This is a genomic window from Mesocryomonas lacus (genome assembly GCF_055730135.2).
In genome coordinates, this window is the sequence record NZ_JBUZWE020000011.1 from 1 (window position 1) to 109,173 (window position 109,173).

Annotated in this window: 116 protein-coding genes and 1 tRNA gene (1 of these 117 only partly in view); 70 read left to right on the forward strand and 47 right to left on the reverse strand. The window is 65.7% G+C overall.

Annotation, left to right across the window (positions count from 1 at the left end):
- Nucleotides 1–66: 66 nt before the first annotated feature.
- From ACZLZY_RS16915 to ACZLZY_RS16935, 5 genes are all read right to left on the reverse strand, one after another.
- The gene (locus tag ACZLZY_RS16915; protein ID WP_472935380.1) at nt 67–390 is read right to left on the reverse strand and encodes a hypothetical protein; all 324 of its coding nucleotides are present in this window, start codon (nt 388–390) and stop codon (nt 67–69) included.
- Nucleotides 391–625: 235 nt separating this feature from the next.
- The gene (locus tag ACZLZY_RS16920) at nt 626–811 is read right to left on the reverse strand and encodes a Trm112 family protein (protein WP_472935381.1); all 186 of its coding nucleotides are present in this window, start codon (nt 809–811) and stop codon (nt 626–628) included.
- 188 nt (nt 812–999) lie between these two features.
- Complete coding sequence (locus tag ACZLZY_RS16925; protein ID WP_472935382.1) at nt 1,000–1,677, reverse strand: LON peptidase substrate-binding domain-containing protein; 678 nt, start codon at nt 1,675–1,677, stop codon at nt 1,000–1,002.
- A 167-nt stretch (nt 1,678–1,844) separates the two neighbouring features.
- Entirely contained in the window at nt 1,845–2,837 is a 993-nt protein-coding gene (locus tag ACZLZY_RS16930) for a tetratricopeptide repeat protein (protein ID WP_472935383.1), read from the reverse strand.
- A gap of 1 nt (nt 2,838) precedes the next feature.
- On the reverse strand, nt 2,839–3,375 hold the full coding sequence (locus ACZLZY_RS16935; protein WP_472935384.1) for a prolyl-tRNA synthetase associated domain-containing protein: 537 nt from the start codon (nt 3,373–3,375) through the stop codon (nt 2,839–2,841).
- 226 nt (nt 3,376–3,601) lie between these two features.
- Between ACZLZY_RS16935 and ACZLZY_RS16940 the strand changes: the two genes are divergently transcribed.
- The 3 genes from ACZLZY_RS16940 to ACZLZY_RS16950 all read left to right on the forward strand — a co-directional run bounded on the left by ACZLZY_RS16940 (nt 3,602) and on the right by ACZLZY_RS16950 (nt 4,670).
- Nucleotides 3,602–3,676, forward strand: a tRNA-Gly gene (locus ACZLZY_RS16940).
- A 137-nt stretch (nt 3,677–3,813) separates the two neighbouring features.
- Complete coding sequence (locus tag ACZLZY_RS16945) at nt 3,814–4,530, forward strand: SOS response-associated peptidase (protein WP_472935385.1); 717 nt, start codon at nt 3,814–3,816, stop codon at nt 4,528–4,530.
- Nucleotides 4,527–4,670, forward strand: a complete 144-nt coding sequence (locus ACZLZY_RS16950; protein ID WP_472935386.1) for a hypothetical protein — start codon at nt 4,527–4,529, stop codon at nt 4,668–4,670. Before ACZLZY_RS16945 ends, ACZLZY_RS16950 begins: the two co-directional genes overlap by 4 nt.
- A gap of 55 nt (nt 4,671–4,725) precedes the next feature.
- Here the strand turns inward: ACZLZY_RS16950 and ACZLZY_RS16955 are convergent, their stop codons facing one another.
- The 3 genes from ACZLZY_RS16955 to ACZLZY_RS16965 all read right to left on the reverse strand — a co-directional run bounded on the left by ACZLZY_RS16955 (nt 4,726) and on the right by ACZLZY_RS16965 (nt 7,746).
- Nucleotides 4,726–5,028 (reverse strand): hypothetical protein, encoded by a 303-nt coding sequence (locus ACZLZY_RS16955; RefSeq protein ID WP_472935387.1) that lies wholly within the window; start codon nt 5,026–5,028, stop codon nt 4,726–4,728.
- A gap of 383 nt (nt 5,029–5,411) precedes the next feature.
- A complete protein-coding gene (locus tag ACZLZY_RS16960; protein ID WP_472935388.1) occupies nt 5,412–6,770 on the reverse strand; it encodes a putative bifunctional diguanylate cyclase/phosphodiesterase in 1,359 nt (452 codons plus the stop codon).
- 94 nt (nt 6,771–6,864) lie between these two features.
- Complete coding sequence (locus ACZLZY_RS16965) at nt 6,865–7,746, reverse strand: hypothetical protein (RefSeq protein ID WP_496253590.1); 882 nt, start codon at nt 7,744–7,746, stop codon at nt 6,865–6,867.
- Nucleotides 7,747–8,122: 376 nt separating this feature from the next.
- Between ACZLZY_RS16965 and ACZLZY_RS16970 the strand changes: the two genes are divergently transcribed.
- The 3 genes from ACZLZY_RS16970 (at nt 8,123) to ACZLZY_RS16980 (ending at nt 9,506) form a co-directional block, all read left to right on the forward strand.
- The gene (locus tag ACZLZY_RS16970) at nt 8,123–8,266 is read left to right on the forward strand and encodes a hypothetical protein (RefSeq protein ID WP_472935391.1); all 144 of its coding nucleotides are present in this window, start codon (nt 8,123–8,125) and stop codon (nt 8,264–8,266) included.
- A gap of 321 nt (nt 8,267–8,587) precedes the next feature.
- Complete coding sequence (locus ACZLZY_RS16975; RefSeq protein ID WP_472935392.1) at nt 8,588–9,148, forward strand: hypothetical protein; 561 nt, start codon at nt 8,588–8,590, stop codon at nt 9,146–9,148.
- Between the two features lie 145 nt (nt 9,149–9,293).
- Nucleotides 9,294–9,506 carry a hypothetical protein gene (locus ACZLZY_RS16980; protein ID WP_472935393.1) on the forward strand — a complete coding sequence of 71 codons (213 nt, stop codon included), beginning with the start codon at nt 9,294–9,296 and terminating at the stop codon, nt 9,504–9,506.
- Between the two features lie 175 nt (nt 9,507–9,681).
- Here the strand turns inward: ACZLZY_RS16980 and ACZLZY_RS16985 are convergent, their stop codons facing one another.
- Together ACZLZY_RS16985 and ACZLZY_RS16990 are read right to left on the reverse strand one after the other, a co-directional pair.
- Entirely contained in the window at nt 9,682–10,998 is a 1,317-nt protein-coding gene (locus tag ACZLZY_RS16985) for a dicarboxylate/amino acid:cation symporter (RefSeq protein WP_472935394.1), read from the reverse strand.
- A gap of 157 nt (nt 10,999–11,155) precedes the next feature.
- Nucleotides 11,156–11,941, reverse strand: a complete 786-nt coding sequence (locus ACZLZY_RS16990; protein WP_472935395.1) for a polyphosphate kinase 2 family protein — start codon at nt 11,939–11,941, stop codon at nt 11,156–11,158.
- A 249-nt stretch (nt 11,942–12,190) separates the two neighbouring features.
- Here ACZLZY_RS16990 and ACZLZY_RS16995 point away from each other — a divergent pair, with 249 nt between their 5' ends.
- From ACZLZY_RS16995 to ACZLZY_RS17010, 4 genes are all read left to right on the forward strand, one after another.
- Nucleotides 12,191–12,970, forward strand: a complete 780-nt coding sequence (locus ACZLZY_RS16995; RefSeq protein ID WP_472935396.1) for an SH3 domain-containing protein — start codon at nt 12,191–12,193, stop codon at nt 12,968–12,970.
- A gap of 208 nt (nt 12,971–13,178) precedes the next feature.
- Nucleotides 13,179–14,111, forward strand: coding sequence for a ring-cleaving dioxygenase (locus ACZLZY_RS17000; RefSeq protein ID WP_472935397.1), 933 nt, complete (start codon nt 13,179–13,181; stop codon nt 14,109–14,111).
- 97 nt (nt 14,112–14,208) lie between these two features.
- The gene (locus ACZLZY_RS17005; RefSeq protein ID WP_472935398.1) at nt 14,209–14,847 is read left to right on the forward strand and encodes an alpha/beta hydrolase; all 639 of its coding nucleotides are present in this window, start codon (nt 14,209–14,211) and stop codon (nt 14,845–14,847) included.
- Nucleotides 14,844–15,128: a GNAT family N-acetyltransferase gene (locus tag ACZLZY_RS17010; protein ID WP_472935399.1), complete on the forward strand. Its 285-nt coding sequence runs from the start codon at nt 14,844–14,846 to the stop codon at nt 15,126–15,128. The genes ACZLZY_RS17005 and ACZLZY_RS17010 overlap by 4 nt, the downstream gene beginning before the upstream one ends.
- Before the next feature lie 117 nt (nt 15,129–15,245).
- On the opposite strand, the gene ACZLZY_RS17015 is transcribed toward ACZLZY_RS17010, so the two are convergent.
- From ACZLZY_RS17015 to ACZLZY_RS17025, 3 genes are read right to left on the reverse strand one after another with little or no spacing between them, the layout of a single operon-like run.
- Entirely contained in the window at nt 15,246–18,758 is a 3,513-nt protein-coding gene (locus tag ACZLZY_RS17015; RefSeq protein ID WP_472935400.1) for an error-prone DNA polymerase, read from the reverse strand.
- Complete coding sequence (locus ACZLZY_RS17020) at nt 18,758–20,662, reverse strand: Y-family DNA polymerase (protein WP_472935595.1); 1,905 nt, start codon at nt 20,660–20,662, stop codon at nt 18,758–18,760. Before ACZLZY_RS17020 ends, ACZLZY_RS17015 begins: the two co-directional genes overlap by 1 nt.
- A complete protein-coding gene (locus ACZLZY_RS17025; RefSeq protein ID WP_472935401.1) occupies nt 20,574–21,554 on the reverse strand; it encodes an ImuA family protein in 981 nt (326 codons plus the stop codon). The genes ACZLZY_RS17020 and ACZLZY_RS17025 overlap by 89 nt, the downstream gene beginning before the upstream one ends.
- A 376-nt stretch (nt 21,555–21,930) precedes the next feature.
- On the opposite strand from ACZLZY_RS17025, the gene ACZLZY_RS17030 reads away from it, so the two are divergent.
- Nucleotides 21,931–22,353, forward strand: a complete 423-nt coding sequence (locus ACZLZY_RS17030) for a metallopeptidase family protein (RefSeq protein WP_472935402.1) — start codon at nt 21,931–21,933, stop codon at nt 22,351–22,353.
- Nucleotides 22,354–22,362: 9 nt separating this feature from the next.
- Here the strand turns inward: ACZLZY_RS17030 and ACZLZY_RS17035 are convergent, their stop codons facing one another.
- From ACZLZY_RS17035 to ACZLZY_RS17050, 4 genes are all read right to left on the reverse strand, one after another.
- Nucleotides 22,363–22,662 carry an addiction module antidote protein gene (locus tag ACZLZY_RS17035; protein ID WP_472935403.1) on the reverse strand — a complete coding sequence of 100 codons (300 nt, stop codon included), beginning with the start codon at nt 22,660–22,662 and terminating at the stop codon, nt 22,363–22,365.
- 146 nt (nt 22,663–22,808) lie between these two features.
- Nucleotides 22,809–23,474 (reverse strand): TIGR02117 family protein, encoded by a 666-nt coding sequence (locus ACZLZY_RS17040; protein ID WP_472935404.1) that lies wholly within the window; start codon nt 23,472–23,474, stop codon nt 22,809–22,811.
- Between the two features lie 70 nt (nt 23,475–23,544).
- Entirely contained in the window at nt 23,545–23,751 is a 207-nt protein-coding gene (locus tag ACZLZY_RS17045) for a DUF1737 domain-containing protein (RefSeq protein WP_472935405.1), read from the reverse strand.
- Nucleotides 23,748–24,644 (reverse strand): HpcH/HpaI aldolase/citrate lyase family protein, encoded by an 897-nt coding sequence (locus ACZLZY_RS17050; RefSeq protein WP_472935406.1) that lies wholly within the window; start codon nt 24,642–24,644, stop codon nt 23,748–23,750. Before ACZLZY_RS17050 ends, ACZLZY_RS17045 begins: the two co-directional genes overlap by 4 nt.
- Before the next feature lie 69 nt (nt 24,645–24,713).
- Between ACZLZY_RS17050 and leuD the strand changes: the two genes are divergently transcribed.
- Nucleotides 24,714–25,319, forward strand: a complete 606-nt coding sequence (leuD, locus tag ACZLZY_RS17055; protein WP_472935407.1) for a 3-isopropylmalate dehydratase small subunit — start codon at nt 24,714–24,716, stop codon at nt 25,317–25,319.
- A gap of 82 nt (nt 25,320–25,401) precedes the next feature.
- Here leuD and ACZLZY_RS17060 read toward each other — a convergent pair whose 3' ends face one another.
- On the reverse strand, nt 25,402–25,764 hold the full coding sequence (locus ACZLZY_RS17060; RefSeq protein WP_472935408.1) for a winged helix-turn-helix transcriptional regulator: 363 nt from the start codon (nt 25,762–25,764) through the stop codon (nt 25,402–25,404).
- 97 nt (nt 25,765–25,861) lie between these two features.
- Here ACZLZY_RS17060 and ACZLZY_RS17065 point away from each other — a divergent pair, with 97 nt between their 5' ends.
- The 5 genes from ACZLZY_RS17065 to ACZLZY_RS17085 all read left to right on the forward strand — a co-directional run bounded on the left by ACZLZY_RS17065 (nt 25,862) and on the right by ACZLZY_RS17085 (nt 30,381).
- On the forward strand, nt 25,862–26,887 hold the full coding sequence (locus ACZLZY_RS17065; protein ID WP_472935409.1) for a zinc-binding alcohol dehydrogenase family protein: 1,026 nt from the start codon (nt 25,862–25,864) through the stop codon (nt 26,885–26,887).
- Nucleotides 26,888–27,038: 151 nt separating this feature from the next.
- The gene (locus ACZLZY_RS17070; RefSeq protein ID WP_472935410.1) at nt 27,039–27,359 is read left to right on the forward strand and encodes a ribbon-helix-helix domain-containing protein; all 321 of its coding nucleotides are present in this window, start codon (nt 27,039–27,041) and stop codon (nt 27,357–27,359) included.
- Between the two features lie 303 nt (nt 27,360–27,662).
- Nucleotides 27,663–28,058 carry a VOC family protein gene (locus ACZLZY_RS17075; protein ID WP_472935411.1) on the forward strand — a complete coding sequence of 132 codons (396 nt, stop codon included), beginning with the start codon at nt 27,663–27,665 and terminating at the stop codon, nt 28,056–28,058.
- 83 nt (nt 28,059–28,141) lie between these two features.
- Complete coding sequence (locus tag ACZLZY_RS17080) at nt 28,142–28,669, forward strand: twin-arginine translocation signal domain-containing protein (protein ID WP_472935412.1); 528 nt, start codon at nt 28,142–28,144, stop codon at nt 28,667–28,669.
- A 140-nt stretch (nt 28,670–28,809) separates the two neighbouring features.
- Nucleotides 28,810–30,381, forward strand: coding sequence for a GMC family oxidoreductase (locus ACZLZY_RS17085; RefSeq protein WP_472935413.1), 1,572 nt, complete (start codon nt 28,810–28,812; stop codon nt 30,379–30,381).
- A gap of 52 nt (nt 30,382–30,433) precedes the next feature.
- Here ACZLZY_RS17085 and ACZLZY_RS17090 read toward each other — a convergent pair whose 3' ends face one another.
- From ACZLZY_RS17090 to ACZLZY_RS17100, 3 genes are all read right to left on the reverse strand, one after another.
- The gene (locus ACZLZY_RS17090) at nt 30,434–31,081 is read right to left on the reverse strand and encodes a DsbA family oxidoreductase (RefSeq protein ID WP_472935414.1); all 648 of its coding nucleotides are present in this window, start codon (nt 31,079–31,081) and stop codon (nt 30,434–30,436) included.
- 208 nt (nt 31,082–31,289) lie between these two features.
- Nucleotides 31,290–31,442 carry a hypothetical protein gene (locus tag ACZLZY_RS17095; RefSeq protein WP_472935415.1) on the reverse strand — a complete coding sequence of 51 codons (153 nt, stop codon included), beginning with the start codon at nt 31,440–31,442 and terminating at the stop codon, nt 31,290–31,292.
- A 65-nt stretch (nt 31,443–31,507) separates the two neighbouring features.
- Nucleotides 31,508–32,407, reverse strand: coding sequence for a mechanosensitive ion channel family protein (locus ACZLZY_RS17100; protein WP_472935416.1), 900 nt, complete (start codon nt 32,405–32,407; stop codon nt 31,508–31,510).
- Between the two features lie 291 nt (nt 32,408–32,698).
- Between ACZLZY_RS17100 and leuB the strand changes: the two genes are divergently transcribed.
- Nucleotides 32,699–33,814, forward strand: coding sequence for a 3-isopropylmalate dehydrogenase (gene leuB, locus ACZLZY_RS17105; RefSeq protein WP_472935417.1), 1,116 nt, complete (start codon nt 32,699–32,701; stop codon nt 33,812–33,814).
- 59 nt (nt 33,815–33,873) lie between these two features.
- A complete protein-coding gene (locus ACZLZY_RS17110; protein WP_472935418.1) occupies nt 33,874–34,260 on the forward strand; it encodes a hypothetical protein in 387 nt (128 codons plus the stop codon).
- A 196-nt stretch (nt 34,261–34,456) separates the two neighbouring features.
- Here the strand turns inward: ACZLZY_RS17110 and ACZLZY_RS17115 are convergent, their stop codons facing one another.
- Nucleotides 34,457–36,172 carry an MFS transporter gene (locus ACZLZY_RS17115; RefSeq protein ID WP_472935419.1) on the reverse strand — a complete coding sequence of 572 codons (1,716 nt, stop codon included), beginning with the start codon at nt 36,170–36,172 and terminating at the stop codon, nt 34,457–34,459.
- 725 nt (nt 36,173–36,897) lie between these two features.
- Between ACZLZY_RS17115 and ACZLZY_RS17120 the strand changes: the two genes are divergently transcribed.
- The 4 genes from ACZLZY_RS17120 to ACZLZY_RS17135 all read left to right on the forward strand — a co-directional run bounded on the left by ACZLZY_RS17120 (nt 36,898) and on the right by ACZLZY_RS17135 (nt 39,576).
- Entirely contained in the window at nt 36,898–37,929 is a 1,032-nt protein-coding gene (locus ACZLZY_RS17120) for an aspartate-semialdehyde dehydrogenase (protein ID WP_472935420.1), read from the forward strand.
- A gap of 340 nt (nt 37,930–38,269) precedes the next feature.
- The gene (locus ACZLZY_RS17125; RefSeq protein ID WP_472935421.1) at nt 38,270–38,932 is read left to right on the forward strand and encodes a YiaD family glycine zipper/OmpA-like lipoprotein; all 663 of its coding nucleotides are present in this window, start codon (nt 38,270–38,272) and stop codon (nt 38,930–38,932) included.
- A gap of 75 nt (nt 38,933–39,007) precedes the next feature.
- On the forward strand, nt 39,008–39,262 hold the full coding sequence (locus ACZLZY_RS17130; RefSeq protein ID WP_472935422.1) for an AbrB/MazE/SpoVT family DNA-binding domain-containing protein: 255 nt from the start codon (nt 39,008–39,010) through the stop codon (nt 39,260–39,262).
- Complete coding sequence (locus tag ACZLZY_RS17135; RefSeq protein ID WP_472935423.1) at nt 39,256–39,576, forward strand: type II toxin-antitoxin system PemK/MazF family toxin; 321 nt, start codon at nt 39,256–39,258, stop codon at nt 39,574–39,576. Before ACZLZY_RS17130 ends, ACZLZY_RS17135 begins: the two co-directional genes overlap by 7 nt.
- Before the next feature lie 149 nt (nt 39,577–39,725).
- Here ACZLZY_RS17135 and cysN read toward each other — a convergent pair whose 3' ends face one another.
- The 7 genes from cysN to ACZLZY_RS17170 all read right to left on the reverse strand — a co-directional run bounded on the left by cysN (nt 39,726) and on the right by ACZLZY_RS17170 (nt 47,371).
- Nucleotides 39,726–41,369 carry a sulfate adenylyltransferase subunit CysN gene (gene cysN / locus ACZLZY_RS17140; RefSeq protein ID WP_472935424.1) on the reverse strand — a complete coding sequence of 548 codons (1,644 nt, stop codon included), beginning with the start codon at nt 41,367–41,369 and terminating at the stop codon, nt 39,726–39,728.
- Nucleotides 41,369–42,262, reverse strand: coding sequence for a sulfate adenylyltransferase subunit CysD (cysD, locus tag ACZLZY_RS17145; RefSeq protein ID WP_472935596.1), 894 nt, complete (start codon nt 42,260–42,262; stop codon nt 41,369–41,371). The genes cysN and cysD overlap by 1 nt, the downstream gene beginning before the upstream one ends.
- Before the next feature lie 14 nt (nt 42,263–42,276).
- Nucleotides 42,277–43,104, reverse strand: coding sequence for a phosphoadenylyl-sulfate reductase (locus tag ACZLZY_RS17150; protein WP_472935425.1), 828 nt, complete (start codon nt 43,102–43,104; stop codon nt 42,277–42,279).
- 188 nt (nt 43,105–43,292) lie between these two features.
- Nucleotides 43,293–43,808 (reverse strand): DUF934 domain-containing protein, encoded by a 516-nt coding sequence (locus tag ACZLZY_RS17155; RefSeq protein ID WP_472935426.1) that lies wholly within the window; start codon nt 43,806–43,808, stop codon nt 43,293–43,295.
- Nucleotides 43,805–45,499, reverse strand: a complete 1,695-nt coding sequence (locus ACZLZY_RS17160; RefSeq protein WP_472935427.1) for a nitrite/sulfite reductase — start codon at nt 45,497–45,499, stop codon at nt 43,805–43,807. The genes ACZLZY_RS17155 and ACZLZY_RS17160 overlap by 4 nt, the downstream gene beginning before the upstream one ends.
- 73 nt (nt 45,500–45,572) lie before the next feature.
- Nucleotides 45,573–45,941, reverse strand: coding sequence for a DUF2849 domain-containing protein (locus tag ACZLZY_RS17165; protein WP_472935428.1), 369 nt, complete (start codon nt 45,939–45,941; stop codon nt 45,573–45,575).
- Nucleotides 45,942–46,114: 173 nt separating this feature from the next.
- A complete protein-coding gene (locus tag ACZLZY_RS17170; protein WP_472935429.1) occupies nt 46,115–47,371 on the reverse strand; it encodes a ubiquinone biosynthesis hydroxylase in 1,257 nt (418 codons plus the stop codon).
- Nucleotides 47,372–47,506: 135 nt separating this feature from the next.
- Here ACZLZY_RS17170 and tesB point away from each other — a divergent pair, with 135 nt between their 5' ends.
- The 5 genes from tesB to ACZLZY_RS17195 all read left to right on the forward strand — a co-directional run bounded on the left by tesB (nt 47,507) and on the right by ACZLZY_RS17195 (nt 54,427).
- Complete coding sequence (gene tesB / locus ACZLZY_RS17175) at nt 47,507–48,385, forward strand: acyl-CoA thioesterase II (RefSeq protein ID WP_472935430.1); 879 nt, start codon at nt 47,507–47,509, stop codon at nt 48,383–48,385.
- 243 nt (nt 48,386–48,628) lie between these two features.
- Nucleotides 48,629–48,967: a P-II family nitrogen regulator gene (locus ACZLZY_RS17180; protein WP_472935431.1), complete on the forward strand. Its 339-nt coding sequence runs from the start codon at nt 48,629–48,631 to the stop codon at nt 48,965–48,967.
- A gap of 17 nt (nt 48,968–48,984) precedes the next feature.
- Entirely contained in the window at nt 48,985–50,349 is a 1,365-nt protein-coding gene (locus ACZLZY_RS17185; protein ID WP_472935432.1) for an ammonium transporter, read from the forward strand.
- A gap of 234 nt (nt 50,350–50,583) precedes the next feature.
- Nucleotides 50,584–53,610, forward strand: a complete 3,027-nt coding sequence (locus ACZLZY_RS17190; RefSeq protein ID WP_472935433.1) for a DNA translocase FtsK — start codon at nt 50,584–50,586, stop codon at nt 53,608–53,610.
- A 163-nt stretch (nt 53,611–53,773) separates the two neighbouring features.
- The gene (locus tag ACZLZY_RS17195; protein WP_472935434.1) at nt 53,774–54,427 is read left to right on the forward strand and encodes an outer-membrane lipoprotein carrier protein LolA; all 654 of its coding nucleotides are present in this window, start codon (nt 53,774–53,776) and stop codon (nt 54,425–54,427) included.
- 162 nt (nt 54,428–54,589) lie between these two features.
- Here the strand turns inward: ACZLZY_RS17195 and ACZLZY_RS17200 are convergent, their stop codons facing one another.
- Nucleotides 54,590–55,471, reverse strand: a complete 882-nt coding sequence (locus ACZLZY_RS17200) for an alpha/beta fold hydrolase (RefSeq protein WP_472935435.1) — start codon at nt 55,469–55,471, stop codon at nt 54,590–54,592.
- Nucleotides 55,472–55,646: 175 nt separating this feature from the next.
- Nucleotides 55,647–56,105 (reverse strand): hypothetical protein, encoded by a 459-nt coding sequence (locus ACZLZY_RS17205; protein ID WP_472935436.1) that lies wholly within the window; start codon nt 56,103–56,105, stop codon nt 55,647–55,649.
- Between the two features lie 149 nt (nt 56,106–56,254).
- Here ACZLZY_RS17205 and ACZLZY_RS17210 point away from each other — a divergent pair, with 149 nt between their 5' ends.
- On the forward strand, nt 56,255–57,055 hold the full coding sequence (locus tag ACZLZY_RS17210) for an exodeoxyribonuclease III (protein ID WP_472935437.1): 801 nt from the start codon (nt 56,255–56,257) through the stop codon (nt 57,053–57,055).
- A 103-nt stretch (nt 57,056–57,158) separates the two neighbouring features.
- Here ACZLZY_RS17210 and ACZLZY_RS17215 read toward each other — a convergent pair whose 3' ends face one another.
- Both ACZLZY_RS17215 and ACZLZY_RS17220 read right to left on the reverse strand, forming a co-directional pair.
- Nucleotides 57,159–57,614: a Crp/Fnr family transcriptional regulator gene (locus tag ACZLZY_RS17215; protein ID WP_472935438.1), complete on the reverse strand. Its 456-nt coding sequence runs from the start codon at nt 57,612–57,614 to the stop codon at nt 57,159–57,161.
- A 171-nt stretch (nt 57,615–57,785) separates the two neighbouring features.
- Nucleotides 57,786–58,469, reverse strand: coding sequence for a response regulator transcription factor (locus ACZLZY_RS17220; RefSeq protein WP_472935439.1), 684 nt, complete (start codon nt 58,467–58,469; stop codon nt 57,786–57,788).
- A 100-nt stretch (nt 58,470–58,569) separates the two neighbouring features.
- Here ACZLZY_RS17220 and ACZLZY_RS17225 point away from each other — a divergent pair, with 100 nt between their 5' ends.
- Together ACZLZY_RS17225 and ACZLZY_RS17230 are read left to right on the forward strand one after the other, a co-directional pair.
- Nucleotides 58,570–59,106, forward strand: coding sequence for a L,D-transpeptidase family protein (locus ACZLZY_RS17225; RefSeq protein ID WP_472935440.1), 537 nt, complete (start codon nt 58,570–58,572; stop codon nt 59,104–59,106).
- Nucleotides 59,107–59,185: 79 nt separating this feature from the next.
- A complete protein-coding gene (locus ACZLZY_RS17230; protein ID WP_472935441.1) occupies nt 59,186–61,513 on the forward strand; it encodes an FdhF/YdeP family oxidoreductase in 2,328 nt (775 codons plus the stop codon).
- Nucleotides 61,514–61,568: 55 nt separating this feature from the next.
- Here the strand turns inward: ACZLZY_RS17230 and ACZLZY_RS17235 are convergent, their stop codons facing one another.
- Genes ACZLZY_RS17235 through tsaD form a run of 6 tightly spaced genes read right to left on the reverse strand, consistent with a single transcriptional unit; the run spans nt 61,569 to nt 65,408 of the window.
- Nucleotides 61,569–62,237: a class I SAM-dependent methyltransferase gene (locus tag ACZLZY_RS17235; RefSeq protein ID WP_472935597.1), complete on the reverse strand. Its 669-nt coding sequence runs from the start codon at nt 62,235–62,237 to the stop codon at nt 61,569–61,571.
- A gap of 40 nt (nt 62,238–62,277) precedes the next feature.
- Nucleotides 62,278–62,496, reverse strand: a complete 219-nt coding sequence (locus ACZLZY_RS17240) for a DUF3072 domain-containing protein (RefSeq protein WP_472935442.1) — start codon at nt 62,494–62,496, stop codon at nt 62,278–62,280.
- Nucleotides 62,497–62,556: 60 nt separating this feature from the next.
- A complete protein-coding gene (locus ACZLZY_RS17245) occupies nt 62,557–62,991 on the reverse strand; it encodes an EVE domain-containing protein (protein WP_472935443.1) in 435 nt (144 codons plus the stop codon).
- 3 nt (nt 62,992–62,994) lie between these two features.
- Entirely contained in the window at nt 62,995–63,282 is a 288-nt protein-coding gene (locus ACZLZY_RS17250) for a YciI family protein (RefSeq protein ID WP_472935444.1), read from the reverse strand.
- Between the two features lie 54 nt (nt 63,283–63,336).
- Complete coding sequence (locus tag ACZLZY_RS17255; protein ID WP_472935445.1) at nt 63,337–64,320, reverse strand: NAD(P)H-dependent glycerol-3-phosphate dehydrogenase; 984 nt, start codon at nt 64,318–64,320, stop codon at nt 63,337–63,339.
- Entirely contained in the window at nt 64,317–65,408 is a 1,092-nt protein-coding gene (gene tsaD / locus ACZLZY_RS17260) for a tRNA (adenosine(37)-N6)-threonylcarbamoyltransferase complex transferase subunit TsaD (protein WP_472935598.1), read from the reverse strand. Before tsaD ends, ACZLZY_RS17255 begins: the two co-directional genes overlap by 4 nt.
- A 200-nt stretch (nt 65,409–65,608) precedes the next feature.
- Between tsaD and hemC the strand changes: the two genes are divergently transcribed.
- From hemC to ACZLZY_RS17290, 6 genes are all read left to right on the forward strand, one after another.
- Nucleotides 65,609–66,541: a hydroxymethylbilane synthase gene (gene hemC / locus ACZLZY_RS17265; RefSeq protein ID WP_472935446.1), complete on the forward strand. Its 933-nt coding sequence runs from the start codon at nt 65,609–65,611 to the stop codon at nt 66,539–66,541.
- Nucleotides 66,542–66,544: 3 nt separating this feature from the next.
- A complete protein-coding gene (locus tag ACZLZY_RS17270; RefSeq protein ID WP_472935447.1) occupies nt 66,545–67,243 on the forward strand; it encodes a uroporphyrinogen-III synthase in 699 nt (232 codons plus the stop codon).
- 117 nt (nt 67,244–67,360) lie between these two features.
- Nucleotides 67,361–68,983, forward strand: coding sequence for a COG4223 family protein (locus ACZLZY_RS17275; protein ID WP_472935448.1), 1,623 nt, complete (start codon nt 67,361–67,363; stop codon nt 68,981–68,983).
- Nucleotides 68,984–68,992: 9 nt separating this feature from the next.
- Nucleotides 68,993–70,585, forward strand: coding sequence for a heme biosynthesis protein HemY (locus ACZLZY_RS17280; protein WP_472935449.1), 1,593 nt, complete (start codon nt 68,993–68,995; stop codon nt 70,583–70,585).
- Between the two features lie 100 nt (nt 70,586–70,685).
- Nucleotides 70,686–71,153 carry a tellurite resistance TerB family protein gene (locus ACZLZY_RS17285; RefSeq protein ID WP_472935450.1) on the forward strand — a complete coding sequence of 156 codons (468 nt, stop codon included), beginning with the start codon at nt 70,686–70,688 and terminating at the stop codon, nt 71,151–71,153.
- Nucleotides 71,154–71,157: 4 nt separating this feature from the next.
- On the forward strand, nt 71,158–71,949 hold the full coding sequence (locus ACZLZY_RS17290; protein ID WP_472935451.1) for a glutamine amidotransferase: 792 nt from the start codon (nt 71,158–71,160) through the stop codon (nt 71,947–71,949).
- A gap of 56 nt (nt 71,950–72,005) precedes the next feature.
- Here the strand turns inward: ACZLZY_RS17290 and ACZLZY_RS17295 are convergent, their stop codons facing one another.
- A complete protein-coding gene (locus tag ACZLZY_RS17295; RefSeq protein WP_472935599.1) occupies nt 72,006–73,244 on the reverse strand; it encodes an MFS transporter in 1,239 nt (412 codons plus the stop codon).
- Nucleotides 73,245–73,525: 281 nt separating this feature from the next.
- On the opposite strand from ACZLZY_RS17295, the gene clpS reads away from it, so the two are divergent.
- The 8 genes from clpS to ACZLZY_RS17335 all read left to right on the forward strand — a co-directional run bounded on the left by clpS (nt 73,526) and on the right by ACZLZY_RS17335 (nt 80,158).
- On the forward strand, nt 73,526–73,831 hold the full coding sequence (clpS, locus tag ACZLZY_RS17300) for an ATP-dependent Clp protease adapter ClpS (protein WP_472935452.1): 306 nt from the start codon (nt 73,526–73,528) through the stop codon (nt 73,829–73,831).
- Between the two features lie 235 nt (nt 73,832–74,066).
- Complete coding sequence (locus tag ACZLZY_RS17305; protein ID WP_472935453.1) at nt 74,067–74,507, forward strand: DUF2383 domain-containing protein; 441 nt, start codon at nt 74,067–74,069, stop codon at nt 74,505–74,507.
- A gap of 205 nt (nt 74,508–74,712) precedes the next feature.
- Nucleotides 74,713–74,901, forward strand: a complete 189-nt coding sequence (locus ACZLZY_RS17310) for an Rmf/CrpP family protein (protein WP_472935454.1) — start codon at nt 74,713–74,715, stop codon at nt 74,899–74,901.
- 211 nt (nt 74,902–75,112) lie between these two features.
- On the forward strand, nt 75,113–75,949 hold the full coding sequence (locus ACZLZY_RS17315; RefSeq protein WP_472935455.1) for a metallophosphoesterase family protein: 837 nt from the start codon (nt 75,113–75,115) through the stop codon (nt 75,947–75,949).
- On the forward strand, nt 75,946–77,106 hold the full coding sequence (locus ACZLZY_RS17320) for an ABC transporter ATP-binding protein (RefSeq protein ID WP_472935456.1): 1,161 nt from the start codon (nt 75,946–75,948) through the stop codon (nt 77,104–77,106). Before ACZLZY_RS17315 ends, ACZLZY_RS17320 begins: the two co-directional genes overlap by 4 nt.
- Nucleotides 77,099–78,022 carry a carbohydrate ABC transporter permease gene (locus ACZLZY_RS17325; protein ID WP_472935457.1) on the forward strand — a complete coding sequence of 308 codons (924 nt, stop codon included), beginning with the start codon at nt 77,099–77,101 and terminating at the stop codon, nt 78,020–78,022. The genes ACZLZY_RS17320 and ACZLZY_RS17325 overlap by 8 nt, the downstream gene beginning before the upstream one ends.
- Entirely contained in the window at nt 78,019–78,855 is an 837-nt protein-coding gene (locus tag ACZLZY_RS17330) for a carbohydrate ABC transporter permease (RefSeq protein ID WP_472935458.1), read from the forward strand. Before ACZLZY_RS17325 ends, ACZLZY_RS17330 begins: the two co-directional genes overlap by 4 nt.
- Before the next feature lie 37 nt (nt 78,856–78,892).
- Nucleotides 78,893–80,158: an ABC transporter substrate-binding protein gene (locus ACZLZY_RS17335; protein WP_472935459.1), complete on the forward strand. Its 1,266-nt coding sequence runs from the start codon at nt 78,893–78,895 to the stop codon at nt 80,156–80,158.
- Nucleotides 80,159–80,223: 65 nt separating this feature from the next.
- Here the strand turns inward: ACZLZY_RS17335 and ACZLZY_RS17340 are convergent, their stop codons facing one another.
- Nucleotides 80,224–81,195: a substrate-binding domain-containing protein gene (locus ACZLZY_RS17340; RefSeq protein WP_472935460.1), complete on the reverse strand. Its 972-nt coding sequence runs from the start codon at nt 81,193–81,195 to the stop codon at nt 80,224–80,226.
- Nucleotides 81,196–81,574: 379 nt separating this feature from the next.
- Here ACZLZY_RS17340 and ACZLZY_RS17345 point away from each other — a divergent pair, with 379 nt between their 5' ends.
- Complete coding sequence (locus tag ACZLZY_RS17345; protein WP_472935461.1) at nt 81,575–82,768, forward strand: tyrosine-type recombinase/integrase; 1,194 nt, start codon at nt 81,575–81,577, stop codon at nt 82,766–82,768.
- Between the two features lie 10 nt (nt 82,769–82,778).
- Here ACZLZY_RS17345 and rhuM read toward each other — a convergent pair whose 3' ends face one another.
- Nucleotides 82,779–83,819 (reverse strand): RhuM family protein, encoded by a 1,041-nt coding sequence (gene rhuM / locus ACZLZY_RS17350; protein WP_472935462.1) that lies wholly within the window; start codon nt 83,817–83,819, stop codon nt 82,779–82,781.
- Nucleotides 83,820–84,511: 692 nt separating this feature from the next.
- Here rhuM and ACZLZY_RS17355 point away from each other — a divergent pair.
- The 11 genes from ACZLZY_RS17355 (at nt 84,512) to ACZLZY_RS17405 (ending at nt 91,940) form a co-directional block, all read left to right on the forward strand.
- Nucleotides 84,512–85,126, forward strand: a complete 615-nt coding sequence (locus tag ACZLZY_RS17355) for a hypothetical protein (RefSeq protein WP_472935463.1) — start codon at nt 84,512–84,514, stop codon at nt 85,124–85,126.
- Entirely contained in the window at nt 85,126–85,839 is a 714-nt protein-coding gene (locus ACZLZY_RS17360) for a hypothetical protein (protein WP_472935464.1), read from the forward strand. Before ACZLZY_RS17355 ends, ACZLZY_RS17360 begins: the two co-directional genes overlap by 1 nt.
- A complete protein-coding gene (locus ACZLZY_RS17365) occupies nt 85,836–86,129 on the forward strand; it encodes a hypothetical protein (protein ID WP_472935465.1) in 294 nt (97 codons plus the stop codon). Before ACZLZY_RS17360 ends, ACZLZY_RS17365 begins: the two co-directional genes overlap by 4 nt.
- A 316-nt stretch (nt 86,130–86,445) precedes the next feature.
- Complete coding sequence (locus tag ACZLZY_RS17370; protein ID WP_472935466.1) at nt 86,446–87,195, forward strand: hypothetical protein; 750 nt, start codon at nt 86,446–86,448, stop codon at nt 87,193–87,195.
- A gap of 133 nt (nt 87,196–87,328) precedes the next feature.
- The gene (locus ACZLZY_RS17375) at nt 87,329–87,520 is read left to right on the forward strand and encodes a helix-turn-helix domain-containing protein (protein WP_472935467.1); all 192 of its coding nucleotides are present in this window, start codon (nt 87,329–87,331) and stop codon (nt 87,518–87,520) included.
- Nucleotides 87,521–87,723: 203 nt separating this feature from the next.
- Nucleotides 87,724–88,587 carry a ParB/RepB/Spo0J family partition protein gene (locus ACZLZY_RS17380; RefSeq protein WP_472935468.1) on the forward strand — a complete coding sequence of 288 codons (864 nt, stop codon included), beginning with the start codon at nt 87,724–87,726 and terminating at the stop codon, nt 88,585–88,587.
- Nucleotides 88,580–88,882, forward strand: coding sequence for a hypothetical protein (locus ACZLZY_RS17385; RefSeq protein ID WP_472935469.1), 303 nt, complete (start codon nt 88,580–88,582; stop codon nt 88,880–88,882). Before ACZLZY_RS17380 ends, ACZLZY_RS17385 begins: the two co-directional genes overlap by 8 nt.
- The gene (locus ACZLZY_RS17390; protein WP_472935470.1) at nt 88,875–89,489 is read left to right on the forward strand and encodes a hypothetical protein; all 615 of its coding nucleotides are present in this window, start codon (nt 88,875–88,877) and stop codon (nt 89,487–89,489) included. The genes ACZLZY_RS17385 and ACZLZY_RS17390 overlap by 8 nt, the downstream gene beginning before the upstream one ends.
- Entirely contained in the window at nt 89,486–90,037 is a 552-nt protein-coding gene (locus ACZLZY_RS17395; protein ID WP_472935471.1) for a DEAD/DEAH box helicase, read from the forward strand. The genes ACZLZY_RS17390 and ACZLZY_RS17395 overlap by 4 nt, the downstream gene beginning before the upstream one ends.
- A gap of 18 nt (nt 90,038–90,055) precedes the next feature.
- Complete coding sequence (locus tag ACZLZY_RS17400) at nt 90,056–90,991, forward strand: DEAD/DEAH box helicase (protein WP_472935472.1); 936 nt, start codon at nt 90,056–90,058, stop codon at nt 90,989–90,991.
- Nucleotides 90,981–91,940 (forward strand): DUF7146 domain-containing protein, encoded by a 960-nt coding sequence (locus ACZLZY_RS17405; RefSeq protein WP_472935473.1) that lies wholly within the window; start codon nt 90,981–90,983, stop codon nt 91,938–91,940. The genes ACZLZY_RS17400 and ACZLZY_RS17405 overlap by 11 nt, the downstream gene beginning before the upstream one ends.
- Before the next feature lie 96 nt (nt 91,941–92,036).
- Here ACZLZY_RS17405 and ACZLZY_RS17410 read toward each other — a convergent pair whose 3' ends face one another.
- Nucleotides 92,037–92,237, reverse strand: coding sequence for a hypothetical protein (locus ACZLZY_RS17410; protein ID WP_496253591.1), 201 nt, complete (start codon nt 92,235–92,237; stop codon nt 92,037–92,039).
- Between the two features lie 65 nt (nt 92,238–92,302).
- Between ACZLZY_RS17410 and ACZLZY_RS17415 the strand changes: the two genes are divergently transcribed.
- The 9 genes from ACZLZY_RS17415 (at nt 92,303) to ACZLZY_RS17455 (ending at nt 101,549) form a co-directional block, all read left to right on the forward strand.
- Nucleotides 92,303–94,666, forward strand: a complete 2,364-nt coding sequence (locus ACZLZY_RS17415) for a phage tail tip lysozyme (protein ID WP_496253592.1) — start codon at nt 92,303–92,305, stop codon at nt 94,664–94,666.
- Between the two features lie 5 nt (nt 94,667–94,671).
- Nucleotides 94,672–97,953, forward strand: a complete 3,282-nt coding sequence (locus ACZLZY_RS17420; protein ID WP_472935475.1) for a hypothetical protein — start codon at nt 94,672–94,674, stop codon at nt 97,951–97,953.
- The gene (locus ACZLZY_RS17425) at nt 97,950–98,291 is read left to right on the forward strand and encodes a hypothetical protein (protein WP_496253593.1); all 342 of its coding nucleotides are present in this window, start codon (nt 97,950–97,952) and stop codon (nt 98,289–98,291) included. The genes ACZLZY_RS17420 and ACZLZY_RS17425 overlap by 4 nt, the downstream gene beginning before the upstream one ends.
- 12 nt (nt 98,292–98,303) lie before the next feature.
- Complete coding sequence (locus ACZLZY_RS17430; RefSeq protein ID WP_472935477.1) at nt 98,304–98,939, forward strand: hypothetical protein; 636 nt, start codon at nt 98,304–98,306, stop codon at nt 98,937–98,939.
- Between the two features lie 116 nt (nt 98,940–99,055).
- Complete coding sequence (locus ACZLZY_RS17435; protein ID WP_472935478.1) at nt 99,056–99,187, forward strand: hypothetical protein; 132 nt, start codon at nt 99,056–99,058, stop codon at nt 99,185–99,187.
- A 13-nt stretch (nt 99,188–99,200) separates the two neighbouring features.
- Entirely contained in the window at nt 99,201–99,446 is a 246-nt protein-coding gene (locus ACZLZY_RS17440; RefSeq protein ID WP_472935479.1) for a hypothetical protein, read from the forward strand.
- A gap of 24 nt (nt 99,447–99,470) precedes the next feature.
- Nucleotides 99,471–99,905: a hypothetical protein gene (locus ACZLZY_RS17445; RefSeq protein ID WP_472935480.1), complete on the forward strand. Its 435-nt coding sequence runs from the start codon at nt 99,471–99,473 to the stop codon at nt 99,903–99,905.
- Complete coding sequence (locus ACZLZY_RS17450; protein WP_472935481.1) at nt 99,902–101,221, forward strand: phosphoadenosine phosphosulfate reductase domain-containing protein; 1,320 nt, start codon at nt 99,902–99,904, stop codon at nt 101,219–101,221. Before ACZLZY_RS17445 ends, ACZLZY_RS17450 begins: the two co-directional genes overlap by 4 nt.
- Before the next feature lie 37 nt (nt 101,222–101,258).
- Complete coding sequence (locus ACZLZY_RS17455) at nt 101,259–101,549, forward strand: hypothetical protein (RefSeq protein ID WP_472935482.1); 291 nt, start codon at nt 101,259–101,261, stop codon at nt 101,547–101,549.
- Nucleotides 101,550–101,852: 303 nt separating this feature from the next.
- Here ACZLZY_RS17455 and ACZLZY_RS17460 read toward each other — a convergent pair whose 3' ends face one another.
- Nucleotides 101,853–102,038, reverse strand: coding sequence for a ribosome modulation factor (locus tag ACZLZY_RS17460; RefSeq protein WP_472935483.1), 186 nt, complete (start codon nt 102,036–102,038; stop codon nt 101,853–101,855).
- 579 nt (nt 102,039–102,617) lie between these two features.
- On the opposite strand from ACZLZY_RS17460, the gene ACZLZY_RS17465 reads away from it, so the two are divergent.
- Together ACZLZY_RS17465 and ACZLZY_RS17470 are read left to right on the forward strand one after the other, a co-directional pair.
- The gene (locus ACZLZY_RS17465) at nt 102,618–103,769 is read left to right on the forward strand and encodes a PAS domain-containing protein (RefSeq protein WP_472935484.1); all 1,152 of its coding nucleotides are present in this window, start codon (nt 102,618–102,620) and stop codon (nt 103,767–103,769) included.
- Entirely contained in the window at nt 103,766–104,209 is a 444-nt protein-coding gene (locus tag ACZLZY_RS17470) for a response regulator (protein ID WP_472935485.1), read from the forward strand. The genes ACZLZY_RS17465 and ACZLZY_RS17470 overlap by 4 nt, the downstream gene beginning before the upstream one ends.
- 98 nt (nt 104,210–104,307) lie before the next feature.
- Here ACZLZY_RS17470 and ACZLZY_RS17475 read toward each other — a convergent pair whose 3' ends face one another.
- Nucleotides 104,308–104,499 (reverse strand): DUF4113 domain-containing protein, encoded by a 192-nt coding sequence (locus ACZLZY_RS17475; protein WP_472935486.1) that lies wholly within the window; start codon nt 104,497–104,499, stop codon nt 104,308–104,310.
- Between the two features lie 273 nt (nt 104,500–104,772).
- Complete coding sequence (locus ACZLZY_RS17480) at nt 104,773–105,222, reverse strand: hypothetical protein (RefSeq protein ID WP_472935487.1); 450 nt, start codon at nt 105,220–105,222, stop codon at nt 104,773–104,775.
- 344 nt (nt 105,223–105,566) lie between these two features.
- Here ACZLZY_RS17480 and ACZLZY_RS17485 point away from each other — a divergent pair, with 344 nt between their 5' ends.
- Nucleotides 105,567–107,993 carry a beta strand repeat-containing protein gene (locus ACZLZY_RS17485; protein WP_472935488.1) on the forward strand — a complete coding sequence of 809 codons (2,427 nt, stop codon included), beginning with the start codon at nt 105,567–105,569 and terminating at the stop codon, nt 107,991–107,993.
- Nucleotides 107,994–108,234: 241 nt separating this feature from the next.
- Complete coding sequence (locus tag ACZLZY_RS17490) at nt 108,235–108,630, forward strand: helix-turn-helix domain-containing protein (protein ID WP_472935489.1); 396 nt, start codon at nt 108,235–108,237, stop codon at nt 108,628–108,630.
- Nucleotides 108,631–108,919: 289 nt separating this feature from the next.
- Here the strand turns inward: ACZLZY_RS17490 and ACZLZY_RS17495 are convergent, their stop codons facing one another.
- A protein-coding gene (locus ACZLZY_RS17495) for a helix-turn-helix domain-containing protein (RefSeq protein WP_472935490.1) crosses the window boundary here: on the reverse strand, nt 108,920–109,173 show its 3' portion. Its footprint extends 157 nt past the window's final position; the window shows 254 of its 411 coding nt (coding positions 158–411); its start codon lies off the right edge, out of view — the gene reads right to left on this strand; it ends in the stop codon at nt 108,920–108,922.

Genomic DNA, 109,173 nt, shown 5'->3' on the forward strand with positions numbered 1-109,173 from the left:
GACGCAAGTCCGTCCAAAGGGAATGACGCGGCGGAGTCCCCGGCGGCCAGCGCTCTCAGGCCGAGATCAACGGCCCTTTAACGCGCCCCGTACCAATGCCGCAATCCCTGCATCAATCTCAGCAGACTTCAAGCGACGCTTCGTCTCAGAATCGGGACGGGGAGGGGGGGACTTCGACGCCTTCGGCGTCGCAGGTGCTACGGGACGCGGGATCGCCGGCTGGCCCGCCTCGTGCCAGGCCCGGAACACCGCAACGTCGAAAAGCCACGGCGCCTTGCCGCTCGGACGCGATGCGCCAGGGATCAGGCCGGCTTCGGCCTTCTTCTTCCATTCGCGCGACGTCCCGCCGAAATCGACGGCGATGTTGCGGGCGGTTAGCTGCTTGGCCATGTCACTCTCCGTCTCTCACGCGAACCCGGTTGGAAACCGGTCCGCCGGCTCGTCTCGGTGCGGACGAAAGTCGTTACCGAGGGGGAGGGCCTTCGGCCACCGCCGTCACACCGCCAAGGGCCATGCTGGCATAGCGCAGAGCCTTGCCATTCGCCATGCTCTCCGGCTCTCCGGCTCTTTGTAACTGCGGAGAGCACATGCTTGCTGTGCCCGCAGGAGGGCGGCACGAACAGTCTCAGTCGAGAGCGCGCGCCTCGGAGGCGAGCATGATCGGGATGCCGTCACGAATGGGGTAAGCGAGACGTGCGGCGCGCGAGACCAGCTCATTGCGCGCGGCATCATAGGTCAGCTGCGCCTTCGTCAGCGGGCAGACGAGGAGTTCGAGGAGCTTCGGGTCGGGACGTCGGGCAAGATCACTCATCCCTTCTTCTAACCCACCTCTGTGTTTAGCAAAAGCGGTTCTCAGCACGCATATGAGCGGAGGACGCGGGCGCGTTAAATAGCGCACCAGCGCGGGCTAAGCCCCTGACGGCTTGAACACAACAGCGGTTTTATCCAAGACCAATTGGCAGGCGTGAGCCTCGTGGCGGAGAGGACTGATCCATGCCGCTATTGAAGCGTCTGGCCGCCGTCTTCGGAGTTCTCGCGGGCGATGGCGATCTCGGTCAGCGCGATCAAGGTCTCGGCGCGCGTTTTTAGATCGGGCGCCTCCAGCAGCGCCTGCTTTTCGGCGGCACCGTAAGGCGACATCATGCACAGCGCGTTGACCAAGGTCTCGTTCGACGCCTTGGTGACGCTCTCCCAGTCGGCTTCGAGTTGATTGGCGTCGAGGTAGAGACGGAAGGCTTTCAGCAGCCCGTCGCGGTCCACGTCGCCGGCGCCATGGCCAAGGTCAAGATCGCCGATAAAGGCAGCCAGCCGGCAGACGCGGTAGGGCACGCCTGTCTCCAACTCCTCGAGCACACGGAACCTGGCGATGCCATGCAGATTGATGACGTAGCGTCCGTCGCCGCTCTCGGTGATGGAGGTGATGCGGCCGAGGCAGCCGACCTTGGCGAGCTCCGGCTCGCCATTCTCTCGACGGGCGCCATCGAGGCGCGGCTGGATCATGCCGATGACGCGTTGATCCTTCAGCGCCTCGTCGACCATTGCGAGGTAGCGCGGCTCGAAGATATTGAGGGGCATCTGACCGCCGGGCAGCAGCAGCGACCCGGTCAGCGGGAAGACCGGCACCACCTCGGGCAGGTCGGACTCGCGGGTGTAGTTGGTATTGCCAGCGTGAACCAAAGTGGGCCTCCGTCTCCAACCATCGATGTGGCGCAGGCGGCGGCAAACTCAAGGGACGGGCCGATCACAGATGCCGTAGCGCGGGGACCTTTTCGGCGCCGCCGGAAAGAGTCGGGTTGGGTGTGGGCAGGCGTGCAGGGGCGCGCTGTGGCACGCCCCTCACCATCTCAAGCGAACAGCAGCGTCGACAGGCGCTTGCGCGCGTCGCGGGTGGCGGGATCGGCGCCACCCCAGGCCTCGAAGAATTCAAGCAGCTTTTTGCGCGCGCCGTCGTCGGTCCAGGTCCGGTCGCGGCGGACGATTTCGAGCAGCTGGCGTGCAGCCTCAGCGCGCTCGCCCTTGGCCTGTGCGATCAGCGCGAGGTCGAAGCGGGCCTGATGGTCGTCGGGATCGGCGGTGAGGGCCGCCTCAAGGGCCGCGCTGTCGCCGAGCGCCGAGATTTCCTCCTGCAGCTTCAGCTTGGTCCGCACGGTCGCGAGGATCGGATCGGCGGCCTTGTCGGCCGGGACCTGATCGAGGACCAGCCGAGCGTGGACGGCATCGCCGGCTGAGAGATAACATTCCGCAAGACCTGCGGCCGCCGCGAGATCCCCAGGCGCGTGCTGCAGGATGGCGGCGAAGATCTCAGCGGCATTGCCGGCGTCGCCGGCCGCCAGCAGCGCCTGGGCTTCGACGAGGGCCGCGGCGAGCGGATCCTCGGCCGGTCCCGCGGGGCCCGCCACGCGGTCGATGAAAGCCGTCACCTCGCTTTCCGGCAAGGCGCCCATGAAGCCGTCGACCGGCTGTCCGTCGACGAACGCGAAGACGGCTGGGATCGACTGCACGCCGAGCTGGCCGGCAATCGAGGGATGTTCGTCGATGTTCATCTTCACCAGCTTGACGCGGCCGCCGGCGGCGGTGACCGCCCGCTCGAGGATCGGCGTCAGCTGCTTGCAGGGACCGCACCAGGGCGCCCAGAAATCGACCAGCACCGGCTGCTCGCGGGAAGCGGCGACGACGTCGGCGCCAAAACCGGCCGTCGTCGTGTCCTTGATCAGCGGTCCGCCGGCAGCAGCGCCGGTTGAGCCGGGCGCGGTTGCGGCAGGCGCCTCCCGCGGGGCCGCCCCGCTGAGGCCGGCGGTCTGCGTGCCATAGCTCGAACCGTAGGGATTTTGGCTCATCTCAGTTTCCTTCGCTTGCCGGTTCGGCCGGTCGGATCGGGGTCTCGTCGAGGGAGACGACCAGCGGCGCATGGCCGGTGGCCGCCAGGAAGGCGAGGAGGTCGTCGCGGGCGATCGTCGTCGTCGCGGTGTTGACCAGCGGATGGCAGTTGAGCCTCTCATGCGTGAGGAGGCCGGCATCGAGCACCACCCGCACCTGGTGGCCGGTATCGTTGACGACGCCAAAAGCGGTGACCGAGCCCGGCGATACGCCCAGCAGCGCCTGCATCTGGTCGGCGCCGGCAAAGGACAGCCGCCCTTGCGCGCCGATCGTCTTGTGCAGCGTCTTCAGGTCGACCGTGCGGTTCTCCTCGGCGACGACGAGGAAGATCGTGCCCTTCTTGTCCTTTAGGAAGAGGTTCTTGGTATGGCCGCCGGGGATCGCCCCGCGCAGTGCCTGGCTTTCCTCGACCGTGTGCAAGGCTTCATGGTCCACCGTCGTTGTGGCGATGCCCTGCCGGTCGAGGAAGGCGAAGAGGTTCTCGCGGGAGAGGCTCATGGATACTCGCATTCGGCGCCGCATGGGCAGTGTGACCGAGGTAGCGGCAGAGGCTCGGCGGATCAAGGGCGGGGCGGGGCCTTGGGGCATCCCCAGCAAGGGGCGCCAGAGAAAAGTGCAGGCGCCTTGCGGAAAATCCGCCAGAAAGTCGCTCTCCCCTGTTGCATTCACCCGGTCATTCCGTCATACAGCGCCAGTCCGCGGCAGAGACCGCCGCGGGGAGCGGGCGGGCGTAGCTCAGGGGTAGAGCACAACCTTGCCAAGGTTGGGGTCGAGGGTTCGAATCCCTTCGCCCGCTCCAATTTTCTTCCCAAACATCTTCGTTACATTGCTTCAGGGCTCGCGCAGGCGGGCCTTTTTGCTGTTTGGCTTGATGCTCTTGGAATGCTGATGTCTCCGGAACTGGACGCATGGCCTTTGCCTGGCACATGATGCGGCATGTGCACCCTCTACAGCATTACCAAGGGCCAGGCGGCCATCCTCGAGTTCACCCGGGCGATGCGCGACCGCACCGGCAACCTCCCGCCCATGCCCGGCATCTTCCCTGATCAGCCGGCCCCGATCGTTCGCACGGTCGAGGGCGAGCGCGAGCTGTCGCTGGTGCGGTGGGGCATGCCGACGTCGTCGCAGGAACTGTTCCGGAAGGCGAAGCTGCGGGCCGAGAAGCTCGAGGCGAAGGGCAAGCCCGTCGACTTCCACGCCCTCTTGAGGGCTGAGCCCGATGGCGGCACCACCAATGTCCGCAACACCGCATCGAAGCACTGGCTGCGCTGGCTTGGGCCCCAGAACCGCTGTCTGGTGCCGTTCACCTCTTTTAGCGAATACGACGCCGTCACCAAGGTGCCGATCTGGTTCGCCGGTAACGAAAGTCGCCCCCTGATGGTGTTCGCCGGCATCTGGACGACTTGGACATCGGTCAGGAAGGTGAAGGAGGGCGAGATCACAACCGACCTCTTCGGCTTCCTTACGACTGAACCCAACGAGACCGTCGGCGCCGTTCATCCGAAGGCGATGCCGGTGATCCTGACGACGGCCGAGGAGATGGACGTCTGGATGCGGGCAGAATGGTCGGAGGCGAAGGAATTGCAGAGGCCGCTGCCGGATGGCGTTCTCGAGATCGTCGCGCGCGGCGACAGAAAGGATCCGACCGAATGATCTACCGCATTGCCGAGTACATCGACCGCGTTGAACGGGAGAGGCCCCAGCTCTATCGGTTCATGACGTCCATCTGGCCACTGCTGGGCCTTGCCACCATTGCTGCTCTGGCGGCCTGGACCCTCGGAATGATCGGCTAGGTCTGCGACTTGGGAGCAGGCTGGCGCGGAAGCCTGCCTTCAAGGGTAGTGTCGCTTACTTTTCCGGGAGGAATGGCGCACCGACGATCCTGATACCGCTTTCCGTACGACGGACAGCAGGCTCGGTTTTCGTGTCATCGACGGCTGGCTGACGAGCATCTGGCTGAGGAGTCCCGGCACGCGAGCCTTCGGTCCCTGCCACGAGGATGGCCTGCTCTGGGGCACCAAGCCTGCTGACTTTCGCATGCTCATGCGCCAAGGAAGGCATTGCACTGAGGATCAAGGTAGCAGTGCCCGCCATGGCTACAGCGATGAAATGCATAAGTTTCTTCCGTCCGAACATGACATAGTCAGCCACCAAACACGGTTCGCCAGCGTCGGTTCCGTCCGTTCCAAACTTGCCGAGTTTTTAGGATAACTCCGTTGCCGAGCTGCTCCGGCGCCCGCTCTAGCCCGGCCGAACCGGGCGATTTGGAACAAAATACGATGTCGTCGCCATGGACATCGCCGCATCCCTAAACCCGCCGGGCATCCGGATCGCGCCATCCACTGCTGACGCATCACTCAGCGGCAGGATAGTCGGGGTCGAGGGCAGGCGGCATGTGGCTTGGGCAACCCTTTCCAGGGTTTGTCAGGCCGTTCGGCAAAAGCGGACAGACAGGTGGGTTACCACATGCGACGACCGTGTGATTCCCAGCTGGAAGAAGATACCAACGTCGACGGTGTCCGATACTCGCCTTATCAGCGCTGAGCCCGAGCTGCGAGTATCCTGCTGGTTGAGGCTGCATCCGCGGGACGACCGAACATAAAGCCTTGACCGAGGACGCACCCCATTTCCTGAGAGCGGGTTGCCTGGTTTTTTGTCTCGATGCCTTCTGCAACAACGCGGATATCCAGTCGACGACCGATCCGTATCAGTGCCTCGACGATGACCTCGCTAGGCAGATCGTTATGCAGGCGATCAACAAACGACTTGTCGATCTTGATGATGTCGACGGGGAATGTCCTTAAATGTGTCAGGGACGCAAATCCCGTTCCGAAGTCGTCGAGCGCGACCAGCAGGCCCCGCTGCCGCAACCGTTCGATTGCCTCGATGATACCGCTCGTTAGACCGTCCATGAAGACGGCTTCCGTTATCTCGAGGACGATGTGTTTCAGAGGTACCCGTTTGCTGTCGAAGGCTTCGGAAAACAATTGCTCCAAGTCACCCCGCGCAAAGTCCACGGCCGAAAGATTGATGCCGACATGCTGGAACATAAGGCCGCTGTCGATCCAGCAACGAAGGTCATGGGCTACCTGAGCAAGCATTTGGCGCGTCAGCCGGCTGGCAAGCAAGCGCTCTGAGAAAACCTCCTGAAAGCATCCTGCGGCCAACACCGCGCCGTCGTTTGCGATGACCCTAGAAAGCGCCTCAAGGCCGACAACCTCCTCGGTGTCGAGCCTGACCAGCGGCTGGTAGAAGGTCGCTACGCGGCCTTCATCCAAGGCGCACGCCATCGTTTCGACGACGTTCGCCGTTCGGATCAAGGCGGAACGGAATGCGGAATCAAAGGGCGCGTAGCCGCCACGATGGTTCGCCTTTGCCTGCTGCAGAGCCAGCCCAGCATTCTGACGAAGGGTGCAACCGTCATCCCCGTCGGCACCAAACAGGGCGCCGCCAACGGATACCTGCGGCTTCCCGCCACCAAATCCTGGCATCGTCATGCTCGCCAGAACATCGAAGGCAATCGACTGAAGATCGAAATGGCTCGAGCAGCCAAGGCAGATAATGGCAAACTCGTCGCTGCTCAGCCGAAAGACGCAGTCCCCGGCCGACAGCGCTTGGAGGCGGGCCGCGACCTCGCAGATCACCTGATCGCCGGCTGCGTGGCCTTTTGTGTCGTTCGTTCGCTTGAGGTGATCGATATCGAGCAGGAGGAGCCCAAAGTCCGACCCTTTAGCTTGTGCAAGGCGTTCAAGCACCTGGGTAAAAGACTGCCGGTTTGGAAGCGCCGTCATCTCATCATAGAAGGCGAGACGGTGTGAACGCTGCCGGCTATCCGCAAGCTCCTGGCTGACAAATGATGAAACGTTCGGTTCGAAACTCTCGAGCATGCTCATCTGCAACCTTCTCAAGGACAAGGGCGAATGCGTCGCTGGATCTGTGCGAATTGAGGCCACCAGCGGCGCAAGCCGCCAGTGGCCCCGATGGCCGCTACTGAAGGAGCTTGCAGAGTTGAACCAGACTGAACTCGAAGCCGTTCGGGTCGCCGAGAACACCGCGACACTGACGCTTCATAGCGCGCTGTTCTCTGCTGCTCATCTCACTGTAGCGTTGCAGTCCCCGTGCCACGACCGCGGTGGGCCTGCCGATCCCGCGAATTCCGCGGTTGCCGGTGAGGATGCCAGTGCTTGCCCCCGGCACGGGATTGGCCTTTCCAACGCCCAGGCCGTTTGGCGTGCCGGAGCCATTGGCTGCGCCGCCTGACGCGTTATTAAGAGTGCCAGCGCCACTGCCACCGCCCGAACTCGAATTGGTGGAGGTGCTGCGGGTGCTGTCGCCAAGGGAAGCGCCGACGCCGATACCGGAGTTTCCGCCAACGCTAGCATCAACGCCGGCATTGACGCCTTGCCCGCCACCAACGGAGGCCCCAAGGCCGGCATTGACGCCCTGAGATCCGCCGATGGAGGCGCCGCCGCCGGCATTCACACCGTCGCCACCGCCGATCGAGGCTCCGGCACCGGCGTTGATACCGCTCGAATCGCCGACAGACGCTCCCAAACCGGCGTTCACTCCGTCTGATCCGCCAAGCGAAGCACCAACACCAGCGTTGACACCGCGGCTTCCGCCTGCCGATACGCCGGCGCCGACGCCCAGGCCGCCGGAACCACCGACGGCGTTACCGAGGCCACCGACCGCACCACCGACAGCGTTTCCCACGCCGCCGACGGCTCCGCCGAGTCCACCAAGGCCACCGCCGCCTGCGCCGCCCCGGCTTGAACCACCGCCAGCGAACTCAGCTTGCGAAGGGCTTGAAAGAGTAACAATGCTGCACGCCAGGATAGCTGCAGTCACACGTAACATACGGTTTTGCATCGCTTTATTCTCCCAGTGCGTAAATTGCACTGACAACCCAAGCGATTATTAGCCTGCAACATTCCGGAGAACGAAGGGCTAGGATTAACGGTAAGTTAGTACCAAAAGTTGACGTTTTGGAACCTGGCTTTCCTGCTTGCATACCCCAGAGCCTGCAACCCCTGGGCTGCGGCAAATCTGATGATCAGGTACGGAAAGCGGAGTGCCCGCGGTGCGGCTGGAGCCGGGGCGCCGGATTCGGCGGCGGCGGGCCGGCTTTCTGCGGTTTGGGGCTGCGTAAAGCCTTTGAAGCGGCTATGTCCCGTCATGGAGATGTAATCAACCCGGCCGTGCCGTTCCCCTCACGGAACCTGCGGCCCGCCGAGGAGAGACCGATATGGCGAGAAAACCGAATTTCGACTTCGAGCGCCAGGAGCGCGACAAGGCCAAGGCCGCCAAGAAGGCCGCCAAGCTCGACGCCCGGACGGCGAAGAAGGAAGAGGGCCAGCCCGAAGACGCCCCGGCCGACACCGAAGAGTGACGGCGGCCCCGTCCAACGACGCCTGACGGCGCCCGCCGACGCCTGTTGAACAAGCCGGGCGCCAGCCTGGCGCCTGACGGCGCCGGGTCTCGGGCTTGCGAGGAGCCGCCCAGGCCCTTGTTTCGACCCTGGCCCCAGACCGCGGGCGCTTCCCTCACCCTTGGCTCGGACGGTCCGCCGATCGCCCCAAATTTTCTGGACGTGGACGGCCGGCAAATCCATCCCCACGCAGCCTCGCCATGGCATCTCGGCCGCCAAGCGCAGACCGCGCACCGGCGGGAAAGCATTCCGCGTGGCTGCAGGACGCCGGAGGGATGGACGATGAAGACGACACCAGACGAGTTTCCCGAGGTCATCGCCGATATCGACTACCGCATCGAGCAGACCTGGCTGAAGATCAGGCGCGAGGCGGCCCTCAGGCAGGCCAAGCGCGAGCGTGTGGAAGGCCCGGCCGTGGATTTCCGCGAGATCAGCGGCACGTCCGCGGCGATCGTCGACCACATCTGGTCCTACGTCCTCGACATCTGCCGTTCCCGCCAGATCCGCCCGGCCGTCCTCGTGCCGCAGGCCGCGACGTCGCTGCGCTATCTCTGCCGCGCGCTCGTCGACTACGGCCGCGAGCGGCAGGAGGCAGGTGGCGACGCCCGCCAGATCAAGACCGCAGCCAACCGCGCCGCGCAAACCGTGCAGAAACACATTGAGGTCACCGCGCGCGAGGCCATGCTCGGCTATGCCGGCGGAAAACCGGTGTTTCCGCGTGCGGACTGGCCCGACAGCTGGATCAAGGCCAGCACCCGCAAGGCGCTGGCGGCTGGCCTCTTTCTGCTCGGCATGCTGGCCGGGGGCATTGTGACGAAGGCTTTCGGAAACCTTCTTCCTTGAGCGTTGCCGGCGGCCCGCGGCCTCGCATGGCTGACGGCGCCTTTCGTCGGTTCTGTCGGAAACGGGAATCTTCCGCTCACTTTTAGTTGAAGAAACTTTGCGGCGGTCACGGCGTACTCACCTGAATAGCTCAGTGGAGTGCAGCATGAGTTCCTTCCTCGACGAGGTTGCCGTCATCCTCGGCGCCCAGGCTGCACTGTCCGAAACCGATCGAGAGATCATCGAGGCGATGATCGACATTGGCACGGAAAAGTCCGAGATCGCCGCGACATTCGGCTACGCGCCCGCGCAGGTCGAGGCGGTTGCCGAGGAGCAAGCGAAATCCTCCAGCACCAAAGCCGTTCGCACGGATCGCTAGATCATTGTCTCTGGAGAACGTCGGACGGTCGGATATCCCTTCGACCTTCGCCCTCTTTCGCTCATCGCCATGAACCTTGTTTTCGCCGGGCAAGCGACAAGGTGCATGAACCTGCGGACATGAAAAAGGGCGCAGCCTGCGCCGCGCCCTTCGACCGTCATCCCTTTGATGAATGTTACTCCGCAGCCTTGACGGCGAGCTGGCGTTCGCTGCCGAGCACTGCATGCAGCCGCTCCTCGTCGAGCTCGCCTTCCCAGCGGGCGACGACGAGCGTCGCCACGGCATTGCCGACGAGGTTGGTGAGGGCGCGGCATTCCGACATGAAGCGGTCGACGCCGAGGATCAGCGCCATGCCGGCGACCGGCACCGAGGGCACGACGGAGAGCGTTGCCGCCAGCGTGATGAAGCCGGCGCCGGTGATGCCGGCAGCGCCCTTCGACGACAGCATGGCGACCAGCAGCAGCAGGACCTGATCCCAGAGCGACAGCTCGATGTTCGTCGCCTGGGCGATGAACAGGGCCGCCAGCGTCATATAGATGTTGGTGCCGTCGAGGTTGAAGGAGTAGCCGGTCGGGATGACGAGGCCAACGACCGACTTCTTGGCGCCGGCATTCTCCATCTTCTCCATGAGGGTCGGCAGCGCCGCCTCGGAGGACGAGGTGCCGAGGACGAGCAGCAGCTCTTCCTTAATGTAGCTGAGGAGCTTGAAGATCGAGAAGCCGTTGTAGCGGCAGACGGCGCCGAGGATCAGCACCACGAACAGCAAGGAGGTGAGGTAGAAGGTGCCGACCAGCATCGCCAGGTTGGCAACCGAGCCGATGCCGTATTTGCCGATGGTGAAGGCCATGGCGCCGAAAGCGCCGATCGGGGCGGCCTTCATCAGGATCGCGACCAGGCGGAAGAACGGCGCCGAGAGCGCCTGCAGGAAGGACAGGACCGGCGCACCCTTCTCGCCAACCATGGCAAGCGAGATGCCGAACAGCACGGCGAAGAACAGCACCTGCAGGATGTCGCCGGTGGCGAACGCCCCGACGATGGTGTTCGGGATGATGTTCATCAGGAAGCCGACGATCGACTGGTCGTGCGCCTTCGAGGAGTAGTCGGCGACGGCGCTGGCATCGAGCGAGTTCGGATCGATGTTCAGCCCGGCACCCGGCTGCACAAGGTTCGCGACGATAAGGCCGACGACCAGCGCAAGGGTCGAGAAGGTGAGGAAGTAGGCCATGGCCTTGCCGACGACGCGGCCGACCTTCTTCAGATCGCTCATCGCGGCGATGCCAGTGGTCACCGTCAGGAAGATCACCGGGGCGATGATCATCTTCACCAGTTTGATGAAGGCGTCACCCAGCGGCTTCAGGCTTTCGCCGAGGGAAGGGTAGAAGTGGCCGAGCAGAATGCCGAGGGCGATCGCGGTCAATACCTGGACATAAAGTTGCCGGTACAAGGGCTTGCGGGCCACCGGCTCGCCGGTCTTGCTCAAATCGATTTCCATGAAACGTCTCTCCTCGACAGCGTCGCGGGCAGCCTGACCCCGCAAGGTCTGCCGCCCGGCCTGCAGCGCGCGATACGCCATGCGTGCCGCCCTGTCGACCCTTTGACCGAGATGTGAGGGCCTTCCGGCGGTGCCGGAAGGGGGTGGCGGGGCGGCCCTAACGCTCGCCGCGCAGCTCTGCCGCTTCCTCCGCCACGCCCGGCTCTAGCGGCCGCGGGCTGAGGTCGACGCCATCGGCGAGCCGGTCGACCACCTCCTGCAGGGCGGTGACGCGGGTATACTTCTTGTGGTTGGCGGCGATCAGCTTCCAGGGCGCAACCTCGGTCGAGGTCTTGTCGAGCATGGTCTCGGCCGCCTCGACATAGGCGTCCCACTTCGAGCGGTTGCGAAAATCCTCGACGCTGAGCTTCCAGCGCTTCAACGGATCGTCCATCCGCTTCAGGAAGCGCTGCAGCTGCTCGTCCTTGGTGATGGCGAGGAAGATCTTGACGATGCGGGTGCCGTTGTCGGCGAGCTGCTTCTCGAAGTCGTTGATCTCCGCATAGGCCCGCCGCCATTCCGCTTCCATGGCGAAGCCTTCGACGCGCTCGACCAGCACGCGGCCATACCAGGAGCGATCGAACACCGCGATCTCGCCCTTCCCCGGAAGCCGCTCCCAGAAGCGCTTGAGGTAATGGTGTTTCGCCTCGGACGGGGTCGGGGCGGCGATCGGCCAGACGCGGAAGCCACGGGGATCGAGGACGTTCGACATGCGGCGGATGGCGCCGCCCTTGCCGGCGGCATCCCAGCCCTCGAGCACGATCACCGCGCTGCGGCCGGAATGCAGATAGGCTTGCTGGATCCGCACCAGGGTCAGCTGAAGGTCGCTGAGCCTGGTTTCGTAATGGCCCTTGGCCATGCTGGTGCTCATGTCGAGATCAGCCAGTCGGTGCTTCTTGGCCATGCGCCCTCTCCCTCAGTTGACGCGATCATCGCTGTAGCTGCCCGCAAGCGCAAGCTGTGCGCCTCTAGAGCAGGCCATGTCAAAGCCCGGCGCAGCAGCGATTGTCCGGCGATAGGGTAGCGAAAACCGCCTTGTGTGTTCAGCGCGCATTCAGCCGGCGAGGCCCAGATTTCGACGCAGAAATTCGCCATTCCTTTCGCCGGGAAAGGCATATTCGCCACCCCCGTCTGGTCGCTCAAGGATCACAGCATGCGCACCTCCCTCAAGGCTCTTATCCTCGGCCTCGGGCTCCTTATTCCCGGCGCCGCGATGGCCGCCTCCAGCGCCGTCGTCACCGGCGACCTCAACGTGCGCACCGGGCCGGGGCCCGGCTACCAGCGTTATGGCACCATCCCGGCCGGCGACGAGGTCACCGTCTACGGCTGCCTTGCCGGCTACAACTGGTGCGACATCGACTGGGCGGGCGGCCGCGGCTGGGTCTCCGGAAATTACCTGTTGACGCTCGGGCGGCAGTATTACCGGCGGCCGCTCTCGAGCGTCGGCGTCTATGTCGGCGTGCCCGTCCTCGGCTTCGACCCCTACGACTATCACCGCCGCTATTACACCGGCCGGTCCTGGTACCATGACCGCTATCTCGACGGCCCGCGCCGCGGCCCCGACCGGCGGGACTTCCGCGGCCCGCCGCGCGAGGATCGCTACGAGGGGCGCTATGACGGGCGTTATGATGGACGAGACGGCGGGCGCTTTGATCGGCGCGACGATCGCCGGGATGACCGGTTCGATGAGGGGCGCGACGACCGCCGCGACCGCGGCGACGAGCGTTTCGGGCGGCGCGGCGAAAACTTCGAGCGCGGCGATAACGACCGCTTCGACAATGATCGCTTCGATCCGCGCCGGGGTCCGGAGGGCCGCGACGGTGATCGCTTCGGCTCCCGGTCGGATGACGGCGATTTCCGCGACGGCCGCCGCGGGCCAGATGGCGACGATCGCCGGGGCCGCCGCGTCCCCATCGAGCAGCAGGATTTCTGATCGTTCAGCATTGGCGAACGAATCGTCTTGAGGAAGGCAAGCAGCCGGGTCAGCAGGCCCGGCTGCGACAGAACCGACGAACCTTGGCCCGGCGGCGATGCGTGCCGATTGTCAACGCAGCGTTGACAACTACCCCCTCGCGCCCAGCTTTGTGAGAGCCCGCCGGAGGGCCAGATGGAGGGCACACCAGCCTCGAAGGGATTTCGACATGCTCGACCAGATCAAGGGCCTCCACCACGTCACCTCGATGGCCGCCAATGCCCGCGAGAACAACGCTTTCTTCACCGACACGCTGGGCCTCCGCCGGGTGAAGAAGACGGTGAATTTCGACTCGCCGGACGTCTATCACCTCTACTACGGCGACGAGACCGGCAGCCCCGGCTCGGTGATGACCTATTTCCCGTTCCCGGATGCGGCGCGCGGCACGCCCGGTGCGGGTGAGGTCGCGACCACCGCCTTCGCCGTTCCGAAAGGCGCGCTCGGCCTCTGGGAGACTCGGCTCTCGTCCGCGGGCGTCGCCGGGCTCTCGCGCGACACCGCCTTCGGCGCCGAGCGGATGCATTTTGCAGGTCCCGATGGCGAGGGGTTCTCGCTGATCGAGGGCGACGACGATCGCGCGCCCTTCCTCGGTGGCGGCGTCGATGCCGATGCGGCGGTGCGTGGTTTCCATTCCGTCCAGCTACGGCTGCGCGACGGCGGCGCCACCGAAGAGCTTTTGAAGTTCATGGGCTATGAGGAAGTCGACCGGTCCGGTGCCGTCACCCGGCTGCAGGTGCCCGGCGGGACCGCCGGGATCATCGACATCGAGACGCTGCCGGGTGCGCCGAGGGCGCGGCAAGGGGCAGGCTCCGTCCACCACGTCGCCTTCGCCGTCGAGAACCGGGCCGCGCAGCTCGCGGTGCGCCAGGCGCTGCTGGATACCGGCTACCAGGTCACCCCGGTGATCGACCGCGACTATTTCTGGGCGATCTACTTCCGCACCCCCGGCGGGGTGCTGTTCGAGGTGGCCACCAACGAGCCGGGCTTCGACCGCGACGAGCCGCTCGCCCATCTCGGCGAGAGGCTGATGCTGCCGACCCGCTACGAGCCCTCGCGTGCCGCCATCGAGGCGCACCTGCCGCCGCTCGGCGACGCAACCTGACCAGAACTTCCCGGCGGGCGACCGCCGGGAAGTTCGCATGATGCCGTGCCGAAGCCTGGGCGTTCGCACGCCGGGCGACGGCCAAAGGAGGTTTCCCATGGACTACCGCCATCACCACCAGCCCGCCGCGACGCCGGGCGCGCCAACGTTTTTCCTGTTCCACGGGACCGGGGGCGACGAGACGCAGTTCCTTGACCTTGCCCGGCAGATCCTGCCCGAGGCCGGGCTCGTCTCGCCGCGCGGCGACGTGCTGGAGATGGGGGCGGCGCGCTTCTTCCGCCGCCTCGCCGAGGGCCGCTACGACATGGACGACCTCGCCCGCGCGACGGAGAAGATGCGCCGCTTTGTCGCCAGCAAGCGTCCGGCCCCTTCCGCAACCGCAACGCTGCCGAAGACGCTCGGGCTCGGCTATTCCAACGGCGCCAACATCTTGGCCACCACGCTCTTCGCCGACCCCGCTCTGTTCGATGCCGTGGTGCTGATGCACCCGCTCATTCCCTTCGAGCCGGAGATCGCGCCCGGGATGGCCGGCAGGCGCGTGCTGATCACCGCCGGGCGGCAGGACCCGATCTGTCCGCCGGCGCTGACCGAGCGGCTAGCGGAGAGCCTTTCGGCCGCCGGCGCTTTGGTCGAGACGGTCTGGCACCCCGGCGGCCATGAGATCCGCGATGCCGAGATCCAGGCGGCCGCCGCCTTCCTGCGCGACGCCGGAGAGGCGCAAGGTCAAGCCGCATGAGCGGGATCGAACGGCAGGACTCGGAGGGCAAGGGCAGCTATTCCCTCGGTGGGCCCGGCGGCGCGGTGGCTAGGCTGACCTTCTCCAAGGCCGGCGCGACGATGATCATCATCGACAGCACCGAGGTCCCCGACGCGTTCCGCGGCCAGGGCGCCGGCGTATCGCTCGTCGCCCGTGCGGTCGAGGACGCCCGCGCCGCGGGGCTGAAGATCATCCCGCTCTGCCCGTTTGCCGCGGCGCAGTTTAAGCGCCATCCGGAATGGGCCGACGTCCTGAAATAGCCAGCCCCGGCGCGTAGCGGACTTCTCCAAGGGCCGCTTCCACTTGCCGCCGGAGGAAGACGCCGAGTTCAACCCGCGGCCGGACCCGGTGCGGATCCGGCCGGGGACCTGACGCCCTCACTGGAAGTTCCGGCCTCTCGGCAGCACCGCGCGCGCTTCCCGGTCGGGGGCGACGTGCGCATAGTCCGCCGGCAGGGCCTGCTCGCCCGACTCCCGCCACACCGCCTTGCGGAGTTCGTCGAGACGCCGCCGGTGCAGGCGGCCCTCGTCGATCGGCCGGCGGACCTCGTCGGCGCGCGACAAGAGGCCGCCGAGCGTGTTCTCGGGACTGGGCGGGATGCTGCCGCCATCCCGCCGCTTGACCGGGCCGGGCCGCAGCGGGCTGCGGACATGGTCGGCCGGCGCCATATGGCTGGCGGTGTCGAGCCCGCCGGTCGCGATGTGCATCAGGAGGCCGGTGAGGTCTTCGATCTCGTCGGCGACGACATGGATGACGCCGCGGTCGGACTGCATCCGGCCGGTCACCTTGACGAAGCGGGCGCCGAGCACGATCGGCCGCAGCCGCTCGAACACTTTCGGCCAGACGATGATGTTGGCCACCCCGGTCTCGTCCTCGATGGTCATGAAGATCACGCCCTTCGCCGAGCCCGGCCGCTGCCGCACCAAAACGAGGCCGGAGACGGTGACGCGCCGCCCCGAGGGCAGCGTTTCCAGCGTCTGGTTGGTCAGCACCCTCTGCCGCCGCAAGGTCTCGCGGACAAAGAAGACGGGGTGCGCCTTCAGCGACAGCGAGATGAAGCGGTAGTCGTTGATCACCTCCTCGCCCATCGGCATCGGCGGCAGCGCCGCGTCCGGCTCCTTCTGCAGGTCCTGCGCCGCGGCGCTCTCGAACAGCGGCAGCCGCTCGGCAGCGCCTTTCGGGTCGAGCGCCTGCGCCGCCCAAAGCGCGTCGCGGCGCGACAGGCCGAGCCCGGCAAAGGCGTCGGCATCGGCCAGCCGCTCCATCGCCCCGCGGTCGAGGCCCGAGCGCAGCCAGAGGTCGCGTACGGAATCATAGGCGCCGGTCTCCGCCCGGATCGCCACCAGCCGCGCCATCTCCGCCTCCGACAGCCCCTTCACTTGCCGGAAGCCGAGCCGCACGGCGTGCTTCGAGCGGATTGCGTCCTGCATCTCCCGGTGTCGGCGCTGCAGCTGCGCAGGGTCGAAGGGGGCTTCCTCGAGCGTGCAGTCCCAGTCCGAGCGGTTGACGTCCACGGCGCGCACCGCGATGCCGTGATCGCGGACGTCGCGGACGATCTGCGCGGGGGCGTAGAAGCCCATCGGCTGGGCATTGATCAGCGCGGCGGCGAAGACGTCGGGATAATGGCACTTCATCCAGCAGGAGGCGTAGACCAGGAGCGCGAAGGAGGCGGCGTGGCTCTCGGGAAAGCCGTATTCGCCGAACCCCTCGATCTGCCGGAAGCAGCGCTCGGCGAACTCCCTTGTGTAATCCCGGGCGACCATGCCGTCGATCATCTTCTGGCGGAAGGTCGAGAGCTTGCCGGAGCGCTTGAACGTCGCCATCGCCCGGCGCAGCTGGTCGGCCTCGCCGGGCGTGAAGCCGGCGGCGACGATGGCGATCTGCATCGCCTGTTCCTGGAACAGCGGCACGCCGAGCGTGCGCTTCAGCACCTCGTAGAGCGCCGGGCTCTCGTAGACCGGCTTCTCCAGCCCCATCCGGCGCTTCAGATAGGGGTGCACCATGTCGCCCTGGATCGGCCCCGGCCGCACGATCGCGACCTCGATGACGAGGTCGTAGAAGGCATTGGGCTTCAGCTTCGGCAGCATGGTCATCTGGGCACGGGACTCGATCTGGAACACGCCGAGCGTGTCGGCCCGGTGTGTCATCTTCCAGGTCGGCCCGTCCGGCGGCTCCTTTGGCAAGGTCGCCAGGGTGTAGGCTTCGCCGTAATGCTTCTTGATGAGGTCGAAGCCGCGGCGCAGGCACGACAGCATGCCGAGCGCCAGAATGTCGATCTTGAGGATCTTCAGCTCGTCGAGGTCGTCCTTGTCCCATTCGACGATGGTCCGGCCCTTGGCGCCGGTGTTGAGGATCGGCACCGTCTCGTCGATCCGCCCGCGCGTCAGCACGAAGCCGCCGACATGCTGCGAGAGATGGCGCGGAAACCCCATCAGCTCCGAGGCGAAGGAGAGGACGTTGGCGGTGGTCGCATCGGTGGCAGCAAGGCCGGCGGCCGCGGCCTCCCGCTCGCCGAGATCGCTGGAGGAATAGCCCCAGACCGAGCCGGACAGGGCGGAGACCGCATCGTCCGAAAGGCCAAAGGCCTTGCCGACCTCGCGCGCCGCCGAGCGGGCGCGGTAGGTGATGACGGTCGCGGCGATCGCGGCATTGTCGCGGCCGTACTCCTGGTAGATCCAGTTGATGATCTCGTCGCGCCGCTCGTGCTCGAAGTCGATGTCGATGTCCGGCGGCTCGTCGCGCTCGGGCGAGATGAAGCGCTCGAACAGGAGGCCGGTGATCTCCGGGTCCACCTCGGTGATGCCGAGGCAGTAGCAGACGGTGGAGTTGGCCGCCGAGCCGCGCCCTTGGCAGAGGATCCGCATCTTGCGCGCCGCCAGGACGATGCGGTGGACGGTGAGGAAATAGGGCTCGTATTGCAGCGTCCGGATGATCGCCAGCTCGTGCTCGATCTGGTCGAGGACCTTCTGCGGCACGCCGCGGGGATAGCGCCAGCGCGCGCCGATGGCGGCGAGGTGGCTCAGTTCCTCGGCCGGTGTGCGGGCGAGCTTCAGCGCCTCGTCGGGATATTCGTATTTCAGGCTCTTCAGGTCGAACTGCAGCTCGCCGAAGAAGCGCAGGCTCTCTGTCACAGCGCCAGGGTGGTCGCGGAACAGCGCCGCCATCTCGTCCGCCGACTTGATGTGCCGCTCGGCGTTCCGGGCGAGCTGCAGCCCGGCCTCGGCGAGGGGCACATGCAGGCGGATCGCGGTCAGCACGTCCTGCATCCGCTGCCGCTCCGGCGCGTGGTAGAACACGTCATTGGTGGCGACGAGCGGGGTCTTGCAGGTGCGCGCAAGGCTTGCGGCCCGGGCGAACCGGCGCTGGTCGGTGCCGTCATGGCAAGGCGCGACGGCGAGCCGCACCGCTTTGCCAAAAGCGTTGGCTAGCGGCGAGAGCACGCCGCGCGCCCCTTGCACTGCTGCCTCGGCTGCCATGCTGTCGAGATCGCCGAGGCCCGCGGGCGCGAGCACGGCAAGGTTCAGCCCCTCGCCCCATTCCAAGAGGTCGGCAAGAAAGAGATCGCAGCTGCCCTTGTCGGCCCGCAGGTTGCCGGTGGTCAGCAAGCGGCAGAGCCGGCCCCAGCCGGCGCGGTCGCGGGGATAGGCGAGGATATCGGGCGTGCCGTCGGCAAACACCAGCCTTGCCCCCGGCGCGAAGCGGAACCCCGCCTCGCGCGCCGCCTGGTAGCCGCGCACCACGCCGGCGACCGTGTTGCGGTCGGCAAGGCCCATGCCGGCAAGGCCCCGGCCTTGCGCCGCCAGCACCAGTTCCGGCGGCTGCGAGGCGCCGCGCAGGAAGGAGAAATTGCTGGCGACGCCGATCTCGGCGAAGCCCTGTAGGCCCGACATCACGCAAAGATCCCATGCAGGTACCAGGCCGCGACCGGCGGCACGGGGATCGCGGGATCCACCACCTCGCCGTGAAAACCTTTGCGGAACAGCCAGTAGCGACGGCCGTCGGCATCCTCGATGCGGAAATAGTCGCGCGTCCGCTCGGCCTCGCCGCGCCACCATTCCGGCGCGATCCGCTCCGGCCCCTCGAACTTGCGCACGACATGCAGCGCCCGGCGCCAGCGAAAGTTCAGCGGCACGCCGTCGGGGACGGCGAAGGTTGCCTCCACCGGCTCGGGCACCGGCAACAGCCGCACCGGCCGCAGCCCGTCGAACGGGTGCAGGACGATCGCCGTCTCCGGCCGCGGCGCAGCGCGTCCCTTGCGCACGGGGCTCTGCAAGGCGGCGGACTTTTTGTCATCCGGCAAGGTTTCGGCGCGACTCTCCGCGGCCGCGGATGAAACCGTACCAGAGGCCGTTTCCGGTACCGCGTCCGCCGCATTCGCCGAAGCAGGGGCCAGCGCCGTGGACGCCATGCCAGGCGCGGCTGCGGCAGCGCGCGGCACCGCGGACGCAGCGCCCGCCACAGCTGACCTAGTGCCCGCCACCGCGGACGCAGCGCCGGGCGCTGCTGGCGCAGCGCCGGGGATGACCGGGGCGAGGCGCATGGCGCGCTCCGGCCAATGGCTGTCGACCGGCTCCATGCCGAGCACGGCGCTCTCGCCGAGCCGGGCACCGATGCGGTCGATCAGGCCCTGCAGGTCGCCGGTCGCCGCGCTCGGCGGCGCGAGGTCCGCCTGGCATTCGGCCATCGCCTCCGCCTTCACCACCGAGAGGCGGACGAGGTCGTAGCCGAAGCCGATGTCGCGCTCGTCGCCGAATCCCTTCAACCGCTCGCGGAAGAGAACGCCGATGCGTCCCGACGCGCGGATCGGCGCCGAGGCTGAGACGGCGAGCCGCTCCACCGCGCCGTCGACCCGGAACAACGCCAGTTCCAGCTGGCGGGCGCCTTCGCCGCGCTTCTCCAGAAGGGCCGCCAGCCGGTCGGCGAGGAGCAGGATGATGCGCTGGATGTCCTCGACCTGGCTGATCGGCTCGGCAAAGCGCCGCTCGGCGATGAGGGCGGGGATGGCGAGGCGCGGGCTGATCGGCCGGCGCGCCGTGCCCATGGCGGCATCCAGCCGCTCCAGAAGCTCGGCGCCGAAGCGGCGGGTGAGGCTGGCGCGGGGCAGCGCCGCGATGTCCCCGATGGTCTTCAGGCCGAGCCGCTCCAGCATCGCGGCGAGATCGCCAGCGAGCCGCAGCGTACGGATCGACAGGGGGGCGAGCGCTTCGGCCTCGCCGCCCGGCTCGATCTGGCAGCCAGGCGCGCCGTCGACCAGCGCTAGGGCCGTGCCGGCCTGCTGGGCGATCGCCGTGGCGGCGGCAAATCCCTGGCGCGTCAGGCGGCCGGCGAGGTCGTCGCGCAGCGCCGTCTCGCCGCCGAAGAGATGCGCGCAACCGGAAATGTCGAGCAGCAGGCCGCGCGGCGCATCGAGCGCCACCAGCGGCGTGTAGCGGTCGCACCAGTCGGCGATGGCGGCGAGCAGGCGCCGGTCGGCGGCGGGGTCGGCGGGCTGGATGTCGAGGCCTGGAAACCGGGCGCGCGCTTCGGCAAGGCCAAGCCCGCGCTGCAGGCCGAGTGCCGTCGCCTGTTCGCAGAGCGCCGAGATGCGGTCAGCCTGGGCAAGGCGCTCGTAGAGCACCAGCGGCGCCGGTCCGTCCGCGGTGTCCGCCGGCGTTCCCGCACCCGGCCGCTCGGGGCTGCCCGTCCGCGGGCCGGGACCACCGGCCTCAGGACGCGCGGCGGAGCGCCAGGAGCGTCCCAGCCGGTCGCGCCTGATCCGGTCGGTCGACAGGAAGGGCAGCGCGATCGCGAGAATGCGGCTCGGCGGGTGCTTGAAAACGGCGTTCATGCGGGTTCCATTCCAGGAGCAGGTGGTACGGGCGGCCGTCGCGGGATTTCTCGACGGTGATGGCAAAGACGGGGTGGCCGATGAGTTTGGCGCCGTCGCCGATCCCGGTGACATCGGCGGCGGGCGCGGGCGCGGGCGCGATGCGCAGCCGGAGCGGCGCGGCGGTGGCCTCGGCCCGGCCACTCTGGCGCAGAAGGAGAAGCGGCGTGCCGGCGTCGCGCGCCCGCACGTGCAGCCGGCGCGTTCCCTCAAGCCCAAGCCGGCCGGGATTGCCGCGGACCTCGAGGATGGTCAGCGCGGCGGCGGCCGAGCGGGCGGCCTCCTCACCGGCCCAGATCGCCTCCTCCAGCCGGCGGGTGCGCACCAGCAGCAGAGCGCCGGCCGTGAGCCCATGGCCTGAAAGGCCGGGAAGATACGGCATGCCGCCCTCGGAAAAGCCGAGATTGGCGCCGATCCACAGCGCCGGCCGGCCGGCCCGCGCGCCGAACAGCACGGCCAGCGCCAGCACGAAACCGGCGCCGCTGCCGCTGCCGCGGGTGTCGTCGACATGGATTTCGGTCAGTCCGGGCTGGCGCAGGCTGGCGGCGAGGCCCGCAAAGCCGGGCCCGGCGGCCTCGTCCTGTGCCGCCAGAGGCGCAGCCAATCCGGCCGGCCGCGCCCACGCCGCGGCGTCGCCGCAGGCTGCCGGACTGGCGGCCCTTGCGGGTGGCCCGTCGCGCAGCCCGGCCGGCCGCTCAGGCTCCGTCGCCGGCACCAGCCGGTGCACCGGGCGTCCCTCGATCCGGGCAATGCGCTCCTGCAGGTCAGCCAGCGTCGCAACCGTGGCGGTCCGGCCGGGAAGAAGCGGGGTTTTCGGCATGACAATCTCCCTCGGCCAGACGCAGGTCTGGTCGTTTCCGCCCTCTCCCGGAGAGCATCCGTTCCCTCACAAGGGACGTTGTTCCCTGTATGTTCCTATGGATTCCAGAGGGTCCCTTGAGAGTCAAGCGGAGTCTTTTTGTGGACTATCTTCCTTGATGTGATTCAGTCTGCGCCACAAACCGTTGGATATCCTGAATATTAAGGATATTCGTCCTATAGGCGGTTTGGCCGGTCCAAGGCCCAAGGAGGGTCTCCGGAGCCCGCAAAACCGCCCTTCCGCCTGTCAATCCTGCCGCCGGGCGGCCGCATCTCGAAAACCCTCGCACACCACCGGAACGTGACCTATCTCTGCCGGGACAGACAAAGGAATCGGAATGGCCAAGCTGGATCAGACGGGCGACTGGGGACGGCGGATGGCGCCGAGTCTCGACGAGATCGAAGCCCTGGCGCTGGAGGCCTATGCCAACCTGCCGGCCGAGTTCCGCAAGCTATCGGGCGAGATCCAGTTCTACGTCGCCGATTTTCCCGAGGACGCGGTGGTGGAGGAGATGGGGCTCGAAAGCGCCTTCGACATTCTCGGCCTGTTCGAGGGGCGTCCGGTCGCCGATTTCGACCTCGGCGGCACCGGCATGATGCCGAACCGCATCCTCCTCTACCGCCGGCCGATTCTCGACTACTGGTCCGAGCACGAGGAGAGCCTCGGCACCCTCGTCGCGCACGTGCTGATCCACGAGATCGGCCACCATTTCGGCCTGTCCGACGACGACATGGAGAGCCTCGAGGCGAAGGCGGGGTAGCGACTGTAGCTACTGCGGCTGAACCGTCAGCTTCAGGCCCATGGCGCGGACGAGTTTCGTCACGGTCGAGAAGGCCGGGTTTCCTTGATCGCTGAGGGCGACGTAGAGGCTCTGGTGGTTCATGGCTGTCGCCTCCGCCAAGCCTGTCATGCCGCGGGCGCGCGCGATGGCGCCCAAAGCGCGGCGGATTTCCGCGTCGTCGCCGTCTTCCAAGGCTTGCGACAGATAGTCCGCCTGTCGCTCCGGCGTCGTCAGATAGTCGGCCGCATCGAAGCGTGGCAAGGCGCCGAGGTCGATCTTGTCGGTCATGTCAAAGCCTCTCTGCCAGCGCGAGCGCCTTACGAATGTCCGCGGCTTGGCTCGATTTGTCACCACCACAGAGCAGAACCACCAAGCGGTTGCCCCTTTGAAGCTAATAGACGGGGTAGCCTGCACCGTGGGTCAAGTCATCCAGCTCACCCATGAAGGTCCAGCGACCAGGCCAGCGTCTGCGGCAGCGGGGTCCAGAGGCCGGTGGTGATGCCGGCGGCGCGCAAGGCGCGGGCGGTCCAGGCGTTGCAGCCGGCAAAGGCGGTGAAGCGGCCTTCCGCCTCGAAGAAGCGGTCGAAGGGGCCGTAGGCGGTGCCGGGGAGAGCGATCGGCTGCCCTGCGTCATCGCGGCGAAAGCTCGCCTCGATGTAGTCCAGCATCCGCTCGAAGGCCGCGTCGTCCAGCGTGTAGGCGCGCACGCTTTCCGCCCCGGGATCGATCGTCCCGGCGAGCTCGAGATGCAGCACCGAGGCGTCGCCGGTGAAGGAGCGCAGAACCGGGCCGGGCTTCAGGTCGGCCCAGGTCGGCGTCGCCGTGTAGAAGCTGCGGCCGCCCCAGCCGACGACGATGCTGCCGACATCCGGGCGCTCGAGCGGCAGGCCGGAATCGGCGGGATGGTCGGGGTCGGGCGGCCCCAGCGCCTCGGCGAGGAAGCCGAAGCGGGTCCGCACCGCCGGCTCGGCCGGAAGCGCGATGTCGGTGTGGATCGGGTTCGACAGGACGAGCACGGTGTGCCCACCGCTGGATCTTGCGGCGCCCGTTCCGGGCGTTCCCGAAACGGGCACGAGCACGCCGAGGGCGAGCGCCAGCACGCCGGCGCCCATGAGCGTCAGCAGGCCGCCGGCCCCGAAAGCCGCGGCCCGCCGCAGGAGGTTTGCCGGCTTAGTGATCGCCGAGCTTCATCGCGGGATCATAGCTCTGGCCGTAGAGCTCCTTCACCACCGCCTGGCCGCAGCGCATGCCGTTGGCTGCTTGGTCAAAGGCGTAGCTCGGGCTGCCATGCAGTTCCCAGCCCTTGTCGAGCGCGGCCGAGACCTTGTGGCAGAAGCTGGCATCGTCGGGGCCGGTCAGCAGGCGGTAGAGTTTCATCGAGCTTTCCTTGCGATCGCGTCGCGGTGCGCCAGCAGCCGCTCGGCCGCGTGGAGGTGGAGGCGTTCGACCATCCGCCCGTCGAGGCGGATGACGCCGGCGCCCGCATGGTCAGGTCTGGCGAAGGCGGCGACGATTGCCTCCGCTTCCCGGATATCGTCGGCCGAGGGGCCGAAAGCAAGGTCGGCCGCAGTGATCTGGGCGGGATGGATCAGCGTCTTGCCGTCGAAGCCCATGGCGCGGCCGGCGGCGCATTCGGCGGCAAGGCCCGCAGCGTCGGCGATATCGTTGTAGACGCCGTCGAGGGCGGCGAGGCCATGCGCCCGCGCTGCCAGGAGGATCATGGCGAGATAGGGCAGGAGCTCGGGGCGGCCGGGCGAGAGCCGGATTCCGGTCGCCGCGACGATGTCGTTCGGCCCGGCGACGAGCGCCTGCAGCCGCCCGCCGGCGGAAGCGATCCGCCCGACCTCGAGAAGCCCGCGCGGCGTCTCGATCATCGCCCAGAGCCGCAGGCTTTCCGGGGCGTCGGTGGCGTCGAGGATCTCGGCAACGGTCGCGATCTCGGCGGGATCCTCGACCTTCGGCAGGAGGATCGCATCGACCGCCGGTCGCCCGCCCGCCTGCACCCAGGCGCCGCGCGCCATGAACAGGTCCTCGGCGCCCTCCGGCGTCTCCAGCCGGTTGATCCGCACCACGATCTCGGGCTGGCCGGGTTCGCTGCCGAGCGCCGAAAGATGCGCCCGCAGCCGCTCCCGCGAGGCCGCCCGCTCCGCTGGCGCGACTGAATCCTCGAGGTCGAAGATCAGCGTATCGACGGCAAGTCCGGCGGATTTCGCCAGGGCCCGGGGGTTGGCGGCGGGAACGAAGAGGAGGGAGTGTCGCGGTTGCTGCATGCCCCTTGCATGCCAGTTTGAAAGGCCCGGCGAAAGTGATAACCAAGGCCCATAGCGAAGGAGCCGGCCATGCAGAAATTCGACAAACTGACGGGCGTCGCGGCGCCGATGGCGATCGTCAACATCGACACCGACATGATCATCCCGAAGGATTATCTGAAGACGATCCAGCGCACCGGGCTCGGCAAGGGCCTGTTCGCGGACCTTCGCTATCACCGCGACGGCAGCGAGAACCCCGATTTCGTCCTGAACAAGCCGGCCTACCGGCAGGCGGAGATCCTCGTCGCCGGCGACAATTTCGGCTGCGGCTCGAGCCGCGAGCATGCCCCTTGGGCGCTGCTCGACTTCGGCATTCGCTGCGTGATCTCGACCGCCTTCGGCGACATCTTCTACAACAACTGCTTCAAGAACGGCGTGCTGCCGATCCGCGTCACCCCCGAGCAGCTGGAAATGCTGCTCGACGATGCCGAGCGCGGCGCCAATGCGCGCGTCTCGATTGACCTCGAAGCCCAGGAGATCCGCGGTCCCGACGGCGGTACGATCCATTTCGACATCGACCCGTTCCGCAAGCACTGCCTGATCAATGGTCTCGACGACATCGGCCTGACCATGGAGAAGGAAGCCAGCATCACCGGCTTCGAGGCCCGCAACGCCGAACAGCGGCCCTGGGCCTAAAGCGGCGGGCGGCGGGCGGCAGGCGGACCGGCGCGGCGTGAGCCTCGGCTCAGGCCGCCCCCACAGCCTTTGCGCCTCGGGTTCAGGCCGCCTCGTCGGCCTTCACCGCAAACAGGTCGATGTGCGCGTCGCCCCAGTGTTTGAGCGCAACGAGCACCGGGGACAGGCTGCGGCCGAGCGGCGACAGGCTGTATTCGACCTTCGGCGGCACCTCGGCATAGATCTTCCGGTGGACGAGACCGTCGGCTTCCAGCTCGCGCAGCTGGTTGGTCAGCATGCGCTGGGTGACGCCGGGGATCCGCCGCCGGATCTCGTTGAAGCGCAGCGTTCCCTCCTCGAGATGAAACAGGATCACACATTTCCACTTGCCGTCGATGAGGCTGATGGCGGCCTCGACCGAGCAGCCGGGGTGGCAGTCGAAACGCGAATGCCGTGACTTGGCCATGCGGTATCCTTTTGGGTACTAGGGGCGGTGCTTGTGCGTACTGTCCATCTTATCTAGTGCGACTATCTCCAGGCTTCGATCCACAGGAGCCTTTCCCATGCGTGCCATCGGTTACCAGCAAGCCGGCGCCCTCGACCGCGCCGATTCCCTCGTCGACATCGACCTGCCGGTCCCTGCGGCGACGGGACGGGATATTCTCGTCGAGGTGCGGGCGGTCTCGGTCAACCCGATCGACATCAAGATGCGCAAGTCGAGTCAGCCGGCCGAGGGCGACTGGAAGGTGCTGGGCTGGGATGCGAGCGGCACCGTCACGGCCGTCGGTCCCGACGTGACCGCCTTCAAGCCGGGCGATGCCGTGTACTATGCCGGCGCGCTCGGCCGGTCCGGTACCAACGCCGCGCTGCATCTGGTCGACGAGCGGATCGTCGGCCGCAAGCCCGAGACGCTCGATTGGGCCGAAGCCGCCGCTTTGCCACTGACCGCGATCACCGCCTGGGAGACGCTGTTCGAGCGGTTGGACGTCGGCCGTCCCGTGCCGGGCGCGGCGCCGGCCATCCTCATCAGCGGCGGTGGCGGCGGCGTCGCCTCGATCGCCATCCAGATCGCCCGGGCGCTGACCGGCCTCACCGTCATCGCCACCGCCTCGCGGCCGGAGACCGAGGCATGGGTGCGCGAGATGGGCGCCCACCACGTCGTAAATCACAGCCGGCCGCTGGCCGAGCAGGTTGCAGCGCTCGGCCTCGGCGCGCCCGCTTTCGTCTTCTCCACCAACCATACCGACCAGCATCTCGCCGAGATTGCCGAGCTGATCGCCCCGCAGGGACGCCTCGCTTTGATCGACGATCCGAAGGTGCTTGATATCGGCGTCTTCAAGCGCAAGTCGGTCTCGGTTCACTGGGAGCTGATGTACACCCGCTCGATCTACGAGACCGCCGACATGGCAGAGCAAGGCGTGCTCCTGAACGAGGTCGCGGGGATGGTCGACGCGGGAAAGCTCCGCACCACGATGACGGAGCGGTTCTCGCCCATCGATGCCGCGACCCTTCGACGCGTCCACGCGATGATCGAGGCCGGCAGCGCCCGCGGCAAGCTGGTGCTCGAGGGCTTCCCGCCGGCCGGCTGATCGCCTCGCCGCCTCTAGGACTGGCCCGTCGGCCGGGCCAGTCCGACGGCTACCGCCATCTGCATCACTTCCTTGCGGGCGCCCGCACTTCGCGCTTTATTGGAATGATTCGAAGGTAGCCGTCGTCGGGCTGTCGCGGGAGGGTGCGGGCATGTGCAGGATGTTTGCCGGAATACCGCCGGAAAACTACGAGAGCGAGACCCGCTCGCTGCGGCTGGGCGGACACGCCACGTCGATCCGGCTGGAAATGGCCTTCTGGCACCTTCTGGAGGAACTTGCGAAAGCCGAGAACATGTCGCTCGCGCGCTTCCTCACCAAGCTTTACGGCGAGGTCCTCGACCTGCACGGCGAGGTGCGCAACTTCGCCTCCCTGCTGCGCTGCGCCTGCCTCCTGCACCTCGAGCGGGTGCTCGGCTCGACACCCCACCCGGAACCGCGCCGGGCCGCGCCGCAGCTCAGCCTCGTGCGGTAGGCCATCCCCCAATAGAACCCCATCGAAGATCGAGGCTCGGCTATCACTGAGATAGAGGGCGCTGGCTGCGTTTCCGCGGACGCAGGGCGCTTTCGCCTTTGACCGCCGGAGAGAATCTCACTGTCGTATCAGGATACTACCTCCAGCTTTTAGGCGGCCACTAATCTCCACCCCAGAACGGCGCACCTTCGGGAACAGCGCCGCGGGAGGAGGGGAATGCCGACGCATCAGGGTGCGAACGCCTCTGCATGCCCTTTTTCCCGGGAGTTCGGCCGCCGCGGCGGCCCTGACAGAGGGAAAGACGTGGCCAAAGCCATCCACAGCATGATCCGGGTGCTCGACGAAAAGCGCTCGCTCGATTTCTACCGCCGCGCTTTTGGGCTCGAGATCGCCGATCGGCTGGATTTCGAGACCTTTACCCTCGTCTATCTCAGCAATGCCGAGACCGGTTTTGAACTGGAGCTTACGGTTAACAAGGACCACAGCGCGCCCTACGACCTCGGCGACGGCTACGGCCATCTCGCCTTCTCGGTCGACGATCTCGATGCCGAGCATGCGCGCTTCCAGGCGGAAGGGCTCGCCCCCAAGGACCTCAAGGATTTCGCGCCGGGCGGCACGGTGATCGCCCGCTTCTTCTTCGTCGAGGACCCCGACGGCTACAAGATCGAGGTGCTCCAGCGGCACGGCCGATACCAGTAACAGCGACGCGGCGACGGCACGCGCAGATGCCAGAAGGCCCGCCAGGCGCCAGAGAGCGCCGGCGGGGATCACGGGAGGACAGCATGAACGAGATCTCGATGCCGCAGATGTCGCGGCGCAACTTCCTGAAAGCCGGGGGCGCCGGGCTGCTCGCCTTGCAGATCCTTCCCGGCGGCAGCCTCGTCGGCAAGGCCTGGGCGGCGACGCCGACGGCGCTGAAGCCCGAAAGCTTCGCCACCCTCGTGCAGATGTCGCGCGATACGTATCCCCATGCGGAGATTGCGGACAAGTACTATGCCGCCGCGGTCGAGATCCTCGACAAGGCCGCCGCCGGTGACGCCGACGTGCTGGCGGGCCTCGAGAAGGGCGTCGCCAGTCTCGATACGTCGGCCGGCGCCGGCGGCTACGCCGCAGTGAAGGACGAGGCGGCCCGCACGAAACTTCTCGAGGGTATCGCCACCGACCCGTTCTTCCAGAAGGTGCGCGGCAACCTCGTGGTCGGCCTCTACAACCAGAAGGAGCTCTGGCCGATCTTCGGCTACGAGGGCGAGGTCGCCTCGCGCGGCGGCTATATCGAGCACGGCTTCAACGACATCGACTGGCTCGCCTGAGGCGCAGGCGGACACCGCCAGCGCCGGGGAACCAGCACGGCCGGCGCCGCTCCGCAGCACGGCGAGGCCATCGACCAGGATCAGAACAATGATGCGCGGACCGGCCGGGAACGGCGGGATCCGCCACACGGGAGGACAGCATGGCAGCACCCTACAGCCTCGACGACAGCAGCGTCTTCGTCATCGTCGGCTCCGGCGCCGGCGGGGGCACGCTCGGCACTCAGCTCGCCCTGAAGGGCATCGACACCGTGATCCTCGAGGCCGGCGGACGGCACGAGACCTGGGACTTCATCCAGGACGAATGGGACAGCTTCTCGCAGCTCGCCTGGACCGACAAGCGGATGACCACCGGCGACTGGCGGGTCTCGAAGGACTTTCCGAACCTGCCGGCCTGGATCGTCAAGGCGGTCGGCGGCTCGACCACGCACTGGGCCGGCGCCTCGCTGCGCTTCCAGGACCATGAGTTCCGCACCAAGACCCATTACGGCGAGGTGGCGGGCGCCAACCTCCTGGACTGGCCGGTGACGCTCGCCGAGATGGAGCCCTGGTATGCCATGGCCGAGGACCGGATGGGCGTGACCACGACCAACGGCATTCCCGGCCTTCCCGGCAACAACAACTACAAGGTGATGGAGGCCGGCGCCAAGAAGATCGGCTACAAGGAGGTCTCGACCGGCCGCATGGCCATCAACTCCGAGCCGCGCGACGAGCGGGCCTCCTGCCTGCAGATGGGCTTCTGCTTCCAAGGCTGCAAATCCGGCGCCAAATGGTCGACGCTGGTGGCGGAAATCCCGAAAGGCGAGGCGACCGGCAAGCTCGAGGTGCGGCCGGACTGCCAGGTCCTGCGCATCGAGCACAACGCGTCCGGCAAGGTCACCGGCGTCGTCTACGCCGACAAAGAGGGCAAGGAGCAGCGCCAGAAGGCCCGCGGCGTCGCCGTCGCCGGCAATTCGATCGAGAGCCCGCGCCTGCTGCTCAACTCGCATTCAGCGCAGTTTCCAGATGGTCTCGCCAATTCCTCCGGCCAGGTCGGCAAGAATTACATGCGCCATACCACCGGCTCGGTCTACGCGATCTTCGACAAGCCGGTGCACATGTACCGCGGCACCACCATGGCCGGCATCATCCGGGACGAGGCACGGCACGACACGTCCCGCGGCTTTGTCGGCGGCTACGAGTTCGAGACGCTGTCGCTCGGCATCCCCTTCATGGCCGCCTTCCTCGATCCCGGCGGCTGGGGCAAGCAGTTCGCTGGCGACATGGACGAGTACAAGAACATGGCCGGCCTCTGGATCGTCGGCGAGGACATGCCGCGCGAGGAAAACCGCATCACCCTCGACGGCAAGGAGAAGGACAAGTTCGGCATGCCGGTCGCCAGCGTCCATTTCGACGATCACGAGAACGACACGGCCATGCGCAACCATGCCTACCAGCAAGGTAAGGCGATCTACGACGCGGTCGGCGCCAAGCGCGTGGTGGAGACCCCGCCCTATCCCTCGACCCACAATCTCGGCACCAACCGGATGAGCGAGAAGGCCAAGGACGGCGTCGTCAACCGCTTCGGCCAGACGCACGACATCACCAACCTCTTCGTCTCCGACGGCTCGCAGTTCACCACCGGCGCTGCCGAGAACCCGACGCTGACGATCGTCGCCTTGGCGCTGCGCCAGGCCGACCACATCGCCGGCCGGATGGCGAAGGGCGAACTGTAAACGATCCATCGGAGGGCGCTGAGGCGCCTTCCGATGCTTCGGCTTCGGGGCCTCAGGCCTCCGCGGCGATGGTCCGGATCGCCTGCTCGAAAGCCTCAGGCGGCTGGCCGCCGGAGATGAGGTAGCGGTCGTTGACGATCACCGCCGGCACCGAGGTGATGCCCTTCGCCTGCCAGTCGCGCTCGGCGGCGCGGACCTCGTCGGCATAGGTGCCCGAGGCAAGGATATCGGCCGCCGCCGCCGGATCGAGCCCGGCCTTTTCAGCGGCGTCGACGAGGACGGCGGTGTCGCCGGGATTCTGTCCGTCGGTAAAGTAGGCGGTGAAGAGCTGGTGCTTCAGCTCCTGCTGGCGGCCTTCGAGCCCGGCCCAGTGCAGCAGGCGGTGCGCGTCAAAGGTGTTGTAGATCCGCGACCCCCGCCGCGAAGCCATGGTGAAGCCGACGCCGGCCGCCCGCTCCCTGATCATCTCGCCATTCGCCGCCGACTGCTCGGGCGTCGAGCCGTATTTCTCCTGGAGATGCTCGGCCATGTCCTGGCCGCCTTCCGGCATCGCGGGATTGAGCTCGAACGGCTGGAAGTGGATCTCGGGCGTCACGAGGTCGCCGACCCGCTCCAGCGCCGTCTCCAGCCCTCTGAGGCCGATGATGCACCAGGGACAGGAGACGTCGGAGACGAAATCGATCTTCATCGGCTTGGACATGGCACTTTCCCTTGCGAACGGCGACCGGGCTTTCATCCGGTGCTGGCGCTCCGCTGCGCGCGGGCGCGCTTTGCCACTCCAGCTATGCTGTCGACAAGGCCGCGCAAGGGGGTGTCTTCACGTGTGACGGTCCGGCGGCCCTTGCCGTTGGAGCAAAGCCCCATCATCGAGGCTTGGATCCGTGCCGTTCCTTCAACCTGCGATGACCTCAGAGGCCGGCGCGGCGGGCGGTCTTCGACGGCTGCCGGACATCGGCAATGCGTGTGCCGCCGATCTGGCGCAGGACGGCGGCGGGATCGACGCGGACGGGATCGAAGCGGGCGATGCCGGAAGGGCGGCTGTCGGTGGAACGGGTCGGCATGGTCAAGGTCCTGGGTCGGCTGAACGGGGAGGGAAGGCGCTGGTCGGCGGGTGAGGCGGTGTCGATCAGGCGGCGTTGGTGCGGGGCTCGCGCAGCTTGCGGGCGAGATCGCTCCAGCCGTCCGTGACCTTGGATTTGGCGGGCTGCTGGTCGCCGACGCTGGCGAGATCGGTGAGGAAGCCGATGGTGACGTCCTGCTGCAGGGCGCGCGCATCCTTGGCGAGGCAGTAGAGCATCACGTGAAACTGCAGCTTGCCGATGTCGGAGGTGGCGAGCGTCACCTCGAAGCCGGGGCCGGCGATCTCGACGCCGGTCTTGGCGACGCTGAGGCGGTGGAAGCGGCTGGCGCGCTCCCGGTCCTCGGCAAGCGCCGTCTCGGCGGCCGCCTCCAGCCGCGCCAGGGCGAAGGCGATCGGCGCCGGGTGCTCCAGGGTCACGGTGAAGCGGTGCGGCGCGAACTGGCGCGGCTGCGCCTCGACGCGGACCGGGCAAGCGAGAAACAGGCTGTTCGGCAAGGTCAGGCGGCGGCCGGTGCCAGCATGGCCGAGCCCGTTCGGCGGCGTCTCCATGATCGTCGTCGAGAACAGGCCGTGGTCGATGACCTCGCCGTGGATGCCGTTCATCTCGATGCGGTCGCCGACCTTGAAGAGATGCCCGCCGAAGCGCAGCAGCGCGCCGGCGACGCACATCAAAAGTTCCTTGGTCGCGATGACCAAGGCGACCATGACGGCGGCGAGCGAGAAGACGAGGTTCTGGATCTCCGACAGCCAGACGCCGAGGAGGCAGACGGCGAGCAGCATGTTGGTCACCGCGCGCACCGTGAAGCGGCGCTGGCGGGCGGCGATGCCGTCGGTCGTGCGGGTGATCCAGAACTCGGCCGCCCAGCGGCAAGCGAGGATGGCGAGGAGGATGCAGAGGCTGATCGCGAGGTTGTCCGCGGCCTTCTCACTGATGAAATCGGGCATGTCGTCTCTTCCCCACGGCATAGCCCGGCCACCGCCCGGGAGAGGTCCCCCGCAAGGCGTGCCGTTCGAGCCGCACCGGCTTTCGTTCGTATGGCTTGGTTATCCGCCAGCAGGGTTAAGCGAAGGTTGAGAAATTGCGGTCGATTCAGGGCGATGTCGGGGCGTTTTGCCTTTGAAGTGAATTGGTTAACTCCAGTGACTGGAAGCCTTGCAGGGCCGTGCGAACGCCGATCCCTTGCGGCATCCCGCCCGCGGCGCTAGCAGAGACGGGAACTTGGAGGAGGATTTGACATGACCACCCGCACGCTCCTGTTGCTGCCCGGCGACGGCATCGGCCCCGAGGCCATGGCCGAGGTCGAGAAGCTGATCGCCTTTATGAACGAGGCGACGGGCGCCGGCTTCGTCACCGAGACGGGCCTCGTCGGCGGCATCGCCTATGACGCCTGCGGCGCGGCGGTCAGCGAGGAGACCATGGCCAAGGCGCTGTCCGCCGACGCCGTGCTGTTCGGTGCCGTCGGCGGTCCGAAATGGGATGCCGTGCCCTACGACGTGCGGCCCGAGGCCGGCCTGTTGCGGCTGCGCAAGGACCTGAAACTCTTCGCCAACCTTCGGCCGGCGATCTGCTATCCCGCGCTCGCCGATTCCTCCTCGCTGAAGCCGGAGATCATCGAGGGTCTCGACATCCTGATCCTGCGCGAGCTGACCGGCGGCGTCTATTTCGGCGAGCCGAAGGAGATCATCGACCTCGGCAACGGCCAGAAGCGCGGCATCGACACCCAGGTCTACGATACCTACGAGATCGAGCGCATCGCGCGGGCCGCCTTCGTGCTGGCGCGCACCCGCCGCGGCAAGGTGACGTCGATGGAAAAGCGCAATGTCATGAAGTCGGGCGTCCTGTGGAACGAGGTGGTGACGCGCGTGCACCGCGAGGAATTCGCCGACATGCAGCTCGAGCACATGCTGGCGGACGCCGGCGGCATGCAGCTGGTGCGGGCGCCCAAACAGTTCGACGTGATCGTTACCGACAACCTGTTCGGCGACATGCTGTCGGACATCGCGGCGATGCTGACCGGCTCGCTCGGCATGCTGCCCTCGGCCTCGCTCGGCGCCGAGGACGCCGCCACCGGCAAGCGCAAGGCGCTCTACGAGCCGGTGCACGGCTCGGCGCCAGACATCGCCGGCACCGGCGCTGCCAACCCGATCGCGATGATCGCCTCATTCGCGATGTGCCTGCGCTATTCCTTCCAGATGATCGCGGAGGCCGACGCGCTGGAGGCGGCGATCGCCGACGTCCTCGGCCGCGGCATCCGCACCGCCGACATCATGGCGGCGGGTGCGACGAAGGTCGGGACGGCGGCAATGGGCGACGCGATTCTCGCGGCGTTCCGGGATAAGCTGGCCGCCTGAGGGAGCGGGCCGGCGCATATGCCGGCTCTCTCCGCCCTCGCTGATTTTCGGAGCGTCTCATGGTCGTCATCGGATTCAGCCGCTCGTTCAGCGCGCTGATGCTCAGCGTGCTGGTTCTTGCGTCACCATCGGTCGCAGCCGAGGCCTGTGACGTCACCGTGCACTTTGGAAGCTACTGCTGCGGAACCGACTTTCAGAGCCATGAACGCATCGTCGGGTATCTCCAGCAGAGCCCCGACGTTCGAGAGTTCACCAAGCGTCCATCACCACAGGCGCGCGAGGGCGAATTCGATCTCTGCATCAGGACGAAAGGTCCGGGTGAGGCGCGCAGAATCTTTGATCGGGCTGTGAGCATCATTCCAGTGGAGAGTAAGAGCGCCTGGACGGAGGTCACGCTCTCAGGCGGGGCGCATTTCCGTACGCGATGGTCAGGGACATCCCGCTAGGCTGGAGCGCGTTCTCTGCGGACAGCGTTGGTCTCAATACGGCCGGGAGGCTGATCTTGATCAGCCGCAGCGCTGATGGCGTGCGGCCTTGCCGACCAAGGTCGGCGGTCTCTTCGCCTGCGGATCGCTTCGACAGCACGCCAACAAAAAGGCCCCGGCATCGCTGCCGAGGCCTTCTTCATATGCGCCGACCTTGTCAGTCGTTGAGGTCGATGTTGCGGCGGTCCTTCACGAAGATCACGCCGATGATGATCGTCAGGATCGCGAAGCCGACGGGGTACCAGAGGCCGGCATAGATGTCGCCGGTCGAGGCGACGATGGCGAAGGAGGTCGCCGGCAGGAGGCCGCCGAACCAGCCATTGCCGATGTGGTAGGGCAGCGACATCGCGGTGTAGCGGATGCGGGTGGGGAAGAACTCCACCAGCGCCGCGGCGATCGGGCCGTAGACGATGGTGACGTAGACCACCATCACCCAGAGGATGGCGATCACCTTCAGGGCCTGCGCATTGCCGAACACCGAGAAGAAGCCGTCGACCTTGACCTTGGCGGGATCGGCGGCGGCGGGATAGCCGGCGGCCACGGTGGCGGGGCCGAGGCGCTGGGCAAAGGTCTCGGTCTTGCCGTCGGCAAGCGTCGCCGGGGCGACCGGGACGTCGGTGCCGGCGACGCTGACCGTCGTCGGCGCACCCGTTGCAGCCGGCACCAGCGTGTAGGTGAAGGCCTGCTGCGAGAGCGTGCGGCGTGCGATGTCGCAGGGCTCGGTGAAGGTGCGGATGCCGACCGGATCGAACAGAGATCCGCAGGTTGCCGGGTCCGCCGAGACCTGGATGTCGACGTTCTCGATGGCGGCGGCATAGGTCGGGTTGGCGGTGTTGGTCAGCGCATGGAACAGCGGGAAATAGGTCGCCGCAGCCAGCGCGCAGCCCGCGAGTATCACCCATTTGCGCCCGATCCGGTCCGACAGCGCGCCGAAGACGAGGAAGAAGGGCGTGCCGAGGATCAGCGACCAGGCGATCAGGACGTTCGCCGTGAGGAGGTCGACCTTCAGGATGCTCTGCAGGAAGAACAGTGCGTAGAACTGGCCGGTGTACCAGACCACGGCCTGGCCGACGACGAGGCCGAACAGCGCGATCAGCACGATCTTGCCGTTCTTCCAGGTGCCGAAGGCCTCCGTCAGCGGCGCCTTCGAGCGGGTGCCTTCTTCCTTCATCTTCTGGAAGACCGGCGACTCGTTCATCTGCAGGCGGATGTAGATCGAGACCGCCAGCAGCAGCGCCGAGGCGAGGAACGGAATGCGCCAGCCGCCGGTGAGGCCAAACAGGACGGGGTAATTGGTGGCAAAAGCCTCTTCGCCCATGTTGACGCGCAGCGTCACGATGACGGCGAGCGAGAGCAGGAGGCCGAGCGTCGCCGTGGTCTGGATCCAGGCGGTGTAGAAGCCGCGGCGCCCGCGCGGGGCGTGTTCGGCGACATAGACCGCAGCGCCGCCATATTCGCCGCCGAGCGCCAGGCCCTGCAGCATGCGCAGCGCGATGAGGAGGATCGGCGCGGCCCAGCCGATCTGGTCATAGCTCGGCAGTAGCCCGACGCAGAAGGTCGAGAGGCCCATGATGACGATGGTGACGAGGAAGGTGTATTTGCGCCCGACGAGATCGCCGAGCCGGCCGAAGACCAGCGCGCCGAAAGGGCGGACGAGGAAGCCGGCCGCGAAGGCGAGAAGCGCGAAGATCGCCTGCGTCGCCGGCGGAAAGGCCGAGAAGAACTGCTTGCCGATGATGACGGCGAGCGTTCCGTAGAGATAGAAGTCATACCACTCGAAAATGGTGCCGAGCGAGGAGGCGAGGATCACCTTCCGCTCCTCGCGGTTCATCGGCCGTTTGGCCTCCGCGACATCCGTGCCGATCGTCGTCATGTGTTCCCTCCCCAAGGGCCGTCGTCGGATGCGCCGGCGACAGGTTCCAGATTCGTCTGCGGTATCTTTTGGCGAGACGGTCTGCGTCCTGCCCGTACCGTTGATCCATCGTCGTGCCCGGTCCGGTCACGCGATGTTGAACCTCTTTCGTAGCGCGAAAGCGGAAAGAGTAAAATTGCGTCCTTAGTCGTAATGAAAGAAAAGGCGCGTCTTTGCAGCGGCCTATCCTTCGCCGGCTGCCGGCGGAGCGCTGCGCGCCCGAACGTTTCACGTGAATCGCAGTTTACGAGCAGCGCAACCGTTCCGCCGCCGCTGCATTCCCCTGCTTTGCTCTCATCAAGGACGAACCGATGATCCGTGGTATTCTCAAAGCCGTCATTCTTGCCTGGATTACCAAGCGCATGACGCGCGGCAGCGCCGCCCCGCAGCGCCGGCCCGACTAAGGTCGCCGGTTATTCCAGCAGGACCGCGTCACGGCTCGGTCAGCCAGTTCTTCGGCGGGATCCATGATCCCGCCGTTTCTATTTGCCGATCGAGATGTCTTTCCAGGCCCTGACGCCCGCGAAATTCCCTGCCGATTGACTTTTTGCCCTCTGCCGCGCATATCGCCCGGCATGATCGCGCGCACCACCAAAACCCGGATTATCTGACGCCTGCCTCCCCGCGCTCTCCCCCGGGGGGATCGGGGGCGCGTAAGATTTCACCGGGGAGAGTGGGAGAGACCGATGGGTTTCAAGCTGGCAATCGTGGGCGCCACCGGCAATGTCGGGCGCGAAATCCTCAACATCCTGGACGAGCGCGGCTTTCCCGCCGACGAGGTCGTGGCGCTGGCCTCGCGCCGCAGCCAGGGCACCGAGGTGACCTATGGCGACAAGATCCTCAAGACGCAGTTCCTCGACACCTATGACTTCTCGGACACCGACATCTGCCTGATGTCGGCCGGCGGCGAGGTGTCGAAGCAGTGGTCGCCGAAGATCGGCGCTGCCGGCTGCGTGGTCATCGATAACTCCTCGGCCTTCCGCTACGACCAGGACGTGCCGCTGGTGGTGCCGGAGGTGAACGCCGACGCCGTCGCGATGTTCTCGCGCAAGAACATCATCGCCAATCCCAACTGCTCGACCGCCCAGCTCGTCGTCGCGCTGAAGCCGCTGCACGATTTCGCCAAGATCAAGCGCATCGTCGTCTCGACCTACCAGTCGGTCTCCGGCGCCGGCAAGGCCGGCATGGACGAGCTGTTCAAGCAGAGCCGCGCGGTCTTCGTCGCCGATGGCGTCGAGGTGAACACCTTCACCAAGCGCATCGCCTTCAACGTCATCCCGCACATCGACGTCTTCATGGAGGACGGCTCGACTAAGGAAGAGTGGAAGGTGATGGCCGAGACCAAGAAGATCCTCGACCCGAAGATCAAGGTCACCTGCACCGCCGTGCGTGTGCCGGTGTTCATCGGCCATTCCGAGGCTGTGAACATCGAGTTCGAGAACCCGATCACCGCCGTCGAGGCGCGGGCGATCCTGCGCGAGGCGCCGGGCTGCCTCGTCATCGACAAGCAGGAGAACGGTGGCTACATCACCCCCTACGAGGCGACCGGCGAGGACGCGACCTACATCAGCCGCATCCGCGAGGACCAGACGCTGGAGAACGGCCTGAACATCTGGGTCGTCGCCGACAACCTGCGCAAGGGCGCCGCCCTCAACGCCGTGCAGATCGCCGAGCTCCTGGTGAACCGCGGCCTGATCAAGGCGAAGAAGGCGGCCTAAGCCTCTTCACTGCCGAACTCCGAGAAGCCGCCGGTACGCGTTGCCGGCGGCTTCTTGCTGCCGGGCGCCGGGCTTTCGGGGTCAGCCATCCATTTCTAACGGCACACGACGGACCGATGAGGTTGAGGCGACGGCCCACCGGAGGTATTGCCGGACGCGACCATAAGGCTCCCGGACCAAATGTGACGGCCTTGCCTCACGTGAACGGCATTCAGCCGACCCTTCGGATTTAACTAAAAATCAACCGGATTTCGCCATTTTTCGGCAAGATGTCCGGCGTCGATCCAACACGGACGCGGTGTCCGTTTGCGCGCCTCTGCGCCGTCCGACGAGGTTCCCCATGAAGCCCATCATCGCCTTCGCCTGCGCCACGATCGTGCTGACCGGCTGCACCACCGATCCCTATACCGGCGAGCAGAAGCTCTCCAACACCGTCGGCGGCGCGGGCATCGGCGCCGGCGTCGGCGCGCTCGGCGGCTTCCTCGTCGGCAAGGCGACCGGCACCAATTCCGGCAATGCGGCGCTGATCGGCGCGGGCATCGGCGCCATCGGCGGCGGCGGCATCGGCGCCTACATGGACAACCAGGAGGCGGACCTCCGCCGCCAGCTGCAGGGCACCGGCGTCTCCGTCACCCGCCAGGGCGACCGGATCATCCTCAACATGCCCTCTAACATCACCTTCCCCTCGGACGGCGACTCCATCCGCTCGGAATTCTACCCCGTGCTGAACTCGGTCGCGATCGTCCTCGCCAAGTACGACCGCTCGGACGTCGACGTCGACGGCCACACAGACAGCCAGGGTTCCGACAGCTACAATCTCGACCTGTCGCGCCGCCGCGCGGAAAGCGTCGCCGACTACCTCGCCAGCCAGCGCGTCAGCGCCCGCCGCCTCAACGTCCAGGGTTTTGGCGAGAGCCGCCCGGTCGCCCCGAACGACACCGATTACGGCCGCGCACAGAACCGCCGCGTCGAAGTGTCGATCTCGCCGTATTCGCAGGGGTAAGCAGTACCGCGACGGCTGAGCTGTTTCGGAAGTAGCGCATCTGCTATTCTCTCCTCGACCGCCGAGGAGAGACAGATGCGTGCCGCCGTCAGAAAGTTCGGCAATTCGACCGCCTTGGTTCTGCCTGAGGCATTGCTCGCCGCTTTGGGAGCAACGGCGGGGGACGAGCTGACGGTGTCGGTTGAAACCGGCAGGGTCGTCATCGAACGTGCCGGCTTCGATCCGCGCGCAGGCTGGGCCGAGGACGCGGCGCGTCTCGCTGCGGAAGGCGATGATGGTCTGGTCTGGCCCGAGTTCGCCAATGACGGTGACGCAGATTTGAAATGGTGAGGCGCGGCGAGGTCTGGCTGACCAGCCTTGACCCCACCGTGGGTTCGGAGATCCAAAAGACCCGACCTTGCTTGGTCATTTCGCCGGACACGTTGAACGAGCGGCTGTCCACCGTAACGATCGCGCCTATGACGTCGGGCAGTCGACCAGCACGTTTTCGGGTAGAAACGACGTTCGAAGGCGTAAATGGTTTCGTGCTGCCCGAGCAGAGCAGGGCCGTCGACAAAAGACGGCTGATCCGGCGTCTGGGCGTGCTTGACGATGCTGCCCTACGGCAGGTTCTCGGCATCCTTGTGAAATTCTACACCGAATAGCGCGTCAGCACGTGCCTACCCGACCAACCCCGCCGTCAGCGCGAAGCACGCGCCGACGGAGAGGACCAAGAGCACGGCCTCGACGATCGGGAACTGGCGCCAGAGCTAGCTGCGTGTCGCCGGCCGTTCGTGCTCGCTGGGGATGGCCTTCAAATGCCCGCGCCGTCGACGACCGTCGTCGGATCGATCCGCGCCGGCCTGCGCTCCGTGCGGTCGACGAGGCCGCGCAGGAACGGGCGGACCAGGAAGTCGGCGACGCCGAGCACCACGGCGGCAAGAAGATGCAGACCGAGCAGCAGCGACAGCAGCGCGATGGCGACGGCAGCCAGCGCGCGGAAGCGGATGGCGCCCTTGCGCCGCGACGGGTGCAGAGCGACATCGGCGCCGAGCCAGGCGCGCTGCGCCTTCTCCAGCGGGGTGAGCGCGACGGCCGCCGGCAGCGCGGCGCCTTCGGGGGCGGGGGCATTGGCGCCAACCTCGCGCACCAAGCCGAGCGCCACGGTCTCGTTGGTCAGCTGGTCGATCAGGATGAAGGCGCCGAGGTCGCGGCTCTCGCCATAGGGCACCGTCACCGGCGGCCGGTCGAAGGCGATGGTGACGCGGCCGATCTCGTTCATCAGGAGCGCATTGGCGTCGCGCGGCTGGTAGGTGTGAATGTCGATCGACTTGTCGAGGCTGCGCACGCTGGCCGGCGTCTGGGCCGAGCCGATGCGGGCGATGAAGCGTCCGCCCGAGACCAGCGGCCGCTCGACCATCCAGAGGATTTCCGCCTTCACCGTCTTGTGCGCGGCGATCGTGTCGCCGCGGCGCACCAGCACGTCGCCGCGCGACAGGTCCACCTCGTCGGCGAGCGTCAGCGTGACCGCCTCGCCGGCGCCGGCGCTGGCGACCTCGCCGGAGGGGCCATAGATCGCCTTGATGCGGGTGGTGCCGTTGTTCGGCAGCGCCACGACCTCGTCGCCGCGCGAGACGCGGCCGCCGGCGATGGTGCCGCAATAGCCGCGGAAATCGAGGTTCGGGCGGTTGACCCACTGCACCGGCATGCGGAACGGCGCGCCTTCCTCCTCGAAGGTCTCGGGCGCAGCGGTCTCAAGGCGCTCGAGCAAGGTCTCGCCGGTGTACCAAGGCAGGTTCGGCGAGCGGGCGGTGACGTTGTCGCCGTTCTTGGCCGAGAGCGGGATATAGGCGATGTCGGTGAAGCCGAGGGAGGGGAGGATCTCCTTGTAGCCCGCGACGATGGCATCGAAGACGCCCTGGTCGTAGCCGACGAGGTCCATCTTGTTGACCGCGATGATGACGCTCTTCACGCCGAGCATCGAGGTGATGAAGGAGTGGCGGCGGGTCTGCGGCAGGATGCCCTTGCGCGCGTCGACGAGGATGACCGCAAGCTCCGCCGAGCTCGCGCCGGTCGCCATGTTGCGGGTGTACTGCTCGTGGCCCGGCGTGTCGGCGATGATGAAAGCGCGCTTCGACGTCGAGAAATAGCGGTAGGCGACGTCGATGGTGATGCCTTGCTCGCGCTCGGCCGAGAGGCCGTCGACAAGGAGGGCGAAGTCGAGATCGTCGCCGGTGGTGCCGAACTTCTTCGAGTCGCGCTTCAGTGCTTCCAGCTGGTCGTCGAAGACTGCCTTGGAATCATAGAGCAGGCGGCCGATCAGCGTCGACTTGCCGTCGTCGACCGAGCCGCAGGTGATGAAGCGCAAGAGCGACGGGGCGGGGGAGGGAACCGCCGCGGTGTCGGCGGCAGGGCTGGCGAACTCGGCGTCCGGGATGCGGGCGTTGACGGCGCTCATCAAAAATAGCCTTCCTGCTTCTTCTCTTCCATCGAGGCGCCGCCGTCCTTGTCGATCATCCGGCCTTCGCGCTCGGACGAGCGGCTGCCGCGCATTTCGGCGATGATCTCCGGAAGGGTCGCCGCGGACGATTCCACCGCGCCGGTCAAAGGATAGTCGCCGAGGGTGCGGAAGCGGACCACGCGGTCCTGCACCACTTCGCCCGGCAGCAACTGCATGCGGTCGTCGTCGCGCATGATCAGCATGCCGTCGCGCTCGACCACCGGCCGCGGCTTGGCGAAGTAGAGCGGCACCACCTCGATGTTCTCCAGCGCGATGTAGTCCCAGACGTCGGCCTCGGTCCAATTCGACAGCGGGAACACGCGGAAACTCTCGCCGCTCCGCTTGCGGGTGTTGAACAGGCGCCAGGGCTCGGGCCGCTGGTTCTTGGCGTCCCAGCGGTGTTCGGCCGAGCGCAGCGAGAAGATGCGCTCCTTGGCGCGGCTCTTTTCCTCGTCGCGGCGCGCGCCGCCGAAGGCCGCGTCGAACTTGTGAATGTCGAGCGCCTGCTTCAGCGCCTCGGTCTTCATCACGTCGGTATGGACGCGCGAACCGGAGGCGAAGGGGTTGATGCCGGCCTCGACGCCCGCCTGGTTGGTGTAGACGATGAGGTTCAGCCCCAGCCGCTCGGCGAGACGATCGCGAAACTCGATCATCTCGCGGAACTTCCACTTGGTGTCGACATGCATCAGCGGGAACGGCAGCTTGCCCGGCGCAAAGGCCTTCAGCGCCAGATGCAGCATGACAGCCGAATCCTTGCCGATGGAATAGAGCATCACCGGGTTTTCCGCGGTGGCGGCGACCTCGCGGATGATGAAGATCGACTCGGCTTCGAGCCGCTGGAGGTGGGTCATGCGCGTCGTCTGGGTCAAGCGGCAGGTCCTTTTGCAATCGTGTCGTCGGCGCCGAGCCGCTCGAAGGCGGCGTCGCCATGCTGGTGGCCGGGGACGAGATCCTTGGTCCGTACCACCCGGCCGTCGGCCTCGATGTGCAGCCCGCATTCGCGCATCGTCTCCTCCTCCCACCACCAGCGCCCGGCGCGCTCGGGCTCGCCGGGCTTCAGCGCCCGGGTGCACGGCGCGCAGCCGATGGAAAGGAAGTTCTCGGCGTGCAGCGGGTTGACCGGCACGCCTTGCTCTTCGGTGAAGAGCCGGATGCGCTCGCGCGTCCAGTCGAACAGCGGGTTGGCCTTGATCAGGTCGCGGGCGCCGTCATAGCCGACGAACTCCATGCTCTCGCGGTTGAGCGACTGGTCACGGCGCAGGCCGGTGATCCAGCCGGCAGCCCCTGCCAGCGCCCGGCCGAGCGGCTCGACCTTGCGCACGCCGCAGCAGGCCTTGCGGAACTCCGGGGCGTAGTAGAAGCCGTCGATGCCCTGGTCGTTGACCAGTTCTTCCAGCGGCTCGGCCTGCGGGTACATCGCCTTGATGCGGCGGCCGTACTTCTCCTCGGTCGTGCGCCAGAGCGTGTAGCTCTCCGGGAAGAGCCGGCCGGTATCCAGCGTCTTCACGTCGATCTTCAGCGCGTTCTGGAAGATCAGGTGCGTCAGCATCTGGTCCTCGATCCCGAGGCTGGTGGTGAAGACGGGACGGCCGGGCACCCGCTCGACAAGCAACTGCAGACGCTCCAGCGGGCTCAACGCAGGGAAGGCCGCGTTCAGCTCGGCCGCCAGTGTCTCACGTGAATCATTGCTCATGGATGAGCCTCGAAGGTTGGGGCCGGCATTGGCGCACGGCATCGTCTGCGCCCCGTCTGCCGGCGTCTCCCGGCAAGGAAGACCGGCCCGCGGCTGGCGGTGTGTCTGATCTCCCTCGATGCCGGGGAGACGGCTGGCAGGCTAGGGCGTCGCACACCGTCCTGGCGTGCGTGCCTGCCGTGGTTCGTTCAGTCGGCCGTGCGGCGGGCGGCAAGGCGCTTCTGCAAGATGCTTTCGCCCTCGCCATAGCCGCTCTGATAGTGGTTCACGACGATGCCCTTGGCGTGCATCCACTGCTGCAGCGGCTGGCGGGCGGCCATCGCGTCGGGCAGCTTCACCTCGTCGAAGCCGCAGGCCAGCGCCTCGGCGAACTGGTCGGCGATCAGCGGGCCCGAGGCGCGCAGCGTCCCGGTGAAGCCGGCGCGGCGAAGCTTCTTGGCGAGCGACAGGCCGCGGCCGTCCGAGAAGGACGGGAAGACGACGCTGATGAGATCGAGCGCGCCGAGATAGGGCTCGACCGCCGAGATCTCGGCATCATTGGCGATCACCAGGCCGAGGCGCTGGTTGCGCCGGTCCTCGATCGCGGTGTCGATGACCTCCAGCGGGACCAGGATCGGACCCTGGGCCAGCGACAGCTCGGCGACCTCGTTCACCTCGGTGAACTCTTCGGCGCGCTCGCCCTCATTGCCGACGAGCAAGGTCATGCGAGTTCCTCGACGGTCGCGCCGGTCTTCTCGGCGACATAGGCGGTGAAGCCGGCCTTGAACGGATCGAGACCGGCGCGGCGAACGGTCGCGATGAACTCTTCGCCGGCCGCGCGCTCCTTCAGGTAGACCGCGACGATCGCCTCGATCGCGCCGGGCACATGGTCGCCGTCGATGCCGGGGCCGAGGCGCTCGCCGAGCGCGGCATGCTCCGAGGCGTCGCCGCCGAGGGTGATCTGGTAGTTTTCCTTGCCGGACTTCTCCAGCCCGAGAATGCCGATATGGCCGACATGGTGGTGGCCGCAGGCATTGATGCAGCCGGAGATCTTGATCTGCAGCGGCCCGATGTCTTGGGCGCGGATGTCGTCGCGGAAGACCTCGGCGATGTCCTGTGCGATCGGGATCGACCGGGCGGTGGCGAGCGCGCAGTAGTCGAGGCCGGGGCAGGCGATGATGTCGGTGACGAGGCCCGCATTGGCGGTGGCGAGCCCCGCCGCCTTCAGCGCGGCGTAGACCTCCGGCACGTCGTCCTGGCGCACGCTCGGCAGAACGAGGTTCTGCGAGTGGGTGACGCGCAGCTCGTCGAAGGAATAGCGCTCGGCGATGTCGGCGAAGGCGCGCATCTGCTGGTGCGACATGTCGCCGGGGACCCCGCCGATCGGCTTCAGCGAGACGGTGAGGGCGATGTAGCCCGGCGCGCGGTGCGGAAAGCCGTTCTGGGCGACGAAGCGGTCGAGGCCGGGATCGATCTGTCGCGCGGCGGCGAGCAGCGCCGAGGTCTCGGGCAGCGTCTCGAAGTCGGGATTGGCGAAGTAGGCGGCGATCCGCTCGACCTCCTCGGCCGGGGCATTGATCGTCGGGCCGTTGAGCTGAGCGTATTCGGCCTCGACCTGGCGGATGAATTCCTCCGGGCCGGTCTCGTGCACCAGGATCTTGACCCGCGCCTTGTACTTGTTGTCGCGGCGGCCTTCCGAATTGTAGACGCGCATCACCGCCTCGAGATAGGCGAGGAGCTCGCCCTTCGGCAGGAATTCCCGGATCACCTTGCCGATCATCGGGGTGCGGCCGAGACCGCCGCCGACGATGACCTGGTAGCCGACCTCGTTGGTCTCCGCATGGCGCAGGATGCGCAGGCCGATGTCGTGCACCTTGATCGCCGCGCGGTCGTGCTCGGCGCCGGTGACGGCGATCTTGAACTTGCGCGGCAGCCAGGCGAATTCTGGGTGAAGGCTCGACCATTGCCGGATCAGCTCGCCGGTCGGGCGGGGATCCTCGACCTCGTCCTTGCCGATGCCGGCGAACTGGTCGGCGGTGACGTTGCGGATGCAATTGCCGGAGGTCTGGATGCAGTGCATCTCGACGTCAGCAAGGAGATCCATGATCTCCGGCACGTCCTTCAGCGCCGGCCAGTTGAACTGGATGTTCTGGCGCGTGGTGAAGTGGCCGTAGCCCTTGTCGAATTTTTCGGCGATGTGGGCGAGCTGGCGCAACTGCTTCGAGCTGATCGTGCCGTAGGGCACGGCAACGCGCAGCATGTAGGCGTGCAGCTGGAGATAGAGGCCGTTCTTCAGCCGCAGCGGCTTGAACTCGTCGTCCGACAGCGAGCCGTCGAGACGGCGCGCCACCTGGTCGCGGAACTGGGCGACGCGGTCGCGCACGAAGCGCTCGTCGAATTCGTCATAGCGGTACATCGCGGCTTCCTTTCGGACGGGACGGTGACGGAGCAATCTCTACCGGGAGAAGTTTCCGCGGCGGGGCTGAGCGTCAGCCGGCGTAGGTGTTGCGGAAGGCGGCTTCCTTGCCGAAGTCCGGATGCGTCGAAGGGCCCTTCTGGCGGATCAGCTCACGGAAATGGCGGGCGACCGGCATTCCGCCGGCGTCGATCACCACCGGCACCAGATAGGGATCGACGACGAGGTTGGCCTTCACCGCCGCGGCAGCACGGGCCTGCATGTCGTCGGCAGCAGCCGTGTCGTTGGCCACCTCGGCCTCGGCCGGATTGCGCGTCCAGCCGCCGGGGACGAGGAAGACGACGTCACCTTCCAGGAGATTATTGGCGCTGAGGACGACGGGAAGCTGCGGCCCCTTCGACTTCGGGGAGGCTTTGGGTCCGGCCTTCGCTTCGTTCGCCATCGAGATGCCTTTCGTTCGCCGCCATGCCGTCATCGCCGGCAGGCGGCGCTTGTCATGGTTCTAACTACGCGTTCTCCGCCGAAACTGCGGCGGCGGCAATTCCCTAAACGGTGCAGGAAGGGGAAGAATTTGCTGCCGGGCGCCGAGAATGAGGCGGGATGGTTCAGGCGGGCCTAAATCGCCTCTCCTTGCAGGAGTTTCGGGCTGGCGCGACTGCCGGTGCCCGCCGCCTGGGCGATGAAGGCACGCTTCACGGCCGGCGCGCGATCGACCAGCGACAGGCCGAAACTGCGGGCGGCGCGCAGGAGCGGATTATCGTTCGAGAACAGCCGGTTGAGGACGTCGGTGGTGACGCCCATCTGCACCGTGTCGAAACGGCGCCAGCGCTGATAGGTCTCGAGCACGTCAAGCGCGCCGATGTCGAGGCCGAGACGGCTCGCGTCGACCACGACCTCGGCGAGCGCTGCCGCATCCTTGAAGCCGAGGTTCAGGCCCTGGCCGGCGATGGGGTGGATGCCGTGCGCGGCGTCGCCCGCCAGCGCCACGCGCGGCTTGACGAAGTCGCGGGCGATGGTGAGGCCGAGCGGGAAGGCGCGCTTGCCGCCCTCGACGGTCAATTTTCCGAGCTTGTGGCCGAAACGCTGCTCGAGCTCGAGCTCGAACACCAGATCGTCGCCGGAGACCAGGCGCTCGGCCTCGCGCGTCGGTTCGGTCCAGACGAGCGAGGAGCGGTTGCCCTTCAGCGGCAGGATCGCGAACGGGCCGGACGGCAGGAAGTGCTCTTCGGCGCGGCCGTTGTGCGGGCGCTCGTGCGCCACGGTGCAGACGATGCCGGACTGGCCGTAATCGGTGTGGACGGTGCGGATGCCCGCCATGTCGCGGATCTTCGAGCGCACGCCATCGCAGGCGATGAGGAGGCGGGCCTCGACAGTCTCGCCGCCGGCCAGATGCGTGCCGCCGCTGCCGGCGAGATGAATCTCGATCGAGGCGGGGCCCTCGTCGTAGCCAGTGACGGTCGTGCCGCCGCGGATCGCGACGCCGAGCGCCTCGGCGCGGGCCCGCAAGGCGCCGTTCAGCGCGACGTTCGGCATCATGTGGGCGAAGGGCTCGCCCGGCGTCGCCTCGCCGCCGAAGGTCAGGAACACCGGCCGCACCACGTCCGCGGTCTTGGAGTCGGTGACGATCATCTCGGTGATCGGCTGAGCCTCATGGGCGATGCCGTCCCGGACTCCGAGGCGGTCCAGCATGCGGATCGCGGCGGCCGCGATCGCCGAGGCGCGGCCATCGCGGCGCCAGGCACCGTCGGGCGCCGCGTCCACCACCAGCAGCCGGAGGCCCGGGGCAGCGTCGGCGATGGCGACGGCGGTGGCGAGGCCGACATAGCCGGCACCGGCCACGACGATGTCATAGCGCTCGGGGGTCTCAGACATCACGGCTCCTCGGATAGGCTGTTCTCACTGATCTAGTGGGTTCACCGGGATCGGACAACCGATGCCGTGGTGCCGCAGCCTTTTGTCTCGCCAAGGGTTGCGCCATACCGGGAAGACAAGAGCAGGGGGACCAGGATGGACGAGGGTGTGCGCAAGCTGCTGGAGACGCTGGATCTCGAGCGGATCGAGGAAAATCTCTACCGCGGGGTCTCGCCGGAAGGCGGCTGGCAGCGGGTCTTCGGCGGCCAGGTGATCGCGCAGGCGCTGGTCGCGGCGCAGCGCACCGTCCCCGCCGACCGGCCGGTGCACTCGCTGCACGGCTATTTCATGCGGCCGGGCGATCCGAAGGTGCCGATCGTCTACGACGTCAACCGGATCCGCGACGGCGGCTCGTTCGCCACGCGGCTGGTCTCGGCGATCCAGCACGGCCAGGCGATTTTCACGCTTGCCGCCTCGTTCCAGCGCCACGAGGCGGGGCTGGAACACCAGGCGGCGATGCCGGACGTGCCGGGGCCGGACGAACTGCCGCACGGCGACGAGTTGAAAGCGATGCTCCTGGAGAAAGCGCCCGAGCCGGTGCAGCGCTACTGGCGCCGACCGCGCCCGATCGAGTTCCGGCCGGTCTCCTTCGACCACTACCTGACGACCGAGAAGCTCGAGCCGGTGCAGCAGATCTGGGTCCGGGCGATCTCCGACGTCGGCGACGACCCGGCGCTGAATGCGGCGGTGCTCGCCTATCTCTCCGACATGACCCTCCTCGACACCTCGCTGTTCGCGCATGGCAGCTCGGTGTTCGATCCCGGCATCCAGGCGGCGAGCCTCGACCATTCCATGTGGTTTCATCGCCCCGTCCGGGTGTCCGACTGGATGCTCTACTCGCAGGACAGCCCGAGCTCGTCCGGCGGCCGCGGACTGACGCGGGGCGCGCTGTTTTGCCAGGACGGAACGCTGATCGCCTCGGTAGCGCAAGAGGGGCTCACCCGACCTCGCAGGGGCGCGCCTGTCGCCTCCTAAAGCATCACATGCTTACCATTCAGGCAAATGCGCGAGTTTTGAGCGCATCCAAATGATGCATTGCAGCGTCGGCGTGTGCGGCTGCGGTGGGAAAATGCGGCTAAATCGCGGCATGTCCGGCAATTGGCACGCGGCTTGAATAACGGAGACCAGTCACCCTCGCGGACATGCGGTCCGGAGGGCAGTGGCTCGGCTCTCGCGGACGATTTCCGTTTCGCCGCCGCTCCAGTTTTCGAGGTGCACATGAAGATCGTGATGGCCATCATCAAGCCGTTTAAGCTGGACGAGGTGCGCGAAGCGCTGACAGCTGTCGGTATCCAGGGTCTCACCGTCACGGAAGTGAAGGGCTACGGCCGGCAGAAGGGCCATACGGAAATCTACCGCGGCACCGAATACGCCGTGAGCTTCCTGCCCAAGCTCAAGATCGAGGTCGCCGTGGCGTCCGACATGGTCGAGCGCGCGGTCGAGGCGATCACCACCGCCGCCAAGACCGGCCAGATCGGCGACGGCAAGATTTTCGTCTTCGGCATCGATTCCGCCGTGCGCATCCGCACCGGCGAAGTCGATTCCAACGCGCTCTGAGAAAGGAACTCCTTCATATGCGTTTCGGTAGAACCCTCCTTTCCGCCGCGGTCCTCGCCGGCTTGGCCGCGACCGCGGCCTTCGCCCAGGACGCGGCCGCGCCTGCGGTGGACGCCGCCGCCGCCGTCACCCCTCCCGTCGCCGACGTCATGGACAAGGGCGACACCGCCTGGATGATGACCTCGTCGCTCCTGGTGCTGTTCATGGCCGTTCCGGGCCTTGCGCTGTTCTACGGTGGCCTCGTTCGCGCCAAGAACATGCTCTCGGTCCTCATGCAGTGCACCATGATCGTCGCCGTGGTGATGATCATCTGGGTCGTCTACGGCTACTCCTTCGCCTTCGGCGGCTCGACCAGCCCGTATTGGGGCGGCCTCGCCAAGGTCTTCCTCGCCGGCGTCAGCAAGGAAACCACGGCGACCACCTTCACCAAGGGCGTGGTCCTGCCGGAATACGTGTTCATCTGCTTCCAGATGACCTTCGCCGCCATCACCCCGGCGCTGATCGTCGGCGCCTTCGCCGAGCGCATCAAGTTCTCGGCGGTGATCCTGTTCACCGTGCTCTGGGTCACCTTCATCTACTTCCCCATCGCGCACATGGTGTGGGACGCCAACGGCATGATCTTCGGCTGGGGCGCGATCGATTTTGCCGGCGGCACGGTCGTTCACATCAATGCCGGCATCGCCGCCCTCGTCGGCTGCATCTTCGTCGGCAAGCGGACGGGTCTCGGCCGGGACATGATGGCCCCGCACTCGATGACGCTGACCATGGTCGGCGCCTCGATGCTCTGGGTCGGCTGGTTCGGCTTCAACGCCGGCTCCAACCTCGAGGCCAATGGCGGCGCGGCGCTCGCCATGATGAACACCTTCGTCGCCACCGCCGGCGCCATCGTCGCCTGGTCGCTGGTCGAGACCTTCGCCCGCGGCAAGGCCTCGATGCTGGGTGCGGCGTCCGGCATGGTCGCCGGTCTCGTCGCCATCACCCCGGCCTGCGGCACCGTTGGCCCGGTCGGCGCCATCGCGCTCGGCGCCCTCGCGTCGGTCGTCTGCTACTTCTTCGTCTCGGTGGTGAAGAACAAGTTCGGCTATGACGACAGCCTGGACGTCTTCGGCGTGCACGGCGTCGGCGGCATCATCGGCGCCGTCGGCACCGGCATCTTCACCTCGACCTCGCTCGGCGGCACCGGCTATGTCGAGGGCGTCACCATGGGCGGCCAGACGATGACGCAGATCTACGCGGTCCTCGTCACGCTCGTCTGGTCCGGCATCGGCTCGGCGATCCTCTACAAGATCGTCGACCTGATCGTTGGCCTCCGGCCGACCGTCGAGGCCGAGCGCGAAGGCCTCGACCTCAGCTATCACGGCGAGGCGGCCTACCACTCCTGAGAACGGCGCCGGCGCTCGGCCGGCCCCGTTCGAACACCTGCCAAAACCGAAGGGGCGCGCCGCAAGGCGGGCCCCTTTTTCGTGTCGCCGACCGCTCTAAAACCAGGGCGTCTTGGGAAAATTGCAAACACTCTCTTAGGGTTAAAGAGGCATTAACCAGACCGTCCTACTCTCGCGGCAACGATACCCAGGCTCGATCGCGCCCGGGTACGACCAGACAGACGGGCGGCAGACATGGCATCGACGACAGTGGGAACCCGGCCCGACGCGCGGGCGCGGGCGACAGCAGCGGCACCGGCCGAGCCGGTGAGCTTCTTCAAGCGGCAGGCGGAGATCGCCGGCGGCATCGGCCTGATCGGGCTGGCGGGCTTCCTCAGCCTGGCGCTCGCCAGCTGGACGGTCACCGATCCCTCGTTCAGCCAGTCCAACCACAATGCCGTCGTCAATTATGCCGGCGCGACGGGCGCCGTCGTTTCCGACATCGCCATGCAGATCTTCGGCCTCGGCGCGGTGCTGCTGGCGGTGCTGCCGGCGATCTGGGGCGTCATCCTCGCCGCGGGCAAGCCGGTCGACCGGATCTGGCGCCGCGCCTGGTTTGCGCTCGCCGGCATCGTGCTCGCCTCCGCCGCGCTCGGCTGCCTGTCGGCGCCCGCCGGCTGGCCGCTGCCGATCGGCCTTGGCGGCGTCGCCGGCGACCTCGTTCTCAAGTTCCCGGCGCTCGCCACCGGCGCCTATCCGGAGGGCACGCTCGCCATGGTGCTGGCGGCGATGATCGCGCTGCCAGCCGGCTGGCTGTTCCTCAACGGCGCCGCCGTGATCGACCGCGCGACGCCCGACCCGATGGACACCCGCCGCCCGGTCGCCGCCGCCCTTCGCCAGGATGCGCGCGGCCGCCCGGTCAAGGCCGAGGAGCGCGACGAGGACGAGGAGGAGAGCGAGGGCCGCTTCGCGCTGCTGTTCGGCGCCATCGCCCACACCGCCTATTCCGCCAAGGCAGCCTTCGACCGCCGCCGCAGCGAACGACAGGAGGCCCGCCAGGAGCCCGGCGAGTTCGCCGACCGCTTCGACACCTGGGAGACCGAGGACGGCGATTACGTGGAGCCGGCGCCGCGCGAAGCCGCCCCGCGCGAGGTCGCCCCGCGGCAGATCCGCGTCACCGCGCCCTATGAGAGCGGCGGCTACATCGACCCGATGGACGACGAGGATGCCGGCGTGCCGCGCAAGGACAATCCCGAGCCCTTCCAGTTCGACGTCGACGCCGCCGCCGAGGCACGGCGCCGGAACGCACCGGTGGTCGCCGAGGCCGACGTCGACGAGGACGCGTATGAGGACGAGGCCGGATATGGCGATCACGACGGCCATCACCGCGAGTTCGCGCCGGTCGATCTCGACGAGGAGGGCGGCTGGGAGCCGCCGCTGGACGACGATGTCCGCATCGCCCCGGCCGAGCCGCTGATCGAGCGCCCGGTCGTCGCCGAGGAGCCGAGCGGCTGGCGCGGCATCGCCGCCAACATCGTCGCCTTCCCCGGCAAGCGCCGCAAGCCCGACGCTGCCAATGAGAGCGAGCGCCGCGACCCGCCGGCCGCGCGCCCCGAGCCGCGTGGCATCGCAGCGCCCCGCGCGCCGGAAGCCCCTGCCGCCCGCGTGGTCGCCGCAGCCCCGGCGCCCGTGCCGGCCCGCGGCCGTCCGCAGCGCGGCGGGGCGCTCGCCGCCCAGCGCAATGCGATCGCGCTGCCGTTCGAGCTGCCGCCGATCGAGCTCTTGTCGCCGCCGAAGCCGCGGAGCCGCGACTCCATGCTGTCGCCGGAGATCCTGCAGGAGAACGCCAGGTTGCTCGAAGGCGTGCTCGACGATTTCGGCGTGAAGGGCGAGATCATCGAGGTGCGGCCCGGCCCGGTCGTGACGCTCTACGAGCTGGAGCCGGCGCCCGGCATCAAGTCCTCCCGCGTCATCGGCCTTGCCGACGACATCGCCCGCTCGATGTCGGCGATCGCCGCCCGCGTCGCGGTCATTCCCGGCAAGAACGCCATCGGCATCGAGCTGCCGAACCAGCGCCGCGAGACCGTCTACTTCCGCGAGATGATCGCGTCGGAAACCTTCCTGCAGAGCAAGAGCAAGCTCGCCCTGGCGCTCGGCAAGACCATCGGCGGCGAGCCGGTGATCGCCGATCTCGCCAAGATGCCGCATCTTCTCGTCGCCGGCACCACCGGCTCGGGCAAGTCGGTGTCGATCAACACCATGATCCTGTCGCTCCTGTTTCGGATGACCCCGGCGGAGTGCCGGATGATCATGATCGACCCGAAGATGCTGGAACTGTCGATCTATGACGGCATCCCGCATCTGCTCTCGCCGGTCGTGACCGATCCGAAGAAGGCGGTCGTCGCCTTGAAGTGGACGGTCCGCGAGATGGAGGACCGCTACCGCAAGATGTCGAAGGTCGGCGTGCGCAACATCGACGGCTTCAACGCCCGCGTCGCCTCGGCGATCGAGAAGGGCGAGTCGATCTCGCGCACCGTGCAGACCGGCTTCGACCGCGAGACCGGCGAGCCGATCTTCGAGTCCGAGGAATTCGACCTCCAGCCGCTGCCCTACATCGTCGTCATCATCGACGAGATGGCCGACCTGATGATGGTCGCCGGCAAGGACATCGAAGGCACCGTCCAGCGGCTGGCGCAGATGGCGCGCGCTGCCGGCATCCACGTCATCATGGCGACGCAGCGGCCCTCGGTCGACGTCATCACCGGCACGATCAAGGCGAACTTCCCGACCCGCATCTCCTTCCAGGTGACCTCGAAGATCGACAGCCGCACCATCCTGCAGGAGCAAGGCGCCGAGCAGCTGCTGGGCATGGGTGACATGCTGTTCATGGCTGGCGGCGGCCGCATCCAGCGCGTCCACGGACCGTTCGTCGATGACGCCGAGGTCGAGGACATCGTCAAGCACCTGAAGGCGCAAGGCACCCCGGACTATCTCGATGCCATCCTCGAGGAAGAGGACGATGGCGCCGACGAGCCCGTCAAGGGCGGAAAGGGCGGCGGCGAAGAGGGTAGCACGGACGAGTCCGCCGATCTCTACGACCAGGCGGTGGCCGTGGTGCTGCGCGACGGCAAGGCCTCGACCTCCTACGTCCAGCGGCGGCTGCAGATCGGCTACAACCGCGCGGCGTCGATCATCGAGCGGATGGAGCGCGAGGGCATTGTCGGCCCCGCCAACCATGCCGGCAAGCGCGAGATCCTGGTGCCGACGGACGACGAACGGTAGGGCATCACATTTGCCGGAAGACCGCCGGCGACAACGCCTCCGCCCTATTGAAGCCGCAGCGCCGTGGCATCAGATGCCAACGTGAGACTGCTTCCGCCGGCATGGCGGAAGAGACGGGTGCCGCCCACCGGCGGCGCAGCCAGAAGACACAAAAAGGATGACGATGTTCGATCGAGGCAATACCCGCGGCGCCTTCTCCCGGCTGCTGCGCCGTGCGCTGATGGGCGTGGCGCTGGTCCTGCCGCTCGGTCTGTCGGCGATGCCCGCCAAGGCGCAGGCGAGCGCTGCCGCGCAAGCCGTCGCGGATCACTTCTCCAGCGTCGGCGCGATGACCGGCGACTTCATGCAGTTCGATCCGAACGGCAAGCAGAGCGAGGGCAAGTTCTACATCGAGCGGCCGGGCAAGCTGCGCTTCGACTACAGCGGCACGCCGCTGCGGGTGATCGCCGATGGCGAGCAGGTGGCGATCAACAACCGCAAGCTCAACACCTGGGACCTCTACCCCCTGTCGAAGACGCCGCTGAAGCTCCTGCTCAACCAGCGCATCGACCTGTCGGCGGCCAATATCCAGGCGGTCAAGGAAGAGCCGGACCTCACCACCATCGTGATGGGCGACAAGTCGGTGTTCGGTAGCAGCCGCATCACCATGATGTTCGACCCCGCCAATTTCGACCTTCGCCAATGGACCATCCGCGACAACCAGGGCAAGGACACCACCGTGATGGTCTACAACGTCCGCAGCGGCGTGAAGCTCGACCAGACGATGTTCAAGATTCCCTACACCGCGATCTCGACCGGCCAGACCGGCAACAAGTAGCCATTCCGACCGGCCAGACCGGCAGTAGTTGCTGTCGTCCGACTGTGTGAGCGCCGTGCGTCCAATGGGGCGCGCGGCGTTTCTCGTTTTGATGCCCGGTGGATCGGTCGGTGCCCGGTCAGCTCGTTCCGGCCCGGAAAACCTCGGCGGCTGGCGGCTGCGCTACCGCCTGAAGAAGCCGAGCAGCGCGGCAAGCGTCTCGGCGGGGGCCTCCTCGACGAGGAAATGGCCGCCGTCGATCGGCCGGCCTTCGACACTGGCGCACCAGCGCTTCCAGACGCCGAGCGGCGTCTCGCCGGCGGCGGGAATGCCATGGCTGCCCCAAAGGGCGAGCGTCGGCGCCAGGATCCGCTGCCCCGCGGCGCGGTCCTCGGCGTCGTGCAGCCGGTCGATCGCCCAGCCTGCCCGATAGTCCTCGCAGGCGGCGTGGGTGCGGGCCGGCTGGCGGAACGAGGCGCGGTACAAGTCGAGCGCTGCGGGAGTGAACGCCTCCAGCGTCCCCGAGGCCGTCCAGCTCGCGATGGTGTGGCGGAGATAGGCATCGGGATCTGCGGCGATCAGGGTTTCCGGCATCGGAAAGGGCTGTGCGAGGAAGGGCCAGTGATAGGTCTTCATCGCGGCGCTGGCGTCCATTGCCTCCCAGACCTCGATGGTCGGGACGATGTCGATGACGGCAAGCCGCACCACCCTGTCCGGGTGGTCGAGCGCCAGCCGGTAGGCGACGCGCCCGCCGCGATCGTGCCCGGCGACGTGAAATTGCGGGTGGCCGAGGGCCGTCATCACCGCCGCCATGTCGGCCGCCATTACCCGCTTGGCATAGGCCTTGCCGCCCTGGCTTTCCGGCACCGAGGATTGCCCGTAGCCGCGCAGGTCCGCGGCGACGACCGTGAAGTGCTCCGCGAGTTCCTCCGCGATGCCGGCCCACATCGCCGAGGTCTGCGGGTAGCCGTGCAGCAGCAGCAGCGGCGCGCCGGTCCCCCGGGTATGGACGCAGATGTCGGCGCCGGCACCGGGGACGAGGCGGGTCTCGAAGCGGTCGAACATCGGCTCTCCCTCTGGAACGCCGTCCACCTCGGATGGCGATCCCTGTTGAACGGAATGGGAGCCGAGATTTAGGGCGCCAAGCGGGCCGTTGCAAAGACAGCCGAAGGCCCGGCTTCGCAATCCCGGCGCCGGACTGTCCTTTAGTCGATCCCGATTCCGCGGGCGCCGCTTTGCGTTAGCGGGCGAGGAGGGCCGAAGGCCGCTCGACCGGCGCGCGGCCGAGATGCGGGGCAAAGCCCGAGGCCAAAGCTTCCTTCACCTGCTGAAGCCAGGCCTCCGCCTTGATCGCCCGGTTGGTGGCCAGTACCGCCGCGGCATTGGCGCGATGCGTCTCGTCGCGGGCTTCCTTCAGCTCGGCCTGCAGCCCCTGGCATTCGTCGAGCATCGCCTTCTTCTGGATCTCGATCTGGGTCTTCAGGGATTCGACCTCGGCATCCTTCTGCCAGAGCACGCCGCTCGCATTGCCGATCATCTCCAGCATGCCCGACCATTCCACCGCCTTTTCAGGCTCGTCCGGCAGGCTGGGCAGAGAGGCCATGACCTCCCGGTCGAAGCTGTCGGGAATGGTGACGGTGATGTCTTGCCGGGTCTGCCACTGGTCCACTTCGACGGCACGCAGGTAGGTCTTTTCCATCGGATCCTCCGATCTCATCCATGGCGATTCAGACTTTCTTAACCCGCGAGGCTGCCCGGAACCTGTCCTCTTGGCTCGGTCATCGAGGCTTGCACGCCCCGCTGCCCGCTCGCATAAGGGCGCGACCCTCCTGCCGCTGGAAGCCCCGCATGTTTTCGATCGCCACCTGGAACATCAATTCCGTTCGCTTGCGGCTGCCGCTGGTCGAGCGCTTCCTCGGCTCGCACCGGCCCGACGTGCTCTGCCTGCAGGAGATCAAGTGCCAGGAGGACCAGTTCCCGCTGACGGCGCTGCAGGCGCTCGGCTACGAGCACATCGCGATGCACGGCCAGAAGGGCTATCACGGCGTGGCGACGCTCTCGCTGCGGCCGCTGGTCGACGTGACCCGCCAGGATTTCTGCGCCATCGGCGACGCCCGGCACCTGTCGGTGCGCATGGACGTTGGCGGTCGGCAGCTCAGGGTGCACAATTTTTACGTCCCGGCCGGCGGCGACGAGCCTGACCGGACGGTCAACCCGAAGTTCGGCCACAAGCTCGACTTCATCGACGAGATGCGCCGCACCAGCGCCATGGCCGAGCCGGGCGTCTCGTCGATCCTCGTCGGCGATCTCAACATCGCGCCGTTCGAGACCGATGTCTGGTCGCACAAGCAACTCCTGAAGATCGTCTCGCACACGCCGGTCGAGACGGAAGGGCTGCTGCGGGTGATGACCGACGGCCACTGGGTTGACCTGATGCGGGCGCAGGTGCCGATCGAGGAGAAGCTCTACACTTGGTGGAGCTACCGCGCGAAGGACTGGCTGGCGGCCGACCGCGGCCGGCGCCTCGACCACGTCTGGGGCTCGGCCGACCTCGCGCCGCTCCTGAAGGGCCTCGAGATCCTCAAGGATGCCCGCGGCTGGGATCGGCCGTCGGACCATGTGCCGGTGGTCGTCAGCCTCGACCTCTGAGGCGAAGTACCGTTCGGGCAATGGTCCGAAATGCCATAACGGTTTGCGGAAGGCCTGTTGGCTCATGCGGGTGCATCTTAGGACCCCGCGCGCACGGCGCCGGTCAGTCGGTGAAGCGATGCTCCAGCGCGGTGATGTCGTGCATCATCCGCGTGAGCTGGTCGGCGATCCGCTCGTGCAGGACCAGAGCAAGGTCGGGATATTCCTCGAGCATCCGCCGGAACAGCGTGCGCGGGATGCGGATGAGGTCGCAGGTGCCATCCGCAAAGGCCGTGGCGGCGCGGCGGGTCTCGGTGATCAAAGCGAGTTCGCCGAGAAGGGCGCCCGGACCGAAGCCTGCCACCGGCACTTCCGCGCCCGGCGGTCCGGCCTTCAGCGTGATCTCGCCGCTGACGATGACAAAACCCTCGTCGGCCCGCGCGGCCACGCGGAAAAGCGTCTCGCCGGACTTCAGCCGCCGGTGTTCCGCCCCGAAGGCCAGCAGCCGCAGCTGATCTGCCGTCAGATCGGCAAACAGCGGGACTTGCCTCAGCACCGCGATGTCGCTTTCAAGGCTCATCCGGCGCTGATCACTCCCGTCCCACCTGCCGCCACGCCCGGCGCGGCCTCTGACATCCTCACTCTATAACGATGCAAATTGCTTAGGAAAACTGCGTTCCCAGCTCATCAACACAACATGCGGGCGGAAGGCGGCGCGGCGACGAAACACCGACACTGCCCGGCCGCCGGTTCACGGCATCAGCTTGTAGCCGCCCGACTCCGTGACGATCAGACGGGCGTTCGATGGATCCGGCTCGATCTTCTGCCGGAGCCGGTACACATGCGTCTCCAGCGTATGGGTGGTGACGCCGGAATTATAGCCCCAGACTTCCTCGAGCAGGATGTCGCGGGTGATGACCTTGCGGTCGGCGCGGTAGAGATAGCGGATGATCGCCGTCTCCTTCTCGGTCAGCCTGATCTTGCCGCCGCGATCATCGAGTAGCACTTTCTGGCTCGGCTTGAAGATGTAGGGGCCGACCTGGAAGGTCGCATCCTCGCTCTGCTCATGCTGGCGCAGCTGGGCGCGGATGCGGGCGAGCAGCACTGCAAAGCGGAAGGGCTTGGTGACGTAGTCATTGGCGCCCGCCTCAAGGCCGAGGATGGTATCGGAATCGGTATCCTGGCCGGTGAGGATGATGATCGGCGCCTTGAAGCCGGACTTGCGCAGCACCTTCACCGCCTCGCGACCGTCCATGTCGGGCAGGCCGACATCCATGCAGACGAGGTCGATCAGCCCCGCGCGGGCGGCGGCGATGCCCTTGGCGGCGGTCGGTTCCTGCAGGACGGTGAACTCCTCATGCAGCGACAGCTGCTCGGCGAGGGTCTGCCTCAGGTCGTCGTCGTCGTCGACGATCAGGATGCTGCGTGCGGTCATGAATGGCCTTCGCTCGGTTTCGGTTTCCGTCCTGTTGCGGGTGACCGCATCGTGACGGTAACAATTCGTGACATCAGATAGGGTTCAACTCGGCGACGTCATGCAAAAAAACACCGGTTGCACCGATATCCGCGTCCGCCGCTCGTCGCTCGACCCACGCCGGGGCATCCTCGCGGCCGGGCCCTTGCGGCTCCCCTGTGCGCTTGGCCGCTCGGGAACGACGGTGTTCAAGCGCGAGGGCGATGGTGCGACCCCCGTCGCGACGATGGCGCTGCTCAGCTGCTATGTCCGCTCCGGCCGGCTCTCCGGCGTCCGCCCGGCTCTGCCGACGCTCCGCAGCCGCCCCGACAGCGGCTGGTGCGACGCTCCGACGCATCCGGCCTATAACCGGCCGGTTCGCTTGCCGTTTCCCGCGAGCACCGAGACGCTCCAGCGCGCCGACAGGCTCTACGATCTGGTCGTCGTGCTGGACTGGAACATCACCCAGCGCCAGCGCGGCAAGGGCAGCGCGATCTTCCTGCACATCGCCCGCGCGGGCTACGCGCCGACGGAAGGGTGCGTCGCGGTGTCTCCGGCCGACATGCGGCGCCTGGCGCCGTTCCTGCGCCGCGGGGTCCGGCTGACGGTTTTGCGCTGACCGCCAATGGAACGGCTCCAAACAGAGCCCGTTGGTCTGCAAATGCCGGCGGCCATGCCGCCCTTGCGGAGATGTTTTGATGGAACGCGCCGAAATCACCAACAATCCGGTTATCTCCGCCTACGACAAGCCCTCTGGCGGCTGGGGCTCGCTGAAGTCGGTGCTCGAAAAGACCCATGCCGAGGGGCTTTCGATCGGCACAATGACGGAGATGCTGCGAAAGCAGAACAAGGCGGACGGGTTCGCGTGCGTCTCCTGCTCCTGGGCCAAGCCCGAGAAGCCACATTTGGCCGAGTTCTGCGAGAACGGCGCCAAGGCGACGGTCTGGGAGGTGACGTCGAAGCGCTGCGACCGCGCCTTCTTCGCCAAGCACCGCGTCAGCGAGCTGCGCAACTGGACCGACCACGACCTCGAGAAGCAAGGCCGCCTGACGACGCCGATGCGCTACGACGCCTCGCTCGACCAGTACATCCCGGTGAAATGGGCCGACGCCTTCCGCGAGATCGGAGCCGAGCTGCAGCAGATGGAGCCGGACAGCGTCGTCTTCTACGCCTCGGGCCGCGCATCGCTCGAGACGTCCTACATGTGGCAATTGATGGCCCGCATTTACGGCACTTCCAACCTGCCGGACTCCTCCAACATGTGCCATGAATCGACGTCGGTCGGCCTGCCGAAGTCGATCGGCTCGCCGGTCGGGACGGTGCAACTCGAGGACTTCGAACTCTGCGACATGATGTTCTTCTTCGGCCACAACACCGGCACCAACGCCCCGCGGCTTCTCCACCAGGTGCACGATGCCCGCCAGCGCGGCGTACCGGTGGTGACGTTCAATCCGCTGCACGAGCGCGGCCTGATGCGCTTCAAGGATCCGCAGTCGCCGACGGAAATGCTGTCGGGCGGCGACGGCGTCAAGATGTCGAGCGATTACTACCAGGTGCGGCCAGGCGGCGACATGGCGGCGATGACCGGCATCGCCAAGGGTGTCCTGGCGCTCGACGACGCGGCGCAAGGCGCCGGAAAGCCGCGCGTCCTCGACGTGGCCTTCATCGAGGAACACGGCCACGGCTTTTCCGAGTTCGAGGCTTTTGTCCGCGCCACCGGCTGGGACGAGATCGTCCGCTGCTCCGGCATCCCGCAGGAAGAGCTCGAGCACGTCGCGCGCCAGTACTCCATGGCGAAGGCCGTCATCGCCAATTACGGCATGGGGCTGACTCAGCACCGTCACGGCACCGAGAACGTGCAGATGCTCTGCAATCTCCTCTTGATGCGCGGCAATATCGGCAAGCCCGGCGCCGGCATCTCGCCGATCCGCGGCCATTCCAACGTGCAGGGACAGCGCACCGTCGGCATCTCTGAGAAGCCGGAGCTGGTGCCGCTCGACAAGCTTGCCGAGCTCTACCATTTCGAGCCGCCGCGCACGAAGGGGCTGGATACCGTCGCCTCGTGCAAGGGCATCCTCGACGGCAGCGTGCGCGGCTTCGTCGCGCTCGGCGGTAATTTCTCCCGCGCGGCACCGGAGACGGTGCTGCTCGAGGACGGCTGGCGCAAGCTGCGGCTGTCGGTGCAGATCTCGACCAAGCTCAACCGCAACCATCTGCTGCCGGGGGAGGTGACCTACATCCTGCCGTGCCTTGGGCGGCTGGAGAAGGACGTGCAGGCATCCGGCGAGCAGCATGTCTCGGTCGAGGATTCCACCGCCTGCATCCACGGCTCCATCGGCTGGAGCGCGCCGGCCTCGCCCGAGCTCCTGTCGGAACCGAAGATCGTCGCCGAGATCGCCAAGGCGACTGTCGGCGGCCGCTCCAGCGTGCCGTGGGACGAGTGGGTCGGCGACTATTCCAAGATCCGCGACGCCATCGAGAAGACCTATCCGAAGGATTTCACCGGCTTCAACGCCCGCTTCCTGCAGCCCGGCGGGTTCCACCGCGACATCGAGGCATGCAACCGGGTGTGGAAGACCGAGACGAAGAAGGCGAACTTCCTCGTCCCGAACGGGCTCGACGTGAACCCGGACATCCATGTCGACGGCAAGACGATCCTCAGCCTGATGACCGTCCGCTCCAACGATCAGTTCAACACCACGGTCTACGGCTATGACGACCGGTTGCGCGGCATCAGCGGCACCCGCATGGTGCTGTTGATGAACGCCGAGGACATGCAGCGGCTGGGATTGAAGGACGACGACCGCGTCGACTGCGCGACGCATGCCGACGACGGCGTCGACCGCCGCGTTCTGGATCTGCGCGTGCACGCCTTCGCCGTGCCGAAAGGCGCGATCGCCGGCTATTACCCCGAGCTCAACCCGCTGCTGCCGCTCTGGCACCATGCGGAAGAAGCCCATGTGCCGGCGGCGAAATCGATCCCGGTCGAGATCATCAAGCGCGGCAGTTTTGTCGCGGCGGCTTGAGGCAGCGAGGGATTCGTAAGGCCGATGCAGCGCGCGGTGCCGCGTTGGCGGAAGGTCAGCCTTTCGGCTGCCACCGCCAGACGGTGCTGCGCTTTACCTCGGCGTCTTCGAGCGCCCTGGTGACCGGGACCTCGTAGGTCGCCAATCGGGTCAATTTCTCGACTGGGAGGTAAGCTCTCCCAGGATCGCCGACGAGGACGGTCTTGCCGGCGGCCGCGAGCGCGTCGAACCAGGGAATGATCGCGTCCGCCATCGCCCTGTCGAAGAAGACGTCGCCGGCGAGCAGCACGTCCGCTTCCACGACGGCGTCGACGAGATCGTCGATGACGACGGCGAGATCCACCTTGTTCAGGTCGGCATTGAGGAGGATGGCCTCGCGGCAAAAAGGGTCGATGTCGGCGGCTGTCACGGCGTCAGCACCCGCCTTGGCGGCGGCGATGGCGACGAGGCCCGAGCCGGACGCGAAATCCAGCACGGTCCGGCCGCGGATCTTTTCGGGGTGATCGAGCACGTAGCGGGCGAGCGCTTGTCCGCCGGCCCAGGCGAAGGCCCAGTAGGGCGGTGGCAAGCCGATCGCTTCCAGTTCACTCTCCGTCCGCAGCCAAAGATCGTGCGCCTCCGTTGCAAGGCGAAGGGCGATTTCAGGAACGTGCGGCGGACGGACGACGTCGGTATTGTCGAGGATGAAGGCGCGGGCTCGCCCGGGCGTTAGGCGCCCGGGCATTGGTTCGGCGGCGGGCGGCGTCACGCCGGCCCTGCCGGGGTCAGCCTTCCTTGAGGCGCTTGCTGCGGCCCTGTAGTTCGTCGATCATCTTCGACGCGTCGCCCTTGGTGAGCTTGTCGTTGAAGGTCTCGCCGGTCTCTTCGCAGAGGGTCTTGAGGTAGGAGCCCTGGGCGCCGGTCATCGGCTCGTCGCCAGTGGTCCAGTCGTCCGGGTCCTTCTCGGTATTGGACTGGCCGGTATCGGTCTTGGCATCGCTCATAGGAACACTCCATGGGTTGTGTGTTCTTGCAATGTTCCGAGCGACCCGAGGGTTCCATGCTCAGCCGAGCGCCTTTTTGAGATCGACGCCGCCCATCTCGCAGAGGGTCCTGAACTCCTCCTCCGTCACTGGCTGCACCGAGAGGCGGGAATTAGTGGCGAGCACCATGTCCTTCAGCCGCGGATCGGCCTTGATCACGTCGAGCCCGACCGGCTTCGGCACATCGGTCACGGCGACGAGGTCGACGCATTCCCAAGTCGGGTTGTCGGCGGTGGAATCGACATGGATCTCGTTGAGCACCGCGACGATGCCGACGATCTCCTTCCCGTCATTGGAATGGTAGAAGAAGCCGCGCTCGCCTTTCTTCATCGTCCGCATGAAGTTGCGCGCCTGGTAGTTGCGCACGCCGTCCCATTCCTGGCCTTTGGCGCCGGCCTTCTTCTGCATGTCCCAGGACCATTTCACCGGCTCGGACTTGAACAGCCAGAATGCCACGGCTCAGGCTTCCGGGTTCTTGACGGTCCAGTTCCAGCGGCGGACCGCAGTCGACGCGAAGACGCCGGCCTTGGCATAGGGGTCGCCTGCGGCGATCGTCCGGGCGCCCTCGGCATTCTCGGCATCGACCACCAGCATCGAGCCGACCGGCTTGTCGTCCTCGCCGAGGAAGGGACCGGCGAGCTTCAGCGTGTCGCCAAGGCCGGTGAGGAATTCGAGATGCGCGGGGCGGTTTTCGAGGCGCAGCGGCAGCGCGCCGGGCTTGTCCTCGCAGAAGATGGCGAACAGCATGGAAATCCTTTCAGGGCGAATGGTGGCGGCAAACTAGCCGGCGGCCGGGCGGAATCAACCCACTTCGCGCTTCAGCGGCCGGGCGAGGAGGTCGCGGACGGCGGTCTCCACCGTCATCGACCCGCTGAGGATGGCGGCGACGGTGAAGATGATCGGCGCGTCGATGCCGCGCTCCTCGGCGAGGCGGGCGGCGATCCCCGCGGAGTGGACGCCCTCGGCGAGCTTCAGGCCCGTGAGGTCGTCGCCGCGGCCGAGCGCCGCGCCATAGGCGAAGTTTCTGGACTGGCTGCCGGAGCAGGTGAGGACGAGGTCGCCGAGGCCGGAAAGACCCATGAGCGTCTCCGGCCGGGCGCCGAGCGCCTCGCCGAGCCGGCGTAGCTCGACGAAGCCGCGGGTGACGATGGCCGCGCCCGCCGAGGCCCCGAGCCCGTTGCCGGCTACCATGCCGGCGGCGATGGCGAGGATGTTCTTCAAGGCGCCGCCGGCCTCGACGCCGAGCACGTCGGTCGCGGCATAGCCGCGGAACGTCTCGGTCGACAGGCGGCGCGCGAGGTCGTCGGCGAGCGCCGGGTCGGTGGCGGCGATGGTGACGGCGGTCGGCAGGCCGCGGGCGACGTCAGCGGCAAAGCTCGGCCCTGACAGGACACCGAGGGTCTCGGCCGGCAGGTGACGCGCGAGAACGGCGGAGGCGAACGCGCCGGTCGCCCGCTCGATACCCTTCGCGCAGAGCACCACCGGCGTGCCGGGGCCGAGATGGCGCGCAAGGTCCGGCCCGATTGCGCCGAGGTTCTGGGCGGGGACGACGACGAGCACGAGGTCGGCGCCTCCCAGCGCTTCGCCGAGATCGGCGATGACGGCAAGGGTGTCGGGAAGCGCGATGCCGGGGAGGTAGGCCTCGTTGCGGCCGGTCTTGCAAATCTCCGCGACGGTGGCGGGGTCGCGGGCGTAGAGCACGGTCGGCCGGCCGGCGCGGGCCTCGAGGGCGGCGAGCGCCGTGCCCCAGGCGCCACCGCCGAGGACGGCGATCCGGGGGCTCACGCCTTGGCCCCGCGGCGGCCGAAGCCGATCAACGGCACCGCCTCGCCGTCGAGCGGCCAGCGCGAGCGCACGGGGGCCGCCATGTCGTCGAGAATGCCGGCCTCGAAGCGCTCGAGCCCGGCATAGGCGATCATTGCGGCATTGTCGCCGCAGAGCCTCAGCGGCGGCGCGACGAGGCGCACGCCCGCCTTCTCGGCAGTACGCTCCAGCGTCGCGCGGATTTCGGCATTGGCCGCCACACCGCCGGCGACGGCAAGGACCGGATCGGCGAGCGCCGGAAACTCATCGCGGAAGCGGGCAAGGGCCCGGCCGACGCGGTCGGCGACGCTCTCGGCGGCGGCGCGCTGGAAACCGGCACAGAGGTCGGCGACATCCTGTTCGGCGAGCGGCATCGCGGCTTGAGCGGCCTGGCGGACGGCGGTCTTCAGGCCGGAGAAGGAAAAGTCGAGCCGCTTCTCGCCGCGCATCGGCCGCGGCAAGGCGAAGCGCTTCGGGTCGCCTCGTGCGGCCATCGTCTCGACATGCGGGCCGCCAGGATTGGGCAGGCCGAGCAGTTTCGCCGTCTTGTCGAAGGCCTCGCCCAGCGCATCATCGATCGTCGTGCCCCAGCGCGCGTAGTCGCCGAGGCCCCGCACCAGGAGGATCTGCGTGTGGCCGCCGGAGACCAGCAGCATCAGATAGGGATAGGCGACGCCATCGGTCAGCCGCGGCGTCAGCGCGTGGCCTTCGAGGTGGTTGACGCCGATGAAGGCGTGGCCGCTGGCGGCGGCGAGCGCCTTGCCGGTCATCGCGCCGACGATCAGCCCGCCGATCAGGCCGGGGCCGAGCGTCGCGGCGACGGCGGAAAGGTCCGCCAGCGCGACATCGGCGTCGGCAAGGGCAGCTGCGACGATGCCGTCGATCGCCTCGACATGGGCGCGGGCGGCGATCTCCGGCACCACGCCGCCGAAGGCCGCGTGCTCCTCGACCTGGCTCAAGACGACGTTCGACAGGATGACGGGCGCGCCCGCCGCATCGCGGCCGACGACGCTCGCGGCGGTCTCGTCGCAGCTGGTCTCGATGCCGAGGATGAGGGATGTCGGTCGCAAGGGCACGTCGTCTCCGGTCCTCCCGCCAGCGCGGGGTGCGCCATCCCTTTGTTCACGAAGGCGGCGGCTCGCGCCTTCCATCGCCCCGACCGCATCGAAATGTCAAAGGTGGCGGCAGAAAAACCACGGCGCGTTGCCCCCGGGGCCGGCGATCCCTTATGACAGTTGGACGGTCAGATCGGACGAGACAGGGGAACGAGATGAGCAAAGTCCGGATCGGCACGCGCGGCAGCCAGCTGGCGTTGGCCCAGGCAAGCGAAGTGCGGGCGCGGCTGATGGTGGCGCACGGGCTCGCCGAGGAGGATTTCGAAATCTCGGTGATCTCGACCTCCGGCGACCGCATCCTCGACCGGCCGCTGTCGGAGGTCGGCGGCAAGGGCTTGTTCACCAAGGAGATCGAGGAGGCGCTGCTGGACGGCCGGATCGATCTCGCGGTGCATTCCTCCAAGGACATGGCCACCGCTATCCCCGCCGGCCTCTACATTTCCGCCTTCCTGCCGCGCGAGGATGTACGCGACGCCTTCATCGGCCGCACCGCGCCGACCATCGCGGAACTGCCTGAGGGCGCCGTCGTCGGCTCGGCTTCGCTCCGCCGGCAGGCGCTCCTGAAGCGGCTGCGGCCGGATCTCTCGGTGGTGATCCTGCGCGGCAACGTGCAGACCCGGCTGCGCAAGCTCGAGGCCGGCGAGGTCGACGCGACGCTGCTGGCGCTCGCCGGCCTCAACCGCATGGGCATGGGCGGCGCCGTCACCGAACTGCTCGACGCCACCGCCTTTCCGCCCGCGCCCGGTCAAGGCGCGATCTGCATCGAGAGCCGGATCGGCGACGGCGACGTCGACCGGCTGGTCCAGGCGATCGGCGACCCCGACACCACCATCGCGCTGACCGCCGAGCGCGCCTTCCTCGCCGAGCTCGACGGTTCCTGCCGCACGCCGATCGCCGCCCATGCGACGGTGTCCGCGGGACGGCTGGCCTTGCACGGCATGATCCTGACGCCGGATGGCGGGCAGATGCACGAGGGCAAGACCGACGGCATGCCTGCCGATGCGGCAGCGCTCGGGGAGGCGCTGGCCCGCCGGCTCCTCGACGCCGCAGGCCCCGGCTTCTTCGACGGCTGGGGCGCGGGCGTCTAGGCCATGGCGCGGGTGCTGGTGCTGCGGGCCGCCGCGGAAGCTGCGTCGACCAGCGCGGCGCTCGCCGCGCGCGGTCACGTGCCGCTGCTGCTGCCGCTGCAGGCGATCGAGACGCTGGAGACGCCGCTGCCGGCCGGTCGCTTTGCCGCGCTGCTGGTGACCAGTGCCAATGCGGTGCCGGCGCTTCAGCGCCAGCCGCGGCTGAAAGCGCTGCCGGTGCTGGCGGTAGGGGCGCGGACCGGCGCGGCGCTGAGCGGAGCGGGCTTTGCCGATGTCACCGTCGGCGATGGCGACGGCGCAGCGCTGGCCGATTCCGCCCGGCCGCTGGCGGCGCGCGCCGGCCTGCCGCTGCTCTATGCTGCCGGAAGGGTTCGCACGTCCGGCCTCGAAGACCGCTTGACCGCGCTCGGCATGTCCTTTCTGGTGGTCGAGACCTATGACACAAAGCCGCTGCATCCGGACCTTAATGAGATCGCAACGGTCCTTGCGGGAAAAGCGCCGGACATCGTCCTCGTGCTGTCGGTCGGTCAGGCGGAGGGCTATGCCGGGCTCGTCCGCGACCAGCCGGAGTGCTTTCGGCCGCCGCCGCGGCTGCTCTGCCTTTCCGCCCGGATCGCGCGTGCGTTGCCGGTGGAACTGCAAGGCACTGCGGAGATTTCTGCCACGTCGAGCCTTCCGGCGCTGTTCGAACGTGATCTCTAACCTAACTTGCCATCGGTGCTTGCGCCGGGGCGGGAACTGGCCAACGAATGAACCTGGAGCTTTTGCTCCGCTCGTCCGCCAGTTGCCTGCCTAGATTGGAAAACGGAGTCTCTTTCGATGAGCAATCCTCCGCGCCGTGCGCGGCCGAAGAAGCCGGCCCAGACGATCGATCTCGAGGCGAGGGTCCTGCCGGCGGTCGGCTATCCCGGCCCGGTCTCGGCGGACACCGCCCCTGACGGCGCTGCGACCTATGACGACGGGGGCGTGGCGCCCGAAGCGTCCGCTGCGGCGCCCACCGACGGCGACGCGATGACTGAGAACCTTGCCGTTCTCGGCGATGGCGGCGAGACCGCCGATGGCACCACCCCGGCCGTGTCGGAAAAGTCTGCGGCCGAAAGCTTTGCTGAGGAGGAGAGCCTTCGCGGCACGCCGCACCGGACGGAGTTCGACGAGACCATTCTCGCTGCGGCCGAGCCCGACTTCGTCAACCATGCCGACGGCACGGAGCCGCCGGTCGGCCCGCCGCCGCCGTCGCATGATTATACCAAGACCTCTTCGCTGCCGGAGTCCAAGGGCAGCGTCGGCTCGTCCTTCGGTTCCGCGCTGCTCGGCGCCGCGCTGGCGCTCGCCGGTGCGGGCCTCCTGCAATATGCCGGCGTGCTGCCGAGCGTCGGCCAGACCCCGGTCGATCCCAACACCGGCCAGTACGCCCGTACCGGCGACGTGCAGCAGGTGACGACCGACGTCACTGCCATCAAGGCCGAGGTCGAGCAGCTTCGCTCAGCGCAGGCCGCCGGCGGGACCGGCGCCGGTGCGTCGCAGTCCGACCTCGTCGCGCTGACCGACAGGGTAACCGCGATTGAACAGCGTGGCGAGGCCCGTGCGGCCACCTCCACCGTCAACGGCGAGGCAGCTTCCGCAGCCCAGCAGACCGCCGATGGCGCAAGGGAAGCGGCGGAAGCCGCCAAGGCTGCCGCGGAAGCGGTGCGCCAGGCTGCCCAGCAGGCGAGCGAGGTCGCCGGCGAGTCGAAGACCACCGCGGAAGGCGCCCGCCAGATCGCCGAGACCGCGCAGCTGGCCGCCCAGACGGCTCAGCAAGCGGCAGCGACCGCTCAGCAGGCCGCCAGCGCCGCCCAGAGCAGCGCCAATACCGGCACCGAGAGCATCAACGCCTTCGACAAGCGCCTCGCGGCGATCGAATCGGGCAACAAGCAGGCCGCCGTCGCCATCGCGGCCGCAAGCCTGAAGGCCGCGATCGACCGCGGCGGGCCTTTCATGGGCGAGCTCGAGGCCTTCGCCGGTGCTGCCGGCGCACAGCCCGCCATCGAGACGCTGCGCGGCTTCGCGGCCGAGGGCGTGCCGTCGGCGCAGTCGCTGGCCGTCGCCTGGCCGGACGTCGAATCCCAGCTGATGGACGCCCTCAACCCGGCCGATCCCGATGCCTCCGTCAGCGACCAGCTGCTGTCCGGCCTTGGCGGTCTGATCACGGCACGGCCGAGCGGTGCGCCGTCGGCGGGCGCGACCGGCCCGGAGGCGACCGTCGCACGGATGGCGGACGCGATCGCCAATGGCCAGTTCCAGGCCTGGATCGACGCCTGGGAAACGCTGCCGCAGGCGGCCAAGGATGTCAGCCGGGACTATCAGACGCGCGTCTTGGCGCGAGCGCAGACGGAAGCGATCGTCGGCGAGACCTTGGGAAATGCAGTCAAGGCGGCTACGCCCGCTGGAACGGCCGGGTGAGGAACTGACATGCTGCGCATTCTCGCCTTTTTCCTTCTCGTTCTCGCGCTGGCACTCGGCTTCGGCTGGCTGCAGGACCATCCCGGCGAAATCTCGCTGATCTGGCCGGGCGTGCTGCCGGCCGGACGCGACAACGTCTCGCTCGGCGTCACCACCTTCATCGTCATCGAGCTGGTGCTGATCGCGCTGGTCTGTCTGGTGCTTTGGCTCCTGACCGGCTTCCTGAAGGCACCGAAGCGCCTCGGGCGGTTCTTCGGCACGCGGCGCCGCGACAAGGGCTACAGCGCCCTGTCGGCGGGCATCGTCGCCGCCGGTGCCGGCGACGCCGTGCTGGCACGGCGGATGACCAAGCGCAGCGAGAAGTTCCTCGCCAACCGCCGCGAGCCGCTGGTGCGCTTCCTCGATGCGCAGACGGCGATGATCGAGGGCGACCACGCCCGCGCCCGTTCGGCCTTCGAGACCATGGAGAAAGAGCCGGAGACCCGGCTGCTGGCCTTGCGCGGCCTGTTCCTCGAGGCCGAGCGCCTCGGCGACGACGCCGCGGCGCGCGGCTATGCCGAACGCGCCGTGCGCATCGCGCCGCACGTTCCTTGGGCCGGCGGCGCCGTGCTCGAGGCGAAATCCATCGAGGGCGATTTCGAGGGCGCGCTGGCGATCCTCGAGGCACAGAAGAACGCCCGTCTGATCGAGCGCAAGGAATCGACGCGTCTGCGCGCCGTCCTGCTTACCGCCCAGGCAATGGCGATCGCCGACCGCGATCCGGCCGGCTCGAAGCTTGCGGCGCTCGAGGCTCAGAAGCTCGCGCCCGACCTGACGCCGGCGGCGATCACCGCGGCGCGGGCGCTGTTCCGCCTCGGCGACGTCAAGCGCGGCAGCAAGGTCCTGGAAAAGGCGTGGACCGAGGAGCCGCATCCGGACATTGCCGTCGCCTACGTCCAGGCCCGTCCCGGCGACAGCGCCACCGACCGTTTGAAGCGGGCGAAGACGCTGCAGCAGCTGCGCCCCAACCATGTCGAGTCCTCGCTCGTCGTCGCCCAGGCGGCGCTCGATTGCCGCGATTTCACGCTGGCCCGTGAAGAGGCGATGGCCGCGAGCCGCATGGTCCAGCGCGAAGGCGTCTATCTCCTTCTCGCCGATATCGAAGAGGCCGAGACCGGGTCGGAAGGCCGCGTGCGGGAATGGCTCGGCCGCGCCATCCGCGCGCCGCGCGACCCCGCCTGGACGGCCGATGGCTTCGTCTCCGAACACTGGGCGCCGGTCTCGCCGGTCACCGGGCGGCTCGATGCCTTCCGTTGGAAGGTGCCGGCCCAGCGCATCGGCCAGGACGGCGCGGTGATCGAGACCGACGCAGAGCCCATGCTGCTCGACGAGGCGCCGGCGCAAGGTCCGGCATCGTCGATGCTCGCCGACCGGACCGCGACGACCGAGATGCCGCCGATGAGCAGCACGGCGGCTAACGCCGGCATCACGCCCGTCGGCACGACGGTGCCAGGTGCGTCGTCGGAGCATGGGGTGGACGAGGCCTTGCCGGCCTCGGACGCTGCCAACGCCAACCGTGCGCCCGGCGAGACGCCGGCCGAGCAGAAGTTCAAGCTGTTCTGAGCCATGCAAACTTGGCGCTGGTAGAAGCGCTGCGCCGCTGTAGACAGGTGAGGGATGGCCTTGCGACAGGCGGCCTCCGGCCGGTGATGAGGATAGGGAAATGTTCGAGGCGTTTCGCGACTTTCTGAAGTCGATCGGAAGCGACCACGGTGGCATCGGCGGCATGGCCGGCGATGATCCGCGGGTCGCGGCGGCAGCCCTTCTCTTCCACGTTGGCGAATCCGATGGCACCATCACGGAGGCCGAGCTGTCGCGGCTGAAGGAGCTGCTTGCCGCGGAGTTTGGCCTCGACGAGAACGAGACGCTGCGTGTGCTAGAAGCCGGCCGCGAGGCGGATCAGGATGCCGTTGATCTCTTCCGTTTCACCAATGTCCTGATGAAGACGCTGGACGAGGCGCGGCGGGTTCACTTCATCGAGCTGCTCTGGGAGATCACCTATGCCGACGGCGAGGTGCATGAGCTCGAGGACAATACGATCTGGCGCGTGGCGGAGCTCCTCGGCGTCTCGACCCGCGACCGCATGCTGATGAAGCGCCAGGCGGCGGCGCACAGCGGGGTTGCGGACTGACGGCATGGCCGAGTTTTTGATGCGCGATACCGAGACCTCGGGCGGCAGCGATGCGGCGAGGGAGCCCCGCCGCTACCGCCTGGACGGCGCCGCGGACGAGCGGCCGGTGCTGGTGGTGCTGCATCAGGAGACGTCGACGCCCGGCCGTGTTGGTCAGGTTCTGTCCGCGCACGGCATCCGCCTCGACATCCGCCGCCCGGTGATCGGCGACCGTCTGCCGGAGAGCCTCGACGACCACCGCGGCGCCATCGTGTTCGGCGGGCCGCCGAGCGCCAATGATGCCGAGCCGCATTTGCGCCAGGAGATCGACTGGATCGACGTACCGCTGCGCGAGAACCGGCCCTTCCTCGGCATCTGCCTCGGCGCTCAGATGCTATCGAAGCATCTCGGCGGCACCGTCGCGCCGCATCCCGATGGCCTGGTCGAGGTCGGCTACTACCCCCTCCAGTCGACCACCGAAGGCCGCATGCTGCTGCCGCACTGGCCGGACATGGTCTACCAGTGGCACCGCGAGGGGTTCGACCTGCCACGTTCGGCGACGCTGCTCGCCACCGGCGAGCGCTTCCGCAACCAGGCCTTCCGCTATGGTGACCATGCCTATGGCGTCCAGTTCCACGCCGAGCTGACGCTCGCCATGCTCTACCGCTGGACGACGCACGGGCACGAGCGCACGCTTCTGCCCGGCGCGCAGCTACGGCGCGCGCATTTCGACGGGCGGGCGATCTACGATGCGCCGGTGAAGCGCTGGCTCGAACAGTTCCTCGGTTGCATTTTTGGAGTGCCGGCGAAGGACTGACGGGCGCTGCTTCGGTGCCGGCCCTACACGCGTACTGCATGGCCCGCGGGTATGGTTCAGACGCGTTCCTGCAAATCCTTGGCCTTGCGCAGGCCCGGAAATAGCGCCGCCCAGACGGCCGCCACGCCGACCGTCGCAACGCCGCCCAGCACCACCGCCGGCACCGCGCCGATCCAGAAGGCCATCAGGCCGGCGCGGAATTCGCCGAGTTCGTTCGAGGCACCGACGAACACCATGTTGACGGCGCTCACCCGCCCGCGCACCTCGTCCGGCGTCCAGAGCTGCAGCAAGGTCTCGCGGATGTAGACGCTGATCATGTCGGCCGAGCCCATCAGCGCCAGCGCCAGAATCGACAGCCAGGGTGCGGTCGACAGGCCGAACAGCATGGTGAAGACGCCGAAGAGCGCGACGAAGACGAACATCACGACGCCCGCATTGTTTTGGACGGGATGGCGCGTGAGGTAGAGCACGGTGAGGATCGCCCCGATGCCGGGCGCGGCGCGCAGCATGCCGAGGCCCCAGGGGCCGACCTCGAGCACGTCGCGGGCATAGATCGGCATCAGCGCCACCGCGCCGCCGAGCAGCACGGCGAAGAGATCGAGGGAGATCGCGCCGAGCACCACCTTCTCGTGCCAGATGTAGCGAAAGCCGGCGACGATGGTCGAGAGCGTCGCCGGTTCGCTGGCGGGGCGCGCCGCCAGGCGCCGCATCGACAGGACGAGCCCGCTGGCGAGGAGGAACAGTACCAGCGCGACGCTGTAGGCGACATGCGGAGAGAAGCCGTAGAGCAGGCCGCCGGCGACGGGCCCGACGATCGAGGCGATCTGCCAGGCCGAGGAATTCCAGGCGATGGCGCTCGGCAGTTCGGCCCGCGAGACGATGTTGACCACCAGCGCCTGGCTGGACGGCCCGAAGAACGCCCGGGCGATGCCGAAGACCACGAGCACCGCGAACACCGGCAGCGGCGAGGAGAGGCCCTCATAGGTCATCGCCAGCAGGGCGAGCGCGCCGAGCGCCTCGACGCCGATCGCAAGGCCCATGATCATCCGCCGGCTGTAGCGATCGGCCACCGCGCCGGTGACGAGCACGAGAAGCAGCGCCGGCAGGAACTGGCAGAGCCCGACGAGGCCGAGATCCAGCGGGTTGCGGGTGAGATCGTAGATCTGCCAGCCGACCGAGACGGCGACGATCTGCACCGCGAAGGATGCGGCGAGCCGGGACAGCCAGTAGCGCAGATATTGCCCGTTGCGGAAAGCGCCGAACCTGTCCTCCGCCACCCGAACGGTTTCGGCCAGGGGCGTCTCGTCTTCGATGATCACTGTGCTGATGCCATTTATTGCGGACGCCGAGCCCTAGCCGGGTTCGCACTGGGATACCAGTGCAGCTCTGCCACTGTGCGTTTGCGTCTGGTAATGCTGCAGCCTTGCCGTGTCGGGACAGACCGCAGGGAGCGGCGGTGCACTGGCTGTTCCGCCGGCTTTCCCTAAATAACTGCCTACGACCTTCGCCGTGCATCGGAGCATCCTCGCCCGATAGCGTCAGCCGTCATGGGCCGCGAAAGATCCGGAGTCCCAAAATGCCCGACAACGACCTGAAACCGCGTACCGTCACCAAGGAAAAGGTCGAGCGCCCGCGCCTCTACAAGGTCATTCTCCTCAACGACGACTACACGCCGCGCGAGTTCGTCGTCCGCGTCCTCAAGGGCGAGTTCCGGCTCAGCGACGACGAAGCGAGCAAGGTGATGATCACCGCCCACCAGAAGGGCAGCTGCGTCGTCTCGGTCTATCCGCAGGACGTCGCCGAGACGAAGGCCTCGCAGGCCAGCGAGGCTGGAAAGGCCGCCGGCTTTCCGCTGATGTTCCTCGCCGAGCCGGAGGAGTAGCGGCAACGAGAGTGCAGCATTTGTACGATGCCGTGCAAAGCGTAATGTCCTTACGACTCATTGTCGCGGAAGCCCCTGTCGTGACGCCTTTTCTGGCACGGCGTTCCCGGAGTTCGCGCGGCGTTCCCTCGCCATACTGGTATTGACGCGGGAATTCCTGAGCCGGCCAACAACCTGAGGTGAAACCGATCATCCGTGCCGATCTTCCTTCTGCCTAACCGGAAGGGAGAATGAGATGGTCACCACAGTCGGTACCGAAGACAGCTTCGAGAAGCTCGTGCAGAACCTCCTGATCCTCGAGCACGACGCGATCGCAGCCTATGAGAGCACGCTTTCACGGCTCGACAGCGAGGTCGCCAAGACCAAGATCGCCGAGTTCAAGCGCGATCATGACGAGCATGTCGCCGAGCTCACGAGGATGGCCGCGAGCCTTGGCGTGGCCGCGCCGACGGAAGGCGACCTGAAGGAATACCTGACGACCGGCAAGGTGGCGCTCGCTGCCATTATCGGCGACGGGGCCATCCTGAAGGCCATGTCGACGAACGAGATCGAGACCAAGATGGCCTATGATCACGCGTCGAAAAACGCTGTCGCCTCGACCGAGGCGCAGACCTATTTCCGCAAGGCTTTTGCCGACGAGTCCCGCCACAAGGACTGGATGGACGCCAACGCCTGACCGCTTGCATTCGATAAGCCCCGCGAGCCCTGCTCGCGGGGCATTCGTGTGTCTGGCTGGCTACTGAGATAGCGGAATGGGATGTCGATCGCCCTTGACCATACGTGACGCCGCGTCGGGTGGTCGGTGTCGTCCGGAATCGTCAGGAAAGCTTCGCGCAGGTTGGCAGGCCCAGCATGCTGGCCTGACGTTGCGGGAGGTGGTGATGGACGACAATCGCAGACGGGAAGGGGCGAGGGCCTTCAACCGCGGCATGGAGCGCGACCAGTGTCCGCACGCGCCGGGGACCCCTGCCTTTCGCAGCTGGGTCGAAGGCTGGAAGCAGCAGAAGGCCGAGTTCCAGCTGCGGCTGGAATACGAGCGCAGCGCGGTGAGGTTCGCCCGAGCCGGCTAGGCCCGCTGCCGCAGCGCCTCGGGCTGCCCTTCCGGCCAAGGCCGGACACGGCGCTCCGCCACATGAAACTTCCATGACGAAACTGAGCGCCGGCTGAGTGGGTCCGTTGTCAAAGTGACATCGCGTCTTGCTAACAGGCCGCAGGGATCGGCGACTTCTCTTGCCATTGGGCAGGCCGGTCCGTCCGACCGACTGAAAGCGCCCGGCCATCATGAAAATCGTCCAGATCACCGACACCCATCTCAGCCCGTCCAAGCCGCATTTCAACCGGAACTGGGCGCCGCTGGCGGAGTGGATCCAGTCCGTCCAGCCCGATCTCGTCATCCACACCGGGGATCTCTCGGTCGACGGCGCGGATCACGCGGCCGACCTCACCTTCTCGATGGACCTGATGCGCCAGCTCTCCGCGCCGGTGCTGGTCCTGCCGGGCAACCATGACGTCGGCCACCTCGCCGGTTCGCGCCAGTCGGTGGATGCCGCGCGCCTCGCCCGCTGGAACGCCTGCGTCGGCCCCGACCATTTCGCCGAGGACCACGGCGACTGGCGCCTCATCGGCCTCGACGCCCTGCTGTTCGGCCATGGCAGCCAGGAGGAAGCCGCGCATTTCGACTGGCTGGCCGAGACGCTCGCCAGCCGTGCCGGCCGCCGCGTCGCGGTGTTCTCGCACAAGCCGCTGTTCATCGACCGGCCGGGCGAAGGCGATACCGGCTATTGGGGCATCGATCCCGCCAGCCGCCAGCGCCTGCTCGATCTGTTTGCGGGACACGACGTCGCGCTCTTCGCCAGCGGTCATATCCACTGGAGCTGGGCTGGCACGCTCGGCGACATGGCGCTGGTCTGGGCGCCGTCCTCGGCCTTCGTCGTCGACGGGCTGGAGCGCGAGATGCCGGGCGAGCGCATGCTCGGTGCCGTCGTCCACACGCTGGGGGAAAATCTCGTCAGCGAGGTCGTCGCGGTGCCCGGCCTCACCCGCTACGCGATCGACGACGTCATCCACGAGGTCTATCCCTGGGCGCAGCCGAAAGACGTTCCCGAGGCGGCGCAATGACCGCCTTCGCCATCCGCAATATCTGCAAGTCCTTCGGCGGCAACGCCATCCTGAAGGACATTTCCATCACCGCCGAGCCCGGCGAGTTCATCGCCCTCGTCGGCCCGTCCGGTTGCGGCAAGTCGACCTTGCTGCGCATCATCGCCGGGCTTGACCAGGCCGATACCGGGCAGATCTCGATCGGCGGCCGCGACGTCACCGAGGCGGGCCCGGCCGACCGCAACGTCGCCATGGTGTTCCAGTCCTACGCGCTCTACCCGCACCTCACCGCCGGCGAGAACATCGCCGTGCCGCTGGCAATGCGCGACCTCAACACCCGCCAGCGCCTGCCTGTGCTCGGCCGGATGATGCCGGGCACGCGGAAAACCGCGGCCGACATCCAGAGCCGCGTGCGCGAGACGGCGGTGACGCTGCAGATCGAGCATCTCCTCGACCGCAAGCCTGGCCAGATGTCCGGCGGCCAGCGCCAGCGCGTGGCGCTTGCCCGCGCTCTGGTGCGGCGGCCGGCGGTGTTCCTGATGGACGAGCCGCTGTCCAACCTCGACGCGAACCTGCGCGTTCACGCCCGCGGCGAGATCGTCGACCTCCACCGCCGCGCCGGCGTGCCGACGATCTACGTCACCCATGACCAGGCCGAGGCGCTGTCGATGGCCGACCGCGTCGCGGTGATGATCGGTGGCCACCTGCTGCAGCTCGCCTCGCCGCAGGCGATCTACGAGGATCCCGCCCATCTCGACGTCGCCCGCTTCGTCGGCAGCCCGCGGATCAACCTCATTCCCGCCACCGTCGATACCGGCGGCTTCGCCCGCAGCGGCGACGTCGCGCTGATCGGCGTGCGCGGCATGCTGCCGGGCACCGCCATCACCCTCGGCATCCGCCCGGAATTTCTGCGGCTCGGAACGCCGGGCACCAACACCCTCGACGCCGTGGTCGAGCGGCTGGAGTTCTTGGGCTCGGAGGTCCTCGTCTTCGCGCGTCCCGAAGGCGCGACGGAAGCTTCCGTCGCCAAGCTGAGCCCGCTGGAGGCTGCGGGCATCGCGCCCGGCCAGCGCGTCGCGCTCGGCTTCGAGCCTGCCAACGTGCTGATCTTCGCCCCCGACGGCCAGCGCATCCGCCAGACCGCGGCCGCGCGCCGCCCGGAGGCGGCGCATGTCTGAGGCGCTGGTCTTTAACCCCGCCGCCGTCCGGCCGGTCCGCAAGGCCGCCAGCGACGAGCGCAAGGCGCTGCTCCTGGCCTCGCCCGCGCTGATCCTCCTCGGCCTCTTCGTCATCCTGCCGACGATCGCGGTGGTGATCCTCAGCCTCACCGATTTCGAGCTCGGCTATGGCAGCTTCCGCTTCGTCGGCTTCGAGAATTATGCCGAGCTCTGGGGCGACCGCACCTTCCGCACCTCGCTCTCGAACACCGTGGTCTATTCCCTCATCGTCACCCCGGTCTCGATCGCGCTCGGCCTCGGCGTCGCCTTGCTGATCGAGACGGAGACCCGCGGCAAGGCCTTCTTCCGCACCGTCTACTTCCTCCCCGTCGCCTCGCTGCTCGTCGCCATGGCGACGGTCTGGCAGTACCTGCTGCACCCGACCATCGGCCCGGTCAACGCGATGCTCGCGACCATCGGCATCGCCGGACCGAACTGGCTGGGGTCGAGCAGCACGGTGCTGGTGAGCCTTGCCCTCATCGGCATCTGGCAGACCATCGGCTTCAACATGGTGCTGTTCCTTGCCGGCCTCACCGCCATCCCGCGCGATCTCTATGCCGCGGCCGAAGTGGACGGCGCCCGCACCGCCTGGGAGCGGTTCCGGCTTGTCACCTGGCCGATGCTCGGGCCGACGACGCTGTTCGTCGCGACCATCAGCGTCATCAACTCGGTCAAGGTCTTCGAGACGGTGAAGACGCTGACCGAGGGCGGGCCGAACAAGGCCTCCGAGGTGCTGCTGTTCACCATCTACCAGGAGGGCTTTGTCTATCTCCGCGTCGGCTACGCCTCGGCGATGACGGTGATCTTCCTCGCCATCCTGGTCGTCCTGATGATGATCCAGTACCGCGTCCTCGACCGCCGGGTGCACTACACATGATCGCCCGCTCGCTCTCCGCCGGCCGGGCTTTGCGCCTGTCGCTGCTGTCGCTCGGCGCGATCGTCATGCTCGCGCCCTACATCTGGATGGTCTCCGTCGCCGGCAAGTCGCGGGCGGAGATCTTCTCCTCCTCGCTGAACCTCATCCCGGAGACCTGGTCCTACGGCGCCAACATCGCCAAGGCGCTCGGCCGGGTGCCGATGGGGACGCTCCTGTTCAACGGCGTCCTCGTCTGCGGCCTCATCCTGTTCTTCCAGGTCGTGGTGGCGCTGCCCTGCGCCTACGCCATGGCGAAGCTCCGCTTTCGCGGGCTGAAGCCGATGATGGCGCTGGTGATGCTGGGTCTCCTCGTGCCGATCCACGCCACCGCGCTGCCGATCTACCTCGCTTTCGGCGAGCTCTCGATGCTGAACAGCTACACAGCGCTGGTCGCGCCCTTCACCATCTCGGTGTTTGCGATCTTCCTGTTCCTGCAGTTCTTCCGGGCGCTGCCCGACGATTTGATCGACGCTGCGCGGCTCGATGGCATGTCGGAGATCTCGATCCTCCTGCGCGTCGTCGTGCCCAATGCCTGGCCGGCGGTGACCGCCTTTGCGATCTTCTCGGTCGTCGCGCACTGGAACGACCTGTTCTGGCCGCTGATCGTCGTCACCGACGGGCGCTATGCGACCCCGCCGCTCGGCCTCCTGTTCTTCCGCTCGGCCGAGGCCGGCGACGACTACGGCGCGCTGATGGCCGCCACCCTCATCATCACGCTTCCACTCGTCGTCGCTTTCCTGCTCGCGCAGAAGCGCTTCGTCGAAGGCATCACCATGACCGGTCTGAAGGACTGACCGGCCACCCCCCAGGCACCTCCCCAGGAGAACCAGCATGAACATCATCAAACGGGCGCTCGCAGCCGCTGCGATCGCCTCGAGTCTCTGCGCGCCGGCTTTCGCCGACACGACGCTGACTGTGCATTATCCGATGCCGGGCTTCTTCAAGGACGTGATGGACAAGATCTCCAAGAAGTTCATGGAGGAAAATCCCGACGTCAAGATCAGCTTCGCCAGCCCCTCGGCGACCTATGAGGAGGGCGTCCAGACGATCCTGCGCCAGTTCGGTACCGCCGAGGCGCCGGACATCACCTTCATCGGCCTCAACCGGCTGCGCATGGTCAATGAGCGCGACATCCCGCTCGACCTCGCGCCGCTGATGGCCAAGGAGGGCGACATGTCCGCCAAGGGCTTTTCGGACAACATCCTGAAGCTCGCCCAGGTCGACGGCAAGCAGGTCGGCCTCGCCTTCGCGACGTCGAACCCGATCATGTACTACAATGCCGATCTCGTCCGCGCGGCCGGCGGCAACCCCGACGTCCCGCCGACCACCTGGGACGAGGTCATCGCGCTCGGCGGCAAGATCAAGGCGCTCGGCGACGGCAATGAGGGCATCGACTTCCGCTGGCAAGGCGATGACTGGATGTTCTCCGCGCTGCTGTTCGGCGCCGGCGGCCACATGCTGGACGACGACCGCAAGAAGGTCGCCTTCGGCGGTCCCGAGGGTCTCGCGGCGATGACGGTGCTGGGTCGCATGGTCAAGGAGGGTGGCCTGCCCGTCCTCACCAAGCAGGCCGGCGAGCAGGCCTTCGTCGCCGGCAAGGTCGGCTTCGCCTTCCAGACCACGGGCGCGCTGCGCAACACCATCAACAATGTCGGCGAGAAGTTTGACCTGCGCACCGGTCCGATCCCGATGATCGACCCCGCCAAGGGCCATCTGCCGACCGGCGGCAATGCCGTCGTCATCCTCACCCGCGACGAAGCCAAGCTCGATGCCGCCTGGCGCTTCGCCACGTTCGCCGCCGGTCCTTACGGCGCCTCGGTCGTCGTGCCGGGCACCGGCTACGTCCCGAACAACGAACTCGCCGCGACCTCCAAGGACTACCTCGCCGACTTCTACGAGAAGAACCCTCTGTTCCGCGCCGGCCTGAACCAGATGCCGAAGATGGTGCCTTGGTATGCCTTCCCCGGCTCGAACGGCGTGCGGGTGACCCAGACCATCGTCGACAACCTCTCGCGCATCGTCGAGCAGTCGGCGACCCCGGAAGAGGCGCTCGCCGACGCCGCCGACGAGGTGCAGAAGCTGCTGCCGCGGAAGTAAACCGACTCTTGAGACGGACGGGACGGACGGAAAGGGCGGGCCGGCAACGGTCCGCCCTTTTGGCGTTACCGGAGGTCCCGGACGGTGCCGCCGGGATAGAGCTGGACATCCATCATCATGCTCCGGGCCGGCGCGGCGTTGTCGAGCATGTCGAGGAGGAGCGAAGCGGCGACGGCGCCCATCGCCGCGTTCGGAATGTCGACCGTCGAGAGGGTCGGCGCGATCATCCGGCCGATCGCCATGCCGTCGAAACCGGCGACCGAGACGTCCGCGGGCACGGCGACGCCATGGCTACGCAGCGCGTGGAGGACGCCGAGCGCCAGGAGGTCGTTCGAGGCGATGATCGCAGTCGGCCGGTGTTCGGCGAGCGCGCCGGTGAGATCGAGCATGGCGTAGTCGTCGATGAACGACACCTCGACCGGCTCCAGCGGGGCGAGCCCCGCCGACATCATCGCCGCACGGTACCCCTGGTGACGCCGCGCTGCCCGATCGGAGGCGTTGAACTCGCCGGAGACGAAGAGGATGCGGCGGTGCCCGAGGTGAACGAGATGCGCCGTCAGCCGCTCTGCCGCCCGGTGGTTGTCGACCGTCACCGCCGCCGGATGATCCGGCGTCGCCGCATTGTGCAGCAGCACGGTCGGCGGCAAGGCGCCCCGCAAGGCGGCACTGTCGGCGGCCGAGCACACCGTCAGGATCAGCCCGCGCGGCCGTTCGGCCAGAAGCGCCGCGACCGCCTCCACTTCCTGCTCGGGATCGTAGTTCGACTGCGCGATGAGGACGCCGTGCCCGGCCCCGCGCATCCGCTCCTGGATGCTCGACAGCGACTGCGCGAACACCGGATTGGTCACGCTCGGCACGAGGACACCGATCATCCGCCGCTCATGGCGCCGGACATAGAGGCTCGCCGCCAGCTCGCTCTCCGCTTGCCGGACGCGCCGGATCATCTCCGCGCCGACCGGCCCGGACCGGTTCAGCACCCGGCCGACGGTCGAGACGGAACATGCCGCCCGACGCGCGATCTCCTCATAGGTCGCCATGTGCTTCTCTGCTGCCGATGGTGCGCTGGAAAACAAGGATCGCCGGCCACCATCCATCACCCGGCTTCCGCAGACGGAACGGCTCACGGCACGGGGACGGCAGCACGGGCGCATGATGCGGCGCACCAATGGCATGGACAAGCCACGAAAACGAATGGCGGCGATGCACCGTCATTCGGGTGGCCGGGATGTGGAAGGCAGTTATGCGGGAGAAAGTGTCCTGGTGGAGCTGAGCTCCACCGAACTTGTGCTTGCTGTCGTCCGCTACCGTTCGCAGAGCCCTTGCGGAGCAATGGATCTAAGTCTTCCTCTCGCCGCTCGCGTTCGCTATGGTTCGCCGCTATCCCCACTTTGAAGTGGGGAAAAGAGTGGGGAAGGCATGGCGAGAACGGCAAACAAGCTCACCGACGCGGCTGCGAAGTCGAGCGCTCTGAAGCCAGGGCGCCATTCGGATGGTGCCGGGCTTTATCTGAATATCTCCCCGACTGGCTCCAAATCGTGGATTTTCATGTGGACCGCCGGCGGCCGGCGGCGAGAAATGGGCCTGGGCGCCTATCCCGCAATCGGCTTGGCGAAAGCACGCAAGATGGCGTCCGAAAATAGAGAGGCCATTGCTGACGGGCGAGATCCGATCGCGGAGCGAGCGCGTGAGGCAGAGCCGACATTCGGGGAGTGCGCCGATCTGGTGATCGCCTCTATGGAAGGGGCGTGGCGTAACGAAAAGCATCGGTATCAGTGGAGCCAAACGCTCGGTCCTTCATACTGCAAAGCGATCCGCGATCGCCATGTCTCGATGATCACGACCGATGATGTGCTGAAGGTGCTGAAGCCGATCTGGCAAACGAAGGCTGAAACAGCATCCAGGGTCCGCGGGCGCATCGAACGCGTCCTTGATTTCGCGAAGGCGCGCGGTTGGCGCTCCGGCGAGAATCCAGCGCTGTGGCGCGGCCACCTTTCCAACATCTTGCCGTCTCCAAAGAAGAGCGACGCTCACTTCGCGGCGCTGCCCTACGACGAGCTCCCCTCGTTCTTGGCTCGCGTTCGCGCCGCCGATGCAATGGCCGCTCGAGCACTGGAGTTTACGATCCTGACCGCGGCCCGATCTGGCGAGACGCGCGGTGCCGTTTGGGCAGAGATCGACATGGACAAGGCCGCGTGGACGATCCCTGGCAAGCGCATGAAGGCCGGCAAGGAACACCGCGTCCCGCTGTCGGGCCGGGCACTGGAGATACTGCGAGCGCTCGCCGAAGCGCGGACAGGCGATCTGGTTTTCCCGACGCAGAAGCGAGAGGCGCCGCTGTCGGATATGGCGATGACGATGTTCCTGCGTCGTCTGAAGGTCGACGTCACGGTGCACGGCTTCCGCTCTGCCTTCCGCGACTGGTGCGGCAACGAAACCAGCTTCTCGCGTGAGGTCGCCGAACAAGCGCTGGCGCACCTGGTCGGCGACGCAGTCGAGCGAGCCTATCGCCGCGGCGACGCGCTGGAGAAGCGGCGGAAGCTGATGGAGGCCTGGGCCGCCTATCTTGAGCCTGCCAAAGGCGGGAACGTCGTGGAGCTGCGAAAGTCCTGACGACTTTCCATCATCCTCTACCTCTCGGCTTTTTCGGCAGGGCTTTCGCCTCCCTCGCGAGCGCGGCAATTCCCTCATCGGCTTCCTGTTGACGGGCTTCCTTCCGCCGGGCGTCGAATACGGCATACTGGCGCTCGGCATGGCGTTTCGCATCCGGCCCCGCCACACTGCCACCTCTGGATAAGACTGAGCGATTGAGGTTCCGCAACTGTTGGTCCAAAAGATTTCGAGCGTCCTGCATGACAATCAGACGGCCGATCTTTAGCTGGTCGTCGAAGATGTCGAGTAGGATTGTCGTCAGCCGGTTCAACTCGTCGATTTCGACCTGCGCCAGATAGTTCTTCGACGTGGCGACATCGCTTTTTCGGATATTGTCGTTCGGCCAGCTCTGGAGGCCCATGTTTGGATCCGATGCCTTCGCGCGCGCCACGACGATTTCGGCCGGCGTGTGCGAAGTGACGGCGTAAACGAGCTTGGCCTGCGTCTGCATAAAGAAATCGCGGGCGGCGTCGCTGCTGGCTTCGTAGTCCTGGCACAGCGCGCAGATGGCTTTCAGCTCTCGGTAGACGTTAGCTTCGTCCGCCCGAATATCGCGGATGATCTCCCGCAGCTCGGCAACACGATCCGAGTTTTCTGGCTGCTTGAGACGCAGCGCGTCGACCACGAAGCCTTTTGTCGCGAACTGGACAAGCACGCCCGTCGCCCAGCGCCGGAAGACCGTCGCTTGCGCCGATGAGACGCGATAGCCCACCGAAATGACCATATCGAGGCTGTAAAGCGTTACAGGCTTTGTCGAGTTTGCAGTTTGCACTTTTTGCAAATTGCTCTCTTCCGGCAGTTCGCCTTCCTCGATCACGTTGGCGATGTGGCGAGAAACCGTGGAAACGTCCCTTCCGAAAAGCTGCCCGATTTGCGCTTGCGTCATCCAGAGCGCTTCGCCCTCATAGCGTATGTCAAGCCGCAAGCCCTTCTCGGCGCCGTAGACCAGGAAGCGGTCGCCAGTAACCTCGTCCTCAACTAGGTGGACTGGCTCCATCTCACTGTCGCTCATTCTGCACGCTCCTTTCGCAGCCGCACCCCTGGCCCCTCGCCATTCTCGGCAATGAAGATGACACCCGCAGCCTCATAGACACGCTGGATTGCAGATATGGTGGATGCTTGCGGCCCGCGTCCCTCAAGTTCGTCCTGTTCTATCCGGCTGACGGTGTTCGGTGTGACGCTGGCGAGCTCGGCCACATCCCTAACCCCCATCTTCAATAGGGCACGAGCAGCGCGAGCTTGAGACGGCTTCATCGATAATCCATATCTTTTTAGATACATTGTATTGACTGATACGAAGTCTCGTTATAGATACAGGATATCGATAACGAGGGCAACCGCCATGTACGACCGCCGTGCCATCATGACAGCCGCATGGGCTCGCTACCGTGCCGCCTACCGCAACTATCGTTTTCAGCCTGCCGCGTTCCGCAAGCCCTTCGGATCGAATAGAGCGCCGCCAAGCACAAGGCCGAATACGCCAAGCAGCAAGCCGCCCGCCGCGCTCTCGCTGTCCAGACCTTCAACGCCTCCCCCGTCGCCGCGCCGGTCCTGTCCCCGATGGAAGCCCGCATCGACGCCCTGAAAATATCTGCCGTTCCGCTACGACCTCGCCGCCGCAGAGCGGGCGATCCGCGCCGAATACGCCTCCTAAGCCCTACTCAAGCGAACCAGCCGTCCCCTCACATCACTGGAGCTAACTCGATGCCGAACCATGTTCAGGTTGCCGCCGAAGGCTTGCCTGCAGATCCGATGCTCGCTCTCACACAGAAGCTTGAGGCTGCACTGGCCCTGCAGCTCACACTTCCCAACGCCGAGGCTGACGAACTCGGGACGACCACGATATCGGACCTCTACGGGGCTCTCTGGACCGCAACGCCAGCGACGACCAGCTTGGAAGGCGCAGCGGGCGCTCTGCGGGCAATGGTCGGCTTCAACGACATGGAGGCTTCCGACCTCGCCGTTATCAATTCGGTCCTCGCATTCCTGACAAAGGCTCCTGAGCCCGAGCCGGTCGATCCGTTCCTTGATTTGCTGGACCGCTACCGGGAACAGGATGCCATCTGGAACGCCCAGTCGGAATTTCTCGAAGACGACGACTTCGACGCGCTTTGGCGGACGATTGTCGGCCCGGTCTGGGATGAGCTGATCCAGCAGCCCCCGGCGATTACCACGCAGCGCGGGGCCGTCGAAGCGCTGCGTCAGACGATAGCGGAGCAGCGGACCCACGAAGGGACCTTTGAGCACTCCGCTCTTACCGCCGCGCTCGCCTATTTCGACGCCGCCGCCGCAACCAGCCTCAAGACGGGAGACCTCTAATGTCGGACCAGATCAAAGCCGCGGCGGCAAAGCCGACTATCTCGCGCCGGTCCTTCCTGGCTACGTGTGCGGCGGGAAGCGCCCTCATCGTCGCTGGAACGGTCGCTGGCACCGCGGCCATGGCTACCAGCTTGGCGCGGCTCTCTGCCCTGATCAAGCGACACAAGCACGCCGGCGCCGACTTCGACGCCGCCTGCAAGCGTTTCGATGAGGCCTATGCCGTCCTCGACGCCTCACCCATCACCTACCAGACCTCCGCCGGCCTGCTTACGCTTTACAAGGAGCCGATGACGCACACAGTCGAGGCAGGCGCTGTGCCCGTCGCCATCGTCAACGCCAGGGCTACACGATACCTCATGGAGCCCTTCACCCTAGAAGAGGTGCGGGCATTCTCCGCAGCCTCCAAGGCGACGTTCACTGCGGACGTTGCTGCCTTTCAGGAGGCGGGCAAGGAGTACGACAGGCGCCGAGCTGCAAGCGGAGTGACCGCGGCAGAACTCGTCCTTAATGATGCGCATGCCTCGGAATACGACCTCTGGGAGGAGCTGCTAGCGTTCCCCTGCGCCGAGGTTGACGAGATTCGCGCCAAGGTCGCCTATGTCCTGGCTACCCCGCTGCTTATGGAGCGCCTGCTAGGCGAGGACGACGACCCAAACGCCGAAATGTGCAACTTGCTGCGCTCTATCTGCGGCCCGTCCGGTGAGCCCGCGTGATGGTCTGGGAAGTTCGCTCCCAGCAAGACGAGGTGGCGGCCGGCGGGCGCCTTGCTGCCGAGACGTTCGGCAATGAGATCCTGTCCGCAGCGCTGGCCCTCTACACGATCGAACGAAGCTGGGAAGTTGCCCGAATGATGGGCCGCGCAGAGGCCAGCCCGCAGTTGTTGCGAAGCCTCGCTATTCGAGGCGCGCATAGCATCGTCGACCTGATGGAGAGGCGGCAGCGGCGATACCGCAAGAAGTTGCGGCGCCGCGGCGCGGCCGAAGCTCTTGGAGAAACCGCATGATCCGCATGATGCTGTCGGCCCCTTTCGTCGCAGCGATGATCTGGACCAGCCGAATGGCCCTCCGGTTAGCTGTTGCAGCAATGCCAGAGTTGGCGGAAGACCACCGGCCTACTGTTCCGCAGCGGAGGCAGCGGAGTGGCAAGCAATGAGCCCGGCAGTTCGAAAATTCACCTCGCCACATCCAGGCCACACACCCTATATTCGCACAGCGCGGAGCCAGTCAGCCAGCTGTCGCTTCTCGCCACCGCCGGGATGCTTGCCCCGCGTTTCCACGATGGCGGCAGACGGCAAATTTATGGGTTGCGATAGCGCCGATATGATCGACCCCGTCATCGCCCGAATTCTTGATCGCAACTGCCCTTTGGAGATCGATGTAGAAATTCGAAAGCTTTACGGGGCGACAGGAAAATCCGTTGGTCTCACCCCGCAATGGACCGAGGATCGTGCTACTGCCTTTGGCCGGCGCGCTCTTGAAATCGCCTATCTTGCCAAACTCAACGGTGTTGAAGAGCGTAAAAAGAGCGACCAGCTGGTAGAGTGGAAGGTCGGGGAGAGCACGATCAACAGTGCTAGAACAGCATTCCGCGAAATGTTGCTGTACTTAAGCCCAACAGACGGAAAGATGTGCAATCCGAATTTGCTGGCTGGTCCGCTTTATAAGAAAGCTAAATTAGAAAATCCTGCAGCTGCGCCGCCTGATATACATAGACTTGCTGTTGCTCAAGCGGAAGCCCTTCTTGCCGCTATGTCGGTGTTGAACGGCATGCCCGCATTCTTCCAAAACGGGCGGGAGACTATGGCTTCGACCATCCAAAACCCCGGCTCACCCGAGCGAGCATGGTTCATGTTTCGCCTAGCGGAGGCATGGATCTACCTAGTCGGAAGGCTACCAGGCCGAAACAAGGACCTGTTAAAAAATCCATTTTTGCGGTTCGCTATTGCGGGATGGGCAGATATCGGTGGGGACCAGGACGACGGCTTTGGCAACTTTCTCCACGACGCATTAGACGGCAATAGCGTCCTTGGATCGCTGGCTCTCTCAGACAGTCCACCCTTCTGGGCATAGGGTGCGAAACCCATCTGAAAGTAGCAATGGGGTCTAGCATCCTATCCTCGCTCTGACGTGTGGAATCTACCCGTGAACGCTAGCGCACTGCAGCGTTTGCGCCGCTGGCCGGTACGCCAGCGAGGATAGTCGCGTGACCCGCATTGCTGTCACTGTCGCCGATGCCACGACCCTTTCGGGCCTCGGGAAAACCAAGCTCTACGAAGAAATCCGCGCCGGAAAGATCCAGACGCGCAAGGCGGGCAGCCGGACATTGATCCTCGTGGAGGATCTTGAGGCTTACGTCCGCGCGCTTCCGCTCGCCGGCCAGAAAGAGGCTGCGTAGCCCATCATGCCAAACATCATTGAAGCCGGTCACGCTGCGGGGCGTGACCGGGCTTCGGAATGCATTCTGTGGCGGAATGCTTCTGAAGTAGACTCCATCCCGACAATCGTCAACCAGGCAGCTTGGATCTCCGCCCGCTACGGGCTCGGGGATGCCCATGCGCGCGTCGTCGCCGAGCATGCCTTTTTAAAGGGATCGCTCCGTTGACCGATTTCAAGACGATCGCCATCGACAACATCGTCCGCAGGAAAGACGCTCGACCAACCGATGACAACAAGCTGATGGAGCTGGAGGATAGCGTCCGCCGTCTCGGCCTTCTCAATCCTTTGACCGTCCGGGCTATCTCTGGCGGCGAGTTTGAAGTCTTGGCTGGTGGACACCGCTTCGCGGCCTGCCATGCCGCTGGTTTCCATGAGATTGCGTGCCACGTCGTCGACCTCGACGAGGACCATGCCAAACTGGCGATGATCGACGAAAACCTCTGCCGAGCCGAACTAGGAACTGCCGAGCGCGTGCAGCAGATCGCCAAGCGAAAGGCGATCTATCTCAAACTTCACCCGGAGACGGCTCAGCATGTGGCCGGGGGCAAGGCCCGCCAGGAAACAGCGAGCGCCAACTTGTCGTTTGCTGCCAACACGGCATCGGCGACAGGTCGCTCCGAGCGCACGATCCAGCGCGACGCTGAGCGTGGCGAGAAGATCGCCCCCGAGGCCATCGCCGAGATCCGCGGCACTCGCTTGGACACCGGTGCCTATCTCGACGAGGTGAAGCGCCTCCCCCGTGAGCAGCAGCCCGAGAAGGTCCGTCAGGATCTCGCCGAGCCGTTACGCGCTCGCGAGCCGCGCCAGGACGGCGGCCGGCCTACAGAGCGCCCTGCCGCCCCAACGATTAGCGATGCTGTCCAACGGTTCCTCGATGTCACCGCCGAGCTCGCCAAAGTCGACTTTCAGGCTGTTGCCTCTGGGTTCACACCGCCGCAGCGCGCCGTCCTCCTGCGTTCCTGCCGGCATTTCCTGCCGCTTTTTGAAATGCTGGATGAGGCCTTGGGAGGCGAGAACGATGGCTAACTCCGGACGCTACGGCCTCGCCCCGCATCAGGTCCCGTCTCCGCCTCAGTCGGACGACTGGATCGACATTCTCCGTTGGTACGTCGCGGTGAGCGACGTAGACGACCCGGATCTCCCGTTCATGGCCGACCTGTTGGCGACCGTATGCTCTGGCAAGGCGCTCACCGCTCGTAAGGCCAAGGCGGCGAATGCCGTCCTCAACAGCGCCACAACGCTTTGGCGCCACCGCGCGCTGGCATGCCAGCGGCCCTTCCGGCTGCATCTGGTCGAACACGAGGAGCGCCCCCATGCGTGATTTCAGCAAGGTTGCGCCTCGCTTCTGGATCGGCCGTACGGGGCGGCTTCTCCGCGGCGATCCGGAGGCTCAGCTTGTTGCCCTCTATCTGCTGACGGCGCCGGGATCGTCGATGATCGGTGTCTACTACTGCCCGATCTCGGCGATTGCGAACGAAACGGGCCTTAGTTTGGAAGGGGCTTCGAAGGGGCTTCGAAGGGCCATCGAAGGGGATTTCTGCCTTTACGACGACGCCCTCGAATGGGTGTGGGTCTGCGAGATGGCCCGATACCAATTCGAGCCCACATTGGCGCCCAAGGACAAGCGCGTAATTGGCATTGCGCGTGAGTTCGAGAAACTCCCGGAAAGTGTTATAAAACAAAGGTTTTACACCCGGTACCGCTCGGCGTTTCACCTTCCAAGCTGGTCACTGGCCCAGCCACTTCCCCCAAGGGCCTTCGAAGGGGCTTCGGAGACCCATCGAAGCATAGAGATGGAGAGGGAGACGGATAGAACACCTAGCCAGGGGCAGGGCTTATCAGGATATGGCTCTACAGGGAACGATGGACGAGGACGTCTCGCCGTCGTCGCGGGTTCAGCTCGCGCTGCCGGGGAGGTGGCCCGATGAAGTTCGATCTTCACCCCCATCAGTCCGCTGCCCTTGAAATGATCCGGGGATCGCTCATGGCCGGGCATCGCCGCCTGATGCTGCAGGCGCCGACTGGCTTCGGCAAAACCCTCTTGGCCGCGGCGATCGTCGAAGGCGCCCTTCGCAAGGGCAAACGCGTCATCTTCACCGTGCCGAGCATTGGCCTCGTCGACCAGACCGTCGAGCGGTTCAAGGAGCAGGGCATCGACGCGATCGGCGTCATGCAGGGCTACCATCCGCTAACGGATGGAAAGCAGCCAGTGCAGGTGTGTTCGATCCAGACGCTGACGCGCCGCCGCGTCCCGATGGCCGATGTCGTCATCATCGACGAGGCGCACCTATGGTTCAAATTCATCGAGCGGTGGATGCAACTGCCCGAGTGGCAGAACGTGCCGTTCGTCGGCACCTCGGCCACGCCGTGGACGAAGGGCCTCGGCAAGCATTACACGGATTTGCTGATCGCGGCGAAACTCGATGACCTGATCGCCGCCGGCTACCTTTCGCCGTTCAAGGCCTTCGCGCCGTAGCATCCCGATCTCAGTGGCGTGCGCACCGTTGCCGGCGACTTTCACGAAGGCGAGTTGTCCGACGTCATGAGCCAGCCGGTTCTCGTCGCGGACGTCGTTGCCACCTGGCTGAAGCAGGGTGAGGACCGGCCGACGCTCTGTTTCGCAGTGGACCGCGCCCATGCTCGCAAATTGGCGTCGCAGTTCGAGGGCGCTGGCGTGGCGACCGGCTATGTCGACGCCGACACGCCCCGCGATGAGCGTGAGATGATTGGCCGGCGGCTGGAGCGCGGGCAGATCAAGGTGGTCTGCAATGTCGGGTGCCTGACGACCGGCATCGACTGGGATGTCCGTTGCATCATCCTAGCCCGTCCGACCCGCTCGGAGATGCTCTTTTGCCAGATCATCGGCCGCGGGCTTCGGACGGCTGCCGGCAAGGCCGACTGCCTGATTCTGGATCATTCTGACACGATGATAAGGCTCGGCCTGCCGACCGACATTCATCACGATCGCCTCGACATGGGCAGGCATCAGGAAAGCGCCGCGCGGAAGGCCGAGCGCCCGACGCCACTGCCGAAAGAGTGTAAGGTCTGCACCTACCTGAAGCCCGCGGGAATCCAGAAATGCCCGAGCTGCGGTTTCGAACCTGAACGGCAATCCCAAATCGAGGAGGTGGCCGGCGATCTGGTCCAGCTGAATGGCAAGCGCCGAAAGAAGGGCGACGCGACACCCGAGGAGCGCCAGGCGTTCTACTCGATGTGCATCTGGTACGCCGAGATGAAGGGCCACAAGTCCGGCTCAGCGGCATGGAGGTTCAAAGAAAAGTTCGGCGTCTTCCCGCGGGGCCTGTCGGATAATCCAATTGCACCCGATACCGCATTCCTCGGTTGGACGAAATCGAGGGACATCGGCCGCGCAAAGGCTCATGCCCGAATGAAAGCAGTAGCTGCGAGGGAGACATCCCATGCGCACTGAACCGCTGAAGGACCGCGCAGTCGGCCAGTGGACGGCCATCCTCGGCGCGATCGGCATCGCGTCGCACTTCCTCAAAAACAAGCACGGCCCATGTCCAATATGCGGTGGGAAAGATCGCTTCCGCTTTGACGATAAAGGCGGGCGCGGCACATGGATCTGCAACAACTGCGAGGCGGGCGACGGCATCGAGCTCGTAAAGCGATACCTAGGCGTCGAGTTCAGGGTTGCTGCCCAGGAGATCGAGAAGCATATCGGCGAATCCCCGATTCTGCGGCATGGAGGACAGGCCGACAACGATGCGAAGCGGCGCGAAGAGATGGCCGCGCTTTGGAGGCGCGCGCGTCCGGTGACGCTCGATGACGCGGCTGGAAAATACCTGAACGCGAGGGCCGGCGTAACCGAGTTCCCGAGCTTCCTGCGGTTCTCGCCTGATGAGCGCTACGTGGAAAAGGGAGTGAAGCCCAGCTGGCACCCGGCCATGATCGCAGCCGTCATGCCGAGTGACGCGGCGCTTGCTGCGGGCGAGACGGCGGCGCTCCATCGCACCTACCTGACCCCGGAAGGAGACAAGGCCGACGTCGCCTCGCCGCGAAAGATGATGGGTGCCATGCCCACGGGCGCAGCCGTGCGCCTGATGCCGCATACCGACATTCTCGGGATCTCCGAGGGCATCGAGACAGCCCTGTCGGCGGCGGCAATCCACAACGTGCCGTGCTGGGCTGCGTTGAATGCTCTGCTACTCGAACGATGGGAGCCACCGGCGGGGCTGCGAGCTCTGTTCATCTTTGGCGACAACGATGCCAGCTCCACAGGGCAGGCCGCATCCTACGCCTTGGCGAAGCGGATGAAGGCGAAGGGACTCGACGTGCATATCGAGATCCCCCCGCGCATAGGGCAAGACTGGAACGATGTCTGGCTGGCGCAGAGCGCCGTGAAAGAATATCGATGATCAGCGAACGATTTATTCCGCAGGCGTTCGCAGGCGTCCGGCGACAAAATCGGAAGCATAGACCAGTAGGCGGGGGCGGTATAATCTGTATGTGTATTACAGAGCAAGGAACGTCCCATGTCTCGATACCCTGAAGTGCTTCAGCTTCGCGTCCAGCCAGGAATGAATTCTGCGCTTGAAGCCATCGCCCGCCAGGAAGGTAAGCGGGCGCCCGACGTCGTTCGCGAGGCCCTTGCCGCTCTCCTGCAGCAGCGTGCGCCGAAAGGGAGGGCTGCCTGATGTCCGCTCCGGCAGCATCCCCCGGCTTCCTTTTCGGCGGGGACACAGGCATCTCTTACGATGCGCTACAGAAGCGACGCGCAGTGCTAGATGCGATGATCGCCCGACAGTCCGGCTCTGCTCCGAAGAACGTAGGCGAGGGGATCTACGCACTCGGCCAAGGCTTCGCCAACGGTCTCGAGGCACGCCGGCTGCGGCTCGCCGAAGAGAGCATGGCCAAGCAGGGTGAAGGCATCAATGCCGATCTGGCGGGGATGATGGCGCCCCCAGCCTCTGCACCTATCGAAGCTCCTACTGCTGGGCCTGGGGCTGACTTCGGCGGCGCCACTGGCGCGATTGCGGACGCATCCACTCCTGCAGCTTCTGGCCTCAAGCCTGCCGAGGCCGAGGGCTACGCCACGAAATACTACATCGATAAGGGCTTGGCCCCGTATCAGGCCGCTGGCATGGTCGGGAACCTGATCCAGGAAAGCACGCTCAATACGGGCGCCAACAATGCTGGCGATGGCCGCGATGGGTCGGACAGCATCGGCGTTGGTCAGTGGAACAGTGACCGCGCTCAAAACCTCATGGCGTTTGCCAAGGGCACGGGCCGCGACCTATCCAATCTCGACACCCAGCTTGATTTCACCCTGCACGAAATGGGCATGGGTAATGCTGAGTGGAAGAAGCTGCCCGGCTTCGGCGCGGAGTCTCGCGCCGGCCAGATGCTTCGCAGCGCGAAGGACGTGCGGGAAGCCACGGCCGCCGGCATCAGCTACGAGCGCCCTCAGGGGTGGTCCGCGAAGAACCCATTCGCTGGCCACGGCTGGGACAACCGTATCGGCCACGCCCAGCGCTTGGCGGGCGGCAAGTGGGACCAAGCGGCTGTCGCGCCCGTCCAGCCTGCCCCGGTGCAGGTCGCATCTGCCGATCCTAACTTCATGCCGGAAGCCGCTGTTCAGCAGCCGCAGGCCGCGGCTGTTGCAGACCTTCCGCCTGCTCCCGTGCCGGACTTCCTCACCGCTGGCACGCCTGCAACCACGCGGCCGGTCGAGATGCCCCCCGGCCCGTTGCCTGAGCCGGGGCAGACGCCTAGCCTCCCGGTTCAAGCTGCCGCTCCTGTCGAGACGGCGGCTGTGGCTGCTCCGAGCGTCGCACCCATGCCTCCCGCTCAGACCGTAGGCGCTAACCCTGTCCCGCCGAGCGAACCTGCTATCGCGATGGATGACCCGCGGTTCGATCCGCGCACCTCTCCCGAGATGCGCCAGGCGATGATCTCGGGCGACTTCGATGGCCTCGGCTTCAAGAGTGCTCAGTCTGCCGAAACTGCCGGGGGCCCGCCCATGCCCCCAGCGCCGACGCAGCGAGTTGCCCAAGCGATGATAGATCGCGGGATCACGCCCCCGGTCGCCGAGGCATCCCCTCAGGTGAAGATGGTTGGAAGCGCTGTTCAGGAGGCGCAGGCCAGACAAGGCCAGCCTCCGCAGGATCCCCGCATCGGCATGGCCATGCGCGTGATGCAGAACCCGGCCGCATCGCCGGAACAGAGGGCTGTCGCTACAACGGTACTTCAGGGCGCCATGCAGGAACGCCGGCAGGCCGAAGAGCGTGGCTACGAGACACAGCAGGCCGAGCGCAACCGCCAGAACGGCTTGGCCGACTATCGCACCAAGCTCGAGCTGGATGCCCAATATGGGGCCCCGCCGTCTGGATATCGCCGTACAGGGCAGGGCGGCTTGGAGCCGATCCCCGGTGGCCCTCAGGACCCGAGCGCCAACTTCAAGCCGAACCTGCAGAGCGTCTATCTCGATGGACGTGAACAGAAGGGTTACTTCGATGCCGCGAACAAATGGACGCCGGTTGGAGATCCGAAGGCGCCCAGCAGCGGTGGCGGTGTCACCGTTCTGCCCGATGGCACGGTCCAGGTTGGTGGCGGTGGGGTAAAGGTCCCTGCGAACTTCATGCCCGACCCAAACAATCCTGGCGCGGTAACACCGATCCCGGGTGGCCCCGGTGAGCAGATCTCAGGTGAACTTGCAGCGCGTCTCGGCCTGGCGAACGAGTTCCTGCAGAAGGCACCAGAGCTTCGGAAGCACCTGGAGAGCGGTGAGGCATCCGGCCCCATCGACGTCTTCCAAGCTCGCAACAACCAGTCGAGCGGCCAGGCCGGTGTCCACCGAGATCTGGAATATGGCGTTGAAGCCCTTGTCCGCATGCTTACCGGCGCCGGCATGAATGCATCGGAAGCCGACGAGCGGGCTCGCCGATATCTCCCCACCTACACCGATGATGCCTCCTCGATGACAGCAAAGCTCGATGGCCTGACGGAATATCTCAAGGCGACGAAGGATGCCGCCATGCTCGGCAGAGGGGGGGCTCCTGGTGCCCTTGGCGGCGGTCAGCCGAATGGTGGCGGGCAGAACAGCGGTCAGACTGATTACCGCAGCCGGTATGGATTGGAGTAGGGCGCATGGCAGATCTCGACCTATCCCGCGTCAAAAGAAACGTGGCCAAGATGGCGGGCATGGGCGCCCCTATTGAAGACATCGATGGCTATATTGCATCCGAGGGGACGACCGTTGATGCGGTTCGGGCTTTCAAAGCTGCAAGCTCGCAGCCATCAGGTAGCACAACACCAGATGCGGCTCCTGCCTACGGTGGCGCAGCCCTGAATGCGACAGCCGGCGCCAATGAAGCGCTTTATGGAATTGCAGGTCTTCCGGTCGATGCCGTTCGCGGCGCCATGAACCTTGGTGTTCGCGGCATCAACGCTGTGACTGGCTCCGATATCGGCCAGATCCCAGAGAACTCTTTCGGCGGGTCCCGTTTCATCGCGGAAACGATGGGGCGAGCGGCTCCTGTCCTGGACCCACGCAACACGGTGGCATCCAGCGGCGAGGAGCGGGTTGCCCGCGGTGTCGGACAGGGCGTCGCCGGCACCGTCCTTCCTGCCGGCATCCTTGGCGCGGCAGACCGGCTAGGCATGGTTGCCCCGGCTGCGGTTGAGATGGGCACTCAACTTGTAGGGCGCTCGGGCAGCGTCGGCGCGGTTGCTGGCGATGCATTCGCAGGAGCAACGGCGGGTGCCGGTGCAGCCGCAGCCCAAGAAGTCGTCCCCGAAGAGTACAAGACGGTTGCCGGCTTCGCTGGCGGTCTGGTCGGTGGTGGAGCCGGCGCTCTTGCTACCGGCATCCCGCGGGTGGCCAGCAGTGCGGTCGACATGGGCAGCGACTTCATGGCGCCGCTGACGGCTGGTGGGCGTGACCGGCTTGCAGGCCAGCAGCTCGACCAGGCTTCCCGGGCGGGAGTGTCCGGCGATCCACGGGCTTTCGATGCGCCGAGCGGCAACCGAGCCGACCTTATTCGGGCGCTTCGGCAGCGGGAGACGCTCGTTGCTGGGTCGGAGCCAACGGCTTTCCAGACGACCGGCAACATGGGCCTTGGCGCTCTAGAACGGGCGGCACAGACCAAAGACCCGGTTCCCTTCCAGGATCGCCGAGCCGAGCAGAATACGGCCCGCGTCGCAGCCTTGGACGGGCTACAGCCTGGTGGAGCCCCTGAGCAGGTCTCCCGTGTCCTGAAGGAGCGGATGGACGCCATCGACTCCGAGACGATGAAGGAATTGACCGCGGCCCAGGAGTGGGAGCGCGGTGCAAGCCGCCAGCTTGGCACCCCGCTTGAGCCGGAAGTTGCCGGTGGTGTGCTGCGGGAGCGCATCCAGTCGGTCCGTGACCAGGCCAAGCTCAAGGAAAAGGCCCTATGGGAGGCGGTCGATCCCGATGGGACATTGGCTTTGCCGGCCAACAATGCGCGCAAGTACGTGACCGATGCCAAGAGCAACATTCCGGCCTCGGCCAAGCCACCTGTTGGGGAGGAAGCTGAAATCTACCGCGTCCTCGGCCAGTACGGTGATGTCTCGTCTTTCCGCGAGGTCCAGGCGCTTCAGAGCCGGGTGAAGACCGAGATGCGCCGAGAGCGTTCTGAAGCCGGTGAGACGCCAGCCTATGCCCGCCTGGCAGAACTGAACTCGGCACTGTTCCGTGACCTTGAAAGTGCGGCGGTCCAGAAGGTACAACATCAGACACCGGCGGTCGCCCGCGGCGAGATGCGCCTAGAAGATACCGTTGAGGCCTACCTTCTCCGTGAACAAGACCGCTGGATCAATGAGCGAAAAGAAGCGGCCGGGGGCGTCGGTCCTACGGGCTTTGCGGGATCTGCCGGAAGTGGATCACGGGCCGTTCCTGGCTCATATCGAGCAGAAAGCCAGGCGGGAGGGCGACTTGGAGGTCCTCAGAGCGATCCGCGACTATCGGGAAATGGTCTCCAGCCAACCTTCGACCCTGCCGCCCTCGATCGCCTAACGTCAGCCCGAGACGCCACCAACGAGCGCGTCAACACTTTCGACAATCCCACCTTGCGGCCAATGCTGAAGCGGCCTGCGACGACTGCGCCCTATGATATGCGGGCGTCGGCTGTCCCCCAGCGGCTGTTCACTGCTGGCAATGGCGCCTTCGAGAAGATCCAGACCTACCGTGCTGCCGCGGGCAACGATCCTCGCTCGATGCAGGCGCTTGAAGGCTATGCGATCGACAGCCTGCGCAAGTACGCTGTGGACCGTGACACGGGCGCGGTAAACCCGGGGCGCCTGGGGAACTGGCGCCGGGCACATGCCGACGCCTTGCGAGGCTTTCCCGAGCTCGACATCCGCATCGGCAATGCCTCTGACGCGGCCAAGGCTGTCGAAAGCAGGGTCGTCGGTCGCAAGGCATCGCTGGACCGGGCGCAGGCTGGTGTCCTAGGCAAGATCATGGGTGCCGAAGACCCGCAGGATGTCACCCGCATGGTGGGCTCGCTCTTCGGGCGGCAGGATAGCGTTGCCCAGATGGGCAGGCTCCGCGAGGTGGTAGGCGTCAACCCTGACGCAGTAGAGGGGCTTCGCAAGTCAGTTGCCGACTACATCACCGGGCGCTTCGTTGGGAACACCGAGGTAGGCACAAGCGGCCAAGCCGGCATAAAGGCCGATCAGTTCCAGACCTTCATCCGCCTGAACAAGCCGGCGCTGGCTCTGGTCTACAAGCCTAAAGAGGTAGAGCTGCTGGAGGCGGTCGCCGCTGATCTGTCGCAGGCCAATCGCTCCCTGACATCGGTCAAGATTCCGGGCCAGTCGAATACCGCCCAGGATCGCTTCGCCATTCGCGACAGCGACAGTCCGACATCGACACTGGCCAAGCTGGCCATTGCCTCCGCGGCTACCGGTGGCAGCATCGGTGTCGCAGCTGGATCGCTCTCGGGTGTGGCAGCCACAGTCGGTGTCGGTCTGATCGGCGCCCTCAGGGAAAACGGCATCCGTACCGTCGACGAACTGGTCAGGGACGCACTCCTTCACCCCGACCGGGCTGCGATGCTGCTGGAAAAAGTGCCGACGCAGAACGCCACACAGCACCTTCGGTCGATTGCTCAGCGCTACCGCAGTTCAGCCATCGCCAGCGCGAGAACAGCATTCGGTGATGATGACGAGCCAATAGCGCCTCCTGCGCCTCTTATGCCTCTGTTTCCCTCTGGGATCATGGGCGGCGGCTCGGCGGTCGAACCGCTCATGCCTGTGTCTCGTCCCCGTGCTGATCGGGATCTGACGCCCCGCGAAAAAGTTGCCGGCGCATTGCTCGAGCGTCAGCGCGTTAGCCCCCCAAAAAGGATCAACGAGAAGGTTCGCATGATCCTTGAAGCCCTCCAGAAGCGAGAAGCTGCATGACAACCTTGAGCGCCCGCGACATCGGCAATGAGATGTCCCGCCATGTGCACAACAAGGCTAACGGAGCCACGGACAACGCATACATTTGCAAGCTGATTGATCTCCTTGCAGAAGCTCCGGCTAACACGTCGGAAGACGCGCTGGCCTTCCTCGTCTGGTCCACCGGCTTCCTGAAAGAGGTGCTGGCGACCATGCCGGATGTCGATCCCGGCGAGCCCGATCCGAAATACCTGATCTCCCTTTCCCTGGTCCTTGCCACGCGAGCCACTGAAGCCCTCGAGAAGGTCACAGGCATTGAGGCCGCGACCATGGAAGGCGACGTGCGCCGTCGCAACTGAAAGGAACTGGCCATGAGCTACATTTTCGACCCATCCACCCCGATCAGCCCCGAGAAGAAGAAGATTGCCCAGGCCATGCTTCAGCGGAAGCAGATGGAGCTGATGTCTCCGGGCGCCCTGCCTACGACCATCGGCGGCGGCATCGCTGCGCTAGGCCAAGGCTTCGCCAACGGCCTCGAGCTGCGCTCCCTGCGCAACCAGGCGAACGCGCCGACAGACGCATGGGGCGAGATGCGCCAGCCCGGTCAGCATATGACGGACCCGAACGGAGGGGGAGGCGTCGGCTTCCTCGGCGGTCTCAAGGCAATGTTCGGAGGCGGACAGCCGGCGGGCGCACCTACGGGCCTATCGCAGCCAGACTTGCCGGCCCCGCCTCCTCAGCCGCAGCCTATGAGGATGCTGGGTCTTCCGTCTCTGGGCCAGCCCGCTATCCCGCCAGCTCCCACAGGCCCACAGATGACCGGCAACGTAGAGCCGACAATCCAGAGCGCGGTCCCGGCCGGTATCCAGCCCATGGCCGGCGATATGGATCCTATGGGCAGCGCGACCCCGACGCCCACTGTTTCACCCATGCAGGACACGCCCGTCCCGACTGTCAGCGATGCGGTGAAGAACGCTTTCGCCCGAGTCTTCGGACCGCCAGCATGAGGGCGCTCCGGATCGAACAGCGGCTGGAGATCCTGGAGGCCCGTCACCGCGGTGTCCTCCGTCCATTCCGTTCGTTCCAGTGCATTGTCCGAAAGGGCCGAGAGGAAGAGGATAAGATGACAGCCTTCACTGACCTCGGTGTCTTCCCGTCCGACGACGATCTGACCATCCTCTTCGTCGCCGTCAGCCCCGATCCGTCTAACCGGATGGATGATTTGAAGCCTAGCGCCAGGCTGGTCGCTGCCTGAGAGAGGATGCACGATGACCATCCTCTCCCAACGCCTGAAGCGCCTCGAGCAACTACGCGGTGATGCTACCGGGCGGCTGATCGTCGTCAGTTCCCATGGCGCCGGCAAGGAGGAGGTGCAGTCCATCCTTCGTGCCAATGGCCTCGACGTTGGTCCGTCCGACCGGCTGGTGCACTTCTCGACGATCTATGAGGATCGGCAGGGCAATCCGACACCGAGCACTATCCCAGCTCGCGTTCTCACCGTGCAGCCGCTTTGAAAAACAATCATAGGAAATCAGACGATGGCCCGAGGCGGTAGCCGGGAAGGCGCAGGGCGGAAGCCTGGAACGCCGAACCAAAAGACGGCGGAAGCGGCACAGGCAATCGACGCCACCGGCATGTCGCCACTCGACTACCTGGTAGAGCTATACCGCGACGGAACAGCCGAGGCGAAGGATCGGGCATGGGCTGCGAATGCGGCCGCTCCCTACTGCCATCCTCGAATGGCGCCAACAGCTCAGCGGATCATGATCGATTTGCCGGCGACGACAACGATCGACGGTGTTCGGGATGCTATCGCTGCGGTGGTGAAGGCTGTAGCCGGCGGAGAGATTGCCCCTGCGGAGGGGAATAGCCTGGTCGCCGTCATCGAAGCTCAACGCAAGGCGATCGAGACAGTCGACTTGGCCGCACGGATCGATGCGCTGGAGAAGGCAGCATCAGGTGGCGCTCGGTGACCGATGGCGCCGTCCTTCCGATCTCGGCCCAGAAGGTCAATCTCGCCCGTAAGGCGCTGTCCGACATATTCTCTCGCCATAACCATGTGTTGTTGGCGTTCTCCGGGGGCAAGGAATCGATTACGCTGGCCCGGCTATGCGAACCCTATGAGGGGCGGTTTCGGCTGATCTGGGGGAACACGGGATACATGTTTCCCCATGTTGAAGCGCTGGTGCGGGAGTACGGCGAACGCTTCGGCCTGGATGAGCGCCGATCGGATCTGAAGGCCAACTGGAACGCGCACGGGTTGCCGTCCGCCATCGTGCCAATCAAGCATGCCATGCAGAACGGGATGCACTCGGAGCCGCGGCTTCAGTCCAACGTGGCGTGCTGCGTAGCGCTGCGGGGGGCTCCATTGCTCGAGGCCTTCCAAAGCATCTCTGAGGACACGGCTATCATCCATGGCCAGCGGCATGAGGATCGCGTCCCCCTGCTTGGAATATCCGGCTGGAGCCTGCCCGCATGCGTAGAGGTTGCGGCGCCGCTTGCGGATTGGTCGGCAGCCGAGGTGATGGCCTTCCTGGAGGCCGAGGGCATCGAGCTCCCCAGCCACTATGCCGAGGTGCCCGACAGCCTCGATTGCTGGGCATGCCCTGCGGCTTTCGGGGAGGAGCGGGGGCCAGCGCGGGCCGCCTACATGCGCAAGGTCTATCCGCAGCATCTGGACGCTGTAATGCCGGGGGTTCGACGGACGCGAGATGCGGTACGCGCCTCGCTCGACGGCCTGGAACTGGCGATTGATCGAGCGGGGCTGGATAGGGACGCCGACCCCGCCTTTGTAATGCAGTGGGCTCCGTTGGCCGATGATTGCATGGCGGCGGCGTTGGCTACCGTGATTGGCCGATCCTATGCCGAAACAGCCACGATCCTTGGCGTGCCTCTAGATCCCGCAACTGGCCAGCCAACGGTGTTGAAGGGCAAGGGCCTCACGCTGGCCGATCTTGGCGCGCCTATGCTGTCTATCGGCCTCTCTGCCACCCTGATCATCTCGACTGCGGCTGGAGGGACGCTGAAGCAAGTGGACATGCGCCGGCACCTTTCGGGACGCCCCGCGGTTTTAGGCGTGGAGGTAGACAAGGACGACGGTAGCGGGCTTGAGCTGCATGCTTTGGCGTGGACGGGGACCAGGCTGTTTGACTGCCGCGGGCCAGCGGTGCGGGAACTTCGCATTGAGGACGTGACGATCCTTGCCGCCAGCATTTTATCTTGCATGAATGCATTATGGCCGGCGAGGGAGGCTCGTCCCACCGGACGTGAAGACCACAGGAACCATTAGCCAGTTCCCGGCTTTTCTTGACCGAGGGAGAGCTTGGATGGAACATGTCGCCGCACTGATGCTGCTAGTTGGCTGCAACACCAACGCATCAACTTGTACCGAACTGCCGGCCTCTATGGTCGCGTACGAAGATGTTGCCGATTGCGAATCCGACATGGCCCTACAAATGCGGCTCAGTGGCTCATCGGCAGAGAAGGTTTATGGCGCCTGTAAAGCTGTAACCGAAGATGTTTTTGAACAGTCGGCGACGGTGGACTGGACTATTTCCCAAAGCGGGAAAATTCTGGTGACTTTTGATGCCGAGCCGCAGCTTGTCGCTACCCGTTAGAGGCTTCCTATCAAGAGATTGATCGATACCGCACGGTCAATGAAAAATTAACACCTGAGAATGTTTGCCCGTTTGCTCGCGCGTAAATCTGTCCTCCTCACGAGGGGGAAGACATGCACAAGCCGAGAGACGTCAGCCATATGGTCGAGCATCCCTATTTCCGGGGGCTTGAAGAGCGCCACGAAAAAGGAACGGGTCTCGAGCTCGCCTTAGAGTAAATGGCTGCGCGCAGGCGTAAGTCTGCCGAACTTCGAGCCGCACGTGAAAAGGCTGTAATCCGGCAAGATTGATGTGGCTTTGAAGCTATTCCGCATCTTCATGCGGCTCAGCAATAGCTCTGGGTTGGCTTGTCGTTGCGCGACCATGCGCCTGGGTCCATCCGGCCAGCCACTGGCCCTGCTGCTCTGAACCCGTAGGATACGGGCAATCGTTAGCGGGAATCCCTTTGCCGTGTGCTTCGACGCCTTCGTTGAACCATCGACCGATCATGACATGCCCTTAAATTGAAACCTGCACATGGTGCAGGGCAATCAGACATTATCGCCGGCAATTGATTCCGAAAACCTCCCTGTCGGAAGCGAAGTCGCAAAGGCGTGAATATGCCTGACAACAATCAAACAAGGCGCCGGAACGTCAATCTCGCTAAAATTTCCCACCGTCCATTTTTTCGGTGCCGGCCTGGTTCTCCCGGTCCTTGATCTCTTCCGGTAAGCCGGGTTCGTCCTCGTCTTCGTCGACCGGGCCTAAACCATCATCGTCGCCGTAAAGCTCTTCATCCTCGAACTCTTCCGGAACGATCTCCCAGGCTTCAAGCCATCGCCTGTAGGCATCGGGTCATTCGGGTTCGTGCCAACTGGATCTGGCTTCGACACGGCGCATCCTCCCGTTCGAAAAGACAAGGCACGTCCGCTAGCGTTCGTTCCGGTAGTGGCTGCAACCACAGCTGCCATTGCGGCGACTGCAGCCCAGGAACCGTGGCCGTTAACCCGCGTTCTTGCCCGACACGATCTTGCCAAATCCTAGCAAAAAGTTCGTTGGACACCACCCGAGTCCTCTGAGAGGGGTCGGATGACGATCCTTATTCTTCGGAGCGAAATATTGGAATCCTTGGACGCCGTTAACCTGACGGATCAGCTGCATGCCGAGCAGGGTAAGGGCGATCCGTTCGCAGCAGCGGTTCGCGCCACTCGAATGCCAATGATTATCACGGACCCCCGACAGCACGACAATCCGATCGTGTTCACGAACGACGCCTTCCTTCGGCTGACCGGTTACCACCGCGACGAGGTGATGGGCCGGAACTGCCGCTTCCTCCAGGGGGCCGAAACGGATTGGGGCGAGATCGATAGGCTACGGGCGGCGATTCATGCGGAAACGGACGTCGACGTTGAGATTTTGAACTACCGGAAAGACGGTACATCCTTCTGGAACGCACTGTATCTGAGCCCCGTCTTCGGTCAGAGCGGAGAGCTGCAGTTTTTCTTCGCCTCCCAGTTCGACGTCACCGACCGGAAGGTGAGGGAGCTTGAAGCTGTGGAGTCGAGCGACTTCTTTGAGAATGCCGTTAAGGAGCGGACGAGAGATCTGGAGGCCGCCCTGACACAGCAGACGCTTTTGCTGCATGAGGTCGACCATCGCGTGAAGAACAATCTGCAGATGGTCGCGGCGATGATCCGGAGCCAGTCGAGGTTCTCAGACAGTCCGGAGGTCAAGGCAGCGCTGAAGACGACCATGACGCGTGTCGAGACGCTCGGCTCGGTACACCAGAAGCTCTATCAGTCGCCGGATGTCAGTGTCTTTGATGTCTCAGGTTTCGCCGCCGAAGTATCACAGGACATCGTTGATGCGGTCGGAAGACCCGAGATCAAAGTGGCGCTAGATCTCGGTAGGCTGATGGTACCGTCGTCGGTGGCGTCGCCCCTTTCCCTGCTGATTAACGAGCTGATCACGAACTCCCTGAAGCATGCGTTTCCGGTCGAACGGCAAGTGGGCAGGATCAGGATCGCGACCTCTCAGGAGGGTAGCACGGCACATCTGGTCGTCGAGGACGACGGCATCGGTCTGTCGTCAACGACTTCGTCCGGACGTCGGACGTTCGGTCACCGGCTGATTGAGTCTCTGGTGAAACAGATCCGCGGCACCATCGAATTCACCGATGCGCAACCAGGCACACGGGCCAGCGTTATATTCGAGAATTCAGTAGGAGTATCAATTCCTTGACCGATTTTCAGCCTTTGCGCGTCCTGATAGCCGAGGACGAAGGGCTTCTCGCGATGGACATCGAAGACACCGTCGAGGACGAGGGGCAAATCGTTGCCGGATGGGCGACTTCGGCAGACGAGGCGATCCGGCTCTACGACTCCTCCAACCCCGACATCGTCTTTCTGGACATCCAACTGCTGCACGGAACTTCTGGTCTGGACGTCGCAAAGGTTCTCAAGGATAGGACCGGTGCAAAATTCGTCTTCATGACAGCCAACGGCAGGCTTGTTGATGAGGACCTGCAAGGAGGGGTCGGTCTCCTGGAGAAACCCTTTTCAAGCGCAAAGCTGGTTGCTGTACTGGCATATCTTCATCAGGGGCTGTTCGACCCGCCCCCTTCGTTGAAGAAGCCAAATGGCCTCAAGCTCGGCCCGCATTACACAACTGCCTGGGCCTGACTCGACCTGCAGTCCGAAGCCTATCCATCTTGGCGTACCGGGTGCTGGCGATGCCGGCATTATGCCGTTACCTTTGGCAGTACCCCTATCCGTGTCGTTTACCGCGGCGAACGCATATCAAACTTCGTCGCCCATTGCTGCCGGATTCCAGCGGCCGCGGGTGCAATCGTCCCCCGACCAAACCTCCCGTTCACCGCATCGATAACGCCCATCAGCCTGTCGGACTGCTCCCGGTCCCGTCGATCGAAAAGCGGCCTCGATGCGGTACCGGCGCGGATCAAATTGTCCATTATGATGCCGGCCTTCGCTTACCGGAAGTCATCGCGGGAAATCGCCCCGCTAGGCCCTCCCGAGGTTTAAGTTACAGGCGGACTGTTTGGGGCGGTTTTCTCGGCGCTGTTCGCAACAGCGTTTTCGTAGAACAAGCTCACGAAAATGGAGAGGCGCCAACGGCGAAATGGGCGCCTCTCCTGCTCACCCCGCAGAAATGCAAAGCTTGCAAACGAATCTGGAGTAGGCGGCAATTGTCGTCAACCTTAAGAACCGCGACAAGCGCTACCTACCTACCTTAGAATTTTGCTGAGTCGGGTATCGGCGGCGAGATGACCGAAGCCGCCATGGGTCGCCGACACCAGCTTCGACAGCCAAGCTTCCGCATCGGTCGCCCTCTTGTTCGCTCTGGCGGCATCTTCGTATGCACGGCTAATTTCGCCCTGAGCCAATGATAACTGTGCTTGCAGGGCCCGCAGCTCGTCCCTCGAAATGTCTGCCTGCAGAGCGGCCTTCGAAGCCATTTGCTCGACTTGGGCCTCACTTGCGGAGAGTGCTTCTGATGCGCTTTGAACCAGCTCAAGGGCCGCGGACCAGTCTGGAATTGCGGTAGCATCCCGGCTGGGAAGTGTCGGCTGCAGTTGCTCCGTAGTCCGAAAAGTCCGCTCAAGTTCGAGATCGAGTGTGCTTGGGATATCGAAGCCGAGATCGACGCGTGTCCGCAATCGCTTGTCGGTTTCCATCTCACTTAACCCTTCCACGAACTCGGCCCGGTCGCAGCGTCAGGGGCAAATACAGCTCACTAAGCGACTAGGCCTCTAAGCGATCTGCCTACAAAAGGTTCATCGTCGCGGTCCAGCTGGCGGCAGATCCGACTTTCAGTGAAGGGCTACAGATACGAGCCGAACTCTGTGCTGGATGCAGCGCAGTGAACAATTAAAGTGCAAATCAACGTGTTCTCCCAGTGGCCAATTCTGGATGTGAAACAGCTACTTAAGAGATACTGATATGCCCAACCATCGGCCGGATGCATCAGTCGATAGGTCCGCAAGCTGACTTGCGGGGTAAAGTTTTGGGAGACAGAACAATGGCGACACCGGCGAGCACTGACGGCAACGATATGATCATCGACGATCCGGCGATGAGCGAGAACATTGATGCGTTGGACGGTGACGACAGCATCACCGTGTCCGGCGGATCGGACACCGTAGACGGTGGTCTCGGCGAAGACACGTTGATCGTCAATTACACCGACTCCACCGAGGCGTTCCGTAGCGTCGGCGGCGGCTTCGGTGCTCTCCCGACTATTGGTTCTACCTCGCCGGACGGCTTACCGAGTGTTGCGTACTCAAACATTGAGCATCTCGACATCCGGACTGGGGCCGGAAACGATGCGCTCGTTGGTGGGTTCGGCGAGGATACTATTTCCAGCGGCGCAGGCAACGATCAGATCGACTCTGTGGATCGCCCGGAAAGTATTTTCGGTGCCAGCATCGCGCCTGTTTCGGATATCGTTGATGCGGGCGACGGCGATGACAACGTCAATGGTGGTCGGCTAGATATTCTTGATGGGGGCGCTGGCAACGATTTCCTTCAAATCAATTTTGGTTTCAACGGTAACGACGCGAACCCGCCCGCGGTAAACTTGGTCCTTGACGCAAATGGGGCTGGCATCGCCAACGATGGAACGTCCATCACCGGCTTCGAAGCGATCAACCTTACGCTTACCAATCTAAACGACACGGTTGACACGGGTGATGTAGTTGCGAGCCTGAACGGTCAGGACGGCGACGATCTCTTGACGACCGGAGCAGGCGACGACCAGATTTTTGGCGGCGCTGGAAATGACACCATCGACGCTGGCAACGGAAACAACCTGCTGAGTGGCGGTGCTGGAAATGACGTCATATCGGGTGGCGTCGGCAATGACAGCATCACTGTTGATCCTGCCAATGATGGGATCGACAGCGTTAACTTGGGTGCCGGAAGCGACCAGGTGACGTTCGTCGGTCAATCCCCCAGCCAAATCCGCGTCACATTCACCAGCGCCGATGTCGGCAACGGGAACGCGCTCGATGGGGGCAATGGCTCGAATGAAGATGCAGGCCTTGCTGTCAGAGTTCAGAGCGAAGACGCGGATGGCAATGTTGTCGGTGTCGCTAGCCGGTATGACGATGAGGGAATTACCTTCTTGGAAGGTACGCAGGGATATAGCTTCGACGTAAGAGATCTCGCCTCTGGAGTCGCCAGGGGCGATCAATTCAAGGGAGTTGTCCTCGGTACATCGGACGGCGACACGCTCTCGTTCTTTCCTCCCTTCCGTGAAGGGCAGGCGTTCTACTACAATGGTGGCGGCGGCAACGACAGCATCATTGCAGGAAGCGGAAACGACTTTCTCGTCGGTGGTGCAGGTGATGACTCTCTGACTGCTAATGGTGGAAATGACACGATATTCGGTGGAGCTGGAACGGATAGTGCGTTCTTCTCCGGCAATCGCCTCGACTATAAGGTCGTTGCGATCGATGCTTCCAACATTCAAGTTACCGATCTTCGCGACGGCTCGCCTGACGGTGTCGATATTATCCAGACTGTCGAAAACTTCACCTTCCAAAACGGAACGTTCGATACCACAACCGTTCTCACCAGCAATGCCTCGGAAGTTCCAAGTGCAGGTCCAGACAGGCTGACCGGAACAACTGCATCTGAAAGCTTCTTCGGCGGCGCCGGTAACGATACAATCAACGGCGGAGCAGGTAACGATACCATCTCTGGCGGGGATGGATCCGATACGTTGACAGCTACGCCGAGCCTCGGCGAGCACGCTGTAGTCTTCGGCGGGTCTATGGTTACGGACCCCAACGATGTCGGCGATAATATATCGGTTTCTGGAGCTGGATCCGCTGATGTGTACGGAAACGGCGGAGATGATGTCATCAATTACTCCGCTTCTGGAGCCGGAAACATTTATGGTGGCGTAGGTGGCGATCAAATTAACGTTCAGAACGACGCCAATAATATGGTGGTCGGCGGGACGGGGTCGGGTGATATCATCGTAATTAACGGGAACGGCAGCAACACGGTGCTTGGTGGTTCGCAAATCACAGATGCTGCTGATGGCGCTGACCAAATCACGGTCAACGGAAATGGCAATAATAGCATTTACGGCAACGGTGGTGACGACACCATCCTAGTCACCGGCACTGGCAACAACACCATTTATGGCGGTGTTGGGAATGATCAGATCACCGGAGGCTCCGGAAACGATCTGATCATTGGTGGTCCAGGGGCAAACTCTTACACTGGCGGTCGCGGTGCCGATGCATTTGTGCATGATGCCGGAGCTCAAGATACAATCACTGACTTCAACTCGGCTGAAGGGGACAGCATAGTCTTTAATGACTCTGCCATCTCCGGATACACAATGGGTTCGGATGGCTCGGCTACGTTCAGTTTTTCGGATGGTGGATCAATCACCATTCTCGGAACTGCCCCGATGACATTTGGCATCGCATAAAACATGCAAGGAGCCTCGTCGTTTTAGTAACGGCGGGGCTCCCTTCTTTTGACCCTCGCGAGCGCTATTCGCCGGCACGTGGGGAAGCCGCGAGGCTCCTCGCCGAACACCTGATCCTGAGCATGTGCCGTCGTGTGGCAATGAGCGGCGGAGAGTGGAAGCCGGGGAACCGGTAAGCGGGACTAGTCGCGATCGAGCTGGTGCGTTAGTGCACTTTCAGATTGCAAGGATTGCTTACGGGATGGTCAAGATCAGCAGCGGGGACGAGGCCCTAGTCGATACCGGCGTTGGAGCGCGGATAAAGTCGTATCGCCGAACTATTCATATGAGTCAGTCGACGCTGGCCAAGCAGATTGGCGTAACGTTTCAGCAAATTCAGCGGTATGAGAACGGAATGAATCGTGTAAGTGCGAGCAAGCTGCACCAGATAGCTGAAGTGCTAGACGTTGAGCTTATCGAACTTTTCAAGCCGTTGGAAACTGACTCGTCAAAGGAAGTTCGTCTCGGTCTAGCGGATGATGTCGCCCTGTTCATTAAGACAACTGAAGGACGACGGCTCAATGAGGCGTTTGCGGGCATATCCGACGGGCTGATTAGGCGGAAATTGGTCGAGCTCGTTCAAACCTTGGCTCATTAATCGGCGCTGGAACAATGCGACGAGTGAACGCAGCAGCTAGTTAGCGGGCGTTAGGACGCACGAACCGACGACACCAATTTGTCCGAGTGTCGCCGGGCCCGGTGCAACTGCTTCAGCGTTGACACTAGAGTACCATTAAACGCTGGTGTATCATTTTAAAGTTTTGACCTTGTCTGACCCTAGTGTCTGCCAGATATGTGGTGGCGATTGTACAGAGTATGGTTCGGCTCACGTATTTAGTCCTCGTCGGTTCACCTTTGATCGTTCGAAGGGGCAGCCCCGTCGATCGTCACGCCGTATAGGTTGGCTTTGAGGCAGGGCGCGTTCTCGAGGCTTTCCCCTGCGACTTTTGGCGGGCAACAGCGATTTCGTTCGAAATTTCGCTGAGGACTTGCTGCAGTTGGTTAATCTCTGTGGAGATCTCGTCGTGCCGCCGGTGTAGCTCCCCGATCATCTGATCCTCCGTTTTGAAGGTAAGCAGCTGCTTTACCTCAGTGAGCGAGAAGCCGAAACGGGCAAGGCGAGTGATTTTCTGCAGGTGGG

Bases quoted from the DNA above. Each gene is read 5' to 3' on its own strand.
- ACZLZY_RS17050 (WP_472935406.1), bottom strand. From the start codon at position 24,644: ATGCAGCAACCGCGACACTCCCTCCTCTTCGTTCCCGCCGCCAACCCC.
- hemC (WP_472935446.1), top strand. From the start codon at position 65,609: ATGAGCAAAGTCCGGATCGGCACGCGCGGCAGCCAGCTGGCGTTGGCC.
- ACZLZY_RS16990 (WP_472935395.1), bottom strand. From the start codon at position 11,941: ATGGCCAAGAAGCACCGACTGGCTGATCTCGACATGAGCACCAGCATG.
- ACZLZY_RS17165 (WP_472935428.1), bottom strand. From the start codon at position 45,941: ATGGCGAACGAAGCGAAGGCCGGACCCAAAGCCTCCCCGAAGTCGAAG.
- ACZLZY_RS17000 (WP_472935397.1), top strand. From the start codon at position 13,179: ATGCTCGACCAGATCAAGGGCCTCCACCACGTCACCTCGATGGCCGCC.
- ACZLZY_RS16915 (WP_472935380.1), bottom strand. From the start codon at position 390: ATGGCCAAGCAGCTAACCGCCCGCAACATCGCCGTCGATTTCGGCGGG.
- ACZLZY_RS17480 (WP_472935487.1), bottom strand. From the start codon at position 105,222: ATGGAAACCGACAAGCGATTGCGGACACGCGTCGATCTCGGCTTCGAT.
- ACZLZY_RS17405 (WP_472935473.1), top strand. From the start codon at position 90,981: ATGCGCACTGAACCGCTGAAGGACCGCGCAGTCGGCCAGTGGACGGCC.
- ACZLZY_RS17355 (WP_472935463.1), top strand. From the start codon at position 84,512: ATGCCGAACCATGTTCAGGTTGCCGCCGAAGGCTTGCCTGCAGATCCG.
- ACZLZY_RS17220 (WP_472935439.1), bottom strand. From the start codon at position 58,469: ATGACCGCACGCAGCATCCTGATCGTCGACGACGACGACGACCTGAGG.
- ACZLZY_RS17010 (WP_472935399.1), top strand. From the start codon at position 14,844: ATGAGCGGGATCGAACGGCAGGACTCGGAGGGCAAGGGCAGCTATTCC.
- ACZLZY_RS17410 (WP_496253591.1), bottom strand. From the start codon at position 92,237: ATGCTGCCGGAGCGGACATCAGGCAGCCCTCCCTTTCGGCGCACGCTG.
- ACZLZY_RS17035 (WP_472935403.1), bottom strand. From the start codon at position 22,662: ATGACCGACAAGATCGACCTCGGCGCCTTGCCACGCTTCGATGCGGCC.
- ACZLZY_RS17270 (WP_472935447.1), top strand. From the start codon at position 66,545: ATGGCGCGGGTGCTGGTGCTGCGGGCCGCCGCGGAAGCTGCGTCGACC.
- ACZLZY_RS17475 (WP_472935486.1), bottom strand. From the start codon at position 104,499: ATGGACAATTTGATCCGCGCCGGTACCGCATCGAGGCCGCTTTTCGAT.
- ACZLZY_RS17045 (WP_472935405.1), bottom strand. From the start codon at position 23,751: ATGAAACTCTACCGCCTGCTGACCGGCCCCGACGATGCCAGCTTCTGC.
- ACZLZY_RS17015 (WP_472935400.1), bottom strand. From the start codon at position 18,758: ATGTCGGGCCTACAGGGCTTCGCCGAGATCGGCGTCGCCAGCAATTTC.
- ACZLZY_RS17135 (WP_472935423.1), top strand. From the start codon at position 39,256: ATGGTGAGGCGCGGCGAGGTCTGGCTGACCAGCCTTGACCCCACCGTG.
- ACZLZY_RS17460 (WP_472935483.1), bottom strand. From the start codon at position 102,038: ATGATCGGTCGATGGTTCAACGAAGGCGTCGAAGCACACGGCAAAGGG.
- ACZLZY_RS17070 (WP_472935410.1), top strand. From the start codon at position 27,039: ATGTGCAGGATGTTTGCCGGAATACCGCCGGAAAACTACGAGAGCGAG.
- ACZLZY_RS16960 (WP_472935388.1), bottom strand. From the start codon at position 6,770: ATGAGCATGCTCGAGAGTTTCGAACCGAACGTTTCATCATTTGTCAGC.
- leuB (WP_472935417.1), top strand. From the start codon at position 32,699: ATGACCACCCGCACGCTCCTGTTGCTGCCCGGCGACGGCATCGGCCCC.
- ACZLZY_RS17345 (WP_472935461.1), top strand. From the start codon at position 81,575: ATGGCGAGAACGGCAAACAAGCTCACCGACGCGGCTGCGAAGTCGAGC.
- ACZLZY_RS17235 (WP_472935597.1), bottom strand. From the start codon at position 62,237: ATGCCCGGGCGCCTAACGCCCGGGCGAGCCCGCGCCTTCATCCTCGAC.
- ACZLZY_RS17290 (WP_472935451.1), top strand. From the start codon at position 71,158: ATGGCCGAGTTTTTGATGCGCGATACCGAGACCTCGGGCGGCAGCGAT.
- ACZLZY_RS17065 (WP_472935409.1), top strand. From the start codon at position 25,862: ATGCGTGCCATCGGTTACCAGCAAGCCGGCGCCCTCGACCGCGCCGAT.
- ACZLZY_RS17315 (WP_472935455.1), top strand. From the start codon at position 75,113: ATGAAAATCGTCCAGATCACCGACACCCATCTCAGCCCGTCCAAGCCG.
- ACZLZY_RS17455 (WP_472935482.1), top strand. From the start codon at position 101,259: ATGGAACATGTCGCCGCACTGATGCTGCTAGTTGGCTGCAACACCAAC.
- ACZLZY_RS17465 (WP_472935484.1), top strand. From the start codon at position 102,618: ATGACGATCCTTATTCTTCGGAGCGAAATATTGGAATCCTTGGACGCC.
- ACZLZY_RS17210 (WP_472935437.1), top strand. From the start codon at position 56,255: ATGTTTTCGATCGCCACCTGGAACATCAATTCCGTTCGCTTGCGGCTG.
- rhuM (WP_472935462.1), bottom strand. From the start codon at position 83,819: ATGAGCGACAGTGAGATGGAGCCAGTCCACCTAGTTGAGGACGAGGTT.
- ACZLZY_RS17395 (WP_472935471.1), top strand. From the start codon at position 89,486: ATGAAGTTCGATCTTCACCCCCATCAGTCCGCTGCCCTTGAAATGATC.
- ACZLZY_RS17005 (WP_472935398.1), top strand. From the start codon at position 14,209: ATGGACTACCGCCATCACCACCAGCCCGCCGCGACGCCGGGCGCGCCA.
- ACZLZY_RS17280 (WP_472935449.1), top strand. From the start codon at position 68,993: ATGCTGCGCATTCTCGCCTTTTTCCTTCTCGTTCTCGCGCTGGCACTC.
- ACZLZY_RS17335 (WP_472935459.1), top strand. From the start codon at position 78,893: ATGAACATCATCAAACGGGCGCTCGCAGCCGCTGCGATCGCCTCGAGT.
- ACZLZY_RS17490 (WP_472935489.1), top strand. From the start codon at position 108,235: ATGGTCAAGATCAGCAGCGGGGACGAGGCCCTAGTCGATACCGGCGTT.
- ACZLZY_RS17305 (WP_472935453.1), top strand. From the start codon at position 74,067: ATGGTCACCACAGTCGGTACCGAAGACAGCTTCGAGAAGCTCGTGCAG.
- ACZLZY_RS17085 (WP_472935413.1), top strand. From the start codon at position 28,810: ATGGCAGCACCCTACAGCCTCGACGACAGCAGCGTCTTCGTCATCGTC.
- cysN (WP_472935424.1), bottom strand. From the start codon at position 41,369: ATGAGCGCCGTCAACGCCCGCATCCCGGACGCCGAGTTCGCCAGCCCT.
- ACZLZY_RS17225 (WP_472935440.1), top strand. From the start codon at position 58,570: ATGCAAAAAAACACCGGTTGCACCGATATCCGCGTCCGCCGCTCGTCG.
- ACZLZY_RS16975 (WP_472935392.1), top strand. From the start codon at position 8,588: ATGAAGACGACACCAGACGAGTTTCCCGAGGTCATCGCCGATATCGAC.
- ACZLZY_RS17090 (WP_472935414.1), bottom strand. From the start codon at position 31,081: ATGTCCAAGCCGATGAAGATCGATTTCGTCTCCGACGTCTCCTGTCCC.
- ACZLZY_RS17195 (WP_472935434.1), top strand. From the start codon at position 53,774: ATGTTCGATCGAGGCAATACCCGCGGCGCCTTCTCCCGGCTGCTGCGC.
- ACZLZY_RS16985 (WP_472935394.1), bottom strand. From the start codon at position 10,998: ATGGAAATCGATTTGAGCAAGACCGGCGAGCCGGTGGCCCGCAAGCCC.
- ACZLZY_RS17110 (WP_472935418.1), top strand. From the start codon at position 33,874: ATGGTCGTCATCGGATTCAGCCGCTCGTTCAGCGCGCTGATGCTCAGC.
- ACZLZY_RS17320 (WP_472935456.1), top strand. From the start codon at position 75,946: ATGACCGCCTTCGCCATCCGCAATATCTGCAAGTCCTTCGGCGGCAAC.
- ACZLZY_RS17425 (WP_496253593.1), top strand. From the start codon at position 97,950: ATGACAACCTTGAGCGCCCGCGACATCGGCAATGAGATGTCCCGCCAT.
- ACZLZY_RS17390 (WP_472935470.1), top strand. From the start codon at position 88,875: ATGCGTGATTTCAGCAAGGTTGCGCCTCGCTTCTGGATCGGCCGTACG.
- ACZLZY_RS17310 (WP_472935454.1), top strand. From the start codon at position 74,713: ATGGACGACAATCGCAGACGGGAAGGGGCGAGGGCCTTCAACCGCGGC.
- ACZLZY_RS17370 (WP_472935466.1), top strand. From the start codon at position 86,446: ATGATCGACCCCGTCATCGCCCGAATTCTTGATCGCAACTGCCCTTTG.
- tesB (WP_472935430.1), top strand. From the start codon at position 47,507: ATGGACGAGGGTGTGCGCAAGCTGCTGGAGACGCTGGATCTCGAGCGG.
- ACZLZY_RS16945 (WP_472935385.1), top strand. From the start codon at position 3,814: ATGTGCACCCTCTACAGCATTACCAAGGGCCAGGCGGCCATCCTCGAG.
- ACZLZY_RS17440 (WP_472935479.1), top strand. From the start codon at position 99,201: ATGACCATCCTCTCCCAACGCCTGAAGCGCCTCGAGCAACTACGCGGT.
- ACZLZY_RS17115 (WP_472935419.1), bottom strand. From the start codon at position 36,172: ATGACGACGATCGGCACGGATGTCGCGGAGGCCAAACGGCCGATGAAC.
- ACZLZY_RS17215 (WP_472935438.1), bottom strand. From the start codon at position 57,614: ATGAGCCTTGAAAGCGACATCGCGGTGCTGAGGCAAGTCCCGCTGTTT.
- ACZLZY_RS17185 (WP_472935432.1), top strand. From the start codon at position 48,985: ATGCGTTTCGGTAGAACCCTCCTTTCCGCCGCGGTCCTCGCCGGCTTG.
- ACZLZY_RS16950 (WP_472935386.1), top strand. From the start codon at position 4,527: ATGATCTACCGCATTGCCGAGTACATCGACCGCGTTGAACGGGAGAGG.
- ACZLZY_RS16930 (WP_472935383.1), bottom strand. From the start codon at position 2,837: ATGAGCCAAAATCCCTACGGTTCGAGCTATGGCACGCAGACCGCCGGC.
- ACZLZY_RS16995 (WP_472935396.1), top strand. From the start codon at position 12,191: ATGCGCACCTCCCTCAAGGCTCTTATCCTCGGCCTCGGGCTCCTTATT.
- ACZLZY_RS17230 (WP_472935441.1), top strand. From the start codon at position 59,186: ATGGAACGCGCCGAAATCACCAACAATCCGGTTATCTCCGCCTACGAC.
- ACZLZY_RS17160 (WP_472935427.1), bottom strand. From the start codon at position 45,499: ATGTACCGCTATGACGAATTCGACGAGCGCTTCGTGCGCGACCGCGTC.
- ACZLZY_RS17080 (WP_472935412.1), top strand. From the start codon at position 28,142: ATGAACGAGATCTCGATGCCGCAGATGTCGCGGCGCAACTTCCTGAAA.
- ACZLZY_RS17435 (WP_472935478.1), top strand. From the start codon at position 99,056: ATGACAGCCTTCACTGACCTCGGTGTCTTCCCGTCCGACGACGATCTG.
- ACZLZY_RS17120 (WP_472935420.1), top strand. From the start codon at position 36,898: ATGGGTTTCAAGCTGGCAATCGTGGGCGCCACCGGCAATGTCGGGCGC.
- leuD (WP_472935407.1), top strand. From the start codon at position 24,714: ATGCAGAAATTCGACAAACTGACGGGCGTCGCGGCGCCGATGGCGATC.
- ACZLZY_RS17250 (WP_472935444.1), bottom strand. From the start codon at position 63,282: ATGCTGTTCGCCATCTTCTGCGAGGACAAGCCCGGCGCGCTGCCGCTG.
- ACZLZY_RS17445 (WP_472935480.1), top strand. From the start codon at position 99,471: ATGGCCCGAGGCGGTAGCCGGGAAGGCGCAGGGCGGAAGCCTGGAACG.
- ACZLZY_RS17025 (WP_472935401.1), bottom strand. From the start codon at position 21,554: ATGCCGAAAACCCCGCTTCTTCCCGGCCGGACCGCCACGGTTGCGACG.
- ACZLZY_RS17180 (WP_472935431.1), top strand. From the start codon at position 48,629: ATGAAGATCGTGATGGCCATCATCAAGCCGTTTAAGCTGGACGAGGTG.
- ACZLZY_RS17100 (WP_472935416.1), bottom strand. From the start codon at position 32,407: ATGCCCGATTTCATCAGTGAGAAGGCCGCGGACAACCTCGCGATCAGC.
- ACZLZY_RS17275 (WP_472935448.1), top strand. From the start codon at position 67,361: ATGAGCAATCCTCCGCGCCGTGCGCGGCCGAAGAAGCCGGCCCAGACG.
- ACZLZY_RS17060 (WP_472935408.1), bottom strand. From the start codon at position 25,764: ATGGCCAAGTCACGGCATTCGCGTTTCGACTGCCACCCCGGCTGCTCG.
- ACZLZY_RS17485 (WP_472935488.1), top strand. From the start codon at position 105,567: ATGGCGACACCGGCGAGCACTGACGGCAACGATATGATCATCGACGAT.
- ACZLZY_RS17360 (WP_472935464.1), top strand. From the start codon at position 85,126: ATGTCGGACCAGATCAAAGCCGCGGCGGCAAAGCCGACTATCTCGCGC.
- ACZLZY_RS17190 (WP_472935433.1), top strand. From the start codon at position 50,584: ATGGCATCGACGACAGTGGGAACCCGGCCCGACGCGCGGGCGCGGGCG.
- clpS (WP_472935452.1), top strand. From the start codon at position 73,526: ATGCCCGACAACGACCTGAAACCGCGTACCGTCACCAAGGAAAAGGTC.
- ACZLZY_RS16920 (WP_472935381.1), bottom strand. From the start codon at position 811: ATGAGTGATCTTGCCCGACGTCCCGACCCGAAGCTCCTCGAACTCCTC.
- ACZLZY_RS17385 (WP_472935469.1), top strand. From the start codon at position 88,580: ATGGCTAACTCCGGACGCTACGGCCTCGCCCCGCATCAGGTCCCGTCT.
- ACZLZY_RS17155 (WP_472935426.1), bottom strand. From the start codon at position 43,808: ATGACCTTGCTCGTCGGCAATGAGGGCGAGCGCGCCGAAGAGTTCACC.
- ACZLZY_RS17200 (WP_472935435.1), bottom strand. From the start codon at position 55,471: ATGTTCGACCGCTTCGAGACCCGCCTCGTCCCCGGTGCCGGCGCCGAC.
- ACZLZY_RS17130 (WP_472935422.1), top strand. From the start codon at position 39,008: ATGCGTGCCGCCGTCAGAAAGTTCGGCAATTCGACCGCCTTGGTTCTG.
- ACZLZY_RS17240 (WP_472935442.1), bottom strand. From the start codon at position 62,496: ATGAGCGATGCCAAGACCGATACCGGCCAGTCCAATACCGAGAAGGAC.
- ACZLZY_RS17030 (WP_472935402.1), top strand. From the start codon at position 21,931: ATGGCCAAGCTGGATCAGACGGGCGACTGGGGACGGCGGATGGCGCCG.
- ACZLZY_RS16980 (WP_472935393.1), top strand. From the start codon at position 9,294: ATGAGTTCCTTCCTCGACGAGGTTGCCGTCATCCTCGGCGCCCAGGCT.
- ACZLZY_RS17170 (WP_472935429.1), bottom strand. From the start codon at position 47,371: ATGTCTGAGACCCCCGAGCGCTATGACATCGTCGTGGCCGGTGCCGGC.
- ACZLZY_RS17205 (WP_472935436.1), bottom strand. From the start codon at position 56,105: ATGGAAAAGACCTACCTGCGTGCCGTCGAAGTGGACCAGTGGCAGACC.
- ACZLZY_RS16935 (WP_472935384.1), bottom strand. From the start codon at position 3,375: ATGAGCCTCTCCCGCGAGAACCTCTTCGCCTTCCTCGACCGGCAGGGC.
- ACZLZY_RS17125 (WP_472935421.1), top strand. From the start codon at position 38,270: ATGAAGCCCATCATCGCCTTCGCCTGCGCCACGATCGTGCTGACCGGC.
- ACZLZY_RS17430 (WP_472935477.1), top strand. From the start codon at position 98,304: ATGAGCTACATTTTCGACCCATCCACCCCGATCAGCCCCGAGAAGAAG.
- ACZLZY_RS17325 (WP_472935457.1), top strand. From the start codon at position 77,099: ATGTCTGAGGCGCTGGTCTTTAACCCCGCCGCCGTCCGGCCGGTCCGC.
- ACZLZY_RS17340 (WP_472935460.1), bottom strand. From the start codon at position 81,195: ATGGCGACCTATGAGGAGATCGCGCGTCGGGCGGCATGTTCCGTCTCG.
- ACZLZY_RS17330 (WP_472935458.1), top strand. From the start codon at position 78,019: ATGATCGCCCGCTCGCTCTCCGCCGGCCGGGCTTTGCGCCTGTCGCTG.
- ACZLZY_RS17150 (WP_472935425.1), bottom strand. From the start codon at position 43,104: ATGAGCAATGATTCACGTGAGACACTGGCGGCCGAGCTGAACGCGGCC.
- ACZLZY_RS16965 (WP_496253590.1), bottom strand. From the start codon at position 7,746: ATGCAAAACCGTATGTTACGTGTGACTGCAGCTATCCTGGCGTGCAGC.
- ACZLZY_RS16970 (WP_472935391.1), top strand. From the start codon at position 8,123: ATGGCGAGAAAACCGAATTTCGACTTCGAGCGCCAGGAGCGCGACAAG.
- ACZLZY_RS17095 (WP_472935415.1), bottom strand. From the start codon at position 31,442: ATGCCGACCCGTTCCACCGACAGCCGCCCTTCCGGCATCGCCCGCTTC.
- ACZLZY_RS17420 (WP_472935475.1), top strand. From the start codon at position 94,672: ATGGCAGATCTCGACCTATCCCGCGTCAAAAGAAACGTGGCCAAGATG.
- ACZLZY_RS17285 (WP_472935450.1), top strand. From the start codon at position 70,686: ATGTTCGAGGCGTTTCGCGACTTTCTGAAGTCGATCGGAAGCGACCAC.
- cysD (WP_472935596.1), bottom strand. From the start codon at position 42,262: ATGACCCACCTCCAGCGGCTCGAAGCCGAGTCGATCTTCATCATCCGC.